General features: G+C 68.8%; 106 protein-coding genes (2 of these 106 running past the window's edge). 36 read left to right on the forward strand and 70 right to left on the reverse strand.

All coding sequences use genetic code 11. From position 1 onward, the window contains the following. The 7 genes from DJ021_RS13525 to DJ021_RS13555 form a co-directional block, all read left to right on the forward strand. A protein-coding gene (locus tag DJ021_RS13525) for a TonB-dependent receptor (RefSeq protein ID WP_111458045.1) crosses the window boundary here: on the forward strand, positions 1-1,264 show its 3' portion. Its footprint begins 977 nt before the window's first position; only the last 1,264 of its 2,241 coding nucleotides appear in the window; its start codon lies off the left edge, out of view; its stop codon occupies positions 1,262-1,264. A gap of 131 nt (positions 1,265-1,395) precedes the next feature. Then, positions 1,396-2,172 carry a DeoR/GlpR family DNA-binding transcription regulator gene (locus DJ021_RS13530; protein ID WP_111458046.1) on the forward strand — a complete coding sequence of 259 codons (777 nt, stop codon included), beginning with the start codon at positions 1,396-1,398 and terminating at the stop codon, positions 2,170-2,172. Positions 2,173-2,319: 147 nt separating this feature from the next. After that, entirely contained in the window at positions 2,320-3,300 is a 981-nt protein-coding gene (locus tag DJ021_RS13535) for a Gfo/Idh/MocA family protein (RefSeq protein ID WP_111458047.1), read from the forward strand. Then, positions 3,297-4,085 (forward strand): SDR family NAD(P)-dependent oxidoreductase, encoded by a 789-nt coding sequence (locus DJ021_RS13540; protein ID WP_111458048.1) that lies wholly within the window; start codon positions 3,297-3,299, stop codon positions 4,083-4,085. Before DJ021_RS13535 ends, DJ021_RS13540 begins: the two co-directional genes overlap by 4 nt. Before the next feature lie 47 nt (positions 4,086-4,132). Beyond that, the gene (locus DJ021_RS13545) at positions 4,133-5,626 is read left to right on the forward strand and encodes a M81 family metallopeptidase (protein ID WP_111458049.1); all 1,494 of its coding nucleotides are present in this window, start codon (positions 4,133-4,135) and stop codon (positions 5,624-5,626) included. Further along, positions 5,623-6,009: a RidA family protein gene (locus DJ021_RS13550; protein WP_111458050.1), complete on the forward strand. Its 387-nt coding sequence runs from the start codon at positions 5,623-5,625 to the stop codon at positions 6,007-6,009. Before DJ021_RS13545 ends, DJ021_RS13550 begins: the two co-directional genes overlap by 4 nt. Positions 6,010-6,052: 43 nt before the next feature. Then, the gene (locus tag DJ021_RS13555) at positions 6,053-7,360 is read left to right on the forward strand and encodes a spinster family MFS transporter (RefSeq protein WP_111458051.1); all 1,308 of its coding nucleotides are present in this window, start codon (positions 6,053-6,055) and stop codon (positions 7,358-7,360) included. Positions 7,361-7,598: 238 nt separating this feature from the next. Here DJ021_RS13555 and DJ021_RS13560 read toward each other — a convergent pair whose 3' ends face one another. From DJ021_RS13560 to DJ021_RS13570, 3 genes are all read right to left on the reverse strand, one after another. Beyond that, positions 7,599-9,926 carry a TonB-dependent receptor gene (locus tag DJ021_RS13560; protein WP_165837217.1) on the reverse strand — a complete coding sequence of 776 codons (2,328 nt, stop codon included), beginning with the start codon at positions 9,924-9,926 and terminating at the stop codon, positions 7,599-7,601. Positions 9,927-10,108: 182 nt separating this feature from the next. Further along, on the reverse strand, positions 10,109-11,305 hold the full coding sequence (locus DJ021_RS13565) for an alanine racemase (RefSeq protein ID WP_111458053.1): 1,197 nt from the start codon (positions 11,303-11,305) through the stop codon (positions 10,109-10,111). Between the two features lie 73 nt (positions 11,306-11,378). Continuing rightward, a complete protein-coding gene (locus DJ021_RS13570; protein WP_111458054.1) occupies positions 11,379-12,977 on the reverse strand; it encodes an N-acyl-D-amino-acid deacylase family protein in 1,599 nt (532 codons plus the stop codon). 300 nt (positions 12,978-13,277) lie between these two features. On the opposite strand from DJ021_RS13570, the gene DJ021_RS13575 reads away from it, so the two are divergent. Together DJ021_RS13575 and DJ021_RS13580 are read left to right on the forward strand one after the other, a co-directional pair. Further along, positions 13,278-14,186 (forward strand): IclR family transcriptional regulator, encoded by a 909-nt coding sequence (locus DJ021_RS13575; RefSeq protein WP_111458055.1) that lies wholly within the window; start codon positions 13,278-13,280, stop codon positions 14,184-14,186. Between the two features lie 341 nt (positions 14,187-14,527). Further along, positions 14,528-15,811, forward strand: coding sequence for an aspartate aminotransferase family protein (locus DJ021_RS13580; RefSeq protein ID WP_111458056.1), 1,284 nt, complete (start codon positions 14,528-14,530; stop codon positions 15,809-15,811). Positions 15,812-15,868: 57 nt separating this feature from the next. Here the strand turns inward: DJ021_RS13580 and DJ021_RS13585 are convergent, their stop codons facing one another. The 3 genes from DJ021_RS13585 to DJ021_RS13595 form a co-directional block, all read right to left on the reverse strand. After that, positions 15,869-16,918: an acyltransferase family protein gene (locus tag DJ021_RS13585; RefSeq protein WP_111458057.1), complete on the reverse strand. Its 1,050-nt coding sequence runs from the start codon at positions 16,916-16,918 to the stop codon at positions 15,869-15,871. Between the two features lie 131 nt (positions 16,919-17,049). Beyond that, entirely contained in the window at positions 17,050-18,003 is a 954-nt protein-coding gene (locus tag DJ021_RS13590; protein ID WP_133255017.1) for an FkbM family methyltransferase, read from the reverse strand. A gap of 28 nt (positions 18,004-18,031) precedes the next feature. Continuing rightward, positions 18,032-19,156: an acyltransferase family protein gene (locus DJ021_RS13595; protein WP_133255018.1), complete on the reverse strand. Its 1,125-nt coding sequence runs from the start codon at positions 19,154-19,156 to the stop codon at positions 18,032-18,034. 98 nt (positions 19,157-19,254) lie between these two features. Between DJ021_RS13595 and DJ021_RS13600 the strand changes: the two genes are divergently transcribed. Next, entirely contained in the window at positions 19,255-20,196 is a 942-nt protein-coding gene (locus tag DJ021_RS13600; RefSeq protein ID WP_207801848.1) for a glycosyltransferase family 2 protein, read from the forward strand. A gap of 54 nt (positions 20,197-20,250) precedes the next feature. Next, positions 20,251-21,432 (forward strand): glycosyltransferase family 4 protein, encoded by a 1,182-nt coding sequence (locus tag DJ021_RS13605; protein WP_243626147.1) that lies wholly within the window; start codon positions 20,251-20,253, stop codon positions 21,430-21,432. Here the strand turns inward: DJ021_RS13605 and DJ021_RS13610 are convergent. Continuing rightward, entirely contained in the window at positions 21,427-22,806 is a 1,380-nt protein-coding gene (locus DJ021_RS13610) for an oligosaccharide flippase family protein (RefSeq protein ID WP_111458061.1), read from the reverse strand. The two genes, DJ021_RS13605 and DJ021_RS13610, sit on opposite strands and share 6 nt — an antisense overlap. A 280-nt stretch (positions 22,807-23,086) precedes the next feature. Here DJ021_RS13610 and DJ021_RS13615 point away from each other — a divergent pair, with 280 nt between their 5' ends. Both DJ021_RS13615 and DJ021_RS13620 read left to right on the forward strand, forming a co-directional pair. Further along, positions 23,087-24,562, forward strand: coding sequence for a hypothetical protein (locus DJ021_RS13615; RefSeq protein WP_111458062.1), 1,476 nt, complete (start codon positions 23,087-23,089; stop codon positions 24,560-24,562). After that, on the forward strand, positions 24,559-25,644 hold the full coding sequence (locus DJ021_RS13620; RefSeq protein WP_111458063.1) for a glycosyltransferase family 2 protein: 1,086 nt from the start codon (positions 24,559-24,561) through the stop codon (positions 25,642-25,644). The genes DJ021_RS13615 and DJ021_RS13620 overlap by 4 nt, the downstream gene beginning before the upstream one ends. 7 nt (positions 25,645-25,651) lie before the next feature. Here the strand turns inward: DJ021_RS13620 and DJ021_RS13625 are convergent, their stop codons facing one another. From DJ021_RS13625 to DJ021_RS13635, 3 genes are all read right to left on the reverse strand, one after another. Beyond that, a complete protein-coding gene (locus tag DJ021_RS13625) occupies positions 25,652-26,737 on the reverse strand; it encodes a glycosyltransferase family 4 protein (protein ID WP_111458064.1) in 1,086 nt (361 codons plus the stop codon). 16 nt (positions 26,738-26,753) lie between these two features. Next, a complete protein-coding gene (locus DJ021_RS13630) occupies positions 26,754-27,884 on the reverse strand; it encodes a glycosyltransferase (RefSeq protein ID WP_111458065.1) in 1,131 nt (376 codons plus the stop codon). 94 nt (positions 27,885-27,978) lie between these two features. Continuing rightward, a complete protein-coding gene (locus DJ021_RS13635) occupies positions 27,979-28,677 on the reverse strand; it encodes a sugar transferase (RefSeq protein ID WP_243626025.1) in 699 nt (232 codons plus the stop codon). 253 nt (positions 28,678-28,930) lie between these two features. Here DJ021_RS13635 and DJ021_RS13640 point away from each other — a divergent pair, with 253 nt between their 5' ends. Then, positions 28,931-29,200 carry a hypothetical protein gene (locus DJ021_RS13640; protein WP_133255020.1) on the forward strand — a complete coding sequence of 90 codons (270 nt, stop codon included), beginning with the start codon at positions 28,931-28,933 and terminating at the stop codon, positions 29,198-29,200. Positions 29,201-29,235: 35 nt separating this feature from the next. On the opposite strand, the gene DJ021_RS13645 is transcribed toward DJ021_RS13640, so the two are convergent. From DJ021_RS13645 to DJ021_RS13670, 6 genes are all read right to left on the reverse strand, one after another. Further along, the gene (locus tag DJ021_RS13645) at positions 29,236-31,479 is read right to left on the reverse strand and encodes a polysaccharide biosynthesis tyrosine autokinase (RefSeq protein ID WP_243626026.1); all 2,244 of its coding nucleotides are present in this window, start codon (positions 31,477-31,479) and stop codon (positions 29,236-29,238) included. Between the two features lie 110 nt (positions 31,480-31,589). Next, complete coding sequence (locus DJ021_RS13650) at positions 31,590-32,900, reverse strand: outer membrane beta-barrel protein (RefSeq protein ID WP_111458067.1); 1,311 nt, start codon at positions 32,898-32,900, stop codon at positions 31,590-31,592. Between the two features lie 95 nt (positions 32,901-32,995). Further along, a complete protein-coding gene (locus DJ021_RS13655) occupies positions 32,996-33,517 on the reverse strand; it encodes a hypothetical protein (protein ID WP_111458068.1) in 522 nt (173 codons plus the stop codon). A 136-nt stretch (positions 33,518-33,653) separates the two neighbouring features. Next, positions 33,654-34,235 (reverse strand): hypothetical protein, encoded by a 582-nt coding sequence (locus DJ021_RS13660; RefSeq protein ID WP_111458069.1) that lies wholly within the window; start codon positions 34,233-34,235, stop codon positions 33,654-33,656. Then, on the reverse strand, positions 34,232-35,554 hold the full coding sequence (locus tag DJ021_RS13665; RefSeq protein ID WP_111458070.1) for an O-antigen ligase family protein: 1,323 nt from the start codon (positions 35,552-35,554) through the stop codon (positions 34,232-34,234). Before DJ021_RS13665 ends, DJ021_RS13660 begins: the two co-directional genes overlap by 4 nt. 77 nt (positions 35,555-35,631) lie before the next feature. Then, positions 35,632-36,471 (reverse strand): transglutaminase-like cysteine peptidase, encoded by an 840-nt coding sequence (locus DJ021_RS13670; RefSeq protein ID WP_111458071.1) that lies wholly within the window; start codon positions 36,469-36,471, stop codon positions 35,632-35,634. A gap of 388 nt (positions 36,472-36,859) precedes the next feature. Here DJ021_RS13670 and DJ021_RS13675 point away from each other — a divergent pair, with 388 nt between their 5' ends. Further along, positions 36,860-37,441: a polysaccharide biosynthesis/export family protein gene (locus DJ021_RS13675; RefSeq protein WP_111458072.1), complete on the forward strand. Its 582-nt coding sequence runs from the start codon at positions 36,860-36,862 to the stop codon at positions 37,439-37,441. Here DJ021_RS13675 and DJ021_RS13680 read toward each other — a convergent pair. After that, a complete protein-coding gene (locus tag DJ021_RS13680; RefSeq protein ID WP_133255021.1) occupies positions 37,438-38,781 on the reverse strand; it encodes a glycoside hydrolase family 17 protein in 1,344 nt (447 codons plus the stop codon). The two genes, DJ021_RS13675 and DJ021_RS13680, sit on opposite strands and share 4 nt — an antisense overlap. Before the next feature lie 178 nt (positions 38,782-38,959). Here DJ021_RS13680 and DJ021_RS13685 point away from each other — a divergent pair, with 178 nt between their 5' ends. Further along, positions 38,960-40,102, forward strand: a complete 1,143-nt coding sequence (locus tag DJ021_RS13685; RefSeq protein ID WP_111458074.1) for an AGE family epimerase/isomerase — start codon at positions 38,960-38,962, stop codon at positions 40,100-40,102. 25 nt (positions 40,103-40,127) lie between these two features. On the opposite strand, the gene DJ021_RS19290 is transcribed toward DJ021_RS13685, so the two are convergent. From DJ021_RS19290 to DJ021_RS13700, 4 genes are read right to left on the reverse strand one after another with little or no spacing between them, the layout of a single operon-like run. Continuing rightward, positions 40,128-40,262, reverse strand: coding sequence for a hypothetical protein (locus DJ021_RS19290; RefSeq protein WP_279386490.1), 135 nt, complete (start codon positions 40,260-40,262; stop codon positions 40,128-40,130). 32 nt (positions 40,263-40,294) lie between these two features. Beyond that, positions 40,295-40,477, reverse strand: coding sequence for a hypothetical protein (locus DJ021_RS13690; RefSeq protein WP_111458075.1), 183 nt, complete (start codon positions 40,475-40,477; stop codon positions 40,295-40,297). Then, positions 40,474-41,736: a hypothetical protein gene (locus DJ021_RS13695; RefSeq protein WP_133255022.1), complete on the reverse strand. Its 1,263-nt coding sequence runs from the start codon at positions 41,734-41,736 to the stop codon at positions 40,474-40,476. Before DJ021_RS13695 ends, DJ021_RS13690 begins: the two co-directional genes overlap by 4 nt. Positions 41,737-41,750: 14 nt before the next feature. Beyond that, positions 41,751-43,580, reverse strand: coding sequence for an ATP-binding protein (locus DJ021_RS13700; RefSeq protein WP_133255023.1), 1,830 nt, complete (start codon positions 43,578-43,580; stop codon positions 41,751-41,753). 624 nt (positions 43,581-44,204) lie between these two features. Here DJ021_RS13700 and DJ021_RS13705 point away from each other — a divergent pair. From DJ021_RS13705 to DJ021_RS13715, 3 genes are all read left to right on the forward strand, one after another. After that, positions 44,205-44,660 (forward strand): hypothetical protein, encoded by a 456-nt coding sequence (locus DJ021_RS13705; RefSeq protein WP_111458078.1) that lies wholly within the window; start codon positions 44,205-44,207, stop codon positions 44,658-44,660. A 237-nt stretch (positions 44,661-44,897) separates the two neighbouring features. Further along, the gene (locus DJ021_RS13710; protein WP_111458079.1) at positions 44,898-45,383 is read left to right on the forward strand and encodes a helix-turn-helix domain-containing protein; all 486 of its coding nucleotides are present in this window, start codon (positions 44,898-44,900) and stop codon (positions 45,381-45,383) included. Between the two features lie 182 nt (positions 45,384-45,565). Beyond that, positions 45,566-46,480, forward strand: coding sequence for a helix-turn-helix domain-containing protein (locus DJ021_RS13715; protein ID WP_133255024.1), 915 nt, complete (start codon positions 45,566-45,568; stop codon positions 46,478-46,480). A gap of 61 nt (positions 46,481-46,541) precedes the next feature. Here the strand turns inward: DJ021_RS13715 and DJ021_RS13720 are convergent, their stop codons facing one another. Next, the gene (locus DJ021_RS13720) at positions 46,542-47,420 is read right to left on the reverse strand and encodes a DUF2189 domain-containing protein (protein WP_111458081.1); all 879 of its coding nucleotides are present in this window, start codon (positions 47,418-47,420) and stop codon (positions 46,542-46,544) included. 279 nt (positions 47,421-47,699) lie between these two features. Here DJ021_RS13720 and DJ021_RS13725 point away from each other — a divergent pair, with 279 nt between their 5' ends. Both DJ021_RS13725 and DJ021_RS13730 read left to right on the forward strand, forming a co-directional pair. Continuing rightward, on the forward strand, positions 47,700-48,113 hold the full coding sequence (locus tag DJ021_RS13725; protein WP_111458082.1) for a hypothetical protein: 414 nt from the start codon (positions 47,700-47,702) through the stop codon (positions 48,111-48,113). Between the two features lie 209 nt (positions 48,114-48,322). After that, positions 48,323-48,751 (forward strand): DUF1236 domain-containing protein, encoded by a 429-nt coding sequence (locus DJ021_RS13730; RefSeq protein WP_111458083.1) that lies wholly within the window; start codon positions 48,323-48,325, stop codon positions 48,749-48,751. A gap of 102 nt (positions 48,752-48,853) precedes the next feature. Here DJ021_RS13730 and DJ021_RS13735 read toward each other — a convergent pair whose 3' ends face one another. The 21 genes from DJ021_RS13735 to DJ021_RS13835 form a co-directional block, all read right to left on the reverse strand. Beyond that, positions 48,854-51,025 carry a M3 family metallopeptidase gene (locus DJ021_RS13735; RefSeq protein WP_111458084.1) on the reverse strand — a complete coding sequence of 724 codons (2,172 nt, stop codon included), beginning with the start codon at positions 51,023-51,025 and terminating at the stop codon, positions 48,854-48,856. 1,195 nt (positions 51,026-52,220) lie between these two features. Further along, on the reverse strand, positions 52,221-53,318 hold the full coding sequence (locus DJ021_RS13740; protein ID WP_111458085.1) for a hypothetical protein: 1,098 nt from the start codon (positions 53,316-53,318) through the stop codon (positions 52,221-52,223). Positions 53,319-53,583: 265 nt separating this feature from the next. Beyond that, positions 53,584-53,838 carry a hypothetical protein gene (locus DJ021_RS13745; protein WP_111458086.1) on the reverse strand — a complete coding sequence of 85 codons (255 nt, stop codon included), beginning with the start codon at positions 53,836-53,838 and terminating at the stop codon, positions 53,584-53,586. 199 nt (positions 53,839-54,037) lie between these two features. After that, a complete protein-coding gene (locus tag DJ021_RS13750; protein ID WP_165837218.1) occupies positions 54,038-54,841 on the reverse strand; it encodes a class I SAM-dependent methyltransferase in 804 nt (267 codons plus the stop codon). Between the two features lie 327 nt (positions 54,842-55,168). Beyond that, complete coding sequence (locus DJ021_RS13755) at positions 55,169-55,723, reverse strand: sigma-70 family RNA polymerase sigma factor (protein ID WP_111458088.1); 555 nt, start codon at positions 55,721-55,723, stop codon at positions 55,169-55,171. Between the two features lie 265 nt (positions 55,724-55,988). Beyond that, the gene (locus DJ021_RS13760; protein WP_111458089.1) at positions 55,989-56,423 is read right to left on the reverse strand and encodes a hypothetical protein; all 435 of its coding nucleotides are present in this window, start codon (positions 56,421-56,423) and stop codon (positions 55,989-55,991) included. Positions 56,424-56,607: 184 nt separating this feature from the next. Beyond that, complete coding sequence (locus DJ021_RS13765) at positions 56,608-57,276, reverse strand: Crp/Fnr family transcriptional regulator (protein WP_111458090.1); 669 nt, start codon at positions 57,274-57,276, stop codon at positions 56,608-56,610. 73 nt (positions 57,277-57,349) lie between these two features. Then, positions 57,350-57,907 carry a hypothetical protein gene (locus DJ021_RS18735; protein WP_133255025.1) on the reverse strand — a complete coding sequence of 186 codons (558 nt, stop codon included), beginning with the start codon at positions 57,905-57,907 and terminating at the stop codon, positions 57,350-57,352. Positions 57,908-58,165: 258 nt separating this feature from the next. Beyond that, positions 58,166-58,630 (reverse strand): prepilin peptidase, encoded by a 465-nt coding sequence (locus DJ021_RS13775; RefSeq protein WP_111458092.1) that lies wholly within the window; start codon positions 58,628-58,630, stop codon positions 58,166-58,168. A gap of 10 nt (positions 58,631-58,640) precedes the next feature. Next, entirely contained in the window at positions 58,641-59,567 is a 927-nt protein-coding gene (locus DJ021_RS13780) for a type II secretion system F family protein (RefSeq protein WP_111458093.1), read from the reverse strand. A gap of 9 nt (positions 59,568-59,576) precedes the next feature. Further along, positions 59,577-60,527, reverse strand: a complete 951-nt coding sequence (locus DJ021_RS13785) for a type II secretion system F family protein (RefSeq protein WP_111458094.1) — start codon at positions 60,525-60,527, stop codon at positions 59,577-59,579. A gap of 9 nt (positions 60,528-60,536) precedes the next feature. Continuing rightward, positions 60,537-61,910 carry a TadA family conjugal transfer-associated ATPase gene (locus tag DJ021_RS13790; RefSeq protein WP_111458095.1) on the reverse strand — a complete coding sequence of 458 codons (1,374 nt, stop codon included), beginning with the start codon at positions 61,908-61,910 and terminating at the stop codon, positions 60,537-60,539. Continuing rightward, the gene (locus DJ021_RS13795) at positions 61,907-63,082 is read right to left on the reverse strand and encodes a CpaE/TadZ family protein (RefSeq protein WP_111458096.1); all 1,176 of its coding nucleotides are present in this window, start codon (positions 63,080-63,082) and stop codon (positions 61,907-61,909) included. The genes DJ021_RS13790 and DJ021_RS13795 overlap by 4 nt, the downstream gene beginning before the upstream one ends. After that, positions 63,082-63,678, reverse strand: coding sequence for a TadE/TadG family type IV pilus assembly protein (locus DJ021_RS13800; protein ID WP_111458097.1), 597 nt, complete (start codon positions 63,676-63,678; stop codon positions 63,082-63,084). The genes DJ021_RS13795 and DJ021_RS13800 overlap by 1 nt, the downstream gene beginning before the upstream one ends. Beyond that, positions 63,672-64,184: a TadE/TadG family type IV pilus assembly protein gene (locus tag DJ021_RS13805; protein WP_111458098.1), complete on the reverse strand. Its 513-nt coding sequence runs from the start codon at positions 64,182-64,184 to the stop codon at positions 63,672-63,674. Before DJ021_RS13805 ends, DJ021_RS13800 begins: the two co-directional genes overlap by 7 nt. A 4-nt stretch (positions 64,185-64,188) precedes the next feature. Continuing rightward, positions 64,189-65,376 (reverse strand): pilus assembly protein TadG-related protein, encoded by a 1,188-nt coding sequence (locus DJ021_RS13810; RefSeq protein WP_165837219.1) that lies wholly within the window; start codon positions 65,374-65,376, stop codon positions 64,189-64,191. A gap of 49 nt (positions 65,377-65,425) precedes the next feature. Further along, the gene (locus DJ021_RS13815; RefSeq protein WP_111458100.1) at positions 65,426-65,707 is read right to left on the reverse strand and encodes a hypothetical protein; all 282 of its coding nucleotides are present in this window, start codon (positions 65,705-65,707) and stop codon (positions 65,426-65,428) included. An 11-nt stretch (positions 65,708-65,718) separates the two neighbouring features. After that, positions 65,719-67,737, reverse strand: a complete 2,019-nt coding sequence (locus DJ021_RS13820; protein ID WP_111458101.1) for a type II and III secretion system protein family protein — start codon at positions 67,735-67,737, stop codon at positions 65,719-65,721. A gap of 46 nt (positions 67,738-67,783) precedes the next feature. Beyond that, positions 67,784-68,665, reverse strand: coding sequence for a Flp pilus assembly protein CpaB (cpaB, locus tag DJ021_RS13825; protein WP_111458102.1), 882 nt, complete (start codon positions 68,663-68,665; stop codon positions 67,784-67,786). 68 nt (positions 68,666-68,733) lie between these two features. Beyond that, positions 68,734-68,934 carry a Flp family type IVb pilin gene (locus tag DJ021_RS13830; RefSeq protein ID WP_111458103.1) on the reverse strand — a complete coding sequence of 67 codons (201 nt, stop codon included), beginning with the start codon at positions 68,932-68,934 and terminating at the stop codon, positions 68,734-68,736. A gap of 81 nt (positions 68,935-69,015) precedes the next feature. After that, on the reverse strand, positions 69,016-69,216 hold the full coding sequence (locus DJ021_RS13835; RefSeq protein ID WP_207801849.1) for a Flp family type IVb pilin: 201 nt from the start codon (positions 69,214-69,216) through the stop codon (positions 69,016-69,018). Positions 69,217-69,537: 321 nt separating this feature from the next. On the opposite strand from DJ021_RS13835, the gene DJ021_RS13840 reads away from it, so the two are divergent. Together DJ021_RS13840 and DJ021_RS13845 are read left to right on the forward strand one after the other, a co-directional pair. Beyond that, positions 69,538-70,596, forward strand: coding sequence for a hypothetical protein (locus tag DJ021_RS13840; RefSeq protein WP_207801850.1), 1,059 nt, complete (start codon positions 69,538-69,540; stop codon positions 70,594-70,596). 40 nt (positions 70,597-70,636) lie between these two features. Then, a complete protein-coding gene (locus tag DJ021_RS13845; protein ID WP_111458105.1) occupies positions 70,637-70,960 on the forward strand; it encodes a UrcA family protein in 324 nt (107 codons plus the stop codon). Positions 70,961-71,079: 119 nt separating this feature from the next. On the opposite strand, the gene DJ021_RS13850 is transcribed toward DJ021_RS13845, so the two are convergent. The 4 genes from DJ021_RS13850 to DJ021_RS13865 all read right to left on the reverse strand — a co-directional run bounded on the left by DJ021_RS13850 (position 71,080) and on the right by DJ021_RS13865 (position 74,073). Beyond that, positions 71,080-71,739 carry a Crp/Fnr family transcriptional regulator gene (locus DJ021_RS13850; RefSeq protein WP_111458106.1) on the reverse strand — a complete coding sequence of 220 codons (660 nt, stop codon included), beginning with the start codon at positions 71,737-71,739 and terminating at the stop codon, positions 71,080-71,082. A gap of 129 nt (positions 71,740-71,868) precedes the next feature. Further along, positions 71,869-72,198: a UrcA family protein gene (locus tag DJ021_RS13855; protein ID WP_111458107.1), complete on the reverse strand. Its 330-nt coding sequence runs from the start codon at positions 72,196-72,198 to the stop codon at positions 71,869-71,871. 398 nt (positions 72,199-72,596) lie between these two features. Next, positions 72,597-73,244, reverse strand: a complete 648-nt coding sequence (locus DJ021_RS13860) for a Crp/Fnr family transcriptional regulator (protein ID WP_111458108.1) — start codon at positions 73,242-73,244, stop codon at positions 72,597-72,599. Positions 73,245-73,857: 613 nt separating this feature from the next. Further along, positions 73,858-74,073: a hypothetical protein gene (locus DJ021_RS13865; RefSeq protein WP_111458109.1), complete on the reverse strand. Its 216-nt coding sequence runs from the start codon at positions 74,071-74,073 to the stop codon at positions 73,858-73,860. 466 nt (positions 74,074-74,539) lie between these two features. On the opposite strand from DJ021_RS13865, the gene DJ021_RS13870 reads away from it, so the two are divergent. Next, positions 74,540-75,181, forward strand: a complete 642-nt coding sequence (locus DJ021_RS13870; RefSeq protein WP_111458110.1) for a Crp/Fnr family transcriptional regulator — start codon at positions 74,540-74,542, stop codon at positions 75,179-75,181. On the opposite strand, the gene DJ021_RS13875 is transcribed toward DJ021_RS13870, so the two are convergent. The 3 genes from DJ021_RS13875 to DJ021_RS13885 form a co-directional block, all read right to left on the reverse strand. Further along, entirely contained in the window at positions 75,178-76,833 is a 1,656-nt protein-coding gene (locus tag DJ021_RS13875; protein WP_111458111.1) for an HWE histidine kinase domain-containing protein, read from the reverse strand. The genes DJ021_RS13870 and DJ021_RS13875 overlap by 4 nt on opposite strands. 199 nt (positions 76,834-77,032) lie before the next feature. Then, positions 77,033-77,266 (reverse strand): hypothetical protein, encoded by a 234-nt coding sequence (locus DJ021_RS13880; protein WP_111458112.1) that lies wholly within the window; start codon positions 77,264-77,266, stop codon positions 77,033-77,035. Positions 77,267-77,441: 175 nt separating this feature from the next. Further along, positions 77,442-78,407: a DUF4118 domain-containing protein gene (locus DJ021_RS13885; RefSeq protein ID WP_207801851.1), complete on the reverse strand. Its 966-nt coding sequence runs from the start codon at positions 78,405-78,407 to the stop codon at positions 77,442-77,444. Between the two features lie 189 nt (positions 78,408-78,596). Between DJ021_RS13885 and DJ021_RS13890 the strand changes: the two genes are divergently transcribed. After that, on the forward strand, positions 78,597-79,778 hold the full coding sequence (locus DJ021_RS13890) for a hypothetical protein (RefSeq protein ID WP_111458114.1): 1,182 nt from the start codon (positions 78,597-78,599) through the stop codon (positions 79,776-79,778). Positions 79,779-79,800: 22 nt separating this feature from the next. Here DJ021_RS13890 and DJ021_RS13895 read toward each other — a convergent pair whose 3' ends face one another. After that, positions 79,801-80,916 (reverse strand): NADH:flavin oxidoreductase/NADH oxidase, encoded by a 1,116-nt coding sequence (locus DJ021_RS13895; RefSeq protein ID WP_111458115.1) that lies wholly within the window; start codon positions 80,914-80,916, stop codon positions 79,801-79,803. Between the two features lie 183 nt (positions 80,917-81,099). Between DJ021_RS13895 and DJ021_RS13900 the strand changes: the two genes are divergently transcribed. Next, positions 81,100-82,995: a PAS domain-containing sensor histidine kinase gene (locus DJ021_RS13900; RefSeq protein ID WP_165837221.1), complete on the forward strand. Its 1,896-nt coding sequence runs from the start codon at positions 81,100-81,102 to the stop codon at positions 82,993-82,995. 1 nt (position 82,996) lies between these two features. Further along, positions 82,997-83,392, forward strand: a complete 396-nt coding sequence (locus tag DJ021_RS13905) for a response regulator (protein WP_111458117.1) — start codon at positions 82,997-82,999, stop codon at positions 83,390-83,392. A gap of 15 nt (positions 83,393-83,407) precedes the next feature. Here the strand turns inward: DJ021_RS13905 and DJ021_RS13910 are convergent, their stop codons facing one another. After that, positions 83,408-83,725, reverse strand: a complete 318-nt coding sequence (locus DJ021_RS13910) for a hypothetical protein (RefSeq protein WP_133255027.1) — start codon at positions 83,723-83,725, stop codon at positions 83,408-83,410. Positions 83,726-83,963: 238 nt separating this feature from the next. Here DJ021_RS13910 and DJ021_RS13915 point away from each other — a divergent pair, with 238 nt between their 5' ends. Continuing rightward, positions 83,964-84,218, forward strand: a complete 255-nt coding sequence (locus DJ021_RS13915) for a hypothetical protein (RefSeq protein WP_165837222.1) — start codon at positions 83,964-83,966, stop codon at positions 84,216-84,218. Here the strand turns inward: DJ021_RS13915 and mgrA are convergent. From mgrA to DJ021_RS13940, 5 genes are all read right to left on the reverse strand, one after another. Then, the gene (gene mgrA, locus DJ021_RS13920) at positions 84,215-85,261 is read right to left on the reverse strand and encodes an L-glyceraldehyde 3-phosphate reductase (protein ID WP_111458120.1); all 1,047 of its coding nucleotides are present in this window, start codon (positions 85,259-85,261) and stop codon (positions 84,215-84,217) included. The genes DJ021_RS13915 and mgrA overlap by 4 nt on opposite strands. A 140-nt stretch (positions 85,262-85,401) precedes the next feature. Next, the gene (locus DJ021_RS13925; RefSeq protein WP_111458121.1) at positions 85,402-86,799 is read right to left on the reverse strand and encodes an efflux transporter outer membrane subunit; all 1,398 of its coding nucleotides are present in this window, start codon (positions 86,797-86,799) and stop codon (positions 85,402-85,404) included. Continuing rightward, positions 86,796-89,948: an efflux RND transporter permease subunit gene (locus DJ021_RS13930; protein WP_111458122.1), complete on the reverse strand. Its 3,153-nt coding sequence runs from the start codon at positions 89,946-89,948 to the stop codon at positions 86,796-86,798. The genes DJ021_RS13925 and DJ021_RS13930 overlap by 4 nt, the downstream gene beginning before the upstream one ends. Positions 89,949-89,957: 9 nt before the next feature. Beyond that, positions 89,958-91,109 (reverse strand): efflux RND transporter periplasmic adaptor subunit, encoded by a 1,152-nt coding sequence (locus DJ021_RS13935; RefSeq protein WP_243626029.1) that lies wholly within the window; start codon positions 91,107-91,109, stop codon positions 89,958-89,960. Between the two features lie 182 nt (positions 91,110-91,291). Next, a complete protein-coding gene (locus DJ021_RS13940) occupies positions 91,292-93,304 on the reverse strand; it encodes a glycoside hydrolase family 3 protein (RefSeq protein ID WP_111458124.1) in 2,013 nt (670 codons plus the stop codon). Positions 93,305-93,492: 188 nt separating this feature from the next. Between DJ021_RS13940 and DJ021_RS13945 the strand changes: the two genes are divergently transcribed. Then, the gene (locus DJ021_RS13945; RefSeq protein ID WP_111458125.1) at positions 93,493-94,149 is read left to right on the forward strand and encodes a 2-hydroxychromene-2-carboxylate isomerase; all 657 of its coding nucleotides are present in this window, start codon (positions 93,493-93,495) and stop codon (positions 94,147-94,149) included. Continuing rightward, positions 94,146-96,380, forward strand: coding sequence for a sulfatase-like hydrolase/transferase (locus DJ021_RS13950; protein ID WP_111458126.1), 2,235 nt, complete (start codon positions 94,146-94,148; stop codon positions 96,378-96,380). The genes DJ021_RS13945 and DJ021_RS13950 overlap by 4 nt, the downstream gene beginning before the upstream one ends. A gap of 39 nt (positions 96,381-96,419) precedes the next feature. On the opposite strand, the gene DJ021_RS13955 is transcribed toward DJ021_RS13950, so the two are convergent. Continuing rightward, positions 96,420-96,740 carry a hypothetical protein gene (locus tag DJ021_RS13955; RefSeq protein ID WP_111458127.1) on the reverse strand — a complete coding sequence of 107 codons (321 nt, stop codon included), beginning with the start codon at positions 96,738-96,740 and terminating at the stop codon, positions 96,420-96,422. A 104-nt stretch (positions 96,741-96,844) separates the two neighbouring features. On the opposite strand from DJ021_RS13955, the gene DJ021_RS13960 reads away from it, so the two are divergent. Beyond that, positions 96,845-98,134, forward strand: coding sequence for a nucleotide sugar dehydrogenase (locus DJ021_RS13960; protein WP_111458128.1), 1,290 nt, complete (start codon positions 96,845-96,847; stop codon positions 98,132-98,134). A 3-nt stretch (positions 98,135-98,137) separates the two neighbouring features. On the opposite strand, the gene DJ021_RS13965 is transcribed toward DJ021_RS13960, so the two are convergent. Next, positions 98,138-99,157 carry an NAD-dependent epimerase gene (locus DJ021_RS13965; RefSeq protein ID WP_111458129.1) on the reverse strand — a complete coding sequence of 340 codons (1,020 nt, stop codon included), beginning with the start codon at positions 99,155-99,157 and terminating at the stop codon, positions 98,138-98,140. A 246-nt stretch (positions 99,158-99,403) separates the two neighbouring features. Between DJ021_RS13965 and DJ021_RS13970 the strand changes: the two genes are divergently transcribed. After that, positions 99,404-101,257: a phosphoenolpyruvate carboxykinase (GTP) gene (locus DJ021_RS13970; RefSeq protein WP_111458130.1), complete on the forward strand. Its 1,854-nt coding sequence runs from the start codon at positions 99,404-99,406 to the stop codon at positions 101,255-101,257. 6 nt (positions 101,258-101,263) lie between these two features. Here the strand turns inward: DJ021_RS13970 and DJ021_RS13975 are convergent, their stop codons facing one another. From DJ021_RS13975 to DJ021_RS13990, 4 genes are all read right to left on the reverse strand, one after another. Continuing rightward, positions 101,264-101,887 (reverse strand): pentapeptide repeat-containing protein, encoded by a 624-nt coding sequence (locus DJ021_RS13975; RefSeq protein WP_111459112.1) that lies wholly within the window; start codon positions 101,885-101,887, stop codon positions 101,264-101,266. 33 nt (positions 101,888-101,920) lie between these two features. Next, positions 101,921-103,852 carry a polysaccharide biosynthesis protein gene (locus DJ021_RS13980; RefSeq protein ID WP_165837223.1) on the reverse strand — a complete coding sequence of 644 codons (1,932 nt, stop codon included), beginning with the start codon at positions 103,850-103,852 and terminating at the stop codon, positions 101,921-101,923. A 243-nt stretch (positions 103,853-104,095) separates the two neighbouring features. Beyond that, entirely contained in the window at positions 104,096-104,791 is a 696-nt protein-coding gene (locus DJ021_RS13985; RefSeq protein WP_111458132.1) for a TorF family putative porin, read from the reverse strand. Between the two features lie 167 nt (positions 104,792-104,958). Then, the gene (locus DJ021_RS13990; protein WP_111458133.1) at positions 104,959-105,759 is read right to left on the reverse strand and encodes an SDR family NAD(P)-dependent oxidoreductase; all 801 of its coding nucleotides are present in this window, start codon (positions 105,757-105,759) and stop codon (positions 104,959-104,961) included. A 48-nt stretch (positions 105,760-105,807) separates the two neighbouring features. On the opposite strand from DJ021_RS13990, the gene queF reads away from it, so the two are divergent. Further along, on the forward strand, positions 105,808-106,263 hold the full coding sequence (gene queF, locus DJ021_RS13995; protein ID WP_111458134.1) for a preQ(1) synthase: 456 nt from the start codon (positions 105,808-105,810) through the stop codon (positions 106,261-106,263). Positions 106,264-106,583: 320 nt separating this feature from the next. Here the strand turns inward: queF and DJ021_RS14000 are convergent, their stop codons facing one another. After that, positions 106,584-107,195, reverse strand: coding sequence for a nitroreductase family protein (locus DJ021_RS14000; protein WP_111458135.1), 612 nt, complete (start codon positions 107,193-107,195; stop codon positions 106,584-106,586). Between the two features lie 129 nt (positions 107,196-107,324). Here DJ021_RS14000 and DJ021_RS14005 point away from each other — a divergent pair, with 129 nt between their 5' ends. The 3 genes from DJ021_RS14005 to DJ021_RS14015 all read left to right on the forward strand — a co-directional run bounded on the left by DJ021_RS14005 (position 107,325) and on the right by DJ021_RS14015 (position 109,022). Beyond that, positions 107,325-107,894, forward strand: a complete 570-nt coding sequence (locus tag DJ021_RS14005) for an NUDIX domain-containing protein (protein WP_341538141.1) — start codon at positions 107,325-107,327, stop codon at positions 107,892-107,894. A gap of 28 nt (positions 107,895-107,922) precedes the next feature. Beyond that, positions 107,923-108,753 (forward strand): serine O-acetyltransferase, encoded by an 831-nt coding sequence (cysE, locus tag DJ021_RS14010; protein ID WP_111459113.1) that lies wholly within the window; start codon positions 107,923-107,925, stop codon positions 108,751-108,753. Positions 108,754-108,815: 62 nt separating this feature from the next. Next, on the forward strand, positions 108,816-109,022 hold the full coding sequence (locus DJ021_RS14015) for a DUF3126 family protein (protein ID WP_111458137.1): 207 nt from the start codon (positions 108,816-108,818) through the stop codon (positions 109,020-109,022). A gap of 134 nt (positions 109,023-109,156) precedes the next feature. Here DJ021_RS14015 and DJ021_RS14020 read toward each other — a convergent pair whose 3' ends face one another. From DJ021_RS14020 to DJ021_RS14040, 6 genes are all read right to left on the reverse strand, one after another. Further along, positions 109,157-109,546 (reverse strand): GtrA family protein, encoded by a 390-nt coding sequence (locus DJ021_RS14020; RefSeq protein ID WP_111458138.1) that lies wholly within the window; start codon positions 109,544-109,546, stop codon positions 109,157-109,159. Continuing rightward, entirely contained in the window at positions 109,543-110,274 is a 732-nt protein-coding gene (locus tag DJ021_RS14025) for a class I SAM-dependent methyltransferase (protein ID WP_111458139.1), read from the reverse strand. Before DJ021_RS14025 ends, DJ021_RS14020 begins: the two co-directional genes overlap by 4 nt. Before the next feature lie 3 nt (positions 110,275-110,277). Further along, positions 110,278-111,264 (reverse strand): glycosyltransferase family 2 protein, encoded by a 987-nt coding sequence (locus DJ021_RS14030; RefSeq protein WP_111458140.1) that lies wholly within the window; start codon positions 111,262-111,264, stop codon positions 110,278-110,280. Positions 111,265-111,369: 105 nt separating this feature from the next. Then, positions 111,370-111,813, reverse strand: a complete 444-nt coding sequence (locus DJ021_RS18955; RefSeq protein ID WP_165837224.1) for a GtrA family protein — start codon at positions 111,811-111,813, stop codon at positions 111,370-111,372. Then, entirely contained in the window at positions 111,810-113,516 is a 1,707-nt protein-coding gene (locus DJ021_RS18960) for a hypothetical protein (protein WP_165837225.1), read from the reverse strand. The genes DJ021_RS18955 and DJ021_RS18960 overlap by 4 nt, the downstream gene beginning before the upstream one ends. Next, positions 113,513-113,592: the 3' portion of an NAD(P)/FAD-dependent oxidoreductase gene (locus DJ021_RS14040; RefSeq protein WP_111458141.1), read on the reverse strand. The gene runs 1,237 nt beyond the window's last position; the window shows 80 of its 1,317 coding nt (coding positions 1,238-1,317); the start codon falls outside the window, past its right edge — the gene reads right to left on this strand; its stop codon occupies positions 113,513-113,515. Before DJ021_RS14040 ends, DJ021_RS18960 begins: the two co-directional genes overlap by 4 nt.

Raw genomic sequence — 113,592 nt, forward strand, 5'->3', positions numbered from 1 at the left:
CGTCACCTCGATCACCTCGTACGTGAAGGGCTTCTTCCTCAACAAGGTGGACGGCGACGCCTCGATCGCGCCGCTGCTGGCGATCGATTTCTACGCCACCACCCAGGAGCAGAGCCAGGACCTGCGGATCTCCAGCCACGGAGCCGGGCCGTTCAACTTCATCGCCGGCGTCTACTACGGCCACGACATCACCATCATCCGGACCGACTGGAATTTCTTCGCCGGCGCGATCACCCGGTTCCAGAACTACGACCAGACGCGCACCTCGGCGGCGGTCTACGCCGACGCGACCTACGACCTGACCAAGGCCGACAGCCTCTACGCCGGCCTGCGCTGGACCCACGACAAGGGCTACATCTCGAACTTCAGCGTGACGGGGACCGGCGCGCCGGGCATCCCGAACCAGCCGGTGAAGAGCTACGACGACTCCGCGCCGACCGGCCGCATCGGGGTCCGCCACAAGTTCTCCGACGACATCATGGGCTACGCGCAATATTCCCGCGGGTATCGCAGCAGCGCCATCAACGGCAGCGCGCTGTTCAACCCGGCCGACATCAACGTCTCGCAGCCGGAGCACCTGGACGCCTTCGAGGTCGGCCTGAAGACCCAGCTGTTCGACCGGCGCCTGACGCTCAACTCGTCGGCCTTCTACTACCAGTACAAGGACCAGCAGTTCATCAACACGGTGAGCATCGGCCAGTCCAACGTCATCAACGCCGGGGCCGCCACCCTCTACGGATTGGAGATCGAGGCGATCGCCCGGATCACGCCGGAGTTCACGGTCAGCGCCGGGGCCAGCCTGCTGCACACCGAGTACACGGACCTCACGCTCGACGCGACCTGCCCGAACAGCACCCTGTTCCCGTCGACGCCGCCGTGCGTGACCGGGACGCTGATCGTGCAGAACCTCAAGGGCCACCAGCTGATCGAGGCGCCGAAGGAGTCCTTCAACATCTCGGCCGACTACGTCCTGCCGCTGCCCGGCGACGCCAACCTGCGGTTCCACGGCGACGCCAACCAGGTCGGCAAGCAGTTCTACACCGTGCAGAACGACGACATCTCCTCGACCAAGGCGCACTGGGAGGCCAACGGCCGTATCGCCTACCAGCGCGGCAATTACGAGCTGGCGATCTGGGGCAAGAACCTCAACGACAACCACGTCCCGGCCGGGATCGTCGGCGCCGACCGGCTGACCTTCCTGCAGACCTTCATCGTGCCGCCGTACCCCCGCCGCTATGGGGTCGAGATCGACTATCGGTTCTGAGGGACATCGCGCAGGCGCCCGGCTCTTGGGCGCCTGCGCCGCCTGATCCCGGTTCCGCCGCGGTGGCGCCTTGTTCGAAGCGAGCCTGTCGTCCAGGTTCCGCGCAGTTCCCGGAGGCGTTCGTCCACAAGATGTCAGGTCCGATTGCGCGCCGGCACAACCAGATCCTCGACATCGCCCGGCGCACGGGCCGCGTCACCGTGGAGGCGCTCGCCGACCAGCTCGGCGTCACCGTGCAGACCATCCGCAAGGACCTGAACGACCTGTCGTCGCGCAGCCTGCTGGCCCGCGTCCATGGCGGCGCGGTGATCACCTCGGGCATCGACAACCTCTCCTATGAGGCGCGCCGCCAGCTCGCCCAACCGGAGAAGCGGGCGATCGGCAAGGCGGTGGCCGCGCTCATCCCCGACGGCGCCTCGGTGTTCATCAACATCGGCACCACCACCGAGGAGGTGGCCCGCGCGCTCGCCGAGCGGACCGGGCTCCTGGTGATCACCAACAACCTCAACGTGGTCGACCTGCTCTACCGGAACCCGGGCATCGAGGTGGTGGTGGTCGGCGGCCGCGTCCGGCACTTCGACCGCGCGGCGGTGGGCGCCTTCGCCGTGGACTTCATCCGCAACTTCAAGGTCGACATCGCCATCATCGGCGCCTCGGCGCTGGACGAGGACGGCACGCTGCTGGATTTCGACATGAACGAGGTCCAGGTCTCCCAGGCCATCATCCACAACGCGCGCTCGGTGATCCTGGCCACCGACGGCCTGAAGCTCGGGCGGCCCGCGCCCGTCCGGATCGGCCACATCAGCGACATCGACGTCCTGGTCACCGACCGGATGACCAATCCGACCCTGGTCGCGGCCTGCGAGACGCACGGGGTGCAGGTCATCGAGGTCCTGCCGGCGGGCTGACGCTCCGCATGTGTTCTGTTCCTTGGAATTCGTGTCTCAATTATCGGCTGTGAGGCCCACGCCTCCGTCGGGCCAGAGGCCGCTGGACAGACCGGTAATATTGAGACACTAGTTCCACCCGACGGGATAGCCACCTTTCGAGGCGGAATGAGCAGGCTCAAGGTCATTGTCGTGGGCGTGGGCTTCATGGGCCTGCTGCATGCGCGCGCCGTGCAGGGCCTGAGGTCCGCTGAGCTGGTTGGGGTCGTGGACCTCAATGAAGACGCCGCCAAGGCGGCGGCCGCCGCCCTGCAGGTTCCCGCCTTCACGGATCTCGCCCGGGCCATAGCCGAGACGGGCGCGCAGGCCGCGATCATCGCGACCCCCGATCCCAGCCACCGGCGGCCGGCGGAGATCGCCCTCGAAGCGGGGCTCTCCGTGCTCGTCGAAAAGCCGCTGGCCACGACCGTCGAGGATGCGGAGGCGATCACTGAGGCCGCCCGACGCCATGGCGGACGGTTGATGCCGGGCCACATGCTCCGCTTCGACGCCCGTTACGCGCAGGCCGCGGAGGTCATCCGGTCCGGCCAACTGGGCAAGGCCTTCCTGCTCACGGCCAGACATTGGAGCACGAGGTCCCTAGGCGCCCGGGTGGGGCACACGACCAGCCCGCTCTGGCACTTCGCGATCCACCACATCGACCTGATCCAGTGGATCGGCGGCGCGTCGATCCAGTCGATCGACGGCGCCCAGGCGCTGGAATCGGCGGGCGGGTCGAGCGCCTTCCTCAGCCTTGGCCAGCTCTCCAACGGCGTCGGGTTTCAGGTATCGACCGGCTGGACCCTGCCCGACACCGGGGGCCGCTCGACGGAATTCGAGGCGCATTGCGAGGGCGGCGTGATCCGCATCACCTTCGCCCCGGGCGGCGGTCTCACGTCCTGGAATTCGGAGCGCGGTCAGGAAGTCGAAGCCACCGCCTGGCCCACCATCTACGGGCGGCTTGAGGGCCTGCTCCGCCGGGAGGTGGAGCATTTTGTCGAGGCCGTGCTCGACGGCGCCGACTTCGTCGTCACCCCGCAGGACGCGACGGCTGCGATCAGGGCGGCGGTGGCCCTGGAGCAGGCCAGCATCAGGAGAGCCGTTCCATGAGCGCCCCGGGAAAAGGCGTGATCATCATCACCGGCGCCGGCTCGGGCATCGGCCGCGCGACGGCTCGGCGGGTGGCGCAGAGCGGCGCCCACTGCCTGCTCGTCGGCCGTCGGGCCGAGATGCTGGCGGAGACGCAGCGCGCGATCGCAGACGAGGGTGGCCGGGCGAGCTCGCTGTCCGCCGACGTGACGGCGGGCGCGGACCGTGAGGCGATCTTCGCCGCCGCGGGCCAGACCGGCCTGCCGCTCCGGGGACTGGTCAACAATGCCGGCGGCGCGGCGACCACCCCGTTGTTCGCCCAGGATCCGGAGGCCTGGCGCGCCGCGCTGGCGCTGAACGTCGAGTCGGTGTCGCTGCTCAGCGCCGAGGCGATCCGCGTCATGTCGAAGACCGGCGGCGGCGCCATCGTCAACATCGCCTCGGTGTACGGCAAGGTGGCGCTGCGCTCGGCCTACTACAGCTTTCCGACCTCCGACACCGATGGGCCGACACGTCCGCTGCCCTATTCGGCGGCCAAAGGGGCTCTGCGGATGTTGTCGCGTGAACTCGCCGCGGCGGCGGCGCCGTTCAATGTCCGGGTGAACACCGTCTCGCCGGGGATGGTCGAGGTGGAGCGCCAGCGGCTCAGCCCGGAAGCCCGCAAGACCTTCGGCGACGCCACGCCGCTCGGCCGCATGGGGCGGCCGGACGAGATCGCCGGCGCGGTCAACTTCCTGCTGTCGGCGGAGGCCAGCTTCATCACCGGCGCCGAGATCGTCGTCGACGGCGGCTGGACCCTCTGGTGAGCGGACGCATGACCAGCCCGACCACCCCCCTTCAACCGCGAGCAAACATGACCCGGGTGCTGCTAGGCGGCCTCTTCCACGAAACCCACACCTTCGTGCAGGACCAGACGAGACTGGCCGACTTCTCCATCTACCGCGGGGCGGATCTGCTCGCCCGTCGTGGCGACGCATCCCCGATCGACGGGTTCCTCACGGCGGCCGACGCGCTGGGCTGGGACATCGTCCCGGCGGTCGCCTTCGACGCGACACCGTCGGGGGTTGTGGAGCACGAGGCCTTCGAGGCCTTCTGGCAGGCCTTCGAGGCGGCGCTGGTCGAGGCGCTTTCCGACAAGCTGGATGGCGTCTTCGTCTCGCTTCACGGGGCCATGGTCACGTCGCAGCTGGACGACGCGGAGGGCGAACTGCTGGCCCGCATCCGTGCGGTCCCGGGTGCGCAGACGCTGCCGGTCTACGGCGTCATCGACTTCCACACCAACCTGTCGGACGCCATGGCGCAGAACGCCGACGGGCTGGTCTGCTACCGCGAAAACCCGCACATCGACGCCTTCGAGCGCGGCCGCCAGGGCTGCGAGCTTCTGGCCCGTCACCTGCGCACCGGCCGCCGCCCCGTCACCCTCGTGCGGCGCAGTCCCATCCTGCTGCCGCCGACCGGGCAGGGGACCGCCGATGCGCCCATGCGCGAGCTTGAGCTCCTGGCGCGCCGCCTCGAAGCGGAGACCCCGGAGGTCGTCGCGATCAATGTCGTCGCGGGGTTCGCGTTCGCCGACGTGGCGTTCGCCGGCCTTGCCTTCACGGCCCTGGTGGACGGCGACACGGCGGCCGCGGAGCGCTGCCTCGACGCCTTGGCGGAGCTCGCCTGGAGCCTGCGCCACAACGGCATGCCGGTGGAGCATGAGCTGGACCAGGTGCTGCCCACGCTGGCGGCCTCGGAAGCCGGGCCGATCCTGATCGTCGAGCCGGCCGACAACATCGGCGGCGGCGCGCCCGGGGATTGCACCGATGTCCTTCGGGCCTTCCTTCGCCACGAGCTGCCGAACGCGGCGATCGCGATCAATGATCCGGACGCGGTCGCCCGATTGAGCTCGATCGCGCCCGGCGAGAGCCTGGCCCTGGAGATCGGGGGCAAGGGAAGCGAGCTCGATCCCGGACCGGTCCGGCTCGAGGTGGTGCTCGTTTCGATCACCGACGGACGCTTCCAGTTGGAGGACCGGCAGAGCCACCTTGCCGTCATCACCGGGCTCAACGTCGACATGGGCCCGACGGCGGTGGTGCGTCACCGCGGCCTCACCCTGCTGCTCACCTCGCACAAGATTGCGCCGTTCGATCTCGGCCAATGGCGCAGCCAGGGCCTCGATCCAGAGACGTTCAGCTTCATCGGCATCAAGGCGGCGGTCGGCCACCGGCGGGCCTACGACCCCATTGCAGCCGCCAGCTACACCGTGCGCACCCGCGGGCCCTGCACGTCCGACCTGGCGTCGCTGCCCTATCGCAAGGTCCGGCGGCCGATCTTCCCCCTCACCAGCGGAGACATTTCCCAGTGATCGAGTACCCCGCCCAGGCCGACGCGCCCCATAGCCACCTTCCGTTCAGTCCGTGCACGCGTTTCGGAGACCTCATCTTCGTCTCCGGGCAAGCCAGCGTCGACTCCGCGGGGGCGATCGTCACCGACACCTTCGAAGGGGAGGTGCGCCGCTCCATCGACAACCTCCGCCGGGTGCTCGAGTCGGCCGGCAGCGGCCTGCAGTATGTGGTGCAGACCCGCAACTATGTCCGCGACCCGGCGGACGTGGCGGCCTTCAACAGGATCTATCCCGAATACTTCCGGCCCCCGTTTCCGGCGCGGACCACGATCACGAACTGCCTGCCGGAGGTGCTGAAGTACGAGATCGAATGCGTGGCGGTGATGCCGCCGGCGCTGCGCTGACCACACGGCCGCCGGGCGGAGTCCGGCGCGGATGGGATGAACGATGACCGCCAAGCCTCTGGATCCGACGCGCACCGATAGAACCGCCTGGATCACCCTGGCGACGCTCGCCGCGGCCTACGGCGTTCACGCGCTCGACCGCAGCATCTTCACCCTCTTGGTCGAGCCGATCAAACGCGAGCTTGCCCTCTCGGACGCACAGCTCGGGCTGCTGACCGGCCTGGCCTTCGCCATCTTCTACGCCGCCCTGGGCCTGCCCATGGCGCGCCTTGCCGATCGGTGGAACCGCAAGCGCCTGATCATCATCAGCATCGTGATCTTCAGCGCCGCGACGGTGGCTTCCGGGATGGCCGGCGGCTTTGTCTCGCTGCTGCTGGCCCGCGTGCTGGTGGGCATCGGCGAGGCGGGGCCGACGCCGGCTTCGGTGTCCATCCTTTCCGATCGATTTCCCCCGGCGCGTCGACCGCTGGCGATGTCGCTGTTCATTGCCGGGGCGTTGTGCGGCACCACCGCCGGCCTGCTGGCCATCAGCCTGTTCGGCGCCAACGTGAGCTGGCGGACCGTGTTCTGGGGCGCCGGCGCGGGCGGCCTGATCGTGGCGCTGGTCGTCGCCCTTGTCATTCGCGAACCCCAGCGCCGGGCCACCGAGGCGGCGCACGAACACTTCGGGACCGCGATGGCCGGGCTTCTGCGCATCCCATCCTTCCGCTGGATCAGCATCGGCTCGGGCCTGTTCTCGGCGCTGATCGTCAGCGTCCAGGGCTGGGTTCCGGCCTTCCTCACCCGGTCGCACGGCTTCGATCGCAATCACATCGTGCTGTTCCTGGCGCTCGCGTGGGGCGTCGGCGGGGTGGTCGGCGTGACCGTGCTGGGCGCCCTCACCAACTGGATCCGCAAGCGCGGCGGCCCGGCGGTGCTGATCTCGGTGGCGGGGCTGATCGTGGTGACGGTGGCCGTGCTCGCGGTCGCCCTGTCCACGCCTTCGACGCCGCTGTGCGTTGCGGCGCTGGCCGTCGCCTTCTTCCTGATGCCGGCGAGCCAGGGGCCGACGTTCGCGCTGGTCCAGGACATGACGCCGCCGCAGCGCCGCGCCACCGCCACGGCCCTGCTGCAACTGATCTCCAACGGGATCGGCCTGGGCCTTGGGCCGCTGGCGACGGGCGCGCTGAGCGACGCCCTGCGGCCGCACCTGGGCTCGGCCTCGCTGAGGGCGGCCCTGCTCTGGGTGGTGGTCGCCGCCGGCGCGGCGGGAGCCGCGGCCATGGTGCTGGCGGCCCGCCGGATCGTCGGCGATCTGGCGCGGGAGGACACCCTGGCGAGGGCTCCGGCCCTGGAGCCGGCGGCCAGCTGAGGCCGCTCCGCCGCAGAGCGGGGTCGCCGATCGCGTCCGGCCGGCAGACGGGCGCACGGCCCTCGGACTGCCGCTGCCGGTCCGCAGCGCCGACCGCCAATAACCCCCTCCAAGCCCGTCCTGCGCGACGCCAGACGGCGCGCCGCAGGGCCCCATCCGCAGTCGTCGTTTGAGCGGCGGACAACAAGAAGCCCGCCGGCGAAAAACGCCGGCGGGCTTCAGTGGCGGCGGTCGTGGACTACCAGCGCTTGGTGGCGGTCAGGCCGACGGTGAACGGCTGGACCGGATGGCCGCCGTTGTAGGGGAAGCCGATGAGCGGGCTCCGCTGGATGTCGAGGACCGAGTTGTCGTTGAGAATATTGTCGGCGAACACCGAGATGTCATAGCCCTGCCGGGTCACACCGAACCGCGCATTGAGCGTGTTCACCATGGGGTTCACGACGAGGGCCGGGTTGTAGAGCTTGTCCGTCGGGTTGAGGAACGGGAAGGAGCCGTCGTTCATGCTCCTGTAGCGGTCTTCGACGCGCACATAGCCCGACGCATCGTGCGGCAGATCAAACGAGTATTCAGCCGCGACGCTGACGTTCCATGGCGGCGTATCGGCGATCTGCTCACCCTTGCGGGTGAAGACGTTGGAGCCCAGGGCGGCGCCCTTGCTGTAGGTGGCGGACGTGTAGCCCGTCGCCAGCGACAGGGTGAGGTTCCTCACCGGGTTCGCGGTGACGCCCAGGTCGAAGCCGTTCACCGAGGCGTCGCCCAGATTGGCCAGGAAGTTGCCGCTGCAGGCCGCCACCGTCACGTTGTTGGTGATGTTCTTCCAGTCGATATGGAAGGCGCTGGCGTCAACCCGGACGCGGCCGCCGAACAGGCTGCTCTTCGAGCCGGCCTCGTAGCTCCACAGCGAGTCCGGCGCGTAGGTCGTGGTGTCGCCATAGCCGGAAAGCGCCGTCTGGCAGCCGGGCTGGGCGAAGCCCGACAGCGGCGTGTTCGCGCCGCCGGCCCGGTAGCCCTTCGCCGCCGAGACGTAGAACAGCTGGTCGCGCGACGGCTTGTAGTTCAACGAGATCCGCGGCGTGACCGGCGACGACTTGGCCGATCCCTGGAAGGACGCAAGCCCGGTGAGGGGACCGGCGCCGACGTAGTAGAAGTTCTGCTCGAGGTGCGAGAACCGGACCCCGCCCGCGATCGAAAGCTGATCGGTCAGGGCGAATTCGGCGTCGACGAAAGCGGCGATTTCCTTGTCGACGAACCCCTGCTGGGAGAACAGCGAGTAGACGCCATTGGCCATCCCGTGGCCGAACTTCTGCTCCACGGTCTTGCCGAAGCTCGATTGAATGTAGTTCCCGAAGTTGGGTGAGTAGATCTGCTGGACGCCGTCCACGACGGAGCGCCGGTAGAACGCGCCCACCGTCCACTTCAGGCGGGCGTTGGGATCGGTGTTCGCCAGACGGAACTCCTGCGAGAAGTTCCGCTGCGTCGAGTTCAGCTGCAACTGGCTCATATTTGCAGCGGACGTCGGCTGCGGACCGTTGACGATGGACGGCACGAAGGTGGTGTAGTCCGCCGTCTGGTTGCTGTCGCGGCTCAGGTAGGCGGTGATCGAGGTGAACTTCACGGCCCCCAGGTCGACCGACATGTTCAGCGACGGCAGGAAGAATTTGTCTCGCGACGGAGACAGCATGAGGTTCGTCGCGATGTACTGGTGGTTGTGCGGGTTCGACGCGGCTTCGTTGATGAACGAGCGGTTGTTCGTTTTGACGTCTTGGTAATACAGCGACGGCGTGATGGTCACATTGTCGGTCGGCGCATAGGCGAGCGCCGCGCGCATCGCGTAAGTGTCCGAATAGTCGGTGTTCTTCTGATTAACCCCGCCCGGGATTGAGCTGTAGTTGTCCACCACGCCGCCGTCCCGGCGGTAGTCGGCGCTGATGCGGAAGCCGAGCTTGTCCTGGATGATCGGTCCGCCGACCGCCGCCCCGGCTTCATACGACAGGCCGCCGCCGCTGGTGTCGGCGACTTCCCCGCGGGCGTAGCCGCTGGAGCTCGTCAGGCTCGGCTGCGGCGTGATGAAGCGCACGGCGCCGCCCATGGCGCTGCCGCCGAACAAGGTGCCCTGCGGACCGCGAAGGACCTCGATCCGGTCCAGATCGAAGATCTTGGGCGTCGGCACGGTGGTCGTGCCGAACCCCTTGTTGAACAGCAGCGGCACGTCGTCGATGTAGATCGCCGTGGTCGGGGGACCCCGCAGCGCATCGGCTGCGACCCCGCGGATGGTGATGTTGTTGGTCACGCCCGTCGACTGGAACGTCAGTCCCGGCGTGATCGCGGCCAGGCCGTTGACGTCGCGCACGCCGCTCTTGTCGAGGGACTTCTCATCATAGGCGCTGATGCTGATCGGCACGTCCAGCAGGCGTTCCGCGCGCTTCGTGGCGGTGACGACGATCTCCTCCACCTGAGTGACGGGCTTGTCTGCGGCCTCCTGGGCGGCCGCTGGCAAGCCGACCGACGTGATCAGCGCGAAAGCGGCGGCCGAGCAGCAGAGCTTTCGCTTTTGCGTGAGTTGCACCCTCATCGATGTTCCCTAATGTTTTGGTGAGCGGGACAGATATCCCACGTAGCGATAACCTACCGTCCCGTAGACAGGGACGCAATGTGCCAAATGTGCCGTTTGATGGGACGAATTGCGCGAGAACTGGGCAGGTCTGCCGCTCGGCTGTGCGGGAAGCGTGCGCCTTTGCGCTCCCGGGATCAGAACCTGGTGTGGGCCAGCTCGACGATCCGCAGCGCGTCGTCGACGATCGGAACGACGCGCCATTTGTCGAAGGCGGTGCAGGGGTGGGAGACGCCGAAGATCACCACGTCGCCGACCTGCAGGTCGTGAGAGCATGACAGGAAGCCATGCTGATCGTTCAGCCGCACAAGCTCGACGCCGTCAGCGCTTCGACGGGGCCCGTCGCCCCCGGGGATGACCGCCAGGGCCGTCGGCAGCCCGGCGTCGTACGGGACGTCGCGCTTTCCGACATCGCAGATGGCCAGGCCCGGCTCGGGGCAGGACAGGACGGTGCTGATGACCTCGATCGCCGGCCGAAACGCCGGATGCGGATCGCGGAACGGGGTCAGCGCGGCGTAGGCGCCATGGTCGTGGGTGACGTAGCAGCCGCTCCTCAGGACAACGCGTGTCGTCGCCCCCGGCAGGGGCCGCGTCAGCTCCTCGGCCACCAGGTCGAAATACACGCTGCCGCCGGCCGTCAGGATGACCTCGCCGTCCTGCCCGCAAAGGCCCAGGTCCACGAGCTCCGCAGCCAGGGACCAGATGCGGCGGAGGAAGCCGCGGACGTCCTCGTCGACGGCGGGATCCCGCGTCGAGCCCCCGAGGATGCCCTCGAAGCCGCCGACGCCGGCCAGCCGCAGATGCGGGGACGCGGCGATACGACGCGCCACCTCCAGCCCCGCCTCCCGGGTCCTGACGCCGGCCCGGCCCTGCGACAGTCCGACCTCGAGCAGCACCGGCAGGACGCCCCCCGTAACGCCTCGCGCCAGGCGCTCGGCGCCTTCCAGGGAGTCGACGTAGCAGTAGACGGTCGGCCCGGCGTTGCTGAGCGTGGAGTTGAGCCAGGCGATCGCCGCCGGATCGACCACCTCGTTGGCGATCAGGATGCGGGGACCGGCCTGGGCGCCGAGCGCGATGGCCTGCGAGACCGACGCCACCGTGACGCCCCAGGCGCCGGCCGCCAGCTGCCGTCGCACGATCTCGGGCGACATGGTCGTCTTGGCGTGCGGCGCCAGGTCGACGCCATGATCGCGGCAGTAGGCCGCCATCAGCTCGATGTTCCAGTCGAGGGCGGTTTCCCGCACCACCATCAGGGGCGTCGAAATCCGCGAGGACAGGGCGTACTCGCCCTGCAGGTCGCCCTGCGCGGTCGCCAGGCTCTTCGCTGCTTCCATGGTCGTGCTCTGTGTTGGGATGCGAGTTCTGGTCCCGGCCGCGTCGACGAAACGGCCCGGACCGGTCGGGATTCTAGGCGGCGTATCGAAGCAGGCGCCCCGATCGCGCGCCGGTCTCGGCGCCGGCTTCGAGCGCGACCGCGCCGTTGACGACCACCACCTCGACGCCCTCGGCCAGTTCGAACGGATTGGTGAAGGTGGCGCGGTCGCTCACGCGGCTGGGATCGAGAATGGTGATGTCGGCGAAGCACCCCGGCGTCAGGCGGCCCCGATCGCGCAGCTTCAACCGGTCGGCCGGGGCGGAGGTCATCTTCCGGATCGCCTCGGCGAGCGTCAGCGCGGCCTGGTCGCGCACGTAACGGCCGAGCACCCGCGGGAAGGAGCCGAAGCTGCGCGGGTGCACGCGGCTGCCGTCGTCCCTGGCCGGCAGGGCCAGCCCGTCCGAGCCGATGATGGCGAGGTCATCGCGCATGAAGCTGACGACGTCGGCCTCGTCCCGATAGTGGAGGACCACGTGCACTTCGTTGCCGAACTCCTCGACCAGCCGCAGCGCCAGCTCCTCGCCGGAAAGTGCGTGCCCGTCGGCCAGCTCGGCGATCGAGTGGCCGATCATCTCGTGGCATTGCGGCGGCGCGGCCGAGACGATGAACCGCTCCCACCGCCAGGGGCCCTCGACGGCCCACCAGCTCTGGCCCGCGTCGGCCAGGGCCTGGCGGCGGGTAGCCGGATCGCGAAGGCGCTCGCGCATGGCCTCCAGGCCGCCGGCCTGCACCCAGGACGGCAGGTACTGCGACAGCGACGAGGACGAGGCGTCATAGGGATAGACGTCGAACGCCACATCCACGCCGTCGGCGCGCAGCTTGTGGAACCGCTCGAGGACCTCGCCGCCCTTGCCCCAGTTGGACGGCTGATTGATCGCCAGGTGCGAGTACTGCAGGCGCACGCCGGAGGCCCGCGTGGTGGCCGCCGCCTCGTTGAAGGCCTCGAGCTCGGTCACGCCGCTGGCGCGGATATGCGTGGCGTACATGCGGTCGTAGGCGCTGGTCAGGTTCACCAGCTCCTGGACCTCTTCCTGGTCGGCGTAGCAGGAGGGCACGATCGACAGCCCGGTGGTGAAGCCGAACGCCCCCTGCTCGAAGGCCTCTGCGAGCAGCCGCGACATCCCCCCGCGGACATGGGCGGGGCAGGGGCCGGCCACGCCCCCCAGTCCCGCGGCGATCCGCAGGGCGCCGTGTCCCACCAGCGGCACGATGTTCAGCGCCGGCGCGGCCGCCTCGACCGCCCGGGCGTAGCCGTCGAGATCGGTCCAGTCGAAGCTGGTCTCGTGCAGCGAGACGACCTGCATCAGCTCCCGGTGCTGATCGCGATGCGCCTGGTTCAGGGGGAAGGCCGAGAGGCTGCAGTTGCCGATCACCTCCGTGGTGACGCCCTGGTGCAGCTTGCTCTGGCAACAGGGCTGGCAGACGGCCGACAGGTCCGAGTGCGTATGGATGTCGATGAACCCGGGGCTGATGAGCCGGTCGGTGGCGTCGATGGTCTTGGTCGCCGTGGCGTCTTCCGGAATGTCGCCGAGCGCGACGATGCGATCGGCGACGACCCCGACGCCGCCGGCGCGCAGGTCTCCCGCGTCGTCGAAGTAGTGGCCGTTCCTGATGAGCAGATCGAAATGCATGACGCTCTTTCCCGCTGGCGGACTGCGAGTTCGCGACGATCGGGGAGACGCACCCCGCGAGACCTGACGGGGACAGCTCGGCGCCGCAGGCCTACACTGGCATGGAACTTTCGGACCGTACAGTGGGACGAAGGTTCCTGCTCGCGGAATGAGCGGGGCGGGCTATGAGATTGGGCGGTGCAGCCAGGGGCCGGGCATCGGCCCATCTACTTGCACGCGTGGATTGAACATGCGGTGCTCATGGGCCAAATAGACCGTACGTCCCGATTGACGGGACGCGCGCCTGCCCATGGATAGCTGATGAACACCAAGATCACAGCCGACGCCGCCAAGCGGGGTGACGAGCTCAAGGCGCGCGCCGTGCGGGCCTTGCCGAACGCCGCCGCGGCGGACACCTCCCGCAGCCCGCGCGGCCGGACGGAAAGCGATCCGGAGCGGTCCGGCGGCCGCTCCGTCGCCCGCACCTGCGCGATCCTGCGGCTGGTCGGGCAGGGCGAAGACGAAGGCGTCTCGCTGCTGGACGTGGCGGCGGCCACGGAGCTGCCGAAGAGCTCAGCCCACCGCTATCTCCAGGTCCTCGAAGCGGAAGGCTTCGTGGAGCGTGACGCGCGCTCCTCCCGCTACCGCCTGGGCATCGGCCTGATGGCGCTGCAGACCGGCTTCGTCGACCGGCTGATCCAGCGGACCCGCCCGTTCCTGGCCAAGGTTCGCGACCGGTACGACGAGACGGTCAATCTGGGCATGCTGGTCGGGCATCAGATCGTCTATCTGGACATCCTGGAGAGCGCCCGGACCATGCGCCTGGCGGCGCGCCGGGGCGACACGGAGTCGATCCACGCCACCGCCCTTGGGAAGGCCATCGCCGCCCATCGCTCGGATCAGGAGGTGCTGGCCCTGCTGCGGCGCGGCGGCATGCCGAGGCTGACCGGCCGCACGATCACCGAGCCGGAGGAGTTCCTGCGCGAGCTGGAACGGGTGCGAGCCAGCGGCTACGCCGTGGACGACCGCGAGAACGAACCCGAGGGGCGCTGCGTGGCCGTGTTCGTGCCGGGCCTGAGCACGCCCACCGCCATCAGCCTGAGCGGGGTGGCGAGCCGCTTCCCCATGGAGAAGGCCCAGGAGGTCGCCGACAGCCTGCGCGTGGCCGCGATGGAAATCAGCGGCGAGAACATCGCGCCCATAAAGCCGCTGGCGCCCACCGAAGCCTGAGCCGGCCGGCCTCCACGGCCGGTCCCGGGCGCGACGCCCAGAGCGATCGTTTCTGACAGCGCGCGGACGCGCGCGGCTGACGCCGTGCGCGCGCCTCGGCGCGTCCGCGGTTCCGCGGGAGCTCCAGGATTTCTGGATTCCATTCCATTTTGGAGTGGACTTTGCAGCATGCCGCCTGCATTTTTGGGACAACGGTTCCGCTAGTCGGAACATCGTGGTCATCCCCGTCCTTGCCGAGTGCGCCTTCAGCAGGCCGGTCCGGCGGCCGTGATCGCAGTGACGAGAGGAGCTCGACCCTGTCTCAGCTGGACCCTAGCCTTGCGCCGACCAATCGCGGCCTCGTGCAATCCGAAGACTATGAGCGCAAGGCCCGGAAGTTCATCCCGGGCGGCGTGAACAGCAACGTGCGCCTGGCCGCGCCGACGATCTGCTTCAGCCACGCCCGCGGCTCGAAGCTCTACGATCTCGACGGCAATGAATACATCGACTACGCGCTCGGCATGGGGCCGACTATTCTCGGCCACGCCCCGCCGTCGGTGATCCAGGCCGTGCAGGAGACCTTGTCGCTCGGGCAACTCTTCGCGGGTCAGCATCCGCTCGAGCTCGAGCTCGCCGAGCTGCTTGCGGCGCACATCCCGTCGGCGGAGCGCGTGCGGATCGGCCTCACCGGATCGGAGATGGTGCAGGCCGCCCTGCGGGTCGCGCGGGCCCATACCGGCCGGCCCGGCTTCATCAAGTTCGAAGGCCAGTACCACGGCTGGTTCGACAACGTTCTGGTGAACCACTCCGGCCCGGCCAACGATCCGGCCGGCGAGCTGCCGTTCCCGATCCACCTGCAGACCGCCGGCCAGGCCGTGTCCGCCACCACGGACACCCACGTGCTTCCGTGGAACGACCTGGGCGCCGTGGCGCGGCTGCTCGCCGCGCGCGGCGACCAGATCGCGGCGATCATCACCGAACCTGTCATGTGCAACACCGGCGCGCTCGCGCCGCGCGACGGCTACCTGCAGGGCCTGCGCGAGCTCTGCGACCAGTACGGCGTGGTGCTGATCTTCGACGAGGTGATCACCGGCTTCCGCCTGGGGCTCTCGGGCGCGCAGGGCAAGTTCGGGGTGACGCCCGACCTGTCGACCTTCGCCAAGGCCTTCGGCGGCGGTTTCCCGGTGGCGGCGCTGGCCGGCAAGGCGGAGATCATGGACCTCTTCGGCGCCGGCTCGGTCAACCATTCGGGCACCTACAATTCCAACCTCGTGAGCATCGCCGCCGGCATCGCGACGCTGCGCGAGCTCACCGCCGACGACGGGGCGCTCTTCTCGAAGATCGCCGCGACCGGCGAGGACATCATGTCGGGCATCCGAGACGCCGCCCGCCGGCATGGCGCCAATCTCAAGGTGCTGGGGTTCGGCGCGGTGTTCCACACGCTGTTCACCGACGCGCCGGAGACCTACGACTACGCCTCGTACAAGCGCGCCGACGCGGCCCGCCAGAAGCGCTTCATGGACGCCTTGCTCCCGCTCGGGATCCGGCCGACCGGGCGCGGGACGTGGTTCGTCTCCGCCGCGCATTCCGGCGAGGACGTGGACCGCACCGTGGCGGCCGTCGACCAGGTCCTGCGCGCGGGGTGAGCCCCGTCCGCTCCGGAGCGGACGGCCAAGACCGCGGCCGGGATCGGCGCTCGGGCTCTACGTCGCGGGCCGACGAATGGCCGCGCGCCTGCAGGGCGTCCACGTCGCCAGCCATGCCCTGACCGGCACGTCGTAGAACCTGTTCAGAAGGTAGGCCGCGATCAGCGGGACGATGAAACCTGCCGCGACCAGGACCGCAGGATTTCGGATGTGGACCATCTCCGCGCCGCGCTGGATGACCCGCAGCAGGGGATGGTGGATGACGTAGATCGGGTAGCTCATCAGTCCCAGCCAACGGGCGACGCCATCCGCGCGGCTGGGGGCGGCGCCCGCGCCCACATAGACGATGACGGGAACCGCCAGGATCACCACCGCGGCCTGGCCCATCGCGCCGAGGTTGGGCGCCAGGAGTAGGGCCGCCAGGACCACCGGCAGGGCGAGCGCCAGGTGATTGCGCCACACCGGCAGGCGGCGGAGCAGCACGCCCATCGCGAACGGGAACAGCACCCGCGCAAATCCGTCGGCCAGATGGGGCCAGGCCCATCCGACGTCCAAGCCTCCGTTGCGCGCCGCCGTCCAGATGGTCAGGGCCACCGCGCCGATGACGACGGCGGCGAGCCGCGGGGTGGTCAGGCGCAGGACCAGCAGGCCGAAGGCGACATTGATCGCCACCTCGAAGGACAGGGACCAGAGCGGCGGGTCGGTGGGAAAGGTGAAGTTGTTGGTCACCGAGAGCGCTGAAGTCGGCAACAGGGCCATGTTGAGCGCCGTGGCTCCAAGCACGCCCAGCGCCGGAGCGTCGTGGTAGATCACGACGCGAGCCAGGACGACCAGCCCGCCGAGCACCGCGCCCAGCGCCGCCAGGGGCATCAGGCGGATCGCCCGCTCGCGCATGAAGCCGCCGAACGACAGAACCGTCTTCAGCCTGTCCTCGTAGGCGTGCGCGATCACGAAGCCTGACAGGCAGAAGAAGAAGTCGACCCCCAGGTGCGCCGACACCGGCCGAGGCTCGACATGCAGCACCTCGGTGATGTGCAGCCACAGGACGGCGAGGGCCGCGACGCCTCGAAGTCCGTCCAGCGTCTCGTAGCGCTTCGTCACGTGCATGGTCGTCCCCAGCCCGTGTGCGGCCGCCTACCGGATAGCCTGGAAGGTTAAAGGTTCAGCAAAGGTCGGCTGGGTGTTCCTGGTATTCGGTGATCGTCGGGCAGGAACTCACGACTCCGTTGGCGCAGGCCCTATTGGCGACTGAAGAAGATGTCGGTCTGGACATTGGGCAGGTTGTCGAGGATCTGCGGTTCCTCGCGGACGCGCCAGTTCAGATACCAGTCCCAGTCATAGCGGTTCCTCACCGCGCGCGCCGTGAAGCCGGCCGCACGGAAGCGGTCGAAGATGGCGTGCCAGGTCTCCGGAGCCTCGTCCGCGCTCGCCTCCACCAGCACGCTCAGCCGCCGCGGGTAGAGGTCCAGGGTGTCGAGCAGCCGGTTGAGAACCGGTCCCTCCGCGCCCTCGATATCGATCTTGATCAGCGAGACCGCTGCGCGCTCCTGGCCCGTCAGGATCTGATCGAGCGGCAGGGCAGGCACGCGGGCCTGCTCCCGGAACCCGCGGGTCGCGACGGTGGTGGACTTCCCGATGTTGGTCGTGGGACCGGCGTAGAGAACCAGCTCACCGGGCGCATCCGACACCGCCACGGCGGCGACGCGCACGTTCTTGAGGTCGTTCATCGCGACGTGACGTTGCAGCCGCTCCGCGATCGGAGGCGAGGCCTCGATGGCCACCACGCCGCCCGTCTCGCCGACCAGCTTGGCGGAGAGCAGGGTGAAGAAGCCGATGTTCGCGCCCACGTCGACGACCACGTCGCCAGGGCGGATCACGTCGTGGAACACCGCTGCGACGTCCGGCTCCCACACTCCGAAATGGGCGATGCGGCCCTGGATCAGGTCGCGGGTGTCGCACTCCATCCGCGCGCCGAAATAGGTCACCGACGTCCGTCGCGGCCACAGAGCGCCCGTGGCCTTGTTGTAGGCGCGCAGGAAGAGGATCAGCACCGGGAACGCGGCGCAGAGGCGCGCGAGCACCCCAGGGGCAAGGCTCACCGCGCCGTTCGGGGCCTTCGCCAGGCCAACATTCTCGACGCGCGCGCCCATCGATCCCCCGAGGCGGTGAAGGACGATAGTGGTCGAGAACACGGTGAAGCTCAACCGCGGCCGGCGTTCGTCATTCTGCGGGCTCCCGGCGGCGCCAACGCGCGGCTTTCAGGGCGATGCGCTTCCGAGTGAAATCGGTCAGGCGCTTGCGGACGGGCTCGTCGTAGAAGCGCAACAGCAAGTAGGCGAGCGCCACGACCAGCAAGAACTCGGCGCATAGAGCACCGGCTTCACGAGCTCCTGTGAGACCATAGCTGCGGATTACGTGAGCGAACGTCGGAAAGAATGGGTAGTGGATGGCGTATATCGGATACGAGATCCGGCCACCAAGCAGGTAGATCCCAGCCTTGCGCGGCTGGTGGTTGGCCCCCGCGGCAACCACCAGGGGAAACACCACAAAGGCGCAGGCAAGATCGTAAGCCCAGGTAAAACCTGGTGAGGGAATGCACAGGGCGGCCAACAGCAGTCCGATGATCAGTGGTATCGGGAGGCTGATCGCAGGCCGGTGTCGGTAGATCAGCACGCCAGCGCTGAACGAGAAAACCACCCGCGACAGGCCCCATGGGTATTCCGACATCATCGAGCCTGGGAGCAGTCCATCCCCTGCATATGAGACCCACGCGAGCGCGAGGCCTGAAACCCCGAGCACCAGCCACAAGATGCGCGTGGCGAGGAACCTCAGGGACGCGGCGTATACGAAATTGGCCGCGACTTCGTAGAATAGCGACCAGTGCGCCGGGTTGAGCGGATAGGCCTGTGGGTAGTCGTCGCGCCCGATCTGCAGCGGCACGAGCAGAAGGCCTGCGACCAAGAGAACCGAGAGCAGAACGGGATCGGGCGCTTGCTGCGCGGCCATCTTTGTGGCTTTGCCAACCACGCCGATTAGGACGCCGGCGATGATCATTGGCCACAGCCGGATTACACGCCTGACGAAAAAATCGCCCAACGTCATGTTGGTCGTTAGGCGGCGCTCGTAGGCGGCAGCGATGACGAACCCGCTCAAAGCGAAGAAGAAGTCCACAGCCAAGTAGCCATGTGAGGCTGGCTTAATCGCGCTCGGCTGGGTGATGTGAAAAATGACTACCGCCAGCGCAGCGACACCCCGCAGCCCATCCAGCGTCGCATAGTGATTTTTCTCGTCCATCGCGTCCCCGCCGGTCAGTGCGATATTTGTTGAGAACACGGTGAAGCTCAACCCACCCAGAGAGAGGCCAACGGGTCACGGCGACACGACGTGATGGGAGACACCAAGGTCCGTGGCGTCTAGTGTGGGTAAGCTTGGGGAGTCCGGGGTTGGCGTTGATCGAGGATGGCGGCGCGGTCGGCGTATCGATCGCTGGTCCTGCGGCGACTCCACGGATCGTCGTGGTCGTCGCTTCGCTAGGACGGCCCGATGAATTGTCCACCCTCCTGGCGCACCTCGAAAATCAGTCGGTCAAGCCGAGCCGGGTGATCCTCTCCGTCACCGACAGGGCGGACGCCCCAGCGGCGGTCGGCGCGAACGTCGAGGTGGTGGTCGGGCCCAAAGGGTCGTCGCCGCAGCGCAATCTCGGCATCCGGCTTGCCCTGGCGGCCGGATGCGACGTCATGGTCTTCCTCGACGACGACTACGTTCCGACGGCGCGGGCGCTGGAACTGTTCTGCAAGGTGCTGGCGGATCGTCCCGACGTGGTCGGTGTCACAGGGACCGTTATTGCTGACGGCATCCGGGGGCCGGGGATTCCGACCGAGTTGGCCGAAGAACTGGTGCTCCGCTACGAGCACGAAGCGCCGCCCCTGACCACGACCTGCGTCGACACCACGGGCCTCTATGGCTGCAACATGGCCTTCCGGGCTTCGGCGATCGGCGATTGCCGGTTCGACGAGAACCTGCCGCTCTACGCCTGGCAGGAGGACATCGACTTCTCCCGGCAGATGCGGTCGAGCGGTCGCCTGGTGAGGAGCCTCGCCGCCACCGGTGTCCATCGCGGCGTGAAGCGGGCGAGGGCGCCGGGGTTCCAGCTCGGCTGGGCGCAGGTCGTCAATCCGGCCTATCTCGTCCGCAAGGGGACCATGCCCTTCACCTTCGCCGTGGCGCTGGTGATCCGCAACGTCATCGCCAACCACCTGCGTGCGCTCGCCCCCGAGCCATGGGTCGATCGCCGCGGACGCGTCCGCGGCAACTGGGCCGGCATTCTGGAAGTCCTGCGCGGCCGCATCGACCCGTCGGCCGTCCTTAACCGGATATCGAGGTAGTCGAGCTACCTCCACGGCGCTGACGGCTGATCCCGGGGGACGAACTTGGCGCGCGTGGCGATGGTCCAAAGCTATCCGTATGAAGCGGTGAGCAACGGTGATGCCGCGTACATCGCGGCCTTGCGGGATTATTTGATCGGCCGCGGCCACGAGGTGTTCGGTTTTGTCACCGACATGACCCGGGGCAGGACTTCGCCCGTTTACCGAAGCGCATACGATCTCTCGGCGACCGCGGGCTGGAAGGTCCGGCAAGCCATCCGCGCGGAGCGCGCATTTGTCAGCGGTTCAGTGGCCCAGTGGGCCGAGCCGCTCAGGAAGAAGATCGGTCTTCGGAAGACCGAACCCACACGCGACAAATGGACCGCACCCGAAGCGAGGTGGTTGGCCCGCGAGCTGAAGCGTATCGACGCGTCCTGCGCGATCCTGTTCTTCGACGCCGTAGGGTTCAGCGCCTCAATCGGCCAGTTGACCACGGTCGTCGCGGCCCCAAGTTTCCTGAGGGGCCGGGAGATCAGTATCCTGCCGGAACAGAACACTTGTCGCATAGGCGATGACGAGGTCGCTGCCCAACTGTCATGGCTCAAAGGCGCTGATTGCGTCGCCTTCAACAGTCGTGACGATATCGACTTCGCGCGCCGCTACGGTTTCGAAAAAGCCATCAAGATCAACATGGGCTTGCCGGACAAATCTCGCGAGGCGCCGCACCAAGACAGCTCAGAGCCGACAATCACGTTTGTCGGTGTTGCGGCCAAGCAGAATATTGAGAGCTGCCAATGGTTCCTGGATCGCTGCTGGCCAATCATTCGCGAAGCTCGCCCAGATTCCCGGCTGCGCCTCGTCGGGACTGTCGTGCGGGGGGTCGATGTCACGGCACTCCCCGGCGTTGATGCGGTCGGATTCGTGCCAGACCTTGAGCCGGAGTACCGCCGTGCGCAGGTGGTGGTGGCTCCGCTGGTCAGCGGAAGCCGAGGCGTCAAGGTGAAAGTCGCCGAGGCGCTGTCTTATGGCTGTCCGCTTGTCACGACGTCGATCGGAGTGGATGCCGGCGACCCCAATCAATTTGGCGAGGCGGTGGTCGTGGCAGACGAGCCCGGCGACTTTGCCAGAGCTGTTCTCGATCTGCTGAATGACCCGCGGCTGCGGCGGAAGCGGCAAGCTTTGGCTGCCGAGGCCTTCAATCAGAATTTTTCATTCGACGCCGCATTCTGCGAGCTCACCGAATACCTGAAACTATGAGGCCGGATCTTCTGTGTCTGCCGCCGGCGCCGCCGGCGATTGCGGGATCCTGTCTCCCGCCATCAGCTCTTTCAGGTGCTTGAAAACAAGTTGGGGCGCGGTCATCGCGGCCTGCAGCGCCTCGACGGCAAAGTCCCTTTCCTTGGTCCAGAGGCAACCAAGCGACAGGAGGCTCAACAGAACTTCGGCGGTGACCAGGCCGATCGCGCCGCCTACCGGGCCCATGTAGTGGCCGAGGCCGGCGAGAAGGGCGAGATAGATTCCGGCGCAGCTGATCGTGATGCCCGACACCTCGCGGCTCCGGCCCAGCGGCAGCAGGAATTGCCTCGACAAGGTGCTTCCGACAGCCACGATCGCCGGAAGCAGGGCGAGCCACCGCAACACGGCGACGGACCCTGTGAACTTGTGCCCGAGCACAAGCTCTACGATGGGGCCGGCGAAGATCATCAGGCCGATGGTCAGCATTGTCCCGACCAGGATTTGCATCGCCAGCAGGATGCCGGCGAGTTCCGCGGCCGCTGACCGAGAGCGGCTTACAAGGGCGCTGACGCGCGGGTACATGACCATGCCCACGGGTATGGTGATTGAGAGCACCATGCGGCTGATGCGCTCCGCGCCCGCAAAGATGCCGGTGGCTTCCATGCCCGAGACAAAGGTGAGCAGAAGCGGGGCGGCGGCCGTGTAGGCGATCCAGCTGCTCTGGGACAGGAAGTAGTGGCGGTAATCCAGGATCTGCCGAAGCGCGTCGCGAAAGGGGAAGCGCGGCCGACCGATATCGACGTACCGGGTGGCCACCAGGAATCCGGCGCCGCCGCCGATCAACCCACCTATGCCCTGGAGCGCGCAGGCGATCCAGGTGTCCTGGGGTCCGTGCACCAGTGCAAACGTCAGGATCACCACCAGCGTCCGGCCGGCGATCGAGTAGAGCGAGAACAACCCCATCCGCCCCATCCCCTGCATCAGCCAATCGACGCTGAGGACCGCCCCGCAGATATTCAGGATGCCGGGAAGCAGCAGGTAAAGCGGCGAGGGGACCTTCTGCAGGGCCACGAGTACGCCAAGCCCCGCCAACGCCACCGCGGCGAGCAGCAGCTTCGCCGTCATGGTCCGCCAGACGATCTCGCGAATCGCCGCCGGCTCGCCATGCGCCTGGGCGACGTCCTTGGTGGCCCCGAGCGAGAACCCCCAGTCGATGATCAACCACAGGTACGCGTTGGCGCCGATCACGAACGCCAGGGTCCCGTAGTTCGCGACGCCCAGGGTCCGTGTAAGATAGGGGAGATTCAGCAGCGCCAGGACATAGCCGCTCGCCTGGAAAACGGTCATCCAGGCGACGTTGCCCAGGAAGCGGAAAGTGTTGGCGCGAGAGGGCATGCTCGTCACTGAAGGGGGCGTTCGCGTCCGTGCTGTCAAGGTTCATGGAAGGCTTGGCGTGCTACCGTTGGGCAAAGCTCGCGGCGTGGCGACGCCTTTCGCGAGCGCCGGGACGATTGCCGGGGTAGGGTGAAGCCTGATTGGGTGGGGCGGTTGTAGTGATCCGGGGGGATCGAGCCTGCGCGGCTTGTCAAAACGCGATTGAACTGGACTTGACGCCGCCGCCGCCTGACGGTGGCGCCACTATGAGTAGCAGTAGAGGGACTCCGAGACGTTCGCGATGAGCTTTCCAGCGATAATCTTTGCGATCGCCCTGCTGGTCTGCCTGCTGTCCCGTGGCCCGGCGATCTTCTTCCTGTTCTTCGCGAGCTGGTCTTTCGGCGCCTTCGCCGCGGTGCCGCCGGAACTGGTGGGGGGCGTCAGCCTGACGCCGGCGTGGTTCTGCGCCGGGGCGATGGCCTTGAAGGTCGCCGGTGAGGAGGGATTTGGGGAGACCTTCGCCACCCTGATCGATCCGCGCCGGCTGGGGCTCCTGAGCCTCTGCGCCGTCTACGGCGTGATCTCGGCGATGTTCTTCCCGAGGCTGTTCGCCGGGGTGATCGACATCATTCCCATGCGGTTGACGCTGAACCACGCGCCGCAGCCCCTGTCGCCGACCTCCGCCAACTTCACCCAGGCCTTCTATCTGGTGATCACCGTGGCGGTGGTCGCGGCCTTCCACATGGCCTGCCGACGGCCCGAACGTCGCCGCGCCATCCTCAACGCCCTGCTGTTCGGCGGCGCGGTCGCAGTCGTAACCGGCCTGGTCGACTACGTCGCGGGCCTGACCGGCGCCGCGACCCTGCTGGCGCCCTTCCGCACCGCCAGCTACGCCCTGATGACCAACGCCGAGGCGTTCGCGGGGTCGGGCCGCCGGGTGGTCGGGCTGATGACCGAGGCGTCGGCCTTCGCGGCCCTGGCCATCGGGTTCGTGGCGCCGCTGGTGCTGCTGCGCGACGCCTACCGCTCCGCTGTGACCCGCAATGTGCTGCTGCCGGCGGTGTGCCTGCTGCTGATCCTGCTGGTGTGGCTGTCGAAGTCTTCGACCGGAATGGTCGGGGTCGCGGTCCTGGGGCTGGTGATGCTCGCCCACATGGCGCGGTCCCTGTGGCTGCGGCGCGCCGAGGCCGCGCCGGGCCTGGTGCTGCTCTATCTCGCCCCGCTGCTGGTGGTGGCCTTCCTCGTTCTCTTCCCGTCGCTCGCCGAACAGGCGATCCACACCGTGGACGTGATGGTCCTGCAGAAGAGCGCCTCGGAGTCCTACGTCGAACGCACGATGTGGAATCGCGTCACCCTGGACGCCTTCCGGCAGAGCTGGGGGCTGGGGGCCGGTCTCGGGTCGGCCCGGGCCTCGAGCTGGCCGGTCGCGGTGCTCGGCAACATCGGCGTCTTCGGCGCGGCGACGATGGCGCTGTTCATCGCCCGCATCCTGGTCGCCAGGCCGCCGCCGGGAGACCTGCTGTTCGACCGCCAGATGATCGGCGCCAAGTACGCCATCCTTCCGGGGCTGATCATGGGCGCGCTGGCCGGCACCTCCGTCGCCTTCGGCCTGCCGGTCGCCTGGCTGATGGGCATGATCGGCGGCATGTCGGCGGCGGCGGCGGCCCCGGCTCCCGCCCGCAACCGCAGCGTGCGCTCCCGCCTCGTCGGGCTGACCGTCTCGCCCCCCGGCCAGCTCCTGCGGTCCGGCCCCCGCCCGGACGGACTCGAGCCATGAGCCCGAGCGTCAGCGTGGTGATCATCAACCACAACTACGGCCGCTTCCTCGGCGAGAGCGTCCGCAGCGTGCTCGCGCAATCGGCGCCGCCGGCCGAGATCGTGGTCGTCGACGACGGCTCGACCGACAACTCCCGCGAGGTGATCGCCGGCTTCGGCGGTGCGGTCATTCCGGTCTTCCAGTCGAAGTCCGGGCACGTCGCCGCCTTCAACGCCGGCTTCGCCAAGGCCTCCGGCGACGTCCTGATCTTCCTCGACGCCGACGACCGCCTCTACACGCAATGCGTGCAGACCGTCGTGGAGAACTGGGAGCCGGGGCTCGCCAAGATCCAGTACCAGCTCGACACCATGGACGAGCAGGGCGTCGATCAGGAACTATCGTTTCCGTACTTCCCCGAGGACCTGGGCCCCGACGAGGTGCTGCAGCAGCTGCTGAGGTTCGGCACCTATCCGTGGACCGTCTCCAGCGGCTGCGCCTTCTCCCGCCGGTTCCTGGAAGGGATCATGCCGATCGACGCGGACCTGATCTTCAAGTCGCCGGACGGCTACGCCAACAAGCTCGCGCCGCTGTTCGGCGCGGTGAAGTCCCTGAGGACCGTGCTCGGCGGCTATCGGGTGCACGGCCAGAACGCCTGGGCGCAGGCGCCCGGGCCGCTGCGGGCCGGCCCCTTCACCCGCAACACCCGCTTCGACATCGTCATGCACGCGGAGCTGCGCCGGCTGGCCGCCAGCCGCGGCCACACGATCCCGGACTTCGACGAGATCTGCACGCCCAATCAGGTCGAGGTGAGGGCGCTGTCGTACCGCCTGGCGCCGAGCGAGCATCCTCAGGCGCGCGACACGCGGCGGCTGCTCGCCGGGCTCGGCCTGCGCTCGGCCCTGCGCGCGCCAAACACCTCAGCCATAGGGCGGCTGCTCTGGTCGCTGTGGCTGACGACGGCGACGCTTGCCCCCATATGGCTGGTGAGCCGCCTCTACCTCGGGTTTCGCGGTCAGAGCGGACGTTCGAGCCTGTCGCGGCACGTGCTCAACTTCGCGCGCGGACGCGCCGGCCGCTATGCGCCGCCGCCCGAGCGCGCCTGATTCCGGATCAGGCCGCGGCCTCGACCAGCCAGTCGAGCAGCTGGGCCGAGCTCCGCCGCCAGGTCTTCTGGCGCGCGTGGGCCTGGCCGCGCGCAGCCGCCTCGGCCCGGGCCGCCGGGTCCTCGATCAGCTGCAGGAGAGCCTGCGCCCAGGCCTCGGTGTCCTCGGTATCGGCATAGAGCGCGCCGTCGCCGCAGGCCTCGGGGATGGCTCCGGCCGTCGACACCACGGCCGGACAGCCGAGATACATGGCCTCCACCGGCGGCAGGCCAAAGCCCTCGGTGGTTGAGGGCAGGGCCATCGCCGCGGCGGACTCGAAAAGCGCCCTGAGCTCGGCGTCGCTCACCCGCCCGGCGAACGTCACATTGGCCGGAGGGGCCCAGCCCGCCGCATCGAAGTCCGACGGTTGAGCCGCGCCGACCAGCACCAGCTGGGCCTTTGCGAAGTCCGGACGCCGGAAGACCTCGAACAGGCGCGCGATGTTCTTGTGCTTCTGGGTGTTGGCGAGCGCGACGACGAACCGCCCCGGCTCGAGCCCCAGGCGCGCCACGACGTGCGGGTCCGCCGGCGCTCGGGCCAGGTGGTCGACGCCGTTGTGGAGGACGCGGATCCGGTCGGGCTCGGCGATGCCGAAGCGGACCAGCATGGCCTTGGAATACTCGGACACCGTCAGGATGAATTGCGAGCGGGCGCCGATCTGCGGCAGGGCGAACTGGTACCAGGTGCGGAACGCCGGCGAGTAGGACTGCGGCGACAGGAACACCTGCGCGTCATGGATCATGGTGATGCTTCGCGGCGCCGCCAGCGGCGCAAGGTTGCACAGGTTCACCAAGAGGTCGTCACGGCAGCGCCACGGCAGTTCCAACTGCTCCCACGGCTGCCAGGTGAGCACGCCGGCTTCACGGCGCGGGATGCCGTTCAGCTCGGGCATGTCGCGGGCGTCGCGCGGATGGACCAGGTTGAATTCCGGCCTGTCGCCGCGCGGCTCCGCCGTGATCACCTCATCCACGCCGCGAATGAGCTCGAGCGCGACGCGATAGACCCCCGTGCGGGCGCCGCTGAAGAATTTCCCGTTGAAGCTGACGCGCCGCATCCGATCGACTGAAGGCCTAGGCCAGCGCCCGGATCGGACGCACGGGGATCAGGTCGCCCGTCGGCCGCAGCGGCGCACCCGCGAGCACCGCACGCCAGCGGCGTGCAAACGCTTCGGGCGTGAATTGCTGAGCCGCGCGGACCGCGTCGCCGGGCTTGAAATCGGGAAGCCACTCTTCGAACTGGACCATCGCGGCCTTCAGTCCGACGCGCCGGTCATAGAGGATGCCGGTGACCCGATCCTCGACCGTGTCGATGATGCCGCCCTCGTTGAGCGCGATGACCGGCCGGCCTGACGCGAGGATCTCAACCGGCACGATCCCGAAGTCCTCCACCCCGGGGAACAGGAGGCCGCGGCAGCGCGCCATCAGGCGGACCAGTTCCTCGCGCGACACCCGCCCGTGGTACTCGACGCCCTGGCCGGCGAACTGCTCGACGTACTTGCGCTCCGGTCCGGCGCCCACCACCACAAGGCGTCGGCCGAGGGCGACACAGGCGTCCACCGCGGCCCGCACGTCCTTGTAGGAAACCAGCTGCCCGGCGAACAGATAGTAGTCCTCGGGCGACTGCGGGGGACCGATATCGTCCTGAGCAACCGGCGGCGGGACCACCGACGCCTCCCGGCGATAATACTTTTGAATGCGCTGCGCCACGAAGGACGAGTTCGCGACGAATTCGTCGACGCGCATGGAGGAGACCACGTCCTGCTGCCGCAGACCGCCGGTGACGCTGTCGAACAGCGGCCGGACAAGCGCGGGGAGCTTCTTCCGATACAGGTGGCGTTGATCCCACAGGTAACGCATCGGCGAATGCATGTAGCAGATGTGCCGCGCATTCGGCCTGGGGATCACCCATTTCGCCGGGCCGGATTCGCTGCTTACGATCAGGTCGTACGGGTTCATGTCGAGAGCTTCGAGCGCACTGGGCATGAGCGGCATGTACATGGGATAGGCGGTCTTGGCGTAGGGAAGCCTGTCGATCATGGTCGTGCGGGGACGCTCGCGGCCGTAGAACAGCTCTCCCGTCTGGACTGGATCATAGACGTTCGTGATCACGTCGGCTTCGGGATGCAGGGCCATCAGCTGGCGAAGCACCTGTTCGCCACCGCGCATGTTGACCAGCCAGTAGTGGACAAGTGCGGTGCGCATCTTGGTCTAGGCTCCTGCCCCCGCCGGATCGATCCGCGCAGCTACGGGCTCAAAGGTGCAATATGCGCAGTCGAAGCGAACTGCAGGACGAAAGTCAGTAAGAGCCGTTACGACTGACAACAGCGGGAACAGTAGCGAGCAGAACCTTAAGATATAGATGTGGCGATCGCGTCTTCGTATAGAGCACGTCCATCGCCACACGACGCCTGTAGTCGACATCATTGCGGCCGCTCACTTGCCACAGACCGGTGATGCCCGGGCGAACCTCGCAATAGCGGCTGAACCAGCGCCCGTAGCGGCCGACTTCGGCGGTGACAATCGGGCGAGGGCCGACCAGGCTCATTTCTCCCGACAAGACGTTGAATAATTGAGGGAACTCGTCGAGACTCGTGACCCGTAGGAACGCGCCGAGCGGGGTCACGCGCGGATCGCGGCGCAGCTTGTGATCGGCTTCCCATTCGCGCCGGGCCACGGGGTCCCGGGCGAGGAGAGCGGCCAGTCGCGCTTCCGCGTCGATCTCCATGCTGCGGAATTTCCAGCAGCGGAACGTCCGCCCGCCGCGGCCGAGCCGGCCGTGGCCGAACAGTACAGGGCCGCCGTCCTGCACCTTGATCGCCACCGCGATCGCAATCATCAGGGGAGCCATGAAGATCAGCACACCCAGGGCGATCAACAGATCCAGTGCGCGACAAGCATCGAGGCTCATCGCTGAAGGGTACAAATCACGGCCGCCGTCGCGCACTTGCGACATGGCCGTCTGGATCTCGATGTCCTTTGTCCCGGAAAGGTACACGCCCCAACCCCCAACCTTCAGCTTTCCTTTACCCTGCCAGGATCGTGCCAGCTAGGCCGTTCGGCGAACGAGTTGTCGAATTTGGCCGGCAAGTCGTTCGGCGCCGCCTTCAGGGCGCCCTCGCCAGACGGGCGGGAATCAGCTTAGCCAAGAGGCGGGTGAGATCGGGTCCCGAGGCGCCGTTAAGCGTGCCCGGAGACCAATTGTTAGGCCTCAGCCCATACCGTCGCCTGATCCTTGGGAGGAACTCGGCGTGGTCCAACCGTTGAACAGCCCGGACTCGCTCCGCCCGGCGGCCGTTTCGCCGCCTTGGGAGCCTGTTCGCGACGCGCCCGCGCTTCACGCCGCCGATGAAGCTTCCATCGCCGCCGACAGTCCGGCGCGGCGCCTTCAGGAAAATCTGGAGCGCAGCTGGGGGGAGGCGCAGCCGCGCTGGTCGGCCCGCCGCACCCTCGGCTTCGTGATCGCCACCAACACCCTGCTGTGGGCCGGCCTGATCTACGGTCTTCGGGCGCTCATCTAGGCGGAGCCCACGGGCAGGGCGCTGCCCAACCGAACTCAGCTCACGTAATACTTCTTGTACTCCGCGTAGTAGAAGCCGGGATCCCCGTAGCCGTACCGGGCCTGCTGCCTCATATCCATCTGCGTCAGCGCCACGCCGCCGAGATGCGCGCCCGTGCCGGCCAGCAGACGGAAGGCCGCCTCGATGGCGTGCTGCGGCGTCTTGCGCCAGCGGGCAAGGAAGATCACGGCGTCGGCCTTCGGCGCCAGCACGCGGGTGTCGGCGACCGGCAGCACCGGCGCGGTGTCGAGGATGACCAGGTCATAGCGCGCCCGCAGATCGTCGAGCAGCCGGTCCATGGCTGCCGTGCCGAACACGTCCCGCGGGGTGAAGGTGCTCTTCGCGAGCGGCAAGATGTGGACACCGGTCGGCTCGTCGACACCGATGGCCTGCTGGAGGGTGGCGTCGCCGCTCAGGACCTCGAGCAGTCCAACGGTCGGCTCCGATTTCAGCACCCGGTTCACCGTCCGGCGCCGAAGATCGCAGTCCACCACGATGGTGCGCGCGCCTTGCAGGGCAGACGCTCTCCCCAGGCAGATGGAGGTCGTCGTCTTGCCTTCCCCAGGCAGGGAGGAGGTGACCGCCACGACCTTTACCGGCTCGCCAAGGCGGGCATGGAGGATCGAGGTCTTCAGGTTGCGGAACGCCTCGGAGAAGGCTGAGAGCGGCTTGGCCACGACGTAGTCGATCGGCTCGATGTCGGCGTCGTCGGCCACGGAGCTGAGCAGCGGGATGGCGCCGAGACAGGAGATGTCGAGCCGGCGCTCCACGTCCTCGGCCGTCGCGAGGCCGGCGTCGAGAACCTCGGCGAGTATGACCGCGCCCACGCCGGCGCCGAGCGCCAGCAGCAGGCCCAGCGCCAGGTTCAGGCCGACCTTCGGCGAGCTCTGTCCCGTCGGGATTTTCGCCTTGGAGACCACCCGGGCGTCCGACTGTTCAATGCCGCCCTGGGTGCTGGTTTCCTTGTAACGGCTCAGGTAGCTCTCATAGAGGGTGCGCGAGGCGTCGGCCGTGCGCTGCAACTCATTGAGCCGCACCATGGCGCGGTTGTTGGCTTCGAGGGCGCCCTTGGCGCCACCCAGGCTCCCGCCGATCGCCGCAGCGCGCTGGCGAGAAACCTGCACCTTGGCTTCCAGGTTGGAGATGATCCGCTGGATTTCCGCCTGAATCTGGCTGTCGATATCGGTCAGCTGACGCTTAGCCTTCAGCATCTCGGGGTGGCGGTCGCCGTAGCGGCCCTGGAGATCGGCGACGGTGCGGCTGACTTCGGCCCTCTGACTCCGCAGTTGCTGGATGACCGGCGAACTCAGCGCTTCGCCGACATCGTCCCCGGTCGAGCCGCTGGAAAGCTGATCGCGTGCTGTCCGGAGGCGGGCGACGTCTTCGGCGACCTGCGCCTGTGCCTGCGTCAGGCCTTGATTGTAGTTCGAGATTTCCGCTTCGGTGAGGCTGGCGCCCGAGGCGCTGAGCAGGTTGTTGGCGATCTTGTATTGCTGGACCGCGGCGTCGTCGGCCTGCACCTGGCCCCGGAGTTCGGCCAGACGGGCGTTGAGCCACTGTGTCGCCTGTTGGTTGGCGTCAAACTTGGCTTCCATCTGCTCCAGCAGATAGAGCTCTGCGAACTTGTTCGCGATGACCGCGGCCTTGGCAGGCAGCGTGGACTCGAAGTTGACGTTGATGATGTAGGTCAAGCCGGCGCGCTTGACCGAGAGGTTGTGCAGCACCGCGTCGACGACCCGCTCGTGCTGCTTCTGGGCCTCCACGGTATTGGCCCGGGCTGCTTTTGGGGCGCCCTGGCCCAGGATGCCCTTGATGCCGCCGACCACCGCCTTCAGGCCGGTAGGCCTGGCCATCAACGGATTGAACTCGGCGTCGTCCTCCAGCTTCAGGGTCTTGACGACGCGTTCCGCCAGTTGGCGCGACCGCAGGACCTCGACTTCGGTGTCGACCACGCTGGAGTCCGCGGGAAGGCCAGACAGGACCTCCTCGACGTTGCTGACCTTCTCCTTGCGGGTGTCGAGCATGACGTTGGCCGTCGCCGTATATTTCGGCGTGGCTTGCAGCGTGAGCAGCACGGTGGCCAGCAGCACGGCCACGGCGACCGCCCCGAACAGCCGAAGGCGCCGCCGGAAGGCGTTCGCCAGGCGGCGCAGGTCGAGTTGTCTCGCGAAGGTGGACACCAGGGCCCCGGGCCCACCCGCATCAGGATCGCCAGTGGTCATGGGGCTGTGGACGTTCATGCCGAATCTCAGATTCAGGACGCACGCGTGACGTGTGCGTCATTAATACAGACCGCGTTAGCAGCCTTCACAATGGGCGCCACCCCGGGGAGATGGGTAGCGACGATATGTCAGTACTGCAGCGTGAGCGTGGCGCCGACCTTGTCGACGGTGAAGTCGCTCCCGCCGGGCGGCACTATGGCGGCGCCGCGCGAGGTCTGCTCGAAGTGACTGTAGCCGACGGTCACGCCAACGCCGCGGTTCAGCAGGTAGGTGGCGTTGATGCCACCGGTGAACCGCCTGTCGGTGCGGTCGATGCCCCGATAGTCGTCGTTGCCGTAGCCCAGCTGGGCGCCGAGGATCACATTGCGCAACAACTCGTAATCGACCTGCGCGCCGATGTTGGAGGACAGGTAGCCGGAGGATCCGATGATTCCGGCATCCTCGATCGTCCGCGAGCCGGTGAAGGTCACCGTGGTGAGCTGGGTGGCGAACCACTCCACCTGCGCGCGCGCGCCCAGGCCGGAGATGTCGCTGAACGCGGTGTTTTTGAAGCTCTGCTGGAGATAACCGACGCCGATCTCGCCGCGCACCAGGGCCGAAAGCTCGAAGTTGGCGCCGACCAGCGCCTCAAGACCCTGGGAATCACGGTTCGTGGTCGGTGAGATATCCAGCCGATAATTGCGATCGTTGCCGGCCACCTGCACGAACAGCGCCGTGTCGGGGCTGATGGCATAATCCGCGCGCGCCGTGACGACGGTCATCAGCCGATCACGGTCCTTCTCCAGCACCGGCGCACCGGTGCTCGTCACGCCGTTCAGGTAGTCGAACTGGCGCAGATCGAGGCGGCCGGAAACGCGCAGGCGGTTGAACTCGCGCGCGGCCGAGATAAAGGCTGAGCTGGTCTCATATTGGATCGGGTTCTTCGAGTCCGACGGCGACGAGGCCGACGTCCGCGGCTCCGTCAGTCGTGACCAGTCCACGCCGCCGTTGACCGTCTCGGTACGCAGGATGTCCAGTCGCCCGACGGCGCCCAGCGAATAGTCAGTGGTGTCCTCGGTGGAGACCTTCGAATAGCGGTTGATCGTCGAGCGGGCATAAGCCTGAAGCGAATGGCGCGACCAGTTTGAGGTGACGCTCAACTCGGGGACGACGTGCCAGACGGTGTCCGACAGCGGGCTCGCCGCCGTCGCCTTGATGTTGTCGTTGGACTCGACGGTCGTGGCCACCTTCGGCCAGATCATGAAGGCGCCGGCCCGAATTCCCAGCGCCTCGTAACCCTGGTGCGGTCGCTGCCGGACGCTCACGTTCCGATCCCGCTTGAAATCGGAATAGGCGTCGCCGGCGCCAGCGAGCGCCGCCTGTTGCGCTTGCGCCGCGCCACAGTCGGCGGCCAAGGCGATCGCCAATCCGGCGAGAAGGATACGTTTGTTCGCAGTCACGATGATGCCCTATCGGGACGCAGCCGTCGGCGCCCCGCGAACGACTGCAGTCCTCTCTATGTTAGTGAAACTGGCGGCGCGGACGCCGCATGCCGCTATCGGTGCGTTCCGGGGTTTCCGGCGCCGCCGGGGCCGCTATTCGGCGGACCGCCGTTGTTGCCGTTGCCGTTGTTGCCGTAGTTGGCGCTATTGCCGTTGTTGCCGTTGCGCGAATTGCCAACGGAGCCGGTGGCCGTCGCGCTCAGGGCTGCAGAAACGATCGTCGCCTGAGCCTTGAACGCCAGAGCGACGGAATTGGCCGCCGTCGAATTGGCCGCCAAGAAAGAGGAAAGCGAGGTTTGCGCCAGGGTCAGAGCCGCCTGGGCGATCTGCGGGTCGGCGCCGTCGATCGCATTGGCGATGGCGTTGGCGACATTCGCCTCGACGGTCTCCGGCGTCGAGTTCTGCACGGCCTGCTCCACGGCCGCGGTGATTGCGGCCGCCAGGGCTGCAGCCTGTTGGGCCGGGCTCAGGGCTTGGGCCGTGGCCACTGCCGGAACCGCGACCACGCTCCCGACAACGGTCGTCGCCGCGAAGGCCCGCGCCAAGGCGCCGATCGAAATTGACTTGAGGCTCATCGCTCCCCCACCAGATAACATGCTCGGCCAGAGCGCCGTGGCCACCGTAGGCCACAACGGCGCCGCTTTCTCAAGCCGTTTTTAGCAACTGTTTAGTAATAGGTGTGCGCGCTGAGCAGATTTGGGCGCCTGGTGCTCATTTCGTCACGCCCGCCTCAAGTCGATTCAACCATAGGGCGGCGGACAGTCGGCCTGCAGGGTTTCGGATCGTCGCGGCCATTTGCCTCAACTCACTACGCTTGTCCCCATTCATCCCCAGGGCGAACGCCTCGTTTCGAACATTCGCGCGTAGGTTGTGAGACAGCATCTGCGAGTTCTCGAGTGCGAACCTCACCCGCCACAGGCCGACGTCCGGATCGACGGCCACCAGCTCGTAGGACCGGCTGAGCAGGGCGCCGCCGGCCGGGGTCAGGCCGCGGTGTTCAAGAGCGTCCACATAGGCCAGGCGCAGCCAGGCGCTGGTGTCGTAGGGGAATTGTTCGATCGCGCTGCGGCTCAGGCTGGCGGCTTGCCGGCGATCGGCGGGCGAGGGCTCCGCGGACGCCAGCAGGATCTCCGCGCGCCGGTCGTACCCGGCGGCGAGCCGCAGCAGCGTCGCCGATCCCATCCGCGCCGCCCCGCCGGCGTTGAGGGCGATCAAGGCGAGAAGCGACAGGACGAAGGTGACGACCGCCAGCGCGCCAGCGCCGCCGGTCCAAAGGGCCTTGGCGCGGGTCATCGACGGGAGCTCCCCTGCGACAGGCTGAACTGCAGGCCCAGGAGCCAGGCCCAGAGCGCGGCGACCGAGGGCACTTCCAGCCCGAAGTCCGTGGCCCCGTGCAAAAGGAAGACCGCGTCGATGGCGAGAAGCCCCGCCAGCAGGCCGGTCATCCGGCTGCGGCGCAGGGCGCCCCGCAAGACGGTGACGACGACCACCGCAATACACAGGAACATGGGCGCAGCGCCCGCCAGGCCGGCCTCCTCCAGCCATTGGAGATAGACGTTGAGGATTGCCTTGATGTTCCAGAGCAGCTCGTAGTTGGAGTGGCTGATCAGCGTCTTGTTGACCGTCTCAGCCGCGCCCAGGCCGTAGCCGAACAGCGGGGAATCCAGGAAGGCCCGCCAGTGGAAATCCCAAATGGCGGTGCGCACGATTCCGGCCTCGTGGCTCTGGAACAGGCGATCGACCAGTCCTTCGCCCGCCATGGTGACGACCGCAATCAGGGCCGCCAGGCCGACCAGGGCGGCTCCGAGGGCGCGCGAGGGTTTCAGGCTGCCCGTCGCCAGCTGGACCAGGATGAACACGACCAGACCGCCCAGCAGCGCCATCATCGCGCCGCGGGAAGCCGAGGCGAGCAGGCAGACCGCGAAGGTCAGCGTGGTGGTGGCGAGCGGCAGGATTCGGGTCAGGTCACCGCGGCGCATTCCGCCGCGCAACTGGCGGACCAACTCGGTGACGCTGAGCAGCAGCAGGACCGCGAACACGGTGCCGGCCGTATTCGGGTTGAGGAAGTGGGCCTCGAGGCGGCGGCCCTGGGTCTGGTAGATGCTCCCGGTCGCCGAGGCCAGGAACGCCCAGAGGCCAAAGACCAGTCCGCCGACAATCATCAGCCGCACGGCGTAGCGGGCGCGTTCATCCCGCGCCCCGGTGGCCGCGCCCACCGCGAACATGCAGGCAAGTCCCAGGAGCTGGATGATCGCCACCAAGGTCGTCGACTTGTCGATGGTGGAGGCCCCGGGGGGAAGGCCCACATAGGCCCATACGGGATGCGGCCCCCCGGGGATCCACGGCGTCAGCGTCCAGAGCGCCACGCCGATCACGGCCGCGAACAGCAGGGCCGGGAGCCCTAGCCCCCTCAGGCGCAGCAGGTCGTCACGCAGCCGCGGCTGGATCAGCACCGCGCCCAACAGCAGGGCGGCGGCCATGCCCATGACCAGGGCCACGTCGCTGATCAAGGCGCCATAGATCCAGTGGGCCACGTAGATCAGGGCGACGCCGCATGTCGGCAGCCAGGCGTCCTTGGGCGGCGGCCACAGGCGCGTGTGTTGCGCCGGCAAGCCGCGGCGCGCGCCTTGGCGACTTGCCTCCGATACCTGTGCCACCCGGTCCGCCCCCAACTCGGGCGGAAGAGAGCTTATCGCAGCGAGGCGATCAAGAGGTCCTTGGGCTTGGCCATCGCGGGCTCCGCCGCCGCCGGCGCGGGAGCGCGCGTCGGATCTTCGATCATCGCCCAGGCGAAGGCGTCGCCGTTCACCTGCCGCTGGCGCCAGCGGTAGGGCGCCTGCCGCCAGGGCGTCACCCAGGCCGACATGTTGTCGAGCACGAAGTCGCCGGCCCGCGTGCTGACCAGCAGCACTGCGTGACCTTCGCCCCGGCTGGTGGTCACCAGCGCGATGTTGAGCGCGCGTCGCGGCACGCCGGCGGCGATCAGCGCGCGCTGTTTCTCGAGGACGAAGTCTTCGCAGTCACCATAGCGTTGCCCGTCCTCGAGCGGCGTCGTCCAGTAGTCGGTCGTGCCATAGGTATCGAGGTCTGTGCGCTCGAGGATCGCCCGGTTCACCCGATCGTTGATGCGGTTCAGCTTGGACCACAGCTCAGGCGTCATGGCCGGCGGCCCCGCCTCCTGGGCCGCGTGCGCCTCTGTGGCGGGATCGACGAAGGCGACGCTGGTGACGATGTCGGCGCGGCGGACCACCGCTTCCAGCGGCTCTGCGGCGGGGGCGAGCAGCTCCGTTGGCCAGGCCCAGCTAGCCTTGGTCAAGTGCGGATCCGGCTCGGAGATGGCGGCGGGCGCGCTGACCGCCGCGGCCGCCAGCTGATGCGGGGACATGAGGGCGGACAGCGCCGCGCGGTCGGCGTCGGCCCGGGCGGCGGCGGCGATCACCTGACCGGCGTCGCTGCCGCAGTCCAGCGGCTGGCGCTCGCAGAAAGCCACATAGGCCTGCGGCGGCATCGCCGTCGCGCCCAGCGTCATGGTCGGCTCCGGTCGCGGCGCCGCCAAGCAGGCGGACGCCGACAACCAGAGCCCTGCGGCGAGCAAAAGCTCGCGCAGAGTCTTGTTTTGAAACACCACACCATCACCCAATTAGTCTTATTGAGTGTGGTGTAGCTGTGCGGCTGTTAAGCCTGCCTCTACTTATGTAGTTATTCGGGAGTAAACTGCAACGTAACCTTACGCTTACTATTAAAAGTGGGTGAATTTACCGTTATGGCATTTTAAACCACGATCTCGGGGTGTCCCGGCCGGTCCGCCGCGCCCGCTCTGCGCGGATGGGCGTACGGCGTATTCCGAGCGCTATTCCGTGTCTCGCCGCAGTGCGGTATGGTTGAGGCAGGGGATACGCGTGCGGAGTTCAATGGAAATGCGACGGGTTTCGGCGCCGGCGGCGATGATGGCCGCCTGCATGGGAGTCATCATGTGCCTGGCGGCGACGCCTGGCGCGGCGCAGGCGCCCGCGATTGCAGCGACCGCGCCATCGGCGAACGCCGACTATCGACTTGGCGCGGGAGACAAGATCCGCGTCATCACCTTTGGCGAGGAGGCCCTTACCGGCGAGTTCTTCGTCGGCGGGTCCGGCAAGGTGTCCCTGCCCCTGATCGGTGAGATCCAGGCCGCTGATCTCTCGGTTCGGGAATTCCAGAGCGAGGTCGAGACAGCGCTGAAGCAGGGCTACCTGAAAGAGCCGCGCGTAAGCGTGGAGGTGCTCACCTATCGCCCCTTCTATATTCTCGGCGAGGTGACCAAGCCCGGCGAGTACCCCTACACCAACGGACTGACGGTGCTCAACGCCGTCGCCACGGCCAATGGCTTCACCTATCGCGCCAACACCAAGAAGGTCTTTGTCCGGCACGCCGGCACCAAGGACGAGGCGGAAGTCCCTCTGACCAGCACCACGCAGGTGGCGCCCGGCGACACTGTCCGGATTCCCGAGCGGTTCTTCTAAAGAGCGGGCCTTGCCCGTCCCGCCGCTTGCAAGGGGCCGGACACCTCGATGACCAGCGGACGGTCGGAAATCGGCAGCTGTAACCGATCGGCCGCCGTCGCGGCGGCCACCGGCTTGAGGCCGGTGAGCGGGTCGTAGGCCGTCACGTGGGCGAATCTGCCGCCGAAGTCGACGGTGATGGTGGAACTGCCCGTTGCGATCGGCGCGTGCCTGGCGTTGTCCCAGACCTGGGGTTCGTTCCAGACCACGACATCGAAGGCGCCGCTCGACTTCTGGAGAACCAGGCTGAAGCCGCTGGACGGCAAGCCGGTGATCTGGACGGGCAGGGCCCCGACGGCAAACGTGCTCCCCGTTGCGCCGTCGTCTTTGAGGATAGCGCTCAGATTGTGGAGCGCGGTGGCGACGGGCTTGGCGTTGTTGCCGATGTCGAAGAAGCCGAAATGCCTCTCCTGGTCACGGTTCGTCGGATCCGGATAGGCATCGAGCAACTGATAGATATAGGTTTTCCTGTAGCCGAGCTTGGCCGCGTCCAGCAGCAGGTTGATCGTCAGCTTCGCGTGGGTCTGGAGATCCACCCCGCCCCAGCCAACGCCGTTGGGCAGGCTGTAGTAGCCGGTCTCGGTCATGACGACGGGCTTGCCGGGGGCGGCCCGAAGCTGTCGGGCCAGGGTGTCCGCCAACACCGGGTAGGGCTGGGCGCCCTCATGGGGATAGGGGTGGACGTTGCTGAAGTCGGCGGTCGCCGAAAAGTACGCGTTGTCCGTGAGGCTGAAGACCGGCGTGCCGCTCAGCACGGGGTCCGCAGAGACTCCGCGGTAGAGCGCCGACTGGTAGGCGAGGCCGGCCGCTGCGCCGGTGAGACCGCTGTAGGCGACCGGGAAGTTGTTGATCTCGTTGGGGCCCTCGATGGCCTCGACGGCGCCGGGATGGGCGCGCGCGAACTTGCCGAGCAACGACAGGCTGGGCCCGATGTCCCGTCCTTGAACGAACAGGTCGAACTTTATGCCTGCCGTGGCCAGCGCGTCGTAGCTGGATTGGCCCTGATTGGTCGGAATGAGCGTGGCGTCGCGCACATGGGTCACCCCGACGTAGGCGAGGTCGCTCACCACCTGGCTGATATTGGCGTACTTCCCGTCGGTGTATTCGACGTGCACGTTCACGCCGATAGAATTGAGGAAGTCCGCGGCGCGGATTGCCGTCGGCGCAGCCTGGCTGGCCGTCGCCTGGCCGAAGCTGTCGCTCGCCGACCCCGCCAGGCACAGCAGGGCCGCGGCGGCGAGTAGCGGTGACCGCCGCGAGCGGCCGGAGGCTCCGCACTGACTTCGCTTTCGATCCAACATGGACACGCTCCGTAGCGCCGGCCGGTATGCGTGGCGCGAGCTTTGCTTTTGATGAGGCAGACTACGGTGAGGGCGGCTTGTATTCCACGTCGATCCCACCGACGCGGCGGCCGGATTGCGGCGGCGGCGTCGTCTCTGGGACTGTCCTCAGCCGCCGGAATCCGGCAGGTAGGCGCCCATGCCTTCACCTGAATTCCGCACCCTGACCGAAGCCGCGGCCTGGTACGACGCCTGGCTGCGCGAGGCGGCGCTGCCGCTTTGGGCCTCGGCGGGCGTCGATCCGCGGACCGGCGCATTCCAGGAAGCCCTGACCTTGCAGGGCGCGCCCCACGCGGCGCCGCGCCGGGCGCGGGTGCAGGCGCGCCAGACCTTTGTCTATGCGTCTGCGGCGACGGCGGGGTTCGGGCGCGAGTGGCTAGACCCGGCGCGGCGCGGCTTCGAGGCCTACCTGGCCAAGTACCGGCGGCCCGACGGCCTGTTCGCGGCGCTGGTCGACGCCGAAGGCCAGGTCGTGGACGCGACGGCGGGCCTCTACGAGCAGGACTTCTCGCTGTTGGCCATGGCGGCCCTGCACGTCGCCGACCCGCGCTACGGGAACATGGCGGCTGAGGCGGACCGCACGCGGCTGGCGCTCGGGGGCTTCCGCCATCCGGCGGGGGGCTTTCGCGAGGCCGGCGCTCATCCTTTCCAGTCCAACGCCCACATGCACCTGCTGGAGACCGCGCTGGCCTGGGAAGGGGCGGGCGGGGAGGCGGCGTGGACGCAGCTCGCCGACGAGATCGTCGGGCTGGCGCTGGCGCATTTCATCGACCCCCGCGGCCGGTTCCTGCGCGAGTTCTTCGACGGCGACTGGCGGCCCGCGCCGGGCGACGACGGCCGCTGGGTGGAGCCTGGGCACCAGTTCGAATGGGCCTGGCTGCTGGAGCGCTGGGGCGTGAAGCGCAACAACCCGGCCGCGCGCACCGCCGCGCGCGATCTCTTCGAGCGCGGCCGGCTGGGCGTGGACCGTCAGCGCGGGGTGGCGATCAACGTGCTTTGGGACGACCTGAGCCCTCGCGACGCCTCGGCGCGCCTCTGGCCGCAGACGGAGTATCTGAAGGCGGCCCTGATCCTCGGCGAGGAGGCCGAGGCGATCACCGCCGCGCGCGGCCTGGCAGGCTACCTCGATGTTCCGACCCGGGGGACCTGGCGCGACAAGATGCTGCCCGACGGCAGCTTCCTCGAGGAGCCTGCGCCCGCCAGCTCCTTCTACCACGTGATGGTGGCGCTCCTGGAGCTGCGCGACGCTGTCGGCATGGCGGTCCAATTGACGCGGCCGTGACTGCGACGACGGGCCCGGACCGGGGTCATTCGCGGTCGGTTGACGCCTCGGCCTCCACCTCGGCGGCGAGGCGGAGCCATCGCGCCGCCAGGTCGACGTAGGCGCGAAGGAACTCGAGGTCCTCGCAGCGATCGGCGAGATCCTGGGTCGCGCGAGCCATGTCCCGGTAGCGTGCAGCCCGCGCCTTCGAGCTCAGCTCCACGTCGGCTCGACCTCCAGCCCATCCAAGGCGTCCTGAGCCGGCGAACCCAGCTTGTCGCTGACGTATTTCAAGGCGTCCGACTGCAACGCAAAGGACGCGGTCTCGCGGTCGTCTTCGATGACGCACCAGCGCGAGCTGACCAGCCGGATCTCAATCGGCGGCAGGAGGCTCATGGCGCGGCCTCAAGCCGCGCGGCCTCACGAGGCGCAGCCTCAAGACGGCGGGGCCGACGAATGGCGGCGTGGCTGACACCGAGGGCAGCCGCAAGCCTGGCCTGCGCGGTCGACGCCAGACCATAGAGCAGCAGCGACTTGGCCACCGAATGGGCGGCGGCGATCCGCGGCCTCGCCCAGACGACGAACTCGGCGTCGGTTGGCGGCGTCGCGCAGTCGAAGGCCAGGCCCTGAAGGCCCGCGCCCTTGAGCTGCTGGATCCGATGCGGGGTGCAGTCCTTCACTTGGCCCACCACCAGCAGCGAGAACGGGCGGATGAGGGCGGTTGTCGCGAGCACGATGCTGGGCGGAACCAACTCGACCTCGCAGAGCTGGCAGATCACCCCCTTGTCGACCAGCTCCCGCGCCTCCTTGAACGCACTGACGATTTGCGCGCGTCCGTCGAGATTGGAGAGGCTGGCGACCGAGACCGGCAGAATGATGCTGGGGTCCTTCGACCTTCCAGCTTCCGCCTTCAGTCCAGCCAGGCCCGCCGATATCGTCGCCAGATCGATGCGCAGGATGTCGCGCTGGGGCAGGGCGGCATATTCCTCCGGCGTGAGGTCCCGGCCCTCGTCGAGGTAGGTCGAAGTGCGGAGCAGACGGACGCCGATACGGGAGAGGCCGCGAAGCTCGTACACCGGCTCGAGCTCGCACGAGACCTGCACCGCCCGGCCGGATGCGGAGACGAAGGGGGTCCATTGGTGGACGGCCCGACCGCTGGGGGGCGGAGCCTCCGGGGCGATGATGCGCGGCGCGCTTTGGGCGGCGGCGCCCGCGATCACCCTCGGATCCATCGGGTCCACGCGCTGCGCCACAACGCCGTCGCCGGAGATGGCGAGGACTTCGTGGATCCTGAGGTCCCCCAGCTGGCTCTCGCCGAGGAAATGGCCAAGGATGTCGCGCAGGTAGCGCAGGCACGTCGCCTGGGCGGCGTGTCGCACCATGTCCGGCAGGCAGATCAGCGTGTCGGTGTCGGATGTCCGCAGGTAATAGCCCTGGTCGGTCAGATGACGATCAAGGTAGGCGTGCACATGCGCGTGCACCTGCTCGCGGCGCATCGTCCACCGGCCGCCGAAGCGCTCGACGACCGCGTCCAGCGCGATGATGTTCACCTTGCCCGCGGCGAGCAGCTCGGAGCTGGCGAAGTGCTCCAGCGCCGTCTCGAGACCCGGCGAGACGATCCGCGGCGGCTCCGAATGCTCCGGCTCCGACCTCATGGCGCTCGCCCCGCTCATCGCGCCGCCTCACGGGCGCTGGCGCCGATGATGGCGTTCGACCCGGCGTTGGGCGGGGGCGCCAGGACCCGCGCGATCGTGTCGAACAGCTCGCTGGCCCTGAGGGGCTTTGGAATGACGCAATCCATTCCCGCGGCTTCGTATTCGGCGATCTGGTGGGTCATGGTGTTCGCCGTCAGGGCGACGATCGGCGTCCGATCGTGGCCGCGCGCCGCCTCCCGCGACCGGATTTCCCGCGTCGCCGTTACGCCGTTCATCTCAGGCATCTGGACGTCCATCAGGACCAGGTCCCAGGCGCCGGTCTCCCAGGCTTCGATGGCCTCGCGGCCGTTGGGAACGATCGTCAGCGTGATGCCGACCTGGTCGAGCAGGCTCTGGAGCACCAGCTGGTTGACGAGGTTGTCCTCGGCCGCCAGCACGCGGACGTGGCCAAACGCCGGCTGCGCCGCCGGAGGGCCGGTCTCCGGGCGTTCGCTGCTCGCCGAGCCTCCGGCGGCCGGCATCGGCAGGCGAACGGTGAAGGTCGAGCCGAGGCCGGGCGTGCTGGCGACCTCGACGGCGCCGCCCATCAGGCGCAGCAGCCGGTGGCAGATCGCCAGGCCCAGGCCCGCGCCTTCGAACCGGCGCGTCGAAGATCCGTCGGCCTGGAAAAAGGTCTCGAACAGGTGGGGGATCTGGTCGGCGTAGATCCCGACGCCGGTGTCCGACACCCTAAAGCAGACGTCGTCGTCGAGCCGCTCAACCGAAAGCCGCACCTCACCCTGATCGGTGAACTTCACCGCATTGGAGACCAGCGCCTGAAGAACCCGTCGCAGGCGGGGCGCATCGCCCAGGCACAGGCCCTCGGCCGCGGGCGCGATCTCGTGGTGAAACGCCAGCCCCTTCTGGCGGGCCGGATGCTCGAAGGCCATCGCCACACCGCGCACCAGGTGCGGCAGGTCGAATTCCGTGCGCATGGGTTCGAGGCGGTCGGCCTCGACCTTCGACAGGTCGAGAAGGTCGTCCAGCACCGACAACAGGCTCTCGCCGGAACGGCGGATCGTCTTCAGCCGCTCGCGCTGGTCGGCCGCGAGCTCACCCCCGGCCATCGCCTGGGCCATGCCGAGGACGCCGTTGAGCGGCGTCCTGAGCTCATGGCTCATGCAGGCCAGGAACTGGGACTTGGCGCGGCTCGCGGCGTCCGCGGCCCGCTCGCGCCTGTGGGCGTCGGCCGTGGCCAGGGTGAGGGCGGTCCAGGTTTCGTTGAGCTGCCGGTGGGCGGCCCAGAACAGCACCACGAAGAGCGCCGCCGTGGCGTAGGGGGTGAGGGCCGTGGCGACCTCGCCCTGCAGGATGGCCGCCCGGGTGAGGCCGAAGCCTATCCAGGTGAGGACGAGGATGTGGGGCGTGATGCAGGCCATGAAGACCGCGGACGAGCGAAAGTAGCGCATCAGCACGTCGACCATCGAGACGGTCAGCATCGCGAAGGCGAATTCCCGCTGGGCGGCTTGGCCTGCGACGATCAGGCCGGCCGCCATCACCGCATAGAGCGCGGTCGAAACGCAGCGGAAGAGCGGGGCGACGAGGCTGATCCCGGGGCGGGCGCCATCCGCTTCGAAGCCGTACCTCGAAAAGAAGCGCTCCTCGCACCAGCTGCTCAGCAGCACCGCGGCCAGCCACGCAGCGATCATCGGCCACGGCGCTATCGGTGCGGCGGCCACGCAAACGAGCACCGCTGCGGCCAGCCGGGCGATGACGCGCAGGCGAAAGCGCGACTGGATGACAGGGGCCTCGGCGGCGCCCGCCAGCGCCACAGCCGGTCCGGCCCGATCAGCTGAAAGCATCATACAACCCCCCTTATGTGTCATGTACCCGACACATCCCCGACGTGATTGCCCCTACACTAAATGGTTGAAAATGCGCCTTCGATAACTAGATCGCCTATTCGAGAATTCTTCAAGATGTTCTTCGGTCAGGTGTCCGAAGTCTATCGAGATCATAAGTGTTCCTAAAGTCTGCTTGAGGAATGTTCCAATCGCATAACTTCGGTTGTCGAACTATTGAATATACACCGGTCCATATGCTGGACGGTTGTCCCTCGGGGGTTAACAACTACAGAATATCAGAGGGTTGGCGCTCAAAGTCGGGGCCCATTTTGGGGCGGGCACCTGCAAATCGTTTCCGACGGCCACTTGCGCCGGTTCAATTTGTCGCAGAAGCTCCCCCAATGGTTGCAGCCACCCTGGTGAGCTGGGGGACGACCGAGACTTGAGGTTCTTGGGGGCCAGGCATGCCGTGGCTCTCGGTCGCCGCATGGAGGGCCCGTGCCGGAAAATGGGCCTTCCGACGTCGGCCGCGCGCAGCTCGCCGCGATCAGCGCCAGGTTTGCCGTCCCAGGTCCTCCCCTCGCATGGACGGCGACCGGGTCGGCTCCGCTATCGTGGCGCAGCCAGAGATGGGCAAGGTGTGACTTGGTCTCGATGGTCCTCGGTCTCGTGGCGGAGAGGTATCCCTGCATCGCCAAGGACCTGTTGAAGCCGTTGCTCGAACTGCTGACGGTGTCGCGCCAGGTCTGCGGCGGCGATATCGACAAGTTCCTCATTCTCCTCGTCGTGGGGGTCCGGACTGCGGAGCACCCGGTCTTCGCCAGCCTTTCAGCAAGCCAACTCGCTCGCGGCGACATACCCGTGCTTCCGAGCCTCGGGACAAACGCCCGCTCGATCGCCGACTCGATGGGCATTCCAAAGGAGACCATTCGGCGGAAGGTCGGCGAGCTGATCGAAGCCGGGTGGCTGGTTCGACGTGACAACGATCTGCTTCTGACCGGCCATGCGTTTGAGCAGCTCTCGCCCGTACGGGAGGCCGTCGAGATGCTGGCGGCCAGCAATTGGGGGACGGTGTCGGCCTTGTTGGCGGACGTCGGGTAGCGGGTGGAACCGCACCAATTTCGCGTTCCTGTCCGACGCGGCGAACGAAGATCTGAACCTGGCCGCGCGCCGCCTCGGCCGCGCATAGAGCGGGCGTCGATGGCCCGCGCGCGTTGCGACAAGCCATTGACTTGGCGGGGCCATCGGACACGTTTCAACATGTGAACCATGTTTTTCGATCGCGATTCGCCGACCGGCGGTCGCGTCCGAGGCCGGGAAGCCTGTGGGGGGCCAACGATGGACGACGTGTCGGGGAGGGGTGGTGGCGACGCGGCGGCGAGTGACCTAGACGGGGCCGCGGCCGGTCGCGGCGCCCATCCCGCCGACCGCCACGTCGGGCTGCGCATCCGCATGCGGCGCACCGAATTGCGCCTCAGCCAGGAGAAGCTGGCCCAGGCCCTGGGTCTCACCTTCCAGCAGGTGCAGAAGTATGAGCGGGCGGCCAACCGGGTCAGCGCCTCCAAGCTTTGGGAGGTCGCACGGGTCCTGAAGACCAACGTCGCCTACTTCTACGAGGGCCTGGCTGCGGCCGCCGCCACCGCGGGGCGGCCGGAGGACGAGCCGCCATCGGCGGCCGAGACGACGCAGGACGATGCGCCGGCGCCCTTCCTGAGCACCAGCGAGGGCGCCGAGCTGGCCACGACCTTCCCAAGGATCGCACGCGCCCATGTGCGTCGGCAGATCCTGGAACTGGTCCACTCCCTGGCTGAAGACCGTTCCTGAGCGAGCGGATCGCCCCCATCGCCGGACGCGACTGAATCCGGCTTCGCAGTCGGCGTGCTGGCGCCAGCGCATTTTCCGATCTCGGGAATCTCCGCAGTCTGTGGTTCGGATAACGTGTTTTCGGTTTTCGGGGAGGTGAGCAGCTGGTCGGCTCGATCGCAGGAATGCGGGTCGCTGGGCGCTTGGCGAACGCCTTCGTCCTCGATCTCGTCAAGCTCGGCGGCCACCGGCGCGACGTGGTGGATGCGCTGGTGCGGGCGGCGGTGCTCCAGGCAAACCTGGCGCACCTGATCCGCGACAGCGAGCTGCAGCGGCGATATGCGGGGCTCGAGCAGGATCCGCCGGACGAGCTGCGCCGACCGGCGAGCATCAATGCGATCGCCACCTCCCTGCGCCTGCCGTTCGAGACCGTACGCCGGCGGGTGGGCGGTCTCACGGAGGCCGGGATTTGTGCGCTCACGCCGAAGGGCGTGATCGTCCCCCAGGGGGCGACCAGTTCACCGGAATATCGCGTCGCGCTTCAATTCCAATACGAGAAGCTTCGGGCGCTCTATGAGCGGCTCCGCGCCATCGACGTCGTCCAACCGCCCGAGGCTCTCGCGCCCTGGACGGGCGAGCCGCCGGTGCGCCTCGTCGGGCGCCTGGTGGTGGACTTTGTGCTGCGGTTCACCGAGCCGGTCCTCGAGCAGGTTCCCGATCCCGTCACCACCCTCACGCTTCTGGAGATCATTCTCGCCAATACCGAGGCCCTCCCGGATGACGATGGCGGTGAGGAGGGGACGGGCGTCGCGGCCTTCGTCCCGGATTCCCGACGCGCCCCGGTGTCGGTGGGCGCGCTTCGGGCGCGTCTCGCCGTGCCGAACGAGACGCTCCGACGGCATGTGAAGCGGTTGTGCGATTCCGGGCTCTGTCGGCCGGTGAGGGGCGGGTACATCGTGTCGGCGGAGGCGCTCTCGCGCCCCGAGCTGCTGGCCTTCATGCTGCGCAATCACGCCAATCTCACCCGCATGTTCGCGGGATTGGGACAGGCAGGGGTGCTCGCGCTCTGGGACCAGGCCCGCCCTGGGAACGGCGTGGGAGAGGTCGCCCACGGCTGAACGTGGGCGTCAGGCGCCGCAGAACCCCTGGAGGGGGACGCGACACTCCGACTCCGCAGGCTTAGGCCTCCGCCTCGCCGACCACCTTGCGATAGAGGTGCCAGGTGGCGTGCCCGAGCACGGGCATCACGAAGATCAGGCCGACCAGGGCGGGCGCCGATCCCACGACCAGCGCGCCGGCGACGATCGCGCCCCACAGCGCCATGGGCACGGGGTTGGCCGCCACCGCGCGCAGCGACGTGGTGATCGCAGAGCCGATGCCGACGTCGCGATCGAGCAGGAGCGGGAACGACACCACGCTGATCGCCAGCGCCACGGCCGCGAACAGGAAGCCGACGGCGAACCCGGTGACGATCATCGTCCAGCCCGCGGGCGTCTGGAACACGTCGTGGACGAAGCCGGCGACGGAGGCCGGCGGCGCCGGGCCCAGGGTGGCGGCATAGATGCCCCAGGCGGCGGCCATCCAGAGGAGGAAGAGCGTGAGCAGGACCGCCCCCAGGCCGAGGATCGAACTGAAGGCCGGCGATCGAAACACGTCCAGGGCGTCGACCCAATGCACCGGCAGGCCCGCCTCACGGCGCCGGCTGATCTCGTACAGGCCGACGGCGGCGAGCGGACCTAGCAACGCGAAGCCCGACACCAGCGGAAACATCAGGGGCAGCATGTCGTAGCTGAAGGCCAGCCGCGCCAGGACCAGGCCGGCGACCGGATAGATCAGCCCGATGAACAGCACGTCGGCCCTGACGGCGGCGAAATCACCGACCCCCTTGCGCAGGGCGTCCCAGAGGTCGCTGACCGCAATGCGCCGGACCACGGGGACCGTCCGGGCGACATGGAGGCGCGGCTTCGCCGTGAGCGCGCGGCCCGCGTCCGAGACAGCCCCGCTGAGCTGTTCGATCGCGACCTCGAAGGGATTTCGGATGTGATGTTCGGCCGACATGCTCAATCTCCCGGACTTGAGGGTCTGGGGGCAGGGCCTGTCGAGCAGCACCGGCCGAACGGGCTCGTGGCTGAACGCAGACCACAACCCAATAACAATCCCCGACGCTAACACGGCGTTCGCCATGTGTCGTCGGCGCTCATGTGCGCGCGCCGGAGCGACCAGCCCTTCTCGCCAACCTGAACGAAGGCTGACCGGCCGGTTCCAATCGCCGTTAGGTGGGCTCCGGCAATGTTATTTCACGGCCGAAACATGCCGAGCACAAGGTGAGGACGAAGGATGTTCAAGAACGCAGCATTGGCGGCGTTCGCCGCCGCCGTGTTGGCGGCGCCCGCAGCGGCCGCGGCGCAGCCCTACTACAGCCACCCTTATGGGCGGCTCGACCGTGCACAGTATGACGCTCCACCCCGCGGGGACTGGTACCAGGGCGGCCGCTCTCGCTTCAGGGGCTACCCGGAATTCAGGGGGGTTGAGGCCCACATCCGCGAGGAGATTGTCGACGGCGTTCGAGACGACCTTATCGACCGCGACGACGCGCGCGATCTCATGGAACAACTGCACGACATTCAGTTGCAGGAAGCCCGTGAGTTCCGGGTCCATGGATGGAACCTGCCTGAGGATGACCGCAATCGCATCCGCGCGCAGCTGGACCAGCTCGACCAGCTGGTGGATCAGATCGGCAGTGAAACCTAGCCGTCATGCAGATGACTCGCGAACGCCTGCGGCCAAGCCGCCCGCAAGGACAGGGCGGAAAGCCAGATGCCCGGACCGGTGGGCGACTGAACAGTCAACCGATGTGGCCTCTCCTTGGGAACCCTTCCAGCCGCGCTTCAGCGGCTGCATTGGAACCTCGTTTGCGGTTCACGGGTTTGGTCTCGCCTTGAGTGCAAGGAGCACATGACATGAAGAAAGCACTGGTACTGAGCGCGGCCCTCGTCACCCTGGCGGCGGGTGCGCCAGCATTCGCACAGCAAGTCCAGGAACAGACCACCGTCGTGACCAAGAAGCCCAGCGGCGGCGCGGCCGCCGGTGCGGCGACCGGCGCGGTCGCTGGCGCTGCGGTCGCGGGTCCAGTCGGGGCCGCCGTGGGCGCGGTCACCGGCGCTGTGGTCGGCCACACCGTCGCTCCGCCGACCGAAGTGCGCACCTACGTCACGACCCAGGACGTGCCTGCGGTGACCTACGGCCGTCCGATCGTGGTCGGTAAGGTCGTCGATGGCGACATCACCTGGCTCGAGGTGCCCTCCTATCCCAAGTACCGTTGGGCCTATGTCGATGGTCATCGGGTCGTCGTCGACGCGACCACGCGTGACGTTGTCGCGGTCTACTAAGCGACACTGGATTCCCCGGGGGCGATCGGGCCGCAACGGGCTCAATCGCCCCCGAGAGGACTGCGCAGGATTGCGGCGCGCTGAGGCCGCGAAAGCCGACCGCTACTTATCGCCGCCCGCCAGGCCGCGGTGTTGCAGCATCGGGCCGATATCCGGGTCCTTGCCATAGAAGGCGCGGAACATCGGGCCGTAGTCCAGCGTATGACCCTTAGACAGCACCAGGTCGCGGAACCGCTGGCCGTTGGCGCGGGTGAGGCCGCCGTTGTCCTTGAACCAGCTGAAGCTGTCGTCGGCCAGCATCTGGGTCCACAGGTAGGCGTAGTAGCCGGCGGCGTAGCCGTTGCTCCAGATGTGCAGGAAGTAGCTCGACCGGTACCTGGGCGGCACGTCGGGGAAATCCGCGCCGCCGGCCTTCAGGGCCTGCACCTCGAAGGCGTCCACGTCCGCCTTGGGGGCGTCGGCGCCCAGCGCATGCCATTGCATGTCGAGCTCGGCCGCCGCGATCAGCTCGCCCATGCCGTAGCCCTGGTTGAAGCTGGAGGCCTTCTTGATCTTGTCGACGAGCGGCTGGGGGATCGGCTGGCCGGTCTTGTAGTGCACCGCGTAGTGGGGCAGCACCTTCGGGTCGAGCGCCCAGTTCTCGTTGAATTGCGAGGGGAACTCCACGAAGTCGCGGGCGACGTTGGTCCCCGACAGGGTCGGATATTCCTGGGCCGCGAACAGGCCGTGCAGGCCGTGCCCGAATTCGTGGAACATGGTGGTGACGTCGTCGAAGCTGATCAGCGCAGGCTGGCCGGGCGCGGGCTTGGTGAGGTTGGCGACGTTGTAGATCACCGGCTTCGTGCCCAGCAGCTTCGACTGGCCGACGAAGTTGCTCATCCAGGCGCCGCCCGCCTTGTTGTCGCGCTTGAAGTAGTCGAAGTAGGCCAGCCCGAGGACTGAGCCGTCCTTGTCGTGCACCTCGAACACCCGCACGTCGGGGTGGTAGACGGGGAGGTCCTTCCGCTCCTTGAAGGTGATCCCGTAGAGCTGGTTGGCGGCGTAGAACACCCCGTCGCGCAGCACCCGGTCCAGCTCGAAGTACGGCTTGATCTCCTCCTCGTTGAGGTCGTAGCGCGCCTTGCGCACCCGCTCGGAATAGCGGTTCCAGTCCCAGGGCTTGACCTGGAAGTGCTCGCCGCCCTGGTCGATGACCTTCTGGATGTCCGCCGCCTCGGCTGTGGACCGGGCGCGGGCGGCCGGCGACAGCTGGTGCATGAAGTCCTCCGCCGCCTGCGGGGTCTTGGCCATCTGGTCTTCCAGCACGTAAGCCGCGAAGTTCGGGAAGCCGAGCAGCTTGGCCTTTTCGGCGCGCAGCCGGGCGATGGTGGCGAGGGTCTCGCGGGTGTCGTTGGCGTCGCCGCGCTCGGTGCGGGTCCAGGCGCTGTTGTACAGCTGCTCGCGAACCCCGCGGTCGGCGAGGTCCTGCAGCAGCGGCTGCTGGGTGGTGTTCTGCAGCACGATGACCCACTTGCCCTTCAGGCCGCGCGCTTCGGCCGCCGCGGCGGCCGCGGCGATCTGCGCGTCGCTGAGGCCCTGCAGCTTGGCCTTGTTGTCGATCACCACGGCCCCGGCCTTGGCGCCGGCCAGCAGCTTCTGCTGGAAGGCGGTCTCCAGGCTGGAGATCTGTGCGTTCAGCGCCTTCAGCCGGGTCTTGTCGGCTTCAGCCAGGTTGGCGCCGGCGTGGACGAACTGCCGGTAGGTGACCTCCAGCAGCTGCTGCGCCTCCGGATCGAGCTTCAACCCGGCGCGACGGTCGTAGAGCGACCTCACGCGCTGGAAGAGCTTGGGGTTCAGGTAGATCGCGTCGCGGTGCGCCGTCAGCCGCGGCGACTCCTCGGTCTCGATCTTCTGCAGGGTGTCGTTGGTGTTGGCCCCGGTCAGCGCCGAGAAGGCGCTGTTGGCGCGGTCCAGCATCTGTCCCGAGCGCTCCATCGCCACGATGGTGTTCTCGAAGGTCGGCGGTGCGGGATTGTCGGCGATCGCGGCGATCTCCGCCTTCTGGCGGGCCATCCCGGCCTCCAGGCCAGGCTGGAAGTCGCTGTCCTTAATCTTGTCCCACTGGGGGGCATGCAGGAAGAGCGGGCTCGGCTCGGCGAACACCGAGCCGGGAGCGGCCGCGGCGGCCGCCGCGGGGCGGCTCTTGGCGGGCGCGCGCGGCGCCGCCTCGGCCGTCGCGCCGACGGTCAGGGCGGTGGTCGCCACGCTCAGCAAAAGCAGTTGAAGTCGATGCATAAAGTGGGCCTCGGATGCAGGGCAAGGTATGCCGTTTGGCTATGGCTACAGCATGCCTGCCCGAGCCCAAAGAGCTGAGGCGTGGCGACCGGCGCTAGACGTGTACTCATAATGCTCAGGGCTCCCGGCAAGGCGCCAAGTGTGGGACCTGGCTGCGCCGACCCGCCGACAAGCGGACTTGCTGAATGTCTGAGAGGGGTGGAAGGCGGACGTTGACGCTCGTGGCAGGCATTCTATCGTCGCGGCATGCGGTGGGCGGCGCTTGCGCTTATATTCCTATGCTCAGCATGTGTAGCGCCTCAGCCTGAGAGCGCTCGCACCGTCGCTGCTTTCGAAGTGCCGCTGCCCACATCCGAGGAACGTGCTGAGTTCTTGACGCTGCTTCAAAGGGCGGCGGAAACCGAAGGGCTCCACGTCGATGCATCCACCGCGGAAGAGTTAGATCAACTGTCAAAGGTATCGCCGATGACCATTCATGCGGCTGTCTGGCGTGGCGCTGACGACGAAGAGGCTCTGGCATCTGTAATGGATGTGCCGGGAAACCTCGGTCGCGCGTGGATTACGTTCTCGAAGGGTGAAGACCCTGATCTCGCGACGAGGTTTCGCGAGCGCGTCATGAGGAAAATCCTTGAACGTTGGCCGAGAACTCAGAGCCTGCCCATTATGCCAACAGGAGCGATCCCACTGCCACGGGACCTTCGTCAGACGCCAAATGGGTATCGTGTAGAACCGACCGCGGCCTCTCGATACGAATTGCTTCCCTCGTCGCCCCTCATAGCGCCGAAATGACCGGAAAGGGCGGACACGCAATGTCTGCAACGGGCGCGAAAGGCGCTCTTAGCCCGCGACCGCAGAGCAGACATTGGGCCAGTCTGCCAAGCAGCGGACCTTCCGAAGGTCGGCGCGGGGTGGCTCTAGGACAGTGGGGCGATGTTAAAGTGCAGCTATGCGCGCCCTGATCATCGCGGCCGTGTGCTCGGTCGCGGCCGGATGCCCGCGGGTTCGGCGACTCATCCCGTTGTAGGCCACTTCTGTTCGCCTTGACGCAATTAGCTCGTTAGTTTTCATCGCACTGACGCTCGCGGAAGCCGCAATCGGACCGCTTCACCGCGCGGGTGAGCACCCTCTGGAAGCTGAGCTTCGCCGCGCGTCACGAGGGCGCAACTCCCCCCGACCTGTTTGCGGGTCAGGCTAATCAGCTGTGCGAACCCTTCGGCCAAGAACGGACGGTCGATCCAGCGGGCTCGCCGGCACGGGGCGCGCAGTCGGTTCCGCACGCCTGAGCGTAGGCTGCGCGCCAGCTGTCCGCGTCACGGAGCCCCTTGGCCGCAGCGTCGTCGCCTTCGAGGAGCCAACGGTAGGCGGTGATCGCCCCGGCCAGATCAGACGTCACCGCACGCATTCCCGCAATGAGCCTGGTTGCGCCGCAGACATCCCGCAGCACGACCTCGTCGGTCGTGCCCGCCGGCGGCGTCTCGAACGACGTACCGATATCATTGGTGTCGTAGCCGAATTTCTTGCGTATCCGGGCGTCGAACCCGGCCCAGGCCAGGTTACGCAGACGCCGTTGGCCGCAATCGGCTTCGCGCAGCGCCCACGTCGCCGCTACGTCGCCGCGTAACTGCGCCCCGACCTGCGCCTCGTGAAAACGGTAGCGCATGTCGCCAACCTTCTCGATGTCGATCGAGAGGAGGATGGCGGAGCCCGCATCATCGATCGCCGCCACCACGAAAGGATGTTGGCTCTGAACCGCGAGCTCGATGCTGGGGATCGCGTCGGGTCCGCGGCCGGCCGCCAGCGCGTTCCACGCGGCAGACCAGGCCGGCATCGCCCCCAGCGACTTGGGCGTCCTGGCGGCGGTCAGATGGGCCCTTCTCGCCTCCTGGAGGCTCGTCGCCGTGACGCTGGGCGCCGCGTCCAGGCCGTGGGGGTCGCAGAGCGAGCGCACCAGCAGCCGGTCGCGTTCCTCGCCTGGATCGCGCCACGGCTGGATCTCCGTGTCGATGCCGGTCTGCTGATCTACGCCAAAGAATTGCTGGCGCGTGCGGGTGCGCGCGCGTTGTTCGGCGCAATCGACTTCCTCTTCGCCTACCTGCGCCTCCACGTCGCTGGCGGTGGGGTAGAGCTTGAGTTGGAGAACGGGGAGCGCCGGGTTCCCGAGACCTGTCGTACGGCGGTGCTCCGGATCGACCGCTATCAGGCTGAACCTGTCCCAGTGCAAAATGCGCCAAGTCTCAGCCCGCGCCGCGCCGGCCCAGAGCGAAAGCAACATCGCGAACAAGAAGAGACGCACGACGAAACCCCTCGTCCTTGCCAGGCAAGCGCTGCCTTGGAGGGAGGAGCTTAGTCCGTCACGCTGGAGGCAGTATCTATCAATTGGAACAATGTATTCGCGCGCCGCGGCGGACCGCCAACGCCGACCGCAAATGTCAGAGCCCGATAAGCGGCCCTCTCGAACGTCGGCAACGGGTCGAAAGTCGCCATAGCCTTCCCGCCAAGTAGCGGCCGTCGCCGGCGCCCTCAAGCGCTGATGGCGGCCGAGCTTATGAGTACACGCCCTAGTGCAGGAGCCGAGACTTGGCGGGTTTGAGGTCGACGGCCGCCTCCGGCGGCGTCTCTGCGGCAGGCGCTGGTTTCGACTGGCCGCCGTAGAACTGGCCGAGGAAACGGAAGCCGTCCCAGAGCTCGGAGCCGTACGGAAAGTCGGCGCCCAGGGCGTAGCGGATCGCGGCGGCGTCGTCGGCGAACGGCTCGGCCGCGACTTCGGCGCGGGCGCCCTGGCGGTCCATGCGGAAGAATTGATAGCGGCGCACGCGATCATCTCCGCTGCGCGCGGAGTCCCTGTCCCATACCCAAAACTCCAAGTCGGACGCAGTGGTTCCGTCGGCCGCGCGCGCGTGCGAGGCATCCGGATGCCCGACGTCGCTCCGGCGATTGAGGCCCTCCGGAGGTCTCGCCGATGCCTCATGCGCCGCGAACGCCGACGACCCGCGATGGGCCGGCGCACCGAGTTCATCGCCGCTGCGCGCGGAGTCCCTGTCCCGTGGTCAGAACCCCGACCTTGGCTCGCGGGTTCCGCGTCGTGCGTCCCGAACTCTCGGCCGCGTCGCTCTTGGGCTGACGCAGCGGTTTGCGGGCGATGAAGACATGGTCGCCGCGGATCAGACCGTAGCGAACGCTTTCCTCGCCGGTCGCGATGTGTTCGTCGACCGTGAAGCCCGCGTCCCGGATGCGGTCGCCGACATCTCGCCCGTAGAACCGCAGGTGGTTCCGCTCGCCGAAGTGGTGCGCACGCTCCTCCTCGGTGCGAACGGAGGGATTTTCGTAGGTGGACTCCCACCCCTGGACGAGCGGGACGGTGATGATCAGGCGCCCGCCCGGCGACAGGACCCGCTTGAGTTCGGCCAAGGCCCTCCGGTCGTCATCGGCGTGTTCGAGAATATTGCTCGCCACGACGACATTGAAGGCCCCGTCCTGCGCCTCCAGTTGCTCGCTGTCTCGCAGGCCCGCAGGCTCGAAGGGGCCTACCCGGGCGCGCAGGTAGTTCGCCAGCGGCCTTTCGGGCGTGAAGTAGAGGACACGGTCATCCGCGCGCAGCAGCCGGGCGCGCTCCATGGCCAGCACGATGAGGCGCTGGCGCTCGAGCGAGCCGCATTCGGGACATCGGGCGTCGTAGCGGGGCGGGTGCCCATACATCCCGAACCGGCCGACGTAGCCGCAGCATGTGCACTCGCGCGGCCGCGTCCCCGTCACCCGTGGAAGCACCTGGAGGACATAGAGCGACAGCACTCCGGCCGTCCGGATCGGGCGCGGCATGCGGTGCGCCAGTCTCCTTGCGATACTCATGGCTCGTGCATCTCCTCCATGCCGCGGAACGCAAGGTGTGCGGGCCCCGGGACAAGCGCCCGGCGGCATCCGTTCAGTTGCGATCGCGCGGCCGCGGTCAACTCCATCAACGACGACCCCAAAAGGTCGTGCACGGATGCGCGCGACCTCTTGGCGGCCGTAGAATTGGACCTTGGCCCTGGGAGTTCCCTGGACGCATCAGAACAGGGCGAGCAACGGAGATCCGCTGCTCGCCCTGCGCCGCCCAACAGGTGAAGGGTGGAGGTTCGGTTGTAGGGAGACGGGTGTGTGGCGGGGCTACAGGGCCGCCGCGACCGGCCCGCTTGCGGCGTAGCGCATGGGCACGGGCCGACGCCGAGGCGTGCGCTCGGGCAGGTCGTAATCCATGATCTTCGCCAGCTGTTCGCGGGCCCGGCTAACGCGGCTCTTCACGGTGCCCACCGCGCACCCGCAGAGCTCGGCGGCTTCCTCGTACGAGAAGCCGGCGGCGGCCACCAGGACCAGGGCGTCACGACCCGGACCGGGCAGCTGGTCGAGGGCCTCCCGCAGATCGCCGTAGAGGCGATGCCACTCCTGGTCAGGCTCGCAGGACAGCTGCTGGGAGGTATTCTCCGGGAGCTGAAACATGCGAGGATGCCGTTGAATTTCCGAAAGAAACTGGTTTCTCAGGATCCGGAACAGCCAGGCCTTGAGGTTGGTGCCGGGCTGAAAATTCTTCCGGTAGAGCCAGGCCCGGGTGATCGCCTCCTGAACCAGGTCGTCGGCTTCGAACACCGATCGTGTGAGCACCGTCGCGTAGGCTCGCATCGAAGGTATCAGCGCGATCACGCCGTCGTTGAATTCGTCCGCCATTGTCGTACCTCTCCAGGTCCGCCAGAACAATTGATTGTCAGGTGGAGCGTCCGCCGTGTGCGTGTCCCCGCTCTATTCGCGCACAGCGACAAGAGGGCGACGTGACCCCGGTCACATATTTGCAGTTTTCTTTGGATCGGGCCTACGCGGCCGAAATACGCGCCGGGGCCGGGCAGGGAGACTTATTGTCTATTACTCGACACTTGGCCGCGGGCCGAGATACACGCCGCGACGCCCGTGGGCGGTGGCCGGGCCCACCAGGCGTTCATTTCGCAGCGGGGCCCCGCGCGGCGACCCTGAAGTCGGCCGCGCCCGGCGGCGGCAGGCTCGCGGGTCCGGTGCCATGTCCGTCCGGATTGTGCCGCCAGCCGCGGGCGTGGGCCCATTCGTGAGCCCGGTTGGCGTCCCACTCCCGGCGGCTGGGCCAGCCGTCGCGCGCCACCAGGATGACGGCGTCCAGCTTGGAGTTGTAGCAGCCCCAGTAATAGGCGGTGGTCGCCGCGCCGGCCGGCAGGCCCCCCATCGCCAGGCGGCAAAGATAATCCACCTGCTCGACGCGCGGCAGGATCATCTCCCAGGTGGCGCCGGTCTGGGTCGGGCCGGCGGCGTAGGCGCGCGGGGGCGGCTCCACGGCGCGGACGAGCACGAACGCATACGCCGGCGGCGCTCCGGCCAGGAGCGCGCAGCCCGCGCACAGCATTCCCCGTCTCCCACCGGCGACCAGCAGGAGCCTGACGGCCCATGTCCCTTTGAACATGGCCCGCAAATCAAGGATTTAGCCGAAGCGTTCGGCTTGACCGTAGTGATCACAATCATGTGATCTGCGGCGCCGGCCGGGTTTCGTGGCCGCTGCTCAGGCCGGTCCCGATCAGAAGTCCGACGTGTCAGGCTCCGGCGTAGAAGGCGGCCGGCTCACGGCGGAGCGAAACGGGAAAGGGCGCATCGCGCCTTTGCCGCGCGTGCGGCTCGTAGCGATAGCGGCGGCGGCCGGCGCGGGAGAGTTCGCCGCTCATTTCCTTGCGCCGGAACAGCCGGCTGACGGTTTCCGGGGCGATGGCCAGGAAGTCGGCGATGTCCTGTCGCGACATCGGCAGGTCGATGACGCGGGGCTCGGTCGCGGCGCCTTGATTGGCCACCCAGTCGAGGAACCAGGTGAGCCGTTGGTAGGCGCCCAGGTGGCTCAGCCGCCCCAGGTGACGCGCGAGTTCCGTGACCAGGGCGTCCGCTGAGAACAGCAAGGCCATGGCGGCCCGCGAATCCTGGGCGATCAGCGTCCACAGGGAGGTGTTGGCGAAACGGGTGAGCACGGTGTCGGTCACCGCGTCGGCCGAGGCCCAGTGGGTCTCCAGACCCACACAGAAGGTGTGGCCGGGATAGACGAAGGCGATCACTTGCCGGCCGCCGCTCTCGTCCTCGAGCTGCAGGCGGACACAGCCGCTTTCCACGCGGTAGACGGCTTCGACCGGGTCCCCCTGGCGAAAAATGTTCTTACCGCGCAACGCGCCAACCAGACGATGGCTGGCCCCGTCGAGGGATCTTGAATCGTGGGTCATCAGCGCATTCCTTTGATCGGGGAAACTTGTTTTTTCGGCACGCGAGAGAGACGATTTGACGAGCGGCGTAGGGTCACAGCGAAGGGCCGGCGCGCTGGCTGGCGCGTGGGCTCGAGGGTGGGGGCGCGAAGGTCCGTTGCCGGCGGAGCCGCCGATGTTCCAGCGCCGGCGCGGGCCTGCGGGCGACCGGCGCGTAGTAGTCGCGCTCGGGTGGCCGCCGCGGTTTCGAGAACGGCAGAATGTGCTCCAGCGAGAACAGTGCGGAGATCACCTCCATGGCGATGCAGTCTTCATCCTCGTCCAGGATGAACCCCGCCTCCGCGGCGGAAAATTCCAGACTGATGACGAGGTAGACGCAAAGCTGTTGGATCGGCCTCAATCTGCGGAAATTCTCCCAGTCGGAGAGATTGGCCGGGCGCAGAAGACGACCGTTGTCCGGCGTTGCTCTCGGCGGGAGCCCGGCGAGACGATGGCGAAGGTTTCGATACGCCATCGCCGGTTCTGCAGGCGGTTCGGCGTTCGCCAGGTCAGTGAAGAAGGTGACGAGGACATCGTCGGTCTCAGGCTTGGCCCGACCGCACAGTTCGGCGAAAATGCGCAACCGAGCTTGGTTGCAGACCACGAAGTCCATGGCCGGTTTCATGACAAGCGCCCCTTCTATCCAGCAACTATAGTGGAGCTGCTTTCCGCGGCGGTTGTGGTGACCCAGGTCACACTTTGTTAAATATTTTGAGCGGGGTCACGATTCGGCCCAGCTCGACTATAGCCGATCCGCGCCCGACATCTTGGTTCTGAGCCCGGTGACGGCTCTCGCCAGGATGCAGGCGAACCCGAAAACTGACGGCTGACTTGAACCCACGCCGCCGCTGGCGAAGGCGGGCGCAGGACGTCAACCGGCGAGGAAACGCACACCGCTCCAGACCAGGCCGGCGACCGCGATCGACACCGCGTACGGCATCTTGCGCCAGTCTCCGCGCGCCAGCGTGCCCTCGGAGCTCGGAGCCACGCGCACCCACACCAGCGTGCCGACGCCCTGCAGCCCGCCGGCGAGGCCGAGCAGGATGGCGAAGTTGGCGAGCTCCGGGAACGGGATCCAAAAGGCCGCCCCCGCCAGCAACTTCAGGTCGCCGCCGCCCATCAGCCCGCGAAGGTAAAGGGCCAGGCCAAGGACCGCGACCACCCCGACGCAGGCCAGGCGCGACAGCGCCTCCGCCGGCGTGGCCGGAAGGGCCAGGACCAGGGCCCCTGCCGCCAGCAGGATCGGCAAGATGTTGGGGATCCGGAAGGTGCGCAGATCGCACGCCGCAGCGATCAACAGCACGGCGTTGAACCAGACGAAGGCCGCCACGGACATGGGCTCTCACCTAGGTTTTCAGCAGGACGCGCGCGATGCGGATGATGATCGGGGTGAAGATCACCGTGGCCAGGGCTGGGAAGATGCAGAGCACCAGCGGGAACGACAGCTTCACCGGCAGTTCGCCGGCCCGTCGCTCCGCCTCGATGTAGCGTGACTCCCGGATCTGCTGGGCGAAGACGCGCAAGGTCTGCGCGACGCTGGCCCCGAGCGCCTCGGACTGGATGAGCAGCGTGACCAGGGCGCGAACCTCCTCGGTGGGCGAGCGGTCCGCGAAGCGCTGCAGAGCCTCGGCGCGGCTCGACCCGGCCTGCATCTCGAGCAGCATGATCCTGAGCTGCTCGGACAGCACAGGGTGCAAATCCCGGAACTCCCTCTCGACCCGCTGGATGCCCGAGACCAGGGCGCCGCCGGCTTCGACACAGACGACCAGCAGGTCCACGGCGTCGGGCAGGGCCACGGTGACGGCGCGGGCGCGCGCGGCGATCCTTCGGCCGAGAAGGAAATTAGGGATGAACAGCCCGATCGCCACCGCCAGCATGATCATGAAGAGCACGGTCAGCGAGCCTGGCAGACGGAACAGGGCGGTGATCAGCAGCGCGGCGACCCCAAAGCCGAGCGCGCAGAGCACGCGCACGCCATAGAAGGCCTCGATCACCCTGTCGGAGTAGAAACCCGCCTGGATCAGCCTGCCCCTCAGGGAGGCTCGGTCGACGCCCTCGAGCGAGCCTCGCCCGGCGATCTGGCCGACTTGCCGAAGCGTCTTTTCCAGCCGCGGAGCGATCCTGGCCATGGTGCGGCGTGGCCGGTCGCCGACGGTCCGAAGGCTGGAGAGCCGCGTCTCGAAGGCGCTCTGGCTGAAGACGATCATGGCGACAGCCGCCGCCAGCGAGAGGAGGGCCACGGCGCCCGCTGCGAGAACGAGAACAAGTTCCATCGGTTCGCCTCAGATCTTCACGTTGACCATGCGCCAGATGATCATCGCGCCGACGGTGAGCATGATCGGCGCGAAGGCCATCATCGGCCAGAACAGGGGGTCGTTGGAGACCTCGGTGTAGAAGTCCGGCCGCATCAGCAGCAGCGCGCCGCCCACGACGATCGGCAGCGCCGAGACCACCCAGAACGACAGGCGTCCCTCGGCGGATATCGCATCTATTTTTTTGCGGAGCTGGGACTTGGCCCGGATCGCCTCGGCCAGCTTGAGGAAGACCTCGGCGAGATTGCCGCCGGTCTCGCGGGTCACCTCGAGGGAGGCCACGAACATCCGCAGCTCCGGCAGAGGGAAGCGCTCGATCAGGTTCTGCAGGGCCGCGTCGCGGTTGAGCCCGTAGGTCATCTCCTGGATCACCAGGGCGAATTCCGGGCCGATCGGGTCGGCCATCTCCTTGGCGACGACGCCCATGGCGCTGCTCACCGGATGCCCGGCCTGCAGGCCGCGCGCGATGAGGTCGACGGCGTGGGGAAGTTGATCGAGGAAGCGTTTGCGTCGCCTGGCCACAAGTCCGTTCAGCACGACCGGCGGACCGGCCAAGCTAATCAGGACGGCCGGGGCCAGCGCCAGGAGAGGCGGCACGCCGATCGACCGCAACAGCAGGTACAGCGCGACCAGGAGCACGCCGGAGGCCAGGACGACCTGGAGCGGGGAAATCCGACTGCGCGATCGCTCCAGCGTCGCCCGCAGCCACGGAATCCGCTGGTCGAGGAAACGGGTCACCAGGTCGTCAGGCGGCGGGGACTTGATTTGGGGATCGGCGGCGGCGCGCGCCCGCGACAGCCGGATGCTGACCGCCCGGCCTTCGCCGATCCGTCCCCTGACCAGGTACCAGAGGGCTTCCACGCCGCAGACCACCGCGATGAAGGCGGCGGCCGACACCAGGTAGGTGAGGAGGTGCGCCATGATCGATCCTCATTCCGCCGGTCCGGCCAGCACGGTCGGCACGTGCAGGCCGCAGGTCCGAAACGTCTCGAAGAAGCGGGGCCGGATCCCGGTCCAGCCGAAGCGGCCGTGCACGCGCCCCGCCTCGTCGATGTGGGTCTGCTCGAAGCGCATGAGTTCCTGCATGGTGATCACGTCGCCTTCCATGCCCTCGATCTCCTGGAGGCTGACGAGCCGGCGGGCGCCGTCGGAAAATCGCTTCAGCTGGATGACGATCTGGATGGCGCTGGCGATCTGGGCCCGCATCGAGCGGGTGGAGACATCGACGCCGGCCATCCCGATCATCTGCTCCAGGCGGGTCAGCGCGTCGCGCGGCGTGTTGGCGTGCACCGTGGTCATCGATCCGTCGTGGCCGGTGTTCATGGCCTGGAGCATGTCGAACGCCTCGCCGGCGCGGACTTCGCCGACGATGATCCGGTCGGGGCGCATGCGCAGGCTGTTCTTCACCAGCTCGCGCTGGGTGACCTCGCCGCGCCCCTCGATGTTCGAAGGGCGCGTTTCCATCCGCACGACGTGGTGTTGTTGCAACTGGAGCTCGGCCGCGTCCTCGATGGTTACGATCCGCTCGTCTTCGCCCAGCGCTTCCGACATGGCGTTGAGCAAGGTCGTCTTGCCGGTGCCGGTGCCGCCGGAGATCAGGATGTTGAGGCGCGCCTTGACCAGGCCCGAGAGGAGGTCTGCGGTAGGGCTGGAGATCGTGCCGTTGGCGACCAGCCGTGGCAGGTCGTACGGCACGCGCGCAAAGCGCCGGATGGACAGCAGCGCCCCGTCGACGGCGATCGGCGGGACCACCGCATTGACGCGGCTGCCGTCGGGCAGGCGGGCGTCGACCATGGGCTGGGACTCGTCGATCCGACGCCCGACCTTGTCCACGATGCGCTCGATCACGCGCAGCAGGTGCTGCTCGTCGGAGAACCGGACCGTGGTGGGCTCGATCCTGCCGCGCCGGTCGACGTAGACCTCCTTGGCGGTGTTCACCAGGATGTCGGAGATCTCGGGGTCGCGCAGCAGGGGCTCCAGCGGGCCATAGCCCAGGAGCTCGTCCATCAGGTCCGCGTTGAGCCGTCGCAACTCGTCGGCGTTCAGCGGGTGCGCATCCTCCTGCAGCATGGCGATGACCAGTTCGGACACCTCGGCCCTGACCTGGTCCGGCGGCCGGCGGTCCAGCCCGGACAAGGTCATCCGCTCGATCAGGCCCCGGTGCATGCGGGTCTTGAGGTCGAAATAGGCGTCGTCACGCTGCCCCCAGATCGCCCGCGTCTGGAAGCTCCGGTCCTCGGCGGGTTCGAGCCTCAGGTTGGTGACGGGCGCAGGAGTCTGGGGATCCACGAAGGACAGTCTCATGCGGCCTCTCCGGCGAGTTGCGGCCGGGCGGGGACCCGGACCTTGACGAGTCTCTGTTGAACCTTGCCGGCGGCGCCCTTGAGGTCGCGTGACACCCGGCTGTTGGAGTAGGCTTCGACGACCAGATCGCCGCGGTCGGCGGCCTTGGCGGCGCTCAGGTCGAAGGCGACGGTGGCGTCGACCGTGACGTCGAGGGTGCGACCCACGCGCTGCGGCTTCTCGAACGCGTCGACGACGCCGCTCAGCTTGTTGAGCATGAAGAAGACCGGCGTCGTCACCTTGGCCGTTCTCAGCGCCGTCAGGGTGCGGCGGGTGCGGAGCACGCTGGAGACGGTGGCGGTCGCCACCAGCACGATCAGGTCCGAGCGCTTGAGCACCGCCGGGGTCCAGTCCGCCCATGAGCCGGGCAGGTCCACGAACGTCAGGTCGTGCAGACGCGCCGACTGATCGAGGATGTCCACGGCGAAGGCGGAGGCCAGGGCGTCGAGCGGCAGCAGCGTGGGCGCCGGCGCCAGCACCTTCAGGCCCTGCCGATGTTCCGTCAGCACGCTTTGCAGGAACCGGCCGTCCAGGCGGCTCTCGGCCCCCAGAAGGTCCAGAACCGTGCTGCGCGGCTGAAGGTTCAGCGCGACGTCGGTGTCGCCGAACTGGAGGTCGAGGTCGAGAAGGGCGGTCGAGCGCCGCGGTTGCTTGCGCCGCGGGTCGCCGCGCGCCAGCACCTCGGCGAGATTCAGCGCCACCGTGGTCGCGCCCGCCCCGCCGACGGCCTTGATCACGGAGATCACCGTCCCTCGCGCGCCGGACGCCTGCGCGTTCATCGCGAACACTTCGCTGAGCGCGCCCTGCACCGCCTCGAGCGTGAACGGGCTGGTGAGCACGTCGGCCGCACCGGCCCGGAAGAGCCGTCGCACGTCTTCGCTGTCGGCGCCGCGGGCGGCTGCGATGATCTTGCGCTCGGGCATGGTGCGCGCGAGCGCGCCCAACTCGTCCAGCGCGCCGTGGTGTCTGAGATCGATCTCCACCACCACGGCGGCCGAAGCGACCGCCGCGCCGTTCAGGGATCCGAGGCCGCCCGGCGACGCGAACTCGACGTCGATGTCGGACAGCCGTTTGCAGGCGGTGGTGAGTTCCTCGTCCCAGGCCGCGATGATGACCTTACGGTTCTTCGTCACTAGGGAGGTCCTTCTTTCTGGTCTTCGCCGACGCTGGTGGCGTCGAAGCCAGGCATGGTGATCGCCCCGAGGCTCGCGAGGAGCGGGAGCTTGTCCAGGGCCACGAAATTGTAGGTGAGCCCGGTGGTGCGGACGGTGATCAACGGGATCGGCCTGCCGCGTCCGACGAAGCCCATGCCGGAGCCGCGAAGCTGCACGCTGACATCGGCAGGGGTGAGGAAGGGCGCGTACGAGCGCATCTGCGCCAACATCCGGCAGAACACCGTGGTGGGCGGCGACGCGCAGGAGGCGCTGGTGATGGTCGAAGACCAGGCGAGCGCGCTGGCCGCCTCCGGGATCTGGGAGCACGGCGTGCCGGCAGCGGCGGTCGTCGCGACAAAGCAATCGGCGACGTTCGCCTGAATGGGACCGCGGGTCGCCAGGTAGCGGGCCCCGATGATGGTCGCCTTTTCGGCGGCGGCGTATTCCCACAGCGCGTGACCGAATTCCACGAGGCCGAAGATCAGCATCAGCAGCAGCGGGAAGACGATGGTGGTCTCCACCAGCGTCGAGCCGCGGTCGTTGCCCGCAAGGACGCGTAGCCGGCCCATCACCATACCTTCAGCTCCTCGTGCGAGACGCTGAGGGTGATCGGGGACACGCCGACGGCGCTCAGCATCCCCAGGTCCACATATGGCGCGGTGGCGGTCACCGTGATCCGCGGCAAACCTCCACCGAGCGGCCGCAGGTTGGCGACGCAGTCCGGCGGGTCCGTGCTCAACGTGACCGTCGCCGGGTTGGTCCAGGTCCTCAGCAGCGGCGTCGAGCCGCTGAGGGAGCCATAGATCGCCAGGTGTTTGGCCTGAGTGACGTAGCTGCTCCAGGCCGGCGCGCCGACGGGATCGACGACCCCGGTGCACGGCGGGTGGGCCGGGACGGCCGCCAGGTAGCGGGCGGCGTCGCGGACGCCCTTCTCCATGATGTGGTACTGGCGAAGGGCGAGGCTGAATTCCGCCAGGCCGCACATCAGGCTGATCAGCACCGGCGCGAGCAGGGTGAACTCCACCAGCGCCGCGCCGCGCGTTTCCCGTCCCAGCTGCCGAAGGTGAGCGAGCAGACCCATGGCGTCACCTGTACAGCTGCACTTCTTCGTGCAGGACGGTGGGGTCGGTCTTGGACGTGATCAGGCCGATGGGTTCGACAAACAGCGTCTTGCTGCTGGTGCCCTCGGCCGGCGTGATCATGAAGGCCTTGAGGTAGGCCCCGGGCGTCACGTTGGGGCAGGAGAGCACGGCCAGGTACATCAGGCGCCGCTCCTGGGTGCTCGTGGGCGTGCCGCCGCTGGGCCTGCCGGCGGTCGGAATCTTTCCGGCGGCGCGTTCGGCCTGGTAGACGGCGTAGCGGGACGCGGTGGCGGCGGTGGCTGTGGCGGTGCATCCCGTCGGCTTCGCCAGCCCGTCCGATGCATGGTTGGCGGCCCAATATGCGGTGCAGTTCCAGCCGGTTCCGCCGGTGATGTCCTGCGAATAGGAGCTGAAGTTGACGATGTCGGTGTCGGAAGGCTGACTGGCCGTCGAACCGATGCCGAAGCGGGTGTTGACGCCGTCCTGGGCCTTGTTGGTCTTGTTCCCCGGCGCGGGGTCCGCCGCGTCCGTAACGCAGAAGCTCGGCGTGGTGCTGGCCAGCGTGTCGTGGACGCAATTGGCGCTGTTGCAGCTGTCGCCGGAGACAAAACCCTTGTTGCCGCCGTAGGTGCTCCAGGCGTCGAAGGCCACGCCCGGCTGCCACGTGGCCGTTTCGCACAACATCATCACCGGGGCGGCGGCGCAGAGCGATCGGCGGAAGCCGGCGACCGCGGTCCGCTGGACCAGGGCGGTATGCTGGCTGCTCACCGCGTCCAGCAAGCTGTTGCGGTGGGTGAGCTGCTGGGTGGTGACTTCGAGGAACTTCGCGCTGGCGTCGGTCGTGGCGACCTGGGCGGCGGCGATCGCCGTGCTGTCGTTGGCGGGCAGGGTGCTCAAGCACCGGGGGCTGCCGGCGGCGATGGTGACGGCGGAGGCGCCGCCCACGGCGAAGCGCTGCCGGTTGGTCACGTTGGCGGCCATGGTCGCGGCCCGGCCGCAGGCGCCCGACTGCCCGTCCAGCTGCGAGGCGCCGGCGAGCGCCGCGCCATCGGCCGCCGCCTGGGCCTCGGAGTGGGTGATCGTCGCCCGCGAGGCGTCGAGCGCCAGGCCCGCCATCCCCATCAGCACCGCCGCGGTTACGGTGACGTAGATCAGCACGTTGCCGCGCTCGTCTCCGCCCAGGGTCCGCAAGCGCTGCCCCAGACCCGCCGTCCTTGATGAGAGGTTGGTCCGCATGGCCCTATTTCCCGGGAGAGCCCGTCGTGGTGGTGGCGTAGCCGCCGATCACGGAGGTGGCCTGGGTCTCCAGCCTCTTCACCTCGCCCTTTTCGTAGCGGCCGATGGCGGCGACGCTGCGCGCGGCGGAACTCTCGGGCGGAAGGTCCGACACGGCCACCGGGATGACCTGCGCCTGCATCGTCGCCACCGCCTGGCCGAAGGCGGGCGACAGCGGCGCATCAAGCGGCGCGGCGCAACCGCAGAGGCCGGCGGCCGCCAGGAAAACAGGGAGGAGGGTGCGCATGGTCGGGGTCCTCAGGGGGTTACAGGCGCGGACGATGCGGGGACGCTTGTGGACGACGAGGGGGCGGTGGCCACCCGCCTGTCCGATGTCCCCTCGATCGAAGCGACGCCGATCACGGGCTTGGAGAGGGGCGGCGGCTTGGCGACCGTGGCGTTGAGCACCAGGAGGGCGGGCGCCGAGGTCTTGGCGATCACCGGCTTGGTCACAGGCGGCGGCTTGGCGACTCTGGTGGCGAGCACCGAAAGCGCCGGCGCCGAGGTCGCCCCGATGACCGGCTTGGCGACAGGCGGCGGCTTGGCGCTGGTCCTGTTGGGCGCCAGGGGGGCCGGCGCCGAGGCTTTGGCGATAACCGGCTTGGCTGCGGGCGCCGGCTTGGCGACCCTGGCGGCGAGCATGGAAGGCGCCGGCGCCGAGCTCGCCGCCATGACGGGCCTCGTGACGACGAGCGGCTTCGACGGTCCGGGGCGGCGGGCGGGGGCGGCCGGCGCCCGGCTCGCGGTGGCGACCACCGGGATCACGGCCGGCCGCATTTCTGGCGGCTTGTCGAGGGCCAGGGCCGTGGCGGCCGGCGCCGGCGTGGTTGCGGCGACTGGCTTGACCGGGAGTGCCTCGACCACCGCGCCGCCCGGCGGGGGTCGGGGGGCGACGGCGGGCGTGTCGGTGGCTCCGCCCAGGTAGAGCGACGGGCCGTCAGGGCCGTGGCTCAGGTCGGTCGGAAGCAGCAGGTTGCGCCGATCTGTCGGCTTGGCGAGCTGGGCGGTGACGACGATCACCACCTCGGTCTCGTTGTTCTGGTAGCCGGTGGAGCGGAACAAGGAGCCGAAAATCGGCAGGTTGCTGGCGCCTGGCAGCCCGCGCATGCTGTCGCTGAATTCGCGGCGGATCAGGCCGGCGATGGCGAAGCTCTGTCCGCTGCGCAGCTCGACCGTGGTCTTCGCCCGCCGGGTGGTCAGGCCGGGAATGCGGAAGCCCAGAAGCTGAACGCTGTTGGCCGGATCCAGCGCGCTCACCTCCGGCGCCACCAGCAGGTTGATGGTGTCGCCGTAGACCGTGGGCGTGAAGCCGATGCTGACGCCGTACTGCTTGTACTCGATGGTGATCGTGCTGGCGCCGGCGACGTTCCCAAGCTGGGGAACGGGCACCGGGAATTCGCCGCCGGCGAAGAACACCGCGGTCTCGCCGGACAACGCCACCAGGTTCGGCTCCGCCAGGGTGGAGGCGTAACCCTTGCGCTCCAGGGCGTCGAACAGCGCCTGGACCGTCCAATCCTTTCCGCTCGTGGAGCGTCCGAAGAGGTTGGCGACAGCATCGGGATTGAGGGCGAAGGGCAGGACTCCGGTCAGCGGGGTCAATCCGTCCGGCCGTTGCCAAAGCGCGTTGATGTTGTTCAGGCCAAGCTGTCGCAGGGCGGTGCGCTGCACCTCCGCGACGCGCACAGACAGCATCACCTGCTCGGCGCCGCGGATGCTGGTGAGGTTGAGCACATGGCCGGGCGCATACTGTTCCGCCACGGCGGCGGCCCGCGCCGCGGCGACGGCGGAGGACATCAATCCCGTCAACACCACGCCCTCGCCGCGGGCGCTGACCTCGAGCGGCTCGCCCGGCATGATCTCGCGCAGGGCGCGCTGGGTGGCGTCGACGTCGTAGCCGACCCGCAGGTCGAGGGTGGCCATGGGCCCCGCGCCGCCGCCACGCGGCAGCACCGTCAGGCTGGTGCTTCCCGGCGCCTTGCCCAGTACGTAGAGGGTGCGCTCACCGAGCGGGATCACGTCGCCGACCTTCGGCTCGCCGAGCAGGATCCGGCCGATGGGCTGGCTGAACCGCAGGATCCGCGAGCCGCCGACCGGCAGGGAGAGCTGGCCGCCGTAGCCGGCGGAATCGGCCGTGACCTCGCGCACCGAAGCCTCTGCGACGTAGCCCTTGGGGGCGCACCGCGCCTCGGCGCTGGCGAAGAAGGCCAGGGCGCCGATGAGCAGGGCGACCGGTTCGCGCAGGGTCGAACGACGATGAGGGCGTCGGAGGGTGATCATTGGCTTGGCATGGCCCCGGTTGAGGCCTCCCTTGTTGTTGAGACCGTCAGCCGACCGACGCTTCGCGGGGGGCGAGCACGCTCACCACCGACTGAGCGCCGCGATAGATCTGGATCATCGCGCCTGGCGGCGTCGGCCGCCGGACGACAGGGCGGCGGGCGGCGATGCGCACAGGCTGGGGCTTAACCGCGCCGGCGAGCCGCAGGTCGTCGATCCGGGTGGTCCCCGGGCCGGTCTCCCCGGCGCTCGCGAGCGGGTCCACAGCGCCGCGCAGCGCGAGCGACAGCGTGCCGACCTGGGCGGCGAGCGCGAGCTTCTGCGCCTGGTCCGGCGTGACCTCGATGGTCGCGGCCTTCGCCACCACGGGATCGTTCTTGTTCTCATTGGCGAGCTGGTCGACCGCCAGCACCCGGACACTCTGCAGCAGCAGGTCGGTGCGCATGTCGGCCTCCGCGGCGCCGGGGCGCTTGGCGTCGGTCCGGGTGAGCAGGACGTCGACGAAATCGCCGGGCAGGACGAAACCGGCCACGCCGAACACGTCGTTGACGCGGATGGTGGTCGCCCGCATGCCGCCGCGGATGACGCCGGAGAGCGTCGCGCGGCCGCCGGGTCCGGAGATGCGCGTCGCCAGCACGGGTTCGTTGGCCGCGATCGCGCTGAGCGCCACGCGCTTCTGGCCCGTGGTGAGTTCGGCCGGGGTTCGGAACGAGCCTTGCGGCTGCGCGCCGCGTGGCCAGGCCTGAACGCGCAGCAGCTCCGGCGTCAGCGTCTCGCCGAATCCGATGGGCCGGCTGGCGACCACCACGGTGGTCTGACCGATCCGGTTGTCCGGCGCAGCGCGCGCCGCGCTCAGGTTGCGCACGCCCCAGACGGCGACCCCGCCCAGCAACAGCGAGACGATCAACAGGATAAAGCCGATGTTGCGCATTGGTGCTCACTCCGCAGAAGAGCTCAGGAACTGGCGGGCGGGCCGGAGGTCTGCCCGCCAGTTAGTTTTCAGGCGCCGATCGCGGTCTGCAGGCTGGTCCATTGGTTGGCGATCCAGGCGCCGACCAACTTGATCGTGGCGACCGCGGCCACGGTGATGAGTCCGATGAGCACCGAATATTCGACGAGAGCCGCGCCGCTGCGGTCCTCAGCCAAACGGGCTTTGAGTTGCGCGACGACGTTGGTCGCAGCCACATACGCCTTCAGCATTTCGAGCTCCTTGGATTAGGCAGATCGTTCCTGTCGGGGACATTTGGCGGGCAGGCTCGGGGTCTGCCCGCCAGTGCGTTTTCAGGCGCCGATCGTGGTCTTCAGGCTGATCCATTCATTGGCGACCCAGGTGCCGACCAATTTGATTGTGGCCACGGCGGCCACGGTGATCAGGCCGATGAGAATCGAATATTCGACGAGGGCCGCGCCGCTGCGGTCCTCGGCCAAGCGGTCCTTGAGTTGCGCGACGCGGTTGGTCGCAGCCACATACGCCTTCAGCATTTCGAGCTCCTTGAGCTAGTCACATGGTCCTGGTTGGCCGGGAGGCCCTCGGGGTCGATCACAGCAGATCGAACAATGACGCTATCGGGCCGAGAGGGTGTCCGCGCCGAGCGAGGTTCGATGAACCACGGCATCGGATCGTGGTAATCATTGAAATGTATAAGGTAACCGGCGGTCGCGCGGCGTTGCCGAAACTAGTTTGCGTCCGCGTTCCGGAGGTTGATGGGACCCGAGCACGGGTTTTTTCACCACCTGTCGGAACCAGCTCCTCCGAGCGCCAATTCTGAGGCCTCGACGGGAGGCGCCCTCATGACATGGAGCATGGAGACCCACGGGGGACCGCTTGCTGCGCTCGCCGCGCCCTGGGCCGGCGACCTGACGCCGCGACCGGAGGCGGCGGCGCTCAGACTGCCGAACCACGCGGTCGTCTCCGCCCTGTTCGGGGCGATGATGGCCGCCGGGCCGAACGCCGGCGACTGCGGGTGGCGCACCGCTGGCCAGTCAGTGAGCAATGTCCAGCGTATTGGGCTCAGCTGGCTGGAAGTCCGTCTCGAGGCTGCGCACGTGGACGACGCCTGGCTGGCCTTGCGCGGGGTCTCTCCGCTCTGCGTGGACGTCCTGGCGCTGCTGATGTCAGGACCGAGCGAGGGCGGCCCGGCCGGCGTGCGTCTCATCCGGGCCGCGGATATCCTCGAGGCCAAGGGCTATCGTCGGTGGGGCGACGAGCGTCGCGGGCTGGAGCGGCAGCTGGCTTGCGAGATGCTGATCCTGCGGCGCCTTAGCGCCGGCCTGGCCGGCGAGCTGCTGTTCAAGCTGTCGCCCCTGGATGCGGGGGGCTGCGATTTCGTCTACGAGCCCGGGGCCTGGTTGAACACGCTGCTCCAGTCCGCTCCGCCTCAGTTCCTCGACGCCCGGATCCTGCGGTTCGACCACCGGGCCAATCGCGGAGCCGACGTGCTCGCGAAGAAGCTGGCGGTTCATCTCACCTGCTCCACGGCGGCCCGCGGGTCGGCCGTGCGCACCGTGAGATCGCTGCTGCAGTCGGCCGGCGTGCCCAGGCAGGACCTGGCGTCCCGGCGCGGCCGCGGCGGCCGCCTTGTGGATCGGTTCGACGAGGCGGTGCTCCGCCTGCAGGAGCACGGGCTCTTCCAGCTGCGCTACCGCGGTCGCCCTTCCACCGGCGCCCCCGCCGACCGGGTGAAGGGCTGGGTGCGGGAATGGTTGGACACTGAGATGGCGATCCGCCGTCTGCGCCCCGCCGAGGCGCCGCGCGCCCAGGTGGCGGCGCCTATGGTCCCGGAGGCGTTTATGGCGCCCGTTCACGAGGATTTGCGGCGAGGCGTGACCCGGATCACGGCCCCAAGGTCGGAGGGCGGGTAAGCCATCAGAGCACGTTCGATCCGACCGCTGGAGGTCTGTCATGGGACGGGTGGCTGCTCTCGCAAGCATATTGATCGTTCTCGGCGCGGCCGAGGGGGCGCAGGCGGCTCCGCGCGCGATGGTGGTGAAGGTGTCCGACCTGAACCTGGCCACCGCGAGCGGGGCCGCCGTAGCGCTCGAGCGGGCCAAAATCGCCGCCGCGAGGGTGTGCGGACGCCGCGATTTCCGCCGGCAGGTCCTGGAGTTTCCCAACGCCAGGTGTCGCGCTCAGTTGGTTCAAAAGGCGGTCGACGCCATGAACGCGCCGCTGGTCAGGGACTTCCATAACGCGACCGAGATTGCGGCGATCGGGGCCAGAGGCTGACCGGCCGAGCTTCGCCGAGCGACGAGGAATTTCGCCCACAGCTGCGAGCCCGACGGGGTGTCGGCTGCGATGCCGCGCGCCATGATCCCGGTGCGCCGGCGAGCCTTGAGAATTCTCGTTCAGGCCCCCAAGCCGCTCCGCACGATTTCACGCAGCTGTTCGGCCGCCCTCAGGCGGACGCCGGACCGGGTGACCTCCACCCAACCGCGCCCGACCCAGTCGTGAAGCTTGCGGTTCACCCGCTCGCGCGAGGCGTTGAGGCGCGCGGCGATCTCGGTCTGCGTCAGGCCGATGAGCCCGCGGGTGTTCTGCTCGGCGATCAGCAGCCGGGCCAGCCGGCCGCCAAGATCGAGGCGGGCATAGGCTTCCAGCGCCTGATTGGCGTCGGCCAGGTGGCCGCTCAACTCGGCGATCAGCGCGCCGGCCGCCTGCGGCTCGCGCTGGAGAACCTCGATCACCGCGAGGCGCGGAAGGCCCCAGAGGCGGGAGCGGCGCACGGCCACCAGGCTCGACGACCTCACGGCGCCGGCGACCGACGCCAGCTCGTCGATAAGTGTCCCCGGACGCACGATCGTCGGACGGGCCGAGCCGCCCGGCCCATGCCGTCGCGCCTCCAACTGCCCCTCGATCACGATGAAGAGGATTTCCGCCGCCTGGCCTTCGACGAAGACGGTTTCCCCCGCGTGCCACTGGGCCGCTTCACCCAGCTGGGCCAGCGCCCGGCGCTTCGCCGGACTGAGGACATGCAGAAGCTCGCTCGTCTCGAACGCCGCGAGCACGTGCTCCAGGTCCTGCGGCCGGGTAGGGATGGAAGGGCTCCTCGTGCGTGGCCCGAGGCCGCCTCGCTGGCCGGGCGTGTGGGACTAAAGGTGGTGCGCGCACACGCACACACCACCCTTGGCGGGGAGCTAACGCCGATCGTTCTGGGCGAGCCTCACCGTCGTCTCAGGCTGGTAGAGGGCCGTGACGCGCGGGGCGCCGAGGGTCCGCACGGCCTTGGCCGTCATCTGCTTGTGGCAGCTGTCGCGCTGGGCGCGGTCCGAAAGCGACATCGGCATGGCCGGGCCGCAGAAACGCGTGGCGGCGTTATCGATGCGGCGCAGGGCGACCTGGGCCCCCGCCGAATTGTTGAGATTGAGGTCGCCCACCCGGACAGACATGGAGTCCTGCGCCTGCACAATGCCGGCGCTGAACAGGGTGAACACCGACGCGGCGGCGCAGACACTGATGCGGTTCATGATGGGCCTCCTGTCGCTTTGTCTTTGTGCGACGCCCGACTCTGAGCGGCCTCGCGCCAGGAAAAACTGACGTCGATCACAGGTTCTGTGTCGGCCTGTGACTTCGGTAACACCGGCCGCCGGTGCGATATTTCGAGGCTGTCGCCGGTCGATCTTGGCGGTCGAATAGCGCCGAACGCCTTCGGAGGATGGCCGGCGTGGGTCAAGCGGTTCAGCGGCTTAGACGAAGATCTGGTCAGGTTGCGTCAAGGTGACTCCAATGGAGCCGGCGACGCGATCGCGGTGGCCTCCAGAGCGCCAGGGCGAAACACTTGCGCATCTGGTCGTCGTTGTCGGGGCCGGGCGCACTACGGCCGTCATGTCTTTCGAATGACCCGTCCGCGAGGCGGCCGCGGGCGTCACATCCGCGGCGACTGGCCCAGGCCGGACTGTGGCGTCCGCTCGCCCGCGCCGGCGAACAGGACGCAGTGGTGCCCGCCCGTACGCCGCAGTTCGCCACGGGTTTCCAGCCGCAGGAACAGCCGGCTGACGGTCTCCGGGGCGATGCCCAGGAAGTCGGCGATGTCGCGCCGGCCCATCGGCATGTGCACCGCGCCCGACCCGTCCTTGCAGGTGCTTCTCTGTGACAACCATTGGAGGAACCAACGCAGACGTGCGCCGGCGTCAGAATGGCTGAGCAACGCCAGATGGTGGGCCACGTCGTCGAGCAGGTCGTCAGCCGAGAACAGCAGCGCCAGCGCCGCATCCGACCGTTGTGAGATGAATTCCCACAGCAGGGGCAGGGAGAAGACCGCGATGGTCGCGTCGGTCACCGCATAGGCCGAGGCCCAGTGGGTCTCCAGCCCGACGCAGAACAGATCGCCGGGAAAGAGGAAGGTGACGATCTCGCGCTGACCGCCCTCGTCGTTGATCTGCAGGCGCACGCACCCACGCTCGACCCGGTAGATGGCTTCGACGGCGTCGCCCTCGTGGAAGATCGGCGTGTGCTTGGGAGCTTCCACGATCCGGAAGCTCGCGCCCTCCAAAGAGCGTTTCAGATCAGTCATCAGTCCGGACCTCAGAATTCGACCAGCCTCTGTTCGGCCGCCCAAATCGAGGTTTGCGTCTGTCGGTTCCGTCGGCCGGAATCTTCGGCCGTCCCGCCGTAGCTGCACAGGCGTTGTTTCCAAGCCCAGGCATTCCCCTGGTAGTACAACTCAACCGTTGGTAACTTATCGCAAAAGTTGCATGTCTTTCAGACGAAGACGGCGTCCGGCGGACGGATAGGGGCTCAAGTGCGGTCATGACACCCACAGTCGTCTGATGGGTTAAGGACGGTCACTTGAAAAGCCCCCGCGGTTTGAGGATTAAGTACACAAAATCTAGATCTCGTCTACTGCGAGGCTTAGTAGATGCTCTTTTGACACTTTTTGCGCGGTCCGCTGACCGGGGCAAAGGGGCAAAGAAAGAGCCCCGGCGGATAGACCGCCGGGGCTCCGTCATCCCGGGGCCGTGGGCGCCGGGGTAACGCTGCTAATGTTCGTCAAGTCGACGAACAGAGTGGGGGCTCGTCCAGCAGCGCCCCTATAATCTGACTTCGCGAAAATCGTTCGGGCGCCGACGCGCTTTTTTTGGGGGGCGCCGCATTGATCCGCACGGCGGGGCGGGCGGCCAGCGGCGTCAGGTTCCGGCGAGCTGCATTTCGACGGGGGCGTGTGCGGCCGGCGTGAGACCCTGTTCGGCCCAGGCCGCGCGCGCATCCCATACGTGGACGGCGCCGCAGCCGCACCGGAAGGCGCGGGACCCCGACATCGAGGCAAGGTCGAGGTTCGGGCTTCGGTAGCCGGTGCTGACCGGTGTTGCGGTGAGCGGGCAGGTGATGAGGATTCTGGGCATGGGGCGCTAAATCTCCATAGCCACGCTTACGTTCCGTCCGATCGCGAATATTCACGGCGTTCCACGAAGACATGGCCGCCTCGCACGCCGCCGCCGTGTGCGAGCGGCGCGCCGGGATGGTCTGGGGCGAGAATTATCAAACGAAAGCCTGGGCTTCGCCGCGCCGTCATCCGGCGGCGCCGCGACGGCCGGTCTCCCGGTCCCGGGGAGGCCGTATGGTAATCCCAACGGCGCCGGTAGTCGTGCGACCCAGGATTGTGCGGCGGTAACTGAGCTTAGGTGATGTAATCGATAACATTGCGACGTATCGGCGCCGGTTGCCGGAGACGTTACCCATATTGAGTATGATCAAATCTTGATTTCGAAACGCGAGAGATCCTTTAATCATGAAGACGGGACGGAGGCTCGAGCCCGGCGCCGGTTGCGGCGGCATCGAGATCGCGTCCGCTCTGAACGGGGGACTCGCATGAAGGTCGGTCCAGAATTCCTGCGGACGGCGCCGAATCGGCTGCAGCTCTTTCAGCGCAACACGGCGATCTTTCACGAAGGCGACCGGGCGGAGGCTGTCTATGTGGTGCAACGGGGCTGCGTCAGGCTCCAGTTCAACAGCGAGGACGGCCAACGGGAGGTGATCGCGTTCTACTTCCCGGGCGACGTGATCTTCGCCCTTCCGGAAACGCACCGGGCGTCCGCCGAGGCCGTCTCCGAGACCGTGCTGGCGAAGGTGTCGCGAGCCGCCCTGTGGGAGGTGGCGGTGGCCCGCCCGCAGATCGCTCGCGCCCTGCTGGCGCTGGCCCAGGAGAGCCTCTCGGTGCTGGCGCAGCATCTGGGCCGCCTGACCCACGCCACCGCCCTGGAGCGGGTGACCTGGTTCCTGGGCTGGCTGTCGGAGCGGACCTCGGCCGCCGGCTCGGGGCTGTTCCCGGTGCCGATGACCCGGCGGGATATCGCCGACTACCTGGGCGTCGCCCCCGAGACGGTCAGCCGGCTGTTCCGGCGGCTCGAGGACCGGGGTGAGCTGCGCAAAGCCGGCAGCCGTTGCTATGTCTATCGGCCGCGGCGGGCGGCGGCGGCGCGGGCCTCGGATACGCCCGCAGTAGCCGCCTAGCCTGGTCGCCGCTCGCCGGCGCCCGGCGCGCGGGGAGGCGCCGCCTCCGGCGCGATGTGGGACAACCCAGGGTCGGGACGAGAGGCGCGCTCGCGGCCGGCGAATTTGGGGTCGCGGTCCGCCGCCTCGACGCCAGGTCCCGCGCCGCCCCTGACCAATCTCGCGGCGGCGGCGGCGACCACCGGGACGTCGGACGTCGGCTCGGCCTCGTCGGCGTGCTGGAGCACGTCGCGGGCGTCCATGACCACCACCAGCCGCAGGCCTTCCCGGCGCCAGTCGAAGGTGACCTCGGCGTTCTTCGCCAGGCGCAGGTTCCGCTCGATCAGGGTGGATCCGAACCCGCGCCGCTGCGGCGCCCGCACGGGAGGGCCATTCTCTTCGAGCCACTCGAGCCGAAGCCTGGAGCCCGCGTGCTGAAGCCGCCAACTCACCGTCAGCCGTCCCTCGGCCGTCGACAGCGCCCCGTACTTGGCCGAATTGGTCGCCAGCTCGTGCAGGACCATCCCGAGCGCCTGCACCCAGTTGGGGCGGAGGCAGAGGCGCTCGCCCGCCAGCCGGATGCCCGATCCGCTCCGGCCGGCGAACGGCAGCAGTTCCTTTTCGAGCAGGTCGCGGATCGGCACGCCGGTCCAGCGGCCCTCCGCCAGCAGGCCATGGGCGGCCGCCAGGGCCGACAGGCGGCCAAGGAAGGTCTCCACGAAGACTTCGGGATGGTCCTTCGGCATCAGCCGCGCGATGCTCTGCACGACGCTCAGCAGGTTCCTCGCGCGGTGGTCCACCTCGCGGGTGAGCAGTTCCCGATCCTCCTCGGCCTGCTTGCGGCTCTGGACGTCCTCGCTGAGGCCGTACCAGGCGATGATCTCGCCGGTAGGGTCGCGGTAGGGATAGGCGCGCGACCGCAGCCAGTGATAGGCGCCGTCGGCGAGGCGGAAGCGATACTCGAAATCGAAGGAGTCCCCCGTCGCGACGGTGTTCGCCCAGGCCGACCTCATTGCGGGTAGATCGTCCGGGTGCACCACGGCCGCCCAGCCGTCGCCCAGCAGCTGCGTCCGCTCCACGCCGGTGAGGCGCGCCAGCCGTTCGGGGATGTCGGTGAGCAGACCCGACGGCGCCGCCGTCCAGGGGATCTGCGGACTGAGCTCGAGGAAGCGCCGGTTATGTTCCTCGCTGGCTCGCAGCGACCGGTTGGCGGCCTCCGTCGCCATTTTCTGCAGCGCCAGGTGGCGGACGGCGGTGTTCATCATGGCCGCGGCCGCCCCGGCGACGGCGGCGGAGATGAGGAAGGGGCCGAGAACATTCACGCCCGCGCTTATGCGCCACACGAGGATGGCCGCCGCCGTGAGGCTGGCGGCCCCGGCGGCCCAGCCGGCGAAGCCGGCGGCGATCACCACGGCTGGGAAGTAGGTGAGATACGGATATTCGTCGCCGGCCAGGGCCCCGATTGGCGCGATCAGCAGGGTCGGCAGAAGCGTCAGCGCCACGCCGAACTGGATCGCGTGCCAGTAGGCCCACTGCCGGGGAAGGAGGCCGGCCGCGCCCTCGACCAGGGAGGAGGGCCGTAAGGCCCGCCGAACGCGACCGACCAGGCCATCGGGCGTCCGGCGCAGCCGCCCCGCGAGCCCTTGGGTGACATGAGGGTGATAGGTCGCCACGCCGGCCCCTTCTACGCTGCGCCGAGGGGCGAGGGGCCCGGGCGGGCGGGGATGGCCTGGCGATCGTGGGGCGACGGGCCGATCCCGCGCCTCCGCTCCCTTGCGGACCTATCGATCGCGACATTCTGATGCGGCCTGAAGGGGCGTGAACTCATGGTCCGTCTCACATCGGCGCCGCCGGTCGGCGACAGGACTATCGTCAGGGGCGCCGTTCCGCGGGGGGCGCGACCGCATTGCAACCGGCTTCCCCGCCGCGCCAGTAGGTCAACACCCGGCGCTCGGCCCGCCAGACCACCACGTGGCTGCAGCTCGGATGGCGCTGGAGAAGCTGGAGCGCGAATTCGCCCGCGGTATCGTCGGACGGCAGGTCGAGGGCCTCGAAGGTGTCGGACAGGCCCCCATCCTTGCAGGGGTAGAGTGTGTAGATGGGCAAGGCGAAAGACCTCCCGAATGTCCGCGGCCAAGGCTCAGCGCACCACCTTCCAGGGCCGCTGTCTGTGACGCAGAGCACAATTTCGGGTGGGCGGCCTGCGCCCACGGGTCGCAGCCAGGCCTAGGCTGGAGGGCTCAGGCCGCCATCAAGTGCGGCCGGACGCCGGACGGTCGGCTTAGTGGAGCACGATCCCGTCGGAGGCGGGCGACAGGGCCGCCGGCGAATGGGGGAACGACACCTCGAGGGTGGATCCCGCCGGCTCCTTGACGATCCAGATGCGCCCGCCCAATTGCTCCACCGCGGCGCGCAGCAGCCGGCCGCTCGAGGGCGTGATGATCGACACGCCGGCCATTTCGTCGACCTCCGCCAGGCGCAGGACCGTTCGGGTTTCGCCATGGGACAGGGAGACCCGAACCGGGCTGTTGAGCTTCATATCGACGAGCGCGTTGGTGCATTCCAGCAGCGCCACGGCCAGCGACGTGGCCTGTTCAAGCGGTAGCCGCAGGTCGGCGGCGTCGATCAGGATGCGGTCGAGAGGCGCTTGCCGTTCGGTGAGCGCCGCCTTCACCAGCAGGGTGGCGAAGGGAACGAAATCGATCTCGACGTCCTGCCGGCCGCTGAGTTGCCGATGGCTGCGGGCCAGCAGCATCGAGGTGTCGGCCGCTCGGGCGAGGGCGTCGGCGACGTGCCGCTCCGGCTCGCCCTTGCCCTGCAGGGTGAGGACGCTGGCGACCAACTGGAAATGGTCGCCCACCCGTTCGTTCAGGTCGCGGAACAGCTCCGCGTGGGCGTAGGCGACGGAGTCGGCCCTTTCCTGGTTGGCCGCCAGCCGCCTCAGGGCGCGGGTGAGCGTCGAGACCAGGTAGATGGCGACGCCACAGTTGGCCATGAAGAACAGGGACGAGGCCAGGTCCGCCTGGGGCCCCTCGGCCCCGGCGAACGGAAGCACGAAGAACCAATAGGCGCCGACCGACGAAATCGCGGTGATCAGAATGGCCGCCCACGGGCCGAACAGGTAAGCGCCCAGGACCACGGCGGGGTAGAAGGTCGTGTAGGCGTGATGGGCGCCAAACACCGGCTGCAGAAGAAACCTCAGCACGAGCGCGGCGCAGACGAGCGCCATCGGCCCGACGTACGCCAAGCCGCTTCGGCCAGGTCGCCCCCGGCCGCGATCTTGGAAGAGGGATTTGAGCATCAAATGTAAGTTTAGCAGTGCATTTGGGGAAGTCGAGGCGCTGTGGCCGCGTGCTCTGCTCGCCACCTCGCAGGCCCGTGGCGCCCCGGCGGAATCACCCTAGCTCTGGGCCAACTTCCTGAACCTGGGCCCGAAATGCGCATCGCCCTGTGCCTGAGCGGTCAGCCCCGCACCTGGCGATTCACCCGCGACAGCCTGTTCGCCTTCTTCGCGGGCCACGAGCTGGACGTCTTCCTGCACACCTGGCGGGAGGGCGATCCCGCGGAGCTGGAGGCCTTGGAAGCCGCCTATTCGCCGCGGGCGACGCGGTTCGAGGCGCGCCCGGCCTTCGTCGACGAGAAGCGGCTGATGGCCGCCCATTTCCCGATCCGGCCACCGCTCTCGGTGCTCGACATGTTCCATGCCGTGGCCCGCAGCCTGGAGCTGGCGCTGACCCGGGGCGGCGCGCCGTACGACCTGGTGGTGCGGGCGCGCTACGACGCGGTGTTCGACGGCGTCTGGTCGGGCGAGGCGCCGGAGCCGGGGGCGCTGATCCTCCCCAACGACTTCCCCTACGACAGCGGTTGCAACGACCAGCTGGCCATCGGGAGCCCGACGGACATGGCGGCCTATGGCGGGCTCTCGGCCTGGCTGCCAGGGTTCCTGCAAGGGGAAAAGGGCGACGGGTTCTGCCCGGAGATCGTGCTGCGCAACTACCTCGAAGCCGTATGCCGCCTGCGGGTCGATCTGCGGCCCATCGCCATGCGCCTGCTGCGGGAGGCCCAGGCCGGCCTGCCGTTCGCCGCCATCGTCGACGACCCGCTGTTCCACGCCGAGAAGCAGGAGGCCTGGGAGGCGGAGGTCGAGGTCGCGTTCCCCGAACTCGCCGGCCACGTGAACTACAACCACCCGGCGCGCCGCCCGCTGGCCCTGGATCGCGCCCTGTCCGCCTGGCTGGAGAGCCGTCCGCCGCAGGCCGGCTTCGAGTTGCTGCGCGCGCCCTGGCCGCGCCGGTTGAAGGCGGTCGAGGCGTTCATCGTCGAGCAGGCCGGCGAGATTCCGGAGATGACCGAGGTGTCCTACCAGGGCGTGCGGATGATCTGCGCCATGCTGCTGCAGCGGATGGATCGGGCCGAGCCGCTGTCGCCGGAGAGTTTCCTGGTCCACGTCCTCTCCGCCAACCAGGCGGACCTGCAGCGCGCCGGCGCCTGGGGCCAGGCCAACGCGGGTCCCGTGGAAGACGCGCTGAAGGTTTGCGAGCCGGACGGGCCGCTGGCGCTGGCGCTGCGCTATGCGCCGCCGCTGGAACAGCCCGCCTTCGGAGCCTGGCGCCCCTGAACTCACGCGACGGCGCGGCGGCTCAATCGTCCGCGCGGATGTCGAACAGATCGCGGAACTGGCCGGGCTGGGAGCGCAGGTACTGGTCGGGGGCCTTCACCCGCGCCCCGAAGTGGGCGGCGGCGTGCCAGGGCCAGCGCGGGTCGTAGAGAATGGCGCGGGCAAGCGCGATCAGGTCGGCGTCGCCCGTGCCGACGATGGCTTCGGCCTGGTCGAAGCCGCTGATCATGCCGACCGCGATCACGGGCATCTTCGTTGCGGCCTTCACGGCGCGGGCGAGGGGGACCTGGTAGCTCGGCCCGACGGGGATCTGCTGGGCCGGCGTCAAGCCGGCGCTGGAGACGTGGACGGCGCTGCAGCCGCGGGCTTCCAGCGCCTCGGCGAAGGCGACGGTCTCGTCGATCGTCCAGCCGCCGGGCGCCCAGTCGGTCCCGGACACCCGCAGGGTGACCGGCCGGTCTGCCGGGAAGGCCGCGCGCACCGCCTCGAACACCTCGAGCGGGAAGCGCATCCGGTTCTCGAGTGAGCCGCCGTACTCGTCGTCGCGCCGGTTCGACAGCGGCGAGAGGAACTGGTGCAGCAAGTAGCCGTGCGCCCCGTGGAGCTGGACGGCGTCCAGGCCGAGACGCTCGGCGCGGCGGGCGGCGGCGACGAAGGCGTCCCGGACCCGGGCGAGCCCGTCGCGGTCCAGCGCTGTCGGCGCGTTCTCGGCCTCGGCGAAGGGGACCGGCGAGGGGGCCACGGTCTGCCAGCCGTTGGCGTGATCGGGCGGAATCTGCCCGCCGCCCTTCCACGGGACCTCGGTCGAGGCCTTGCGGCCGGCGTGCCCCAACTGGATGGCGATCGGAATGTCTGACCATCGCCGCACGCTCTTCAGGGTGAGGGCCATGGCGGCCTCGCACTCGTCCGAGTAGAGGCCCACGTCGCCGTAGGTGATGCGGCCTTCCGGGACGACGGCGGTCGCCTCGATGGTCAGCAGCGCCGCCCCTGACAGCGCCAGGTGCCCGAGGTGGATCACGTGCCAGTCGGTCATGCAGCCGTCCACGGCGGAATACTGGCACATGGGCGCGATCACGATGCGGTTGGCGAGCTCGAGGGCGCCGACCTGCAGCGGCGTGAAAAGCTTGGCGATGCTCATGGCCGGTCCTCTTCGATGATGGAGGCAGGAATACAGGGCCGCCGCCAGAAGGGCGAATGCGCGGCCGGGTTCCGGTTAACGCTCCGTTGGGGGGTCGGACCCCACCATGGCGGACCACTCTGGGGATTTTTTGTGAACGGCTTGGCTGTTGGGGTCGCGAAGGCGGCGGCGGATGCGCCGCATTTGGCCGAGGAGCTCCTCGCGTCCCTTCCGGTCGCCGTCAGGATCCTGTCGCTGCGCGGCGAGCTCGAATACCTGAACCCGGCCGCTCTGGCGGCGGTCGAGCAGGACCGCAGTGCCGAGAGCGTCGGTGCGTCCTGGCCGGCCCTGTGGCCGGCGGAGACCGCCCCCGCCATCGAGCAGGCGATGCGGTCGGCGGCGCAGGGCGAGCCGCACAGCCTCCGCGCCGTCCAGTGTTCGCGCGCCGGCGCCCGCCGGTGGTGGGACACCACGGTCTCCCCGATGCGCGACGCCGGCGGCGAGATCCACAAGCTGCTGGCGGTCTCCATCGACGTCACCCGTTCGGTGGAGGCGGAAGCCTTCTTCAACACCATCATCCAGCTGTTGCCGACGCCCCTGTTGGTGAAGACCGCCAGCGATGGTCGCTATGTGCTGATCAACCGCGCGGCGGAGGAGACGTTCGGCCTGTCCGGCGCAGTCGCCCTCGGCAAGACCGCCTTCGAACTGTTCCCACAGGAAGAGGCCCTGCTGTTCGCCGCGGAGGACGCCGACGTCATCCGCAGCGGCGAAACCCGCGTCTCCGAAGAGGAGCCGATCACGACGCGCGACAGCGGGGTCCGCTACTTCACGACCAAGAAGTTCGCGACCTACGAGGAGGACCGGCCGCTCCACCTGGTGGCCATCGGCGAGGACGTGACCGACAAGCGCGCCGCGGCGACCGCCCTCAAGCTGGCTGCGGCCCAGGCGGAGGCCGCCACCCAGGCCAAAAGCGCCTTCCTCGCCAACATGAGCCACGAGATCCGCACGCCGCTGAACGGCGTGGTGGGGGTCGCCGACCTGCTGGCGCGCACCTCGCTCACGGGCGAGCAGATCGAGCTGGTCGACATCATCCGGTCCTGCGGAGACACGCTCAACCGGATGCTGATGGACGTGCTCGACCTGTCGAAGATCGAGGCCGGCAAGTTCACGCTCTCGGCGGAGGCGTTCAACCTGGCGGAACTGGTCCGCAGCGTCTCGGGCCTGATGCGGCCGACGGCCCACGCCAAGGGCCTCACCTTCTCCTGCGACATCGACGCGGCCGCCCAGCGCAGCGTGCTCGGCGATCCCATCCGCCTGCGCCAGATCATCACCAACCTGCTCAGCAACGCCATCAAGTTCACTGAGTCCGGCTCCGTCGGCCTGTGCGTCCGCAGCGTCGCCCCCGACCGCTACCAGGTCGAGGTGCAGGACACCGGCATTGGTTTCGACGAGGAGGTGCGCCAGCAGCTGTTCGAGCGCTTCCAGCAGGCCGACGGGACGATCAACCGCCGGTTCGGGGGCACGGGCCTGGGCCTGGCCATCAGCCGGCAGCTGGCCTCGCTGATGGACGGCGAGCTCGACGCGGCGAGCGTCCCGGGGCAGGGCTCGCGGTTCACGCTCACCGTGCCGCTGGCGAGCGCCGAGGCCACGGCGGCGACGGAAGCCGGACCGGGTCGCCTGGATGCCCGCCCGACGCTTCGGCTCAGCGTGCTCGCGGTCGACGACCACGCCATCAACCGCAAGATCGTCCAGATGTCGCTCGAGGCGGCAGGGGCGAAGGTCTACCTCGCCAGAGACGGCGAGGAGGCGGTGCGACTGTTCCGCGAAGGCCGCTTCGACCTGGTCTTCATGGACATGCAGATGCCCGGCCTGGACGGCGTGGCCGCCACGCGGGAGATCCGGCGCATCGAGACCGAACGGCGCGCGCCGCGGACCCAGGTGGTCATGCTGACGGCCAACGCCTCGGATCAGCACGTGGCCCAGGCGCTCGCCGCCGGCGCCGACGCTCACCTCGCCAAGCCGTTGAAGCCTGACGCTCTTTTGTCAATCATCCTGCAACTTAAGGCTGATATTCCCCCGGACATAGCGTTGGAGGCGTAGCGTGACTGAAGCTTCGGGGGAACATCGGCTCCTGGTCCTGGTGGTGGACGACAACGCCACCAATCGCCTGGTGCTGGCCAAGACCGTGGAGCTGCTGGGCGGCCAGGTGATGTTCGCGGAGAACGGCGCCGAGGCCGTGGAGAGCGGCCGCCGCGAAGCCTTCGACCTGGTGCTGATGGATATCGCCATGCCGATCATGGACGGCATCGAAGCCACCCGCCGGCTGCGGGCCCATGGCGTCTCCACGCCGATCATCGCCGTCACCGCCCACATGGCGGAGCGCGATCTCCCCGGCCTGGTGGAGACCGGCTTCAACGACCTGATCGAAAAGCCGATCACCGTGCCGCCGATCGCCGAGGCGCTCGACTACGCCCGCGAAATCAGGCTGGCCTCCTAGTCTCCGGGGGTCGTTTCAGGCTTCCGCTTCGCTGCTGACCTTGGGACGATAATGCGCGACCAGATCGTCGTGTTCGGCGACCCGCACGGCGCGGGAGACGTTCAGCCGGGTGAAGACATGGGTCGAGCTCTGATCGCGCGCCGCCTTGCGCCACTTGGTCCGCGCGCCGGAAAGGTCCTCCGACGTACCGGCCAGCACGACGGTGAAGCCGGCGGGCTCCTCGCGCAGGACGACATAGTTGCCGGCCATGGGCGTATGAGCGGCGCCCTCGGGCCACAGGCGGAAGCGGTAGGTTCGGCCCGAACCCCCACGCAGATCGACAATCTCTCGCATTCGCACTCCACGAAACTATCCGGCGCGCTTCCGTGGCGCGGCCGTGAGCGTTCTGGCCTATGTCGGCGTTCTTCCGCCGGAGCCTCGGGGACCCGCTGACATGGTCAACGCTTTCGAACGCTTTCTAAAACCCCGACCGAGCCTTCCAAGCAAGGCTTCCCTTGGTCGTGGCGTAAATGTGATCCGCCAGACCTGGTTGCTGTCAGACGATCCGAGGACCGATCAACCGGAGATCGAGGTGCTCGCGACCCGCCGTACCGCCTCGGAGGCGGCCGACGTCGCCCGGGAGGCGGCCCTGGCCTTCCGGCGGCACGGCTTCCACAAGCCCAGCGGCTGCTGGTGGGGGGCCGACGAGGCGCGGTTCCACCGTTTCAGCGTGCGCGGCCAGTCGCCGCGGGCGACGGCGTCGGGAATCGCTGTCGCCCTGGCCGCCCTGGCGACGGTGGCGATCATCGTCCGCCGGCCGCGCAAGGGCGCCAGGGCGCAGAGCTAGACGACGTCGGCCGGCTGCAGGCCCGAGGACACCTTCCACAGGTCGATCCCGCCGTCGGTGGCGTGGGCGTCGATCTCCGCCAGCTCTTCGGCGGAGAACGCCGGCGCCTGTAGGGCGGCCAGCGAGTCCTCAAGCTGTTCGACGTTGCGCGCGCCGATCAGGGCGGCGGTCACCCGCGGATCGCGCAGCGTCCAGGCGATCGCCATCTGCGCCAGGCTCTGGCCGCGGCGCTGGGCGATGGCGTTCAGGGCCCCGATCCGCTCCAGGTTCTCCGGGCTGAGCAGCCTGGGGTTCAGCGACCCCTGCCGGGCGGCGCGGGAGTCGTGCGGCACCCCGCCGAGGTACTTGCGGGTCAGCATGCCCTGGGCGAGCGGCGAGAAGGCGATGCAGCCGACGCCAAGGTCTTCCAGCGTGTCGAGCAGGCCCTGTTCGATCCAGCGGTTGATCAGCGAGTAGGACGGCTGGTGGATCAGCAGGGGCACGCCCTCCGCCTTCAGGATCTCGTGCGCCTGCCGGGTCAGTTCCGGGGAATAGGAGGAGATGCCCACGTAGAGCGCCTTGCCCTGACGCCAGGCCTGGGCGAGGGCGCCCATGGTCTCCTCAAGCGGCGTGCTGGCGTCGACCCGGTGCGAGTAGAAGATGTCGACATAGTCGAGCCCCATGCGCTTGAGGCTCTGGTCGAGGCTGGCCAGCAGGTATTTCCGCGAGCCGCCGGGGCCGCCGTAGGGACCGGGCCACATGTCCCAGCCGGCCTTGGTGGAGATCACCAACTCGTCGCGGTGGGGCCGGAGGTCGAGGTCGAGGTAGCGGCCGAAGTTCTCCTCGGCGGAGCCGGGCGGCGGGCCGTAGTTGTTGGCCAGGTCGAAGTGGGTGACGCCCAGGTCGAAGGCGCGCCGCAGGACGCTGCGCCCGGTCTCGAAGACGTCGACGCCTCCGAAGTTCTGCCACAGGCCGAGCGAAATGGCGGGGAGGTCGAGCCCGCTTCGCCCGCAGCGGCGATAGGGCATGTGTCGATAGCGGTCGGGCGCGGCGAGGTAGGTCATCTGGTCTCCGTCGGTGGAGGCGCGCGGCCCCGGCACGCACTTCGGGTTTCGAAACCCCCGCCGCCCTACGGCCCGGCTGTCATTCGCGCGTCAACCGTTGCGTCGGCCGATCGCGACTTTTCGCCTGTCCGGCTCCCGCGCTATTCCGTGCGGCCGCCGAGCGCCCGGTAGAGGGTGACGACGTTCGCCAGGTCGTTCAGGCGCACCGCGACCGCGCCCTGTTGCGCCGCATAGAGGACGCGCTGGGCGTCCAGGGTGTTGAGGTAGGTGTCCGCGCCGCGCTCGTAGCGGGCGGTGGACAGGCGCAGGGCGTCGGCGGCGGCCACCACCAGGGCCTCCTGGGCGGTGCGCTGCTCGGCCAGGCCGCCGCGGCCCGCCAGGGCGTCGGCGACGTCGCGGAACGCAGCCTGGACGGCGCCTTCGTACTGCGCCACCGCGAAGTCCTTGGCGGCGCGGGCGCCGCGCAGGTTGGCGCGGTTGCGGCCGCCGGCGAAGATCGGCAGCACGACGCTGGGCGTGAAGCTCCAGCTGGCGTTCGCGCCCCGGAACAGGCTGGAGAGCGCCGGGCTCGCCCCGCCGGCCGCGCCGGTCAGGGTGATGCTGGGGAAGAAGGCGGCCCGCGCCGCGCCGATGTCGGCGTTGGCGGCGCGCAACTGATGCTCGGCCTGCAGCACGTCGGGCCGGGCCAGCAGGACGTCGGAGCGCACGCCCACCGGGATCGGCCGGAAGCTCGAGGCGACCTCCTCAAGACCGGCCGGGGTCTGGGCTTCGTCGACCGTGCGGCCCACCACCAGGTCCAGGGCGTTCTTGGCCTGGGCGGCGGCGATGGCGTAGCGGGCGGCGTCGGCGCGGGCCTGTTCGACCACGGTCTCGGCCTGCCTGACGTCGAGTTGCGAGGCGACGCCGGCGGTGAACCGGCGCTGCGTCAGCGCCAGGGACTCCTCGGCGCTGCGGCGGGTCGACAGCGCCAGGGTGACGAAAGAGCGGTCGGCGGCCAGCGTCAGGTAGCTGGTGGCGGTCTCGGCGATCAGGCTGAGCTGGACGGCGCGGCGACCCTCGTCGGTGGCGAGGTACTGCTCGAAGGCGGCGCGGGAAAGGCTGCGCTGGCGGCCGAACAGGTCGAGCTCGTAGGCGCTGACGGCGAGGCCCGCGGAGATCGTGCGGACGTTCTGGTGGCCGCCGCCCGGCAAGGGCGTGCGGACGTAGTTCGCCGAGGCGGTGGCGTCGAGCGTCGGGAACAGCAGGCTGCGCTGCGCCTCGAACTGGGCGCGGGCGATCTGCGCGTTGGCGACCGCGGCGCGCAGGTCGCGGTTGTCGGCCAGGGCGGTGTCGATCAGGGCGGCGAGCTTGGCATCGGCGACCAGGCCGCGCCAGTCGACCGGGCCCGCCACGGCGCCTGGGGTGGGCGCGGCGTAGGGCGCGCCCTGCGGCCAGCTCGACGGGATCGGGGCGGCCGGACGCCGATAGGCCGGGTCCAGCGAGCAGCCGCCGACCAGGGCGGCGGTGGCGACCAGGACGGCGGAAAGGCGGCGGATCATGGCTGGGCCCCCTCGACGGCCGGCCCGCCCGCCGGCGGCTCGACCTCGCCGCGCTTCCTCGGCGCGTAGCGGAGCACCAGCACGAAGAACAGCGGGGTGAACACCAGCGCCATGATGGTCGCCGAGAGCATGCCGCCGATCACGCCCGTGCCGATGTCGTTCTGGCTGCCCGCGCCCGCGCCGGTGGAGATCGCCAGCGGGAACACGCCGACCATGAAGGCCAGCGAGGTCATCAGGATCGGCCGCAGCCGCAGCCGCGCGGCGTGGATCGCCGCCTCGACCATGTCGACGCCGCGCTTGCGGGCGTCCACCGCGAACTCGACGATGAGGATGGCGTTCTTGGCGGCCAGGCCCATGGTGGTCAGCAGGCCGACCTGGAAATAGATGTCGTTGTAGAGCCCGCGCAGGCTGGCCGCGAGCAGGGCGCCGACCACGCCCAGCGGCAGGATCAGCAGCACCGCGACCGGGATCGACCAGCTCTCGTAGAGGGCCGCCAGGCAGAGGAAGACCACCAGGATCGAGAGCCCGTAGAGCATCGGCGCCTGGGCGCCGGAGGCGCGCTCCTGCAGCGACAGCCCGGTCCATTCCAAGCCGACGCCGGGCGGCAGCCTGGCGACCATCTTCTCCATGGCGGTCATGGCCGCGCCCGAGCTCTTGCCGGGCGCGGCCTGGCCCTGGATTTCGAACGAGGGCAGGCCGTTGTAGCGCTGCAGCTGGGCCGGGCCGTAGGTCCAGCCGATGTTGGCGAAGGAGGAGAACGGCGTCATCGTCCCGGCGTTGTTGCGCACGTTCCAGGAGAACAGGTCGTCGGGCTTGCTGCGGAACGGCGCGTCGCCCTGCATGTAGACCCGCTTCACGCGGTCGCGATCGATGAAGTCGTTGACGTAGGTCGCGCCCCACGCGGCGCTGAGCGTGCTGTTGATGTCGGCCTGGTTGAGGCCGAGCGCGCCGGCGCGGGCGGTGTCGACGTCGACGTGCAGCTGCGGGGTGTCGTCATGGCCGTTGGGCCGCACCGCGACGAGGGTCGGGTCCTGCGCCGCCATGCCGAGCAGCTGGTTGCGCGCCGCCAGGAAGTCCTGGTGGCTGAGGTTGCCGCGGTTCTCCAGCTGCAGGTCGAAGCCGGTGGAGTTGCCGAGCTCCTGCACGGCCGGCGGCACCACCGCGAAGATCTGGGCGTCGCGGACGCTGGACAGCTTCTGCATGGCCCGCTGCGCGACGGCCGGCGCGCGGTTGGCCGCGCCCTTGCGGACGTCCCAGTCCTTGAGCTTGATGAAGCCGATGCCGGAGTTCTGGCCGGCGCCGGCGAAGTTGAAGCCGGCGACGGTGAACAGGTCGCCGACGTTGTCCTTCTCATCGACGAGGAAGTGGTGCTCGACGGCGCGCAGGGCCTCCAGGGTGCGGGTCTGGCTCGCGCCCACGGGCAGGGTGACCTGGGTGAACATCGCGCCCTGGTCCTCTTCCGGCAGGAAGCCGGTGGGCATGCGCACGAACAGCAGCACCATGGCCGCGACGATCACCCCATAGACCACCAGCGCCGCGCGCGGCCGGCCGATGACCGAGCCAAGGCCCCGCTCGTAGCGGTCCCGGCCGGCGTCGAAGGCGCGGTTGAAGCCGCCGAACAGGCCCTGGTGGGGCGTGGCGTCCGGCTTGTGGGGTCTAAGCAGGGTGGCGCAGAGCGCCGGCGTCAGCACCAGGGCGACCAGCACCGACAGCACGATGGCCGAGACCATGGTCACCGAGAACTGGCGGTAGATCACCCCCGTCGAGCCGCCGAAGAAGCCCATCGGCACCAGCACCGCCGACAGCACCAGGGCGATGCCGGTCAGGGCGCCGGTGATCTCGTCCATGGACTTGCGGGCCGCCGCCTTCGGCGACAGGCCTTCCTCGGCCATCAGCCGCTCGACGTTCTCGACCACCACGATGGCGTCGTCGACCAGCAGGCCGATGACCAGCACGACGGCGAACAGGGTCAGGGTGTTGATCGAATAGCCGAAGGCCGCCAGCACGCCGAAGGTGCCCAGCAGCACCACCGGGACCGCGATGGTCGGGATCAGGGTGGCGCGCCAGTTCTGCAGGAAGACGAACATGACGATGACCACCAGCACCATGGCTTCGGCGAGCGTCTTGATCACCTCGTGGATCGAGATCCGCACGAAGGTGGTGTTGTCGACCGGGAACGACAGCTTGACCCCGGGCGGGAAGGTGGAGGCGAGCTCCTGGGCCCGCGCCTTGACCGCATCGGCGGTGGTCAGGGCGTTGGCGCCGGGCGCGAGCTGGACGGCGACGCCGGCGGCCGGGTGGCCGTTCAGGCGGCTGATCGCATCGTAGTTCTCGCTGCCGAGCTCGACGCGGGCGACGTCGCCGACGGTGACCAGGCCGCCGCTCGCCGCGCTGCGCACGATCACCTTGCGGAAGTCGTCGGCGGTCTTCAGCCGCGACTGCGCCGTGACGGTGGCGTTCAGCTGCTGGCCGGGCGGGGCGGGCAGGCCGCCGATCTGGCCGGCGGAGACCTGGGTGTTCTGCGCCTGGATGGCCGCCTGCACGTCCCCCGGGTTGAGCTTGAGGTTGGTCAGCTTGAACGGATCGAGCCAGATGCGCATGGCGTGCTGGGCGCCGAAGGTCTGGATCGCGCCGACGCCGTCCACCCGCGACAGCGGGTCCTGCAGGTTGCTGACGATGAAGTCGGCGATGTCGAAGTTGGTGTAGCGGTCGGTGGGATCCGACAGCGCGACGATCAGCAGGAAGTTGGTGCGGGTCTTGGCGACCGTGACGCCCAGCTGCTGCACCTGCTGCGGCAGCAGCGGGGTGGCGGCCTGGACCTTGTTCTGCACCTGCACCTGGGCGATGTCGGGATTGGTCCCGGCCTTGAAGGTGGCGGTGATGGTCACCTGGCCGCTGGAGCTGCTGTTCGACGAGAAGTAGATCAGGCCGTCGAGGCCCTTCAGCTGCTGCTCGATCACCTGGGTCACCGAGTTCTGCAACGTCTCGGCGGACGCCCCTGGATAGGTGGCGTTGATGGTGACCGCGGGCGGGGCGATGTCCGGATACTGGGCGATCGGCAGGGTGCGGACCGCGAGCGCGCCCGCCAGCATGATCACCAGGGCGATGACCCAGGCGAAGATCGGCCGGTCGATGAAGAAGCGGGACATCGGGCGGGCCTACTTGGCGGCCATGACGGGCGCAGCGCGGGGCGATCCGGCCGGCACGGCGTGGACGGGGGCGCCGGCCTTCACCTTCTGCAGTCCTTCCACGATCAGCCGGTCGCCCGCCGACAGGCCGGAGGTGACGAGCCACTTGTCGCCGATCGCCGGCCCGGTGGTCAGGGTCCGCTGCTGCGCCTTGCCCTGGGCGTCGACCACCATGGCCGTGGGCAGGCCCCGCTCGTCGCGGGTGACGCCCACCTGGGGCGCGAGGATGGCGCTTGGGACCACGCCCTGCGGCACCACGGCCTTGACGTACATGCCGGGGAGGAGGGCCGCGGCCGGGTTCGGGAAGACCGCGCGCAGGGTCACCGCGCCGGTGCTCTCGTCGACCGTGACGTCCGAGAAGGCGAGCACGCCCGTGCGGTCGTAATCGCTGCCGTCCTCGAGGCGCAGCCGCACCGTCACCGAGCCGGGCGCGATCTTGCCCGACCGCAGGCTGCGCTGAAGGGCGAGCAGCTCACCGGCGGACTGGTTGATGTCCACGTAGACGGTGTCCAGCCGCTGGATGGTGGTCAGCGCACTGGCCTGGCTGGCGGTGACCAGGGCCCCGCGGGTGACGGTGGAGCGGCCGATGCGACCGGAGATCGGGGCCGTGACGCGGGTGTAGCCGAGGTTGATGCGCGCGCTGTCCACCGCCGCCTGCGCCTGCTGCACCTGGGCGGAGGCCTGGCCGTAGGCGGCGGCGGCGTCGTCGGCCTCCTGGCGGCTGACGGCGTTGATCTTGACCAGGTCGGCGTAACGCTCGGACTTCAGCCGGGCCGTGGTCAGCATGGCCCGCGCGTTGGCCAACTGGCCGTTCGCCTGGGCCAAGGCGGCGCGGTAGGGCGCCGGGTCGATCTGGTAGAGCAGCTGGCCGCGCTTGACCGTGGAGCCCTCGGTGAAGAGGCGGCCTTCGATCAGGCCGCTGACCTGGGGCCGCACCTCGGAGGTTTCGACCGCGCTCGTCCGGCCTGGGAGTTCGGTCTGGATGGCCGCCGGCTGTGGCTGCAGGACCACGACGCCGACCTCAGGCGGACCTTGCGGCGGCGGCCCCGAGGGCTTGCCGCACCCGGTGACCGTCGCGGCGAGGAGGGCCGCGGCCAGGAGACGAATTCCGAAGTGGGACACGATGACGCCTCGCGAGAGTGGCGGTGCTTTTGTCGGTTTGGGCGCGCACGTCAAGCGGTGCGTGCCCAAGCTTGGCCAGACAACCTGGGGTGGGCCGCAGGGCGGTGGCATAACCGGTTATTCAGGGCTGTCGCCTGCGGAGCCCGGAAAACGCCGGTCGGCGAAACCCGGCCGAGGCGATCCTATGGACGGGGGCCGGCGGCCGGAACCGGGTCCGCCCCGCCGGGTGAGCCGGGGACCTCCGGCAGTGCGGGCAGGGCGGCGGGACGGCGGTAGCTGAGGCCGTAACCGGAGGCGAACAGCGGGTCGTAGCCCGGCTCGCCGCGGTTCAACCGCGTCTGGCTGGCGAACTTCGGCCAGGCGTAGGAAAGACGGCCGGTGAAGTCGTGGCGCGCCCGGCCCTTGGCGTCGCCGACCAGCACGTCGGCGATCCCGCCGCCCTCGCTGCCCGGCAACCAGGCGGCGACGAAGGCGTCGGCGGCGGCGAGCTCCGGGTTCACCCACAGCGGCCGGCCGGACAGGAACACCGCCACCACCGGGATTCCCTGGGCCTTCAGCTTGCTGAGCAGGGCGAGGTCCGTCTTGGCGCCCGGCTGGTATTCCAGCGTCGCCAGGTCCCCCCGGGATTCGGCGTAGGGGTTTTCGCCGAACACCACGACCGCCACGTCGGGCTTGCGCCGGAACGATCCGTCGGGGCTCAGCTCGGCCATGCCGCCGGCCGCGTGGACCGCTTCGCGCAGGCCCGACCAGATCGACTGGGCGTTCGGGAAGTCGCCCGGCGTGTTGCCCTGGCCCTGCCAGCTGAGCGTCCAGCCGCCGGCCTGCTTGGCGACGTTGTCGGCGCCGTCGCCGGCCACCAGCACATGGGCCGAGCCGCGGATCGGTAGCACCGAGCCCTCGTTCTTCAGCAGCACCAGGGACTCGCGGACCGCCTGGCGGGCGATGGCGCGGTGCTGCGGCGACCCGAGGGTGTCGAGCCGGCCTTCCCAGGGGCGCGGCCCGAACAGGCCGGCCTTGGCCTTCACCCGCAGGATTCGGCGCACCGCATCGTCGATGCGCGCCATCGGGATCTCGCCGGACCGGGCCTGGGCCAGGGTGTTGCGGTAGAGACCCTTCCAGGTGTCGGGGGCCATGACCATGTCGATCCCGGCGTTGATCGCCGCGGGGCAGTTCTCGTTGGTGCAGCCCGGCAGCTGGCCGAGGGCGTTCCAGTCGCTGACCACGAAGCCGTCGAAGCCCATCCGCTGCTTCAGCACGCCGGTGAGCAGGCTGGCGTTGGCGTGCATCTTGACGCCCTGCCAGCTCGAGTAGGAGGCCATGACGGTCATCGCGCCGGCCTCGATCGCCGCCACGTAGCCCGGGGCGTTCAGGCGGGCGAGTTCGGACTCGTCGTACAGGTTGTCGCCCTGGTCCTTGCCCTTGTCCGTGCCGCCGTCGCCGAGGAAGTGCTTGGCCGATGCGGCCACGTGCCCGGCCTGGAGCGCGGGCCAGGTCGCCGGCGCGCCCTGCAGGCCGGCGACCATCTGGCCGGCGTAGGCGGCGACGAGCTGCGGATCCTCCGAATAGCCCTCGTAGGTGCGGCCCCAGCGGTCGTCGCGCACCACCGCCAGGGTCGGGGCGAAGGCCCAGTCGATGCCGGCGGCGGCGGTCTCCTGAGCGGTCGCCTCGCCGATGCGGCGCATCAGCGCCGGGTCGTGCATGGCGCCCAGCCCGATGTTGTGCGGAAAGAGCGTGGCGCCCACGACGTTGTTGTTCCCGTGCACGGCGTCCACCCCGAGCATCACCGGGATCGGCGTGTGGCCGGGGCGGGTCTCCAGGGACACGGCCCGGAAGGCGCGGGCGGTGGCCAGCCAGGCTGCGGCCGGCGAGCGGTCGGGCGCCCCCAGCGGCGGGCTGTCGCCGCCGGCCAGGATCGACCCCAGCGGATAGTCCCGCAGGTCTTCCGGCCTGATGCTGGCGATGTCGGCCTGGATCAGCTGTCCGACCTTCTCCTCCAGGCTCATCGTCGCCATCAGCCCGGTGACGAAGGCCTCGGTCTTCGGGTCCGTCAGGCCGCGGCTGTGGGCGGCAGGCCAGCGATCGGGGTGGGCCAGGCCCGGCGGATCAGCGGCGAGCGCCGGCCCGCGGAAGCCGCCGAGGATCGCGGCCACGGCGGCGAGGCTGGCGGCGGCGCGGCGGCAGGTCTGGCGGGTCATCGGGCCAAGCTCCGGCGGCAAAGGTGGGGGCAGGCGGGGCCATCCCGCCAGGCGCAAACTACGGCCGTAATACCCATCCTGGGGAATGGCGGCGTCGCCGGAGCCGGGCCGACATCCTAGGGTGGCGCCCGGACTGGGCCAAGGCGCCACGGCGCCGAAAGAGCCACGGCCGAGGGAGTCACGGGAAGATGCCGCTCGACTACGACCTCTATTGGTCATTCCGCTCGCCCTATTCCTACATGGTCGCCCCGAGGTTGCTGGCGCTGGAGGCGGAGCACGAGGTCGCGTGCCGCGTGCGCCCGGTCTATCCGCTGGCCGTGCGCACGCCGGAGTTCTTCGACACCCGCGATCCGCTCTGGCTGCCCTATTTCATGACCGACGTGTTCCGGGAGGCGGCCTTCCTGCGCCTGCCGTTTCGCTGGCCGCGGCCCGACCCCGTGCAGCGCGGCCCCGACGGCCGCTATCCCGAAGCTCAGCCCTGGATCCATCGCCTGACCCACCTGGGCGTCGCCGCCGCCGAGCGCGGCCGGGGCCTGGCCTTCCTCGTCGAGGCCAGCCGGGTGATCTGGAGCGGCGACGTGGACGACTGGCAGGAGGGCGACCACCTGGCCCGCGCCGCCGAGCGCGCCGGCCTCGACTTCGCCGAGATGGCCGCGGCGGTGGACGCCGCGCCGGACCGCTACGCCGCGGTGGTCGAGGAGAACCAGGTCGCCCAGCGGGCGGCCGGCCACTGGGGCGTGCCGATGATGGTGTTCGGCGGCGAGGCCTTCTTCGGCCAGGACCGGTTCGACCAGCTCAAGTGGCGGATGCAGCAGCACGGGCTGACGGCGAGGCGCGGATCATGACCCAGGCGAAGATCGGGCGGACGCTGGCCGACTCCACGCCCTACTGGCCGCCGAAGCCGCAGGCCCCGAAGGGTGCGCCGAACATCCTCGTGGTGCTGTTCGACGACGTGGGGTTCTCGGACTTCGGCTGTTACGGCTCGCCGATCCGCACGCCGACCATCGACGCCCTGGCGGCCGGCGGCCTGCGCTATTCCGGCTTCCACACCACCGCCATGTGCTCGACGACGCGCGCGGCGCTGCTCACCGGGCGCAACCACCATTCGGTGGGGATGGGCTGCCTGGCCAACTTCGACAGCGGCTACCCGGGCTACCGCGGCAAGATCGCCCATGAGGCGGGGACCCTGCCGGAGATGCTGCGCCCGCACGGCTACCGCAACTACATGGTCGGCAAGTGGCACGTGACGTCGCTGACCGAGTCCGGGCCGACCGGGCCCTTCGACGGATGGCCCCTGGGCCGCGGGTTCGACCGCTACTACGGCTTCATGGACGCCGAGACGGACCAGTACGCGCCCGAGCTGGTGCGGGACAACACGGCGATCGATCCACCCGGCGGCTACGCCGACGGCTACCACCTGACCGCCGACCTGGTGGACGAGTCCATCCGCTACCTGGCCGACCACATGGCCGACGCGCCGCAGACGCCGTGGCTGCTGTGGCTGGCCTTCGGGGCCTGCCATGCGCCGCACCAGGCGCCGAAGGAGATCATCGAGAGCTACGACCCGGTGTTCGCCGGCGGCTGGGACGTGGAGCGCGAACGCCGGCTGGCGCGGCAGAAGGCGCTGGGGATCGTTCCGGCCGACACCCGCCTGCCGCCGCGCAACGACGGGGTCCGCGCCTGGGAGGAGCTCAGCGCCGACGAGCAGAAGGTGACCACCCGCCTGCAGAGCGCCTTCGCCGGCATGCTCGACCATGCCGACCGCCAGCTCGCCCGGCTGGTGGCCTTCCTGGAGGAGACCGGGGTGGCCGACGACACCCTGATCCTGGTGCTGTCGGACAACGGCGCCAGCCAGGAAGGCGGCCTCAGCGGCTTCGTCAACGCCATGGGCCCCTACAACCTGAAGGCCGAGCCGCTGGCGGAGAAACTCGCCAAGCTCGACGACATCGGCGGCCCGGACAGCCATTCCAACTTCCCGCACGGCTGGGCGATGGCCTCGAACACGCCGCTGCGCCGCTACAAGCAGAACACCCACGGCGGCGGCATCCGTGACCCGCTGGTCGTGCGCTGGCCGAACGGGATCGCTGCGCGCGGGGAGATCCGGCCGCAGTTCGCCCACGCCAGCGACCTGGTCCCGACGCTGCTGGAGCTGCTGGGGATCTCGCCGCCGGAGACGATCGCCGGCGTCGCGCAGATGCCGCTGGAGGGCGAGAGCTTCGCCGCCAGCCTGAGCGATCCCGCCGCGCCGCCGCGCCGCCGGGCGCAGTATTTCGAGATGTTCGGCCACCGCGGCCTGTGGCGCGACGGCTGGAAGGCGGTAGCCTACCACCCGCCGGGGACGCCGTTCGAGGCCGACCGCTGGGAGCTCTTCCACCTCGACGCCGACTTCTCCGAAACCGAGGACCTGGCGCAGGCCGAGCCCGAACGGCTGAAGGCGCTGGTGGAGGCCTGGTGGGCGCAGGCGGAGGCCTGCAAGGTGCTGCCGCTGGACGACCGCTTCGGGCCGCGGTTCGCGGAGAACGCCGCGCGCTTCCAGGGCCTGCGCAAGCGCTTCGTCTTCCATGCCGGCATGGGCCACCTGCCCACCGACGTGGCCCCCGACGTGCGCAGCCGCTCCTACCGGATCGAGGCCGAGGCGGTGATCCCCACTGGTGGCGCGGAGGGCGTGCTGATCGCCCACGGCGACGCCACCAGCGGCTACAGCCTCTTCGTGCAGGACGGGCGGCTGCATCACACGCTGAACATCGGCGGGCAGCGGACGACGGTGAGCTCCGAGCGGCCGCTCGCGCCCGGGCCGCGCCGCCTGGGCGTCGCAGTGCGTCAGGGCCCGGACGGCCGCAGCTTCACGCTGACGGTGGATGGCGAGGCCGCCGGAACGCTGCACACCACCGCCGGCTTCGCCACCCTGATCTCCTGGTCGGGCCTGGACATCGGCCGCGGTCGCAGCAGCCCGGTCGGGCCCTATCCGGCGCCGTTCGCCTTCACCGGTGGCCTGCGCAAGGTGACGGTGGTGATGGACGAGGACCAGGCGCTCGACGGCGAGGCGGTCGGCCTGGCGGAAATGGCCCGGCAGTAGGGCTTCGCTCGTCGCCGGCCAGGTGGCTCCGGCGGCCGGCTACTTGCTGCGGCCCTCGTAGTGGATGCTGAAGAGCGCGCAGGCCACGGGATAGCCGCTCATGAAGGCCCGTCCCACGGTGTGGCGGAACCCCATCTCGACCCGCATCTCGCAATAGTAGTCGACGCCGTTCTGCACGGCGTGGCGTCGCCAGACGTAGGTCGGCTTGCCATCCAGCGTGAGCGACTGGTCCCAGGGGCCGTAGAGGCCAATCGCGTCCTCGAGCTGCTTGCCGGCCAGCGCCGACGCGCCATTGACCTGAGGCGTCGCGCAGGCGGCGAGGCCCAGCAGGGCGGCGATCAAGATCGGGGTCCGGCGCACCCGACCTTCACTATAGGCGCGCCGGTCGAGCGTCGAGGCCGCTTCCCGGTCGCAACCGAAACCGTGCTAGTGACGGCGCCGTCGCTTCCACCACCGAGACCCCGATGCTGTTGAACCCCTTCACCCAGGCCCCGACGAAGATCGCGGTGCTGGGCCTAGGCTATGTCGGCCTGCCGCTGGCCGTGGCGTTCGCGGGCCAGCACGAGGTCATCGGCTTCGACATCGATCCCGGCCGGGTGGCGGAGCTGCGCGCCGGGCGCGACCGCACGCTGGAGGTGTCCGAGGCCGAGCTGAAGGCCGCCAGCCGGCTGAGCTTCAGCGCCGACGAGGCCGACCTCGCCGGCTGCGACGTCTTCGTCGTCACCGTCCCGACCCCCATCGACCGCCACAAGCGGCCGGATCTATCCGCCCTGATGGCCGCCAGCCGCACCGTCGGCCGGGCGATCGGCCGGGGCGGGGTCGTGGTCTATGAGTCCACGGTCTATCCGGGCGCGACGGAAGAGGACTGCGTGCCGGTGGTGGAGGAGGTCTCGGGCCTCGTCTTCAACCGCGATTTCTACGCCGGCTACAGCCCCGAGCGGGCCAATCCGGGCGATCCGCATCACCGGCTGGCCAACATCGTCAAGGTGACGGCGGGCTCGACCCCGCAGGCCGCCGATTTCGTGGACGCCCTCTATTCGACCGTGGTCGAGGCGGGCACCCATCGCGCCAGCTCGATCCGGGTGGCCGAGGCCGCCAAGGTGATCGAGAACACCCAGCGCGATCTCAACATCGCGCTGATCAACGAATTTTCCCTCATCTTCAATCGGTTGGGCGTGGATACTCATGAGGTGCTTGCGGCGGCCGGCACCAAGTGGAACTTCCTGCCGTTCCGCCCCGGCCTGGTCGGCGGCCACTGCATCGGGGTCGATCCCTACTACCTGACCTTCAAGGCCGAGGACCTGGGCTACCACCCGGAGGTGATCCTGGCCGGGCGACGGATCAACGACGGCATGGGCGGCTATGTGGCGCGCGAGCTGGTCAAGGAGATGATCCGGCGCAGCACGCCGGTGAAGGGCGCCCGCGTGCTGGTGATGGGTCTGGCGTTCAAGGAGAACTGCCCGGACCTGCGCAACACCCGGGTGATCGACATCATCCAGGAGCTGAAGGACTACGAGGCCCAGGTCGACGTCTGGGACCCCTGGATCGCGGCCACCGACGCCCGGCACGAATACGGCCTCGACCTGATCGAAGCGCCGCCGGCGGGGACCTACGACGCTATCGTGCTGGCGGTGGCCCACGAGCAGTTCGCGCAGCTGGGGCCGCAGAAGATCCGCGCGCTGGGCAAGGCGGGCGCGGTGATCTTCGACGTCAAGAGCATGCTGCCCCGCGAAGCCGCCGACCTCAGGCTCTAGGGCTCAAGCTTCGCGGGCGCCGTAGTAGTCCAGGTACCAGTCGACGAATTTGCCGACGCCGACCTCGATCGGGGTGCTGGGCGAGTAGTCGAGGGCGGCTTTGGTCTCCTCGACGTCGGCCTCGGTGCGGGCGACGTCGCCCGGCTGCATGGGCAGCAGGTTGAGCTCGGCCTTGCGGCCCAGCTTCGCCTCCAGCACCTGGATGTAGCGCATCAGCTCCACCCGTTCGGAGTTGCCGAGGTTGAGGACGCGCCAGGGGGCGACGCCGCTGGTGGCCGGATCCGGCTTCAGGGGATCCCAGGCCGGGTTGACCTGCGCCGGCCGGTCGAGCGCGGCGACCAGGCCGGAGACGATGTCCTCCACATAGGTGAAGTCGCGCTGCATCTTGCCCTCGCCGTAGACGTCGATGGGCCGGCCCTTGAGGATGGCGTCGGTGAACTTGAACAGCGCCATGTCCGGCCGGCCCCACGGCCCGTAGACGGTGAAGAAGCGGAAGCCCGTCGCCGGGACGCCGAACAGGTGGGCGTAGGAATGCGCCATGGCCTCGTTGGCCAGCTTGGTGGCGGCATAGAGGGTGATCGGGTGGTTGGCCCCGTCGTGGACGTTGAACGGCAGTTTGCCGTTGGCGCCGTAGACCGAGCTCGTGGAGGCGTAGACCAGGTGCCTCGGCTGCACCGCGCGGCAACCCTCCAGGATGTTGAGGAAGCCGACGACGTTGGCGTCCACATAGGCCGCGGGGTTCTCGAGGCTGTAGCGGACGCCGGCCTGGGCGGCGAGATTGACCACGCCGGTGGGCCGGGTTTCCGAAAACAGCGCCGCCATGCCCGGACGGTCGGCGAGGTCGAGCCGGGCGTGGCGGTAGCCGGGCGCCTTCTCCAGGATCGCCAGCCGCGCGGCCTTGAGGGTCGGATCGTAGTAGGCGTTCAGGTCGTCGACGCCGATCACCTCGTCGCCACGCTCCAGCAGTCGTCGGCTCAGGTGGAAGCCGATGAAACCGGCCGAACCGGTCACCATGATCGCCATGAACCGTACCTCTAAGCTGACGCCTGATTCGCGGCTGAGTTAAGCCAAGGGCTCAACCGGGTCGAGGTTTAGTGATCGAATCCCGCTGATCGGAAAGGCATTTGGCGCGTTGTCGCCGACGGCGGAACCAATGGCGGTGACCTGCGGTATGCAGGCCCGTGTTCTGCACTTAGAGTTTGTCCAATAATGGATCGTGCGTCGACCGACGGGTTCCGGCGATCAAAAGGGGCGAGGGAGCGTTCTTGTATGACCCAACAGACCGTGCCGGGACTGGAGCCCGCGCCGACAAAGCACGCCAAACTGATCCAGTGGGTGCGCGAGGTCGCCGAGCTTACCCAACCTGATCGAGTCTATTGGTGCGACGGGTCTGAAGCCGAATGGAGTGCGCTGACCGACACCCTGGTCGAAGCCGGCACCCTGAAGCGGCTGAACCCCGCCAAGCGGCCGAACTCCTTCCACGCCGTCTCCGACCCGCGCGACGTGGCGCGCGTTGAAAGCCGCACCTTCATCTGCTCCGAGAAGCCGCAGGACGCCGGCCCGACCAACAACTGGCTCGACCCGACGGAGATGCGGGCCGACCTGATGGACCTGTTCAAGGGCTGCATGAAGGGCCGCACGATGTACGTCGTGCCGTTCTGCATGGGGCCGCTGGGCTCGAAGATCAGCGCCATCGGCGTGGAGATCACCGATTCGGCCTATGTGGCGGCGTCCATGCGGGTGATGACCCGGATGGGCCGGGCCGCCCTCGACCAGTTGGGAGACGACGGCTTCTTCGTGCCGGCCCTGCACTCGGTCGGCATGCCGCTGGCTGACGGCCAGGCGGATGTCCCGTGGCCCTGCAACGAAATCAAGTACATCGTCCATTTTCCTGAGGCGCGGGAGATCTGGTCCTACGGCTCCGGCTACGGCGGCAATGCGCTGCTGGGCAAGAAGTGTTTCGCGCTGCGGATCGCCTCGGTGATGGCCCGCGACGAGGGCTGGCTGGCCGAGCACATGCTGATCCTGAAGCTGACCTCGCCGCAGGGCGAGGTGCGCTATGTGGCGGCCGCCTTCCCGAGCGCCTGCGGCAAGACCAACATGGCCATGCTGCAGCCGACGCTGAAGGGCTGGAAGGCCGAGACGATCGGCGACGACATCTGCTGGATGCGGTTCGGCGACGACGGCCGCCTGTACGCCGTGAATCCGGAGTCCGGCTTCTTCGGCGTCGCGCCCGGCACCGGGCTCGACACCAACAAGAACGCCATCGACGCCCTGCACGCCAACTGCATCTTCACCAACGTGGCGCTGACCGACGACGGCGACGTCTGGTGGGAAGGCCTGACGGCCGAGCCGCCGGCCCACCTCATCGACTGGCGCGGCCAGGACTGGACGCCGGGCGGCAGCGAGCCGGCCGCCCACCCGAACGCGCGCTTCGCCGTCCACGCCAGCCAGTGCCCGGTGATCGCCGGCGAGTGGGAGGATCCGGCCGGCGTGCCGATCTCCGCCATCCTGTTCGGCGGCCGCCGGGCCTCGGCAGTGCCGCTGGTCACCGAGGCGCGCGACTGGGCGCACGGCGTCTTCATGGCCTCCAACGTGGCCTCGGAGGGCACCGCGGCGGCCGAGAACGCCATCGGCGAGCTGCGCCGCGACCCGTTCGCCATGCTGCCCTTCTGCGGCTACAACATGGGCGACTACTTTGGCCACTGGCTGGCGATGGGCGAGGGCGCCGATCCCGCCAAGCTCCCGCGCATCTATTTCGTGAACTGGTTCCGCAAGGACGAGCGCGGCAAGTTCGTCTGGCCGGGCTACGGCGAGAACGCCCGGGTGCTGAAGTGGATCGTCGAGCGACTGGAAGGCCGGGCGGAGGCGGTCGACACCCCCATCGGCCGGCTGCCGGCGCCGGGCGCCCTGGACGTCTCCGGCCTCAGCCTGAGCGAGGATCAGCTCGAGCTCCTGCTCACCGTTGACGCCGACATCTGGCGCCAGGAGGCGGCGCTGATCCCGCCGTTCTACGAGAAGTTCGGCGAGCACCTGCCGGCGGCCCTGTGGACCGAATACCGGGCCCTGGTGGAGCGGCTGTCGCAGACCGCGCGCCAGCCGGAGATGGCCGCCGCCGAATAGGCGGCGTCAGACCACCTTCAGGCCGAGGCCGCTCAGCAGCTCGGCGGCCTGCTGCTTGGAAACCACCGCGCCTCTGAAGCGTGCGGCCTCGGAGAGGCGCAGTGCGCCCAGGTCGGCGCCGCGCAGGTCTGCGCCCTCGAACCGCGCGTCCAGAAGGTTGGCTTCCCGCAGGCTGCAGGCCGTCAGCACCGCCTCGCGGAAATCGCAGCCGACGAGGTCGGCGCCCTGGAAATCGATGCCCTGGAGCTCGCAGCGCCGGAACGAGACTCCCCGCAGATAGGCGTTGATCAGCAGGCAGCGCGCGAAGCTCAGGCCCAGGGTCGCCGCCTCCATGAACTGCGCGCCGGTCAGCTTGCAGTCTTCCATGACCGCCGCCGCCAGCCGCGTGCCTCGCCATCGGGTGTTGTTGAGATCGCAATCCTGGAAGCGGGCTTCGGTGAGGTCGCTCGACGAAAACTCGGCCCGACCGCCGCGGCAGCCGCGGAATTCGCAGCCGGCCAGGTCGAGGCCGCTGAGATCTGCGCCCGCCAGATTCCACCGGGAGAAGCGCACCGGCGCCGGAGCCCGGCTCAACGCCGCCGCGACGTCCTCGCGTGTCGCCGATCCACCGGGGGCCGGGGGCTCGTCCATGGCGCGGCTTTCCATGCCAGCAGCCAGACGACCTCAGCCGTTGGCGACGACGCGCAGGTTGGGTGCCGCGCCCGGCCGTTCGCCGCGGATCTGCGCCACCAGGTCGAACAGCGCGCGGCGGACATCCTCGACATCGCCGCGCTCGGCCAGGGCCTCGACCTCGGCCAGGTGGTTGGCGTTGATGCGGATGGCGGAGTTGGAGACCACCTCCATCACCTTCGGCGCGCACGGCAGGGAGCGCTCGGTTTCGTCCAGCAGCGCCTCGGTGAGCTTCTCGCCGGGCCGCAGGCCGGTGATCTCGATCTCGATGTCCTTGCCCGGCGTGCGGCCGGAAAGCGCGATCATCTGGCGGGCCAGGTCCATGATCCGCACCGGCTCGCCCATCTCCAGCAGGAACAGGCGCGCGTCGCGACCCTCGCCCTCGGCGCAGGTGGCGGTGGCGTGCAGCACCAGCTGGGCCGCCTCCGGAATGGTCATGAAGAACCGTTCCATGTCCGGGTGGGTGACGGTGACCGGCCCGCCGCGCTCGATCTGCGACTTGAAGATCGGCACCACCGAGCCGGCGGAGCCCAGGACGTTGCCGAACCGCACGGCCGAGAAGCGCGTGCCCTTGCCGATGGTCTGCTGGGCCTGGATGACCGATTCCGCCAGCCGCTTGGTGGCGCCCATGACGTTGGTCGGGTCGACCGCCTTGTCGGTGGAAATCAGCACCATCTGGCCGGCGCCGCAGGCCTTCGCCGCCTCGGCGACGTTCCAGGTGCCGATGACATTGGTAAGCACGCCCTCGCAGGGATGGCGCTCGACCATCGACACGTGCTTCAGCGCCGCGGCGTGGAAGACCAGGTCCGGCGTCTCCTGCAGGAAGACGTTGGTGACCCGCGTGGCGTTGCGCACGTCGCAGAGCACAGCCTTGCGCGGCACGTGCGGGAAGATCTCGGCCATCTCCCGCTCAATCTCGAACAGCGAGGTCTCGGAGAAGTCCATGAGGGTCAGGTGGGCGCACTGGAAGGCGGCGACCTGCCGGGCGAGCTCGGCCCCGATGGAGCCGCCGGCCCCGGTGACCAGCACGCGTCGACCGCGGATCAGGTTGCCGATGGCGTGACGGTCGAGCTCGATGGGCTCGCGAGCCAGAAGCTCCTCGATGTTGATCTCCCGCATGGGCAACAGGGTGACGCCGTCGTGTTGCGCCAGCTCGACGATGGAAGGCAGGCGCAGCAGGCGGATGCCGTCGTTCTTCAAGCGGCCGAGCTGGTCGGCGGTGAGGCCCTTCAGCCGGCCGGGCTCTTCGAGGAAGAGGATGGCGCGCGGATAGCGGTTCCAGCGGCGCAGGTCGGCCAGCGCCTCGTCGAGGTTGTCGAGGCATTCGATGATGCAGACGCCGCGCACCTGTTGGCCCACGTCGCGGGCGTCCGGGCCGACGATGCCGACCGGCGTATAGGTGCGGTCATGGCTGCGGGCGACGTCGCGCAGGTAGGTGTCGGCCAGCGACGGGGGGCCAATCAGCAGCAGGGACGGCGACTGGGTGACCCGGTCGGAGATGGTCTTCAGCGGCGAGAAGGAGTCGAGGGCGTGCTCATGCAGGGCGCGCCGCAGGATCCGTACGCCCATCGAGCCCACCATCTGGAAGATAGGAGCCATGAACAGGGTGGAGCGCGGCAGGCCGCGCGCGCGGTCGAGGACGAACACCCACAGCAGGAACACGCCGACCGTGAGCAGCGCGATGCGCGCCAGCACCAGGGCGTCGGGGATCGAGGCGTAGCGCCAGGGCGACAGCTCCCGCCGGAACAGCATCGTGAAGCCCGCCGCCAGGGCGGCGTAGAGCACCACCAGCTGCACCACGTTGAGGGAGGGGGCCCCGTCGAGGCCGAAGCCGGGAAGTCCGGACGGCGCCACGAGGTAGGCGAAGGCGAAGGCGAAGGCGGCGATGACCACGTCGGCGACGATGGTCTGGGCCCTGAAAGCCATCCGCTCCATGCGTCGCACTCCGTTCACGCTTCGAATCCGCAACATAGACTTGCGCAACATAGACTTGGACGTGCGACCGGCCAATGAACTCGCCGGGGTTCGCTCCGCTTGGGATGCGTTCCGCGCGCTTCTTGCGCTACCGGCGGAACGCGGCGACCTTAGGAAGTGCGGACACCCGGCGCAAATGGAAAAGCCGCCGCGGAGGTCCACGGCGGCTTCTCATCTCAATCGCAAAAAGTCGAGCTAGAACGTGGCCTTGACGCTGGCCACCAGCTTCGGTTCGTAGATCTTGCCGAAGTTGTGCTGGTCGGTGTCCCAGTATCGCACGTCGAGGCCGACCTTGTCGGTAAGGGCGTAGCCGACGCCGGCGTTCCAGGTGGTGTAGTCGAGCGGTCCGACGACTTCCTGCTTGCCGAGGGCGGCGCTGACGCTGAACTTGGTGTTCGGGATCGGCGCGGCGGCGTTGATTTCGTAATAGTTGGCCTCACCCGTTTTGAACGGGAATTCCGGCGAATGGTAATAGCCGACGCCGAGCGTCGCGGGGCCAACGGGAACCGAGGCCAGGGCCTTCCACTCGGTGTAGGCCTCGTCCGGACCGGACGGCTTCGGGTTGTAGCCGTAGTAGATCACGCCAAAATCGAACGCCACCGGGCCCAGCGTCGGCTTCACGCCGGCGTAGAAGTCGGATTCCAGCCGGGTGCCGTTGAGAAAGTCGACGTTCGAGAGCCAGACGCCCGCATAGCCGATCTTGGCGACCGTGATGTCGGCGCCGGCGAAGGCCTCGGCCTTGTTGTTGGTCTGGCTGATGCCGCGGAACACGTAGTCGGTGGCGGCTCCGGCGTTGAAGGTCAGGCCGAGCGGGCGGTCTTCGGCGTGCGCCGCGCCGCCGAGGGCCAGCGCCGCACTCGCGGCCAGCAGCGCGATCTTGATCGTTTTCATTGTCTATCCCCTTGTCTCCGGCCGCCTCGCCTCCGGAAGCGACCGTGCGCCGCCATCCTCGCGGCGACACCGTCCAGATCAAAGCGACCCGCGGGGCGCGCAGCGAGCATCGTTTAGGTGACCGGTTTTCGGGCGCCGGCAGAGGCGGGCGCCTGCAAATTGGACGCCTAGCGGGCGACCAGCGGGGCATAGCCGAGGTGCGTGCCGGCGTCGACCAGCAGAGTCTCGCCGGTCACGTGCCGCGACGCAGGCGAGGCCAGAAAGACGGTGGCGCCGGCGATGTCCTCCGCGGTGGAGGCGGCCTTGAGCGGCGTGGCCGCGGCTACCGCCGTCCGCATGCGCTCGATGCTTCCCTCGGCCATGCCCTTGCCGAACCAGGGGGTGTCAATGAAGCCGGGGCAGACGGCGTTGACGCGGATCTTCGGCGCCAGGGCCCGCGCCAGCGACAGGGTCATGGTGGTCAGCGCGCCCTTCGAGGCGGCGTAGGGAATCGACGAGCCGATCCCGGTCACGCCGGCGATCGAGGCGGTGTTGACCACCGCGCCCGGCTGCGGCGCGGCCTCCAGCAGGGCGCGACAGGCGCGGACCATCTGGTAGGCGCCCACGACATTGACCGCATAGAGGTCGTGGAAGTCCTCGGCGGAGACCGCGTCGAGGTCGGCGTGGGCGGCGAAGCGGGTCACGCCGGCGTTGTTGAACAGGGCGTCGATCCGGCCGAACGGCTCGGCCGCGGCGGCGATCCGGCGGCAATTCTCGTCGAGGGCGACGTTGCCCTGGACCAGCACCGCCTGGGCCCCGCAGCCCTCCACCAGACGGGCGGTCTCCTCGGCCTCGGCGATGCTGCTGGCGTAGTTGACCACCACCGCGCGAGCCCCGCGGCTGGCGGTCTCCACCGCGACGGCGCGGCCCAATCCGGTCGAGGCCCCGGTCACCACCACCACGAATCCGCTGAAATCGTCGCTGGCCATCGGCGCCTCCCGTTGTTCAGGCCACCTGTAGCGGCTAAAGCCGCCGGCATGGAAGAGACCCATCTCACCCAGCTCGGCCGCGACGCGCGGGGTTTTGCGAGTCCGGACGAGGCGGTGCTGGAGCGCGTGCCCAACCCGCACCCCGACGCCCTGTACCTGGCCCGCTTCACCGTGCCGGAGTTCACCTCGCTCTGCCCGGTGACCGGCCAGCCGGACTTCGCCCACCTGGTGATCGACTACGCGCCGGCTGAATGGCTGGTGGAGTCGAAGTCGCTGAAGCTCTACCTCGGCTCGTTCCGCAATCACGGGGCTTTCCACGAGGATTGCACCGTCGCCATCGGCCTGCGGCTGGTGGCGGAGCTGGCGCCGCGCTGGTTGCGGATCGGCGGCTACTGGTTTCCGCGCGGCGGCATTCCGATCGACGTCTTCTGGCAGAGCGGCGCGGTTCCCGACGGCCTGTGGCTGCCGGACCAGGGCGTGGCGCCGTATCGCGGCCGCGGCTGAGGTCGGGCGGGGCCACCGGCAGGTCGCCCGCGGGCCGGCGGGCGGGGAATACTTGGAAATTCAAGACGAACGCGCGTAACCGAAGGCTCCCCGCGAGGCCTGCTCAGCATTTGGCGGGCGAGGACTGGCGCGGACTCACTCTCCTCTGAGGCGAAAAGACGGGGCTGCTCAGGCGGCCGCGCGCATCGGGCTTTCCAAACCCGCCGAGGGGGCATATATCTGGCTGGCCCATCTCTCCTCGGGCGTGTCACCTCAGGCCGGACGGCGTCATGCGCCGTCCGGCCGTTGTGTTTTGGGGCGGCGGCCTTGAAGGCCGCGCCTCAGCCGGTCCAGCGGGTGGTCAGCGCCGCCGGGTCCGGCCGCTCCCGCTCCAGCGGCGGCTCGCGCGGGGTCCCCATCAGGATGAATCCGGCCACCCGCTCTTGCTCGGCGAGGCCGAGGATCGTGCGCGCCTGCGGGTCGTAGGCGTACCAGTCGGTGATCCAGTTCGCACCGTAGCCCATGGCCAGGGCCGCATAGGTGAGGGTGGCGCCGACCGCGCCGGCCGACAGAATTTGCTCCCACTCCGGAATGGCGGCCGGCCGCGGCGAGGAGATCACCGCCACCGCCAGCGGCGGGATCTTCAGCTTGGCGAGCTTGGCGGCGGCCGTGGCGTCGCCGCGCTCGGTGGCGACGGCTTCGAGGCGTGCGGCGAAGCGCGCCTTGCCGTCCCCCTCCAGGATGACGAACCGCCAGGGCGCGAGCTTGCCGTGGTCGGGCACGCGGGTGGCGAGGCGCAGCAGGATCGCCAGCTCCTCCTCGGTGGGCCCGGGGGCCATCAGGGTCACGGCGGAGGTCGAGCGGCGCAGCGCCAGGAAGCGCAGCACTTCCGGGGTCGGCGCAACATCCACGGGCGCGCCGAACTCCGGCGCCGGCGGCAGGGCGACAGTCACGTGGGGCGCCTCATTTTCTGAAAGACCGAGCCGGTCCGGCTCTTTATGGGTGCGCCGGATGGCGGCGCAAGCCTAGTTGAGAGCATGTCGCAAAGACCGACCTGGCTTCGGCCCCACGGAACCCCCTGGATGCGCGGCCCCGAGCTGGTGGTCTACGAGAATCCGTGGATTCGGGTGAGCCATCACGAGGCGACCGCGCCCACCGGGCGGCCGGCGCAGTACGGCATGGTGGGTTTCAAGAACCTGGCGATCGCCGTCCTGCCGCTGCACGACGACGGCACGGTGACGCTGGTGGGCCAGAGCCGCTTCGCGCTCGCCGACTACAGCTGGGAGATCCCCGAGGGCGGCTCACCGCTCGGCGAGGATCCGCTGGACGGCGCCAGGCGCGAACTGGCGGAGGAGACCGGCCTGGTCGCGGCGGATTGGCGCCAGGTGATGAGCGTGCAGCTCTCCAACTCGGTGACCGACGAGCGGGCGATCGGCTATCTGGCGCTCGGTCTCAGCGAAGGCGGAGCCGGCCACCACGCCGACGACACCGAGGAGATCGCCCTGGCGCGCGCGCCTTTCCGCGAGGTGCTGGACGCCGCCTTGGCCGGGCATTTGCAGGACGTGCTGACGGTGGCGATGCTGCTGCGGGCCTACCATATGGCCCGTGAGGGCGCTTTGCCGGACGCGCTGGTGCGCGCAATGCTAGGATAGGGAGAGGCTGATGGTGCGGGAGGATGCGATGAGCCAGCGCCTGGAAGTGATCGATCCGGCATCTGCGCCGCCCGTCTGGGCGTCCCTGCGCAACGAGGCCTATGCCGCGGCGAAGACCGAGGCGGCGCTCGCCTCGCTGCTGGCCGCGGTGATCCTGAACCACAAGACCCTGGGCGGCGCGCTGTCCTACCAGCTGGCCCGCAAGCTCGGCGACCAGGAGCTGCGCGGCATGACGCTGCGCGAGATCGCCGAGGAGGCCTACGACAGCGACCCGAGCCTGGTGGAGATGGCCGAGGCGGACCTGATCGCGGTGTTCGAGCGCGATCCCGCCTGCAAGGGCTATGTCCAGCCGTTCCTGTTCTTCAAGGGCTTCCTGGCGCTGCAGACCCAGCGGGTGGCCCACTGGCTGTGGCGCGAGGGCCGCGACACCCTGGCCTTCTACCTCCAGAGCCGGATGAGCGAGCTGTTCCAGGTGGACATCCACCCGGCGACGATGATCGGACGCGGCGTCTTCATCGACCACGGGACCGGCATCGTCATCGGCGAGACGGCGGTGATCGGCGACGACGTCTCCATGCTGCAGGGCGTGACGCTCGGCGGCACGGGCGCGGAGCGCGGCGACCGCCACCCGAAGATCGGCAAGGGCGTGCTGCTGGGCGCCGGGGCCAAGGTGCTCGGCAACATCACCATCGGCGACTACGCCAAGGTCGCCTCGGGCTCCGTGGTGCTCAAGCCGGTGCCCGCCGGCTGCACCGCCGCCGGGGTCCCGGCGAGGCTGGTGAACTGCCCGACCTGCGAGGAACCGGCCCGCAGCATGGACCACACGCTCGCCGAGGCTGTGTACGACTACGTGATCTGAGGTTTTCGCGAGCGCCGCGACCGGCTAGGTTCGCGCGCAGTGAAGCCCCGAGGAGCGTTGGCGTGGACGAGAGAGCTATCCGCAAGATCGAAGGCCACCTTCGGGGGACCTTCGCCAACGCACGCATCACCCTCGTGCCGCGCCCCAAGCAGAAGGACTCCGCCGAAGTCTACATCGGCGAGGAGTTCATCGGCGTCGTCTTCCAGGACGAGGACGAGGACGGCTCCTACATGTTCGAGATGGCGATCCTGGCCGAAGACCTGCCGTAGGGCCGCCGAGCTTTGCCGGGGGGCAAACCGACTCAGCTTCACGGGGCGCTGATCTTCGTCGCCTTTGCTGGCGGCTCGCCGACCCGTGGGCGGCGCTGACCCGGCTGTACCAGGTCTGGCCGGCCCGCGCCCGATCAGCCGGCCGCCCGGAAGGCCCAGAGCCGGGACAGCACGAACGAGACGGCGGGGACCACGACCACGACGACGCCGAGGGCGAGCCGGAAGTCGAGACCCAGCCGGTTGACGGCGACGAAGGTGATCGCCTGGTTGAGCGCCAGGCCGAACAGTGACACCGCCACGAAGCGCGCGAACTGGCCGCCCCGCAGCGCCGCCTTGCCGAAGGTGAAGCGCGCATTTCCGAAATAGGAGATCAGCACCGCGAAGCCGTAGCCGATCAGGTTGGCTTCCAGCGCCGACGCCTGGAGCCAGCTTCGCGCGCTCAGGGCGGTCACGACATGCACGGCCGTCGCCGTCAGCCCGACGAACGCGAACGTGGCGCCCTGACGCAGGATCGGCGCGGTCACGGCGCGCGATCAGCGACCGCGAGGATCGAGACGCCGAACGGCAGGTTCATGTGGCGCAGCAGCATCTGCTCGCTGGCGAACAGGCCATGCAGGACCCGGTTGAGCGGCGCGCCGACCTCGGCCTCATCGCTGCCATGCTTCGATCCCGTGGCGATCCGCAGGAGCCGGACGGCGGCGATCGGCGGAAAGAGCAGGCAGTTGAAATAGGTCGCGCGGCGCAGTCGCAGGCCGGCGTCCTCGAAGAGCGCCCGGTAGGCGCCAAGTGAATAGCGGCGCTTGTGATGATGGTGCTCGTCGTGAGCGCTCCACATCCATTGGTGGGCCGGCACGGTGGTGACGAGGAAGCCGCCCGGGGCGAGCAACCGACCCAGGGCCTCGACGGTCCCGCGGTCGTCGTCCACGTGCTCCACGACGTCGAAGGCGGTCACCAGATCGAACCTGGTGCCGAACGCCGGCAACTGGTCGGGAAGGGTCCCGGCAGAGATGGCGACGCCGGTGCGCTGGGCCGCGTAGTCGCGCGACTCGGCATCCGGCTCGATCCCACGCACCCGCCCGAACCGGGAGAGCATCTGCAGGTTTCCGCCGGTGCCACAGCCGACTTCCAGGACCTCCGCCTCGGCCGGCAGGGGCAGGCGGGAGATCTCGCTGGCCAGGATTTCACGCCGGGCGGTGAACCACCAATGGCCCTGCTCCAGGTCGCGCATCCGGTTGTAGATTTCCCGGTCCATGACCTAGCTGTCGAACCCGACGCGTTCGCGGACCATGTAGAGTGGCCGGCCTTTGACCTCCTCGTAGACGCGTCCGACGTATTCGCCGATCACCCCGAAGGCGATCATCTGGAGGGCGAAGCCGAACAGGATCACGGCCATCATCGAGGCGTAGCCGGGCACGTCGCGGCCGATGAACAGCACCCGCACGATGAGCACGAGCCCGTAAAGCACCGCAAGCAGGGCGGCCACGACGCCGACGCTGGTCCAGATCCTCAGGGGCGCGGTGCTGAACGACGTGACGCCGTCCAGGGCGAACCGCCAGAGCTTGGAGTAGCCCCAGGAGCTTGCTCCGGCCGCGCGCGCCGGTCGCACATAGGGCACGCCGACCTGCCGATAGCCGACCCAGGCGAACAGCCCCTTCATGAAGCGGTTGCGCTCGGGAAGCTGCATGAGGGCGTCGACGACCTTGCGATCCATCAGCCGGAAGTCGCCGGTGCTGGCCGGAATGGGATGGTCGGACAGCGCATTGAACACCCGGTAGAAGAGCGTGGCGCTGAGCCGCTTCAGGCGCGTGTCGCTGCGCCGGTCGGCGCGGACGCCATAGACGACGTCGTAGCCCTGCTCCCAGAGCGCCAGGAACTCGGCGATCAGCTCGGGGGGGTCCTGGAGGTCGGCGTCGAACGGGACGACGAGGTCGCCGGTGGCCTCGCTCAAGCCGGCCGTCAGCGCCGCTTCCTTGCCGAAGTTGCGCGACAGGGCCAGGATCCGGAGACGGCGGTCGGTGGCCGCGCGCGCCGTCAGCAACTCGAACGTCCCGTCACGGCTGCCGTCGTCGACACAGACGATCTCCAGCTCGACGCCCAGGTCGGCCATGGCGGCGTCCAGTCGCTCGAAGAGGGCGGCCAGGACCGCCTCTTCGTTGTGCATGGGAATGACCACGGAAAGCCTGCGGCCCCTGTGTGAACGCGCGCCCGGGAGCGCCGCCTGCGCGACTTCGGATCGGTCCATCGCGTGCGTGATACCGCGTTCACCTTCCCTTGCGAAGGGTAGCGCCCCGATCCGCAACGCAGTCGGTCGCCCCGCCTCGGCGGATCTTCCCGCGCGCTGATCGGCTCAGCGCCGGGCCTCGCCGGCCCGGAAGGTGACCAGCCGGTGGGCGGCGAAGTTGAACACCACCGGCGTCAGGATGGCGCAGGCATGGGCCACGGTCTCGGCCGGGCCGGGCGCCAGGAACCGGCCGAACAGGTGGTCGCGCAACAGGATGGCGACCCCCACGACGACAGGGAAGGCGATCAGGTTGAAGACCAGGAACCACGCCACCTCGTGCCGCAGCGGCTTGCCCGATGCGGGGAAGACGAACGCCCGGTTGAGGACGAAGGCGGTGACGAAGCCCACCAGGTAGGCGAGCACCACAGCCGCGGCAAAGCCCGTCCACGGCTGCAGAACCAGACGCGCGGCGAAATTGGCCGCAGCCGCCAGGCCGCCGGCCAGCAGGAACTTGGCGAACACGCCGTTGAAATAGAAGCCGACCAGCCGGCGGAACGAGGCGGCGGTCACTGCGGCCAGGCCTTGCGCCCGAGCTCGCACGCCCGCCCGTCGCGGGTGAGGCCGTAGGCCACGACCTCGCGGCCGGAGCCGCGGATCGCCGACGCCACCCAGCCGGAGTCGAGGGTCCGGACCTGGCGAACCGCCTTGCGCACGTCGCCCCTGGGCGTGCCCCCGGGGCCCGCGACGCCGACCACGTGGCCGGTGTCGTCGACCAGCACGATGTGATGGAAAATGCTGCGGCGCTTGCGGTCCCAGCCCCAGCCGTCCGCGCGCCAGCCGGCCCCGCCCTGCGGTTCCGGATTCAGCCGGTCGAAGGCCCCACGGCAGACGCGCTCCTCGGGCGCGGTGACCTTCAGCGCGAAGGGAGCCCCCACCACATAGCCCGGGTCGTCGGCGAACACCGACAGGCGCTGCTCGCGCAGGAACGGCGCGAGGTCCTCGACCATGCTGGCCTCGGGATAGATCTGCTTCATCGCCGCCTCGTCGGGCGCGCTGCTGAGCAAGACGCTGGCTCCCAGCTCGATCCGCTCGCGCGTGCCGAGGACCTGATCGCGGCCGAGCTTCTGGAGCGGGATGAGCATGATGAAGGCGAGGCCCACCGCGGCGCCGACCGCCAGCTTGCGGGCGATCGAACGGCTGTCCTGAGCGGTCAGCGCCCAGAACAGCGCCTGGGCCGCCCAGAAGTGCGAGGTCGGCGTCACGTAGCGGGACGAGAGCGCCTGCTCGACGCCGAATATCAGCCGGCCGAGGCTGGTCGCCGCCGCGCTCATGCCGATGAATAGGACGACGCCCAGCAGGGCCGCGCGGCCCGGATGGCGGCCGCCGTCGCGATAGACCGCCACGACCATGGCGGCGGTGAGCGCGACGCCCACCAGGCCCATGACCTGGGCCCGGATCACGCTGTCCTGCGCCCAGGTGTTGCCGATGTAGGCGGCGACGTAGCTGAGGTAGCGCCCCGGATGCTGGATCGCCAACGACGGCGGCGAGTGGAAGGCTACCGGCTGGTAGCCGTGCAGGTAGATCGCCGTCAGCACCGCCGTCGCAACCGCGGCGATCAGGGCGGCCTTCAGGCCGCGTCGGGTCACCACCGAGACCAGCACCATGGCGATCCCGGCGAACACGCCGTTGGCCATGTTGAAGGTGGCGAGCGTGAGCACCGCCAGCGCCCCGAGGAGAGTCGGCCAGCGCACGCCTCCCGATTCTTCGCTGGCGACGCAGAACAGGTAGATCGCCCAGGCGCCCGCGGCGTAGACGCCGACGAACTGCACCTGGAAACCCCAGAAGAAGTTCTCCCATTGCAGGAGGGAGACCATCATCCCGACCGCGGTGGCGGCGCCCAGCACGCCCAGCGGGCGCAGCCGCCTGAGGTCGGCGGCCGTGAGGTAGAAGGCCGCGGCGCCCAGCTGGATCAGGCCGATGACGACCAGGTTGAGGATGTCGCGGCCCTGGAACCACTTCAGGTCGGCCAGGAACACCAGGCGCGGGAACAGGATCCGGTGCTCGTTATGCTGCGAGAACAGGTAGCTCCAGGTGAGGCCGTTCTTGAGGATCTCCCGCCACCACCAGATGTTCGCCCACTGGTCGTTGAACGGGACGGCCGAATAGGTGGCGACGATGTCGTGGACGGTCCACGCCAGCATCAGGGCCGGCAAGGCGAACAGCGCCCAGCTGGGGGGTATCCGGCTGACGGCGGAGAGACCTGGCGGCTTCATTCGTAGACCGGCTCCCGTCGTGGCTGGTGGTCCGTGCCGATGGCCAGCGCCATCTCGCGGGCGAGGCGGGCGCCTT

This window comes from Phenylobacterium hankyongense, from assembly GCF_003254505.1.
Classification (GTDB): domain Bacteria; phylum Pseudomonadota; class Alphaproteobacteria; order Caulobacterales; family Caulobacteraceae; genus Phenylobacterium; species Phenylobacterium hankyongense.

Coding starts and splice junctions, on each gene's coding strand:
- DJ021_RS13670 (WP_111458071.1), bottom strand. CDS start 36,471: ATGACGCTGGGCGCGACGGCGATGCCGCCGCAGGCCTATGTGGCTTTC.
- DJ021_RS13690 (WP_111458075.1), bottom strand. CDS start 40,477: ATGAGCCTCCTGCCGCCGATTGAGATCCGGCTGGTCAGCTCGCGCTGG.
- DJ021_RS13725 (WP_111458082.1), top strand. CDS start 47,700: ATGTTCAAGAACGCAGCATTGGCGGCGTTCGCCGCCGCCGTGTTGGCG.
- DJ021_RS13940 (WP_111458124.1), bottom strand. CDS start 93,304: ATGACCCGCCAGACCTGCCGCCGCGCCGCCGCCAGCCTCGCCGCCGTG.
- DJ021_RS13765 (WP_111458090.1), bottom strand. CDS start 57,276: ATGACCCACGATTCAAGATCCCTCGACGGGGCCAGCCATCGTCTGGTT.
- DJ021_RS18960 (WP_165837225.1), bottom strand. CDS start 113,516: ATGAAGCCGCCAGGTCTCTCCGCCGTCAGCCGGATACCCCCCAGCTGG.
- DJ021_RS13800 (WP_111458097.1), bottom strand. CDS start 63,678: ATGGTGATGGGCCGGCTACGCGTCCTTGCGGGCAACGACCGCGGCTCG.
- DJ021_RS19290 (WP_279386490.1), bottom strand. CDS start 40,262: ATGGCTCGCGCGACCCAGGATCTCGCCGATCGCTGCGAGGACCTCGAG.
- DJ021_RS13755 (WP_111458088.1), bottom strand. CDS start 55,723: ATGGCGGACGAATTCAACGACGGCGTGATCGCGCTGATACCTTCGATG.
- DJ021_RS13965 (WP_111458129.1), bottom strand. CDS start 99,157: ATGGCGATCATGGTGACCGGTTCGGCCGGTTTCATCGGCTTCCACCTG.
- DJ021_RS13585 (WP_111458057.1), bottom strand. CDS start 16,918: ATGCACGTGACGAAGCGCTACGAGACGCTGGACGGACTTCGAGGCGTC.
- DJ021_RS13890 (WP_111458114.1), top strand. CDS start 78,597: ATGCGCATCGCCCTGTGCCTGAGCGGTCAGCCCCGCACCTGGCGATTC.
- DJ021_RS13535 (WP_111458047.1), top strand. CDS start 2,320: ATGAGCAGGCTCAAGGTCATTGTCGTGGGCGTGGGCTTCATGGGCCTG.
- DJ021_RS13530 (WP_111458046.1), top strand. CDS start 1,396: ATGTCAGGTCCGATTGCGCGCCGGCACAACCAGATCCTCGACATCGCC.
- DJ021_RS13805 (WP_111458098.1), bottom strand. CDS start 64,184: ATGGGTCTGCTCGCTCACCTTCGGCAGCTGGGACGGGAAACGCGCGGC.
- DJ021_RS13970 (WP_111458130.1), top strand. CDS start 99,404: ATGACCCAACAGACCGTGCCGGGACTGGAGCCCGCGCCGACAAAGCAC.
- DJ021_RS13840 (WP_207801850.1), top strand. CDS start 69,538: ATGGAGACCCACGGGGGACCGCTTGCTGCGCTCGCCGCGCCCTGGGCC.
- DJ021_RS13990 (WP_111458133.1), bottom strand. CDS start 105,759: ATGGCCAGCGACGATTTCAGCGGATTCGTGGTGGTGGTGACCGGGGCC.
- DJ021_RS13835 (WP_207801849.1), bottom strand. CDS start 69,216: ATGCTGAAGGCGTATGTGGCTGCGACCAACCGCGTCGCGCAACTCAAG.
- DJ021_RS13960 (WP_111458128.1), top strand. CDS start 96,845: ATGCTGTTGAACCCCTTCACCCAGGCCCCGACGAAGATCGCGGTGCTG.
- DJ021_RS13685 (WP_111458074.1), top strand. CDS start 38,960: ATGCCTTCACCTGAATTCCGCACCCTGACCGAAGCCGCGGCCTGGTAC.
- DJ021_RS14025 (WP_111458139.1), bottom strand. CDS start 110,274: ATGGACCGGGAAATCTACAACCGGATGCGCGACCTGGAGCAGGGCCAT.
- DJ021_RS13735 (WP_111458084.1), bottom strand. CDS start 51,025: ATGCATCGACTTCAACTGCTTTTGCTGAGCGTGGCGACCACCGCCCTG.
- DJ021_RS13945 (WP_111458125.1), top strand. CDS start 93,493: ATGCCGCTCGACTACGACCTCTATTGGTCATTCCGCTCGCCCTATTCC.
- DJ021_RS13675 (WP_111458072.1), top strand. CDS start 36,860: ATGCGACGGGTTTCGGCGCCGGCGGCGATGATGGCCGCCTGCATGGGA.
- DJ021_RS13870 (WP_111458110.1), top strand. CDS start 74,540: ATGAAGGTCGGTCCAGAATTCCTGCGGACGGCGCCGAATCGGCTGCAG.
- DJ021_RS13750 (WP_165837218.1), bottom strand. CDS start 54,841: ATGCCGCGCCCGATCCGGACGGCCGGAGTGCTGTCGCTCTATGTCCTC.
- cpaB (WP_111458102.1), bottom strand. CDS start 68,665: ATGCGCAACATCGGCTTTATCCTGTTGATCGTCTCGCTGTTGCTGGGC.
- mgrA (WP_111458120.1), bottom strand. CDS start 85,261: ATGACCTACCTCGCCGCGCCCGACCGCTATCGACACATGCCCTATCGC.
- DJ021_RS13620 (WP_111458063.1), top strand. CDS start 24,559: ATGAGCCCGAGCGTCAGCGTGGTGATCATCAACCACAACTACGGCCGC.
- DJ021_RS13930 (WP_111458122.1), bottom strand. CDS start 89,948: ATGTCCCGCTTCTTCATCGACCGGCCGATCTTCGCCTGGGTCATCGCC.
- DJ021_RS13655 (WP_111458068.1), bottom strand. CDS start 33,517: ATGAGCCTCAAGTCAATTTCGATCGGCGCCTTGGCGCGGGCCTTCGCG.
- DJ021_RS14030 (WP_111458140.1), bottom strand. CDS start 111,264: ATGGACCGATCCGAAGTCGCGCAGGCGGCGCTCCCGGGCGCGCGTTCA.
- DJ021_RS13570 (WP_111458054.1), bottom strand. CDS start 12,977: ATGCATTTCGATCTGCTCATCAGGAACGGCCACTACTTCGACGACGCG.
- DJ021_RS13860 (WP_111458108.1), bottom strand. CDS start 73,244: ATGACTGATCTGAAACGCTCTTTGGAGGGCGCGAGCTTCCGGATCGTG.
- DJ021_RS13910 (WP_133255027.1), bottom strand. CDS start 83,725: ATGCGAGAGATTGTCGATCTGCGTGGGGGTTCGGGCCGAACCTACCGC.
- DJ021_RS13855 (WP_111458107.1), bottom strand. CDS start 72,198: ATGAACCGCATCAGTGTCTGCGCCGCCGCGTCGGTGTTCACCCTGTTC.
- DJ021_RS13830 (WP_111458103.1), bottom strand. CDS start 68,934: ATGCTGAAGGCGTATGTGGCTGCGACCAACGTCGTCGCGCAACTCAAA.
- DJ021_RS13760 (WP_111458089.1), bottom strand. CDS start 56,423: ATGCTGTGCGCGGGCTGCGCGCTCCTGGCCGGAGCGCCGCCGGCGTAT.
- DJ021_RS13775 (WP_111458092.1), bottom strand. CDS start 58,630: ATGTCCGTGGCGGCCTTCGTCTGGTTCAACGCCGTGCTGTTGATCGCT.
- DJ021_RS13710 (WP_111458079.1), top strand. CDS start 44,898: ATGGACGACGTGTCGGGGAGGGGTGGTGGCGACGCGGCGGCGAGTGAC.
- DJ021_RS18735 (WP_133255025.1), bottom strand. CDS start 57,907: ATGGACTTCGTGGTCTGCAACCAAGCTCGGTTGCGCATTTTCGCCGAA.
- DJ021_RS13660 (WP_111458069.1), bottom strand. CDS start 34,235: ATGACCCGCGCCAAGGCCCTTTGGACCGGCGGCGCTGGCGCGCTGGCG.
- DJ021_RS13545 (WP_111458049.1), top strand. CDS start 4,133: ATGACCCGGGTGCTGCTAGGCGGCCTCTTCCACGAAACCCACACCTTC.
- DJ021_RS13815 (WP_111458100.1), bottom strand. CDS start 65,707: ATGCGCACCCTCCTCCCTGTTTTCCTGGCGGCCGCCGGCCTCTGCGGT.
- DJ021_RS13615 (WP_111458062.1), top strand. CDS start 23,087: ATGAGCTTTCCAGCGATAATCTTTGCGATCGCCCTGCTGGTCTGCCTG.
- DJ021_RS13625 (WP_111458064.1), bottom strand. CDS start 26,737: ATGCGGCGCGTCAGCTTCAACGGGAAATTCTTCAGCGGCGCCCGCACG.
- DJ021_RS13720 (WP_111458081.1), bottom strand. CDS start 47,420: ATGTCGGCCGAACATCACATCCGAAATCCCTTCGAGGTCGCGATCGAA.
- DJ021_RS13730 (WP_111458083.1), top strand. CDS start 48,323: ATGAAGAAAGCACTGGTACTGAGCGCGGCCCTCGTCACCCTGGCGGCG.
- DJ021_RS13680 (WP_133255021.1), bottom strand. CDS start 38,781: ATGTTGGATCGAAAGCGAAGTCAGTGCGGAGCCTCCGGCCGCTCGCGG.
- DJ021_RS13555 (WP_111458051.1), top strand. CDS start 6,053: ATGACCGCCAAGCCTCTGGATCCGACGCGCACCGATAGAACCGCCTGG.
- DJ021_RS13895 (WP_111458115.1), bottom strand. CDS start 80,916: ATGAGCATCGCCAAGCTTTTCACGCCGCTGCAGGTCGGCGCCCTCGAG.
- DJ021_RS13985 (WP_111458132.1), bottom strand. CDS start 104,791: ATGAAAACGATCAAGATCGCGCTGCTGGCCGCGAGTGCGGCGCTGGCC.
- DJ021_RS13700 (WP_133255023.1), bottom strand. CDS start 43,580: ATGATGCTTTCAGCTGATCGGGCCGGACCGGCTGTGGCGCTGGCGGGC.
- cysE (WP_111459113.1), top strand. CDS start 107,923: ATGAGCCAGCGCCTGGAAGTGATCGATCCGGCATCTGCGCCGCCCGTC.
- DJ021_RS13925 (WP_111458121.1), bottom strand. CDS start 86,799: ATGATCCGCCGCCTTTCCGCCGTCCTGGTCGCCACCGCCGCCCTGGTC.
- DJ021_RS13790 (WP_111458095.1), bottom strand. CDS start 61,910: ATGAGACTGTCCTTCGTGGATCCCCAGACTCCTGCGCCCGTCACCAAC.
- queF (WP_111458134.1), top strand. CDS start 105,808: ATGGAAGAGACCCATCTCACCCAGCTCGGCCGCGACGCGCGGGGTTTT.
- DJ021_RS13865 (WP_111458109.1), bottom strand. CDS start 74,073: ATGCCCAGAATCCTCATCACCTGCCCGCTCACCGCAACACCGGTCAGC.
- DJ021_RS13820 (WP_111458101.1), bottom strand. CDS start 67,737: ATGATCACCCTCCGACGCCCTCATCGTCGTTCGACCCTGCGCGAACCG.
- DJ021_RS13610 (WP_111458061.1), bottom strand. CDS start 22,806: ATGCCCTCTCGCGCCAACACTTTCCGCTTCCTGGGCAACGTCGCCTGG.
- DJ021_RS13645 (WP_243626026.1), bottom strand. CDS start 31,479: ATGAACGTCCACAGCCCCATGACCACTGGCGATCCTGATGCGGGTGGG.
- DJ021_RS13785 (WP_111458094.1), bottom strand. CDS start 60,527: ATGGCGCACCTCCTCACCTACCTGGTGTCGGCCGCCGCCTTCATCGCG.
- DJ021_RS13980 (WP_165837223.1), bottom strand. CDS start 103,852: ATGGCTTTCAGGGCCCAGACCATCGTCGCCGACGTGGTCATCGCCGCC.
- DJ021_RS13695 (WP_133255022.1), bottom strand. CDS start 41,736: ATGAGGTCGGAGCCGGAGCATTCGGAGCCGCCGCGGATCGTCTCGCCG.
- DJ021_RS13565 (WP_111458053.1), bottom strand. CDS start 11,305: ATGGAAGCAGCGAAGAGCCTGGCGACCGCGCAGGGCGACCTGCAGGGC.
- DJ021_RS14005 (WP_341538141.1), top strand. CDS start 107,325: ATGCGCGGCCCCGAGCTGGTGGTCTACGAGAATCCGTGGATTCGGGTG.
- DJ021_RS13950 (WP_111458126.1), top strand. CDS start 94,146: ATGACCCAGGCGAAGATCGGGCGGACGCTGGCCGACTCCACGCCCTAC.
- DJ021_RS13540 (WP_111458048.1), top strand. CDS start 3,297: ATGAGCGCCCCGGGAAAAGGCGTGATCATCATCACCGGCGCCGGCTCG.
- DJ021_RS13845 (WP_111458105.1), top strand. CDS start 70,637: ATGGGACGGGTGGCTGCTCTCGCAAGCATATTGATCGTTCTCGGCGCG.
- DJ021_RS13975 (WP_111459112.1), bottom strand. CDS start 101,887: ATGGACGAGCCCCCGGCCCCCGGTGGATCGGCGACACGCGAGGACGTC.
- DJ021_RS13780 (WP_111458093.1), bottom strand. CDS start 59,567: ATGGAACTTGTTCTCGTTCTCGCAGCGGGCGCCGTGGCCCTCCTCTCG.
- DJ021_RS13575 (WP_111458055.1), top strand. CDS start 13,278: ATGAACACCAAGATCACAGCCGACGCCGCCAAGCGGGGTGACGAGCTC.
- DJ021_RS13630 (WP_111458065.1), bottom strand. CDS start 27,884: ATGCGCACCGCACTTGTCCACTACTGGCTGGTCAACATGCGCGGTGGC.